This window comes from Pedobacter caeni (assembly GCF_900129215.1).
Taxonomy (GTDB): domain Bacteria; phylum Bacteroidota; class Bacteroidia; order Sphingobacteriales; family Sphingobacteriaceae; genus Pedobacter; species Pedobacter caeni.
Map to the genome: position 1 here is coordinate 864,695 of NZ_FQUQ01000001.1, position 115,343 is coordinate 980,037.

Consider the following 115,343-nt stretch of genomic DNA (forward strand, 5'->3'; position numbering starts at 1 on the left):
GTTACCCTGGCCTTCTACCATCAGGTACCTTAAGCTCCATTCCTGAGCCATCCGGACCATAGTATTGTAAACTGAGGAGTCACCATGCGGGTGATACTTACCTAATACCTCCCCAACGATACGGGCAGATTTTTTATAAGGTTTATTATTTGCAAGCCCCAAGTCAAGCATACCGTATAACACACGGCGGTGTACCGGTTTCAATCCATCACGAACATCGGGTAAAGCCCTTGATACAATAACCGACATCGAATAATCGATGTAAGCAGACTTCATCTGCTCGTCAATATTGATTTTAATTATTTTGTCGTTTTCTTGATTTTCTAAATCTTCTGCCATAAATAGTAATGTTCCCTAAGAACGATTTAAACGTGGTATTCTTATAACCTTGCGAATTTAATAAAAAATGCGCCATTAAGGCGCATTGTGGAAAAATTTTGTCGTATATATTTCGGGTATAAAAAGGCGAATTAAGCCCATTCAATGCCTTTTTTCAGCTTACTCAAAGTGTAAGCTTCAGGACTGTCGGCAATTGGCTGATAATTATACACCCATTTCGCCATTGGAGGAAGACTCATCAGAATAGACTCAATCCTTCCATTGGTTTCCAACCCAAATTTCGTTCCGGCATCATAGACCAGGTTAAATTCTGCATACCTGGATCTCCTCAGGTATTGCCATTCCTGTTCCTGCGGACTGAAATCCGTATCCCTGTTTCTGTCGATCAGCTCCGTATAAGCCGGAAGGAAGGTATTTCCTACCGCTTCCGAAAATTCCAGCAAGCGGTCAAAATCCATCCCTGTATTTTCAGGCTTCAGCTTATCATAAAAGATTCCGCCTACCCCTCTTGTTTCTTCCCGGTGTTTGATAAAGAAATAATCATCAGCATGAGTCTTAAATTTAGGGTAAAAAGCGCTGTCAAACTCATCGCAGGTTTGTTTCAGTAAATGATGAAAGAACCTTGCATCCGTATCAATCACATAATGCGGGGTCAGGTCTATTCCTCCGCCAAACCACCTAGTCTGATCATCCATTTCAAAATAGCGGATATTCATATGTATAATTGGCACGAAAGGATTGCCTGGATGCATCACAATAGATACTCCTGTAGCAAAGAAATCATCACTTTCGATCTTAAATGCCTTTTTTATCGCATCCGGCAATTTGCCATGCACTGCAGAGAAGTTTACCCCTCCTTTTTCTATGACATGACCATGCTGTAAAATCCTGGTCCTGCCGCCACCGCCACCATCACGGCTCCATAATTCTTCTTCGAAACGTCCTTTTCCGTCGGCCTGTTCCAAACCTTCACAAATGGTATCCTGAATTTTCTGGTAAGCTGCAACTACTTTATCTTTAAACTCCATTTTCCTAAAAACTTAAGCTCAAAGTTAACCTTAAAAAAAGCGTAGTCCATCCAAAAGTTGAGATAGTACATTTTTTTGACACTATTCTTCAATGAAATTTAAATCACGTCCATAAGTTTCCTCGAGGTTATAAAGGGCAATGTATGCCATCCCAACAGTAATCACAGCTACACAAAGCGCCGCGTTGACGATCCCCATGCTTCCTGCCAGCCATTGGAACAACATCGTCACCAGAATCAGTGAACCCCTAACCATATTAGGTGCGGTAGTCGTTACGGTAGCCCTCAGATTTGTGCCGAATTGTTCGGCTGCCATCGTTACAAATACCACCCAGTATCCGGTGAAAATACCAGTAGACAAACAGAAAATATAGAAGTTGGTGGCTGTCCATCCACTGCTCATCAGGTAGAGCAGCATGCTGCCAAAAGTAAGGGTTAAAAAGACAAACACAATCTTCTTCCGGGTTTTGAAAACCTGACTCAAAGCCCCGGTCAGGAAGTCGCCAATAGAAATCCCTATATAAGCAAACATCACTCCTTTCCCGTTGTCCAGGTATTCTTTAGCGTGTAAAGCCTTCCCAAATTCAGGGGCAATACCAATCAGAATCCCTACAACAAACCATACCGGTACTGCGATCAAAATGCAATTCAGGTATTTGAATCCTCTTTTCCGTGTCAGGAGCATCATGAAATTTCCTTTGGATACTTCCTTTTCTGCCATCTTCTTAAACATTCCGGATTCAAAAACCCCGATTCTCAGCAAAAGAAGGACTACGCCCAATCCGCCACCAATGAAAAAGGCATTGCGCCACTCAAACAAGTCGCCTACAATATAAGCCGCTACCGCACCACTCAACCCTATTCCCGCAACCAGCATTGTTCCATAACCGCGTTTCTCTTTACTCATACTTTCTGAAACCAGGGTGATTCCCGCCCCAAGCTCACCAGCGAGCCCTACTCCTGCGATAAATCTTAATGCGGCATACATCGGAATACTGGTCACAAAGCCATTGGCAATATTGGCCAGGGAATACATCAGGATCGAGCCAAAGAGTACCGACAAACGGCCTTTTTTATCTCCCAGGATTCCCCAGAAAAAGCCACCGATCAGTAAACCCGCCATTTGCCAGTTCATCAGGCGCAAGCCTGTTTCAGTGATCTGATCAGCAGGAACACCCAGCGCTGCCAGGCTTTTATTTTTTATAATCAGGAATAAAAGAAGGTCATAGATGTCTACAAAATAGCCAAGTGCGGCGACCAATACCAGGAGGAATACGTTTTTGTTGTTGTTTTCGGTAGTCATTGTGAAGGTTTGTTTGCGGACTGAAAGTACAAACAAATTTAAATAACCAGGAAAAATTATTTTGTACAAAGATTTTTATAAGATTTCTGCATTGCTATACTTTTTTAATCGTGGTGCATCTTCAGTTTATCCAATAATTCGGGAGAAACATTTTCTGCATACACCCCATAGGCATCGATCATTACGCCCTTTAGGTTCCCTACCGGAGAGGAAATGGCGTATATAACTGCACTATCTCCGGGATCATTCATGCCTTCAAAACGATAAAATTCATCGATTTCAAATTCCTCTGGCATCAGCTGCATATCGATGGACTTACATTCGATATAATCAGGACTTAAGACGAAATCATATTCATAACCTCTTTTTTCGAGATCTGCAACTGCGGCAGTAAGGGTGTCATATACGTACATAGCTCTAATTTACTAAAAAATTACTTTAGTAACCACATTAAAATTTCATAGTTCAATAAACTTTCTGATATTTAAGCATCATGGTTGTATCAGAAAAAACCCTTAAATGGGGCCTTTGTTTTTACCCTCCTTTATTGTTCCAGCGTATATGGGTAAAGAAATTCCATAAAGGTTTCCGGGGCGTGGATGTAAAAATCAATAAAAGCCTTTTCAATAAAAACTACAATGGCTCCATCTTTGGAGGAACCATTTATGCCGCTACGGATCCTTTTTACGCCTTGTTGTTTGATCAGTTGCTTCAAAGACAGGGGTTTAAAGTCAGGGTTTGGTTAAAGAGTGCTTCGATCCAATACCTAAAGCCTGGCCGGGGAGATTTATTTTTCAGCATTACCGTCAATGACGACATGCTGAACGAGGCTATTGAAGCGTTAAATACGGTAGGCAAATTTGTAAAAGCCTACCCGATGGAGATCACCAATGCACAAGGTGAATTGTGTGCTACGGTCATGAATGAAGTGTACGTCCGAAACCTGCATCAGGGAGAAGAACCACGCATTGCTTATTAATTGTATGTTTAAGTCACAGTCCAATGAATATCAAGAAACTCATCCTGCAAGGCGAAGGAACTACCCTGGATTTCAAGAAAACCATTACCAGCAACGAAAAAATTGCGAAAAGCCTTGTTGCTTTTGCCAATAACAAAGGTGGGCAATTGCTGATTGGTGTTGCAGACGATGGCAGCATCAAAGGCGTAAAGTCTGAAGATGAAGAGCGCTATATGATCACCAAATCTGCACATCAGTTTTGCCGGCCTGCTATAGAGCCCGAATTTGAAGAAATTTATGTGGATGACAAACTGGTACTTGTGGTCAAGATCCAGCCCAGTGATACCAAACCGCATTATGCCTTAGACGAGAACAAGAAATGGTGGGTTTATTTCAGAGTACAGGACAAGAGCCTGCTTGCCAGTAAAATCATTGTGGATGTGATTAAAAAAAGTGGTGACCAAAACGGACAGCTGATCAGTTACACAGATTATGAGAAAAAGCTCTTCGAATATCTTGGACAGCAAGGCCGGATTACGCTGAAGGAATTCAGCAAGATCACCAGGAGTTCTTATAAAAAAGCACAGAAAGTCCTGGTCAACCTGATCATAAGTGGTGTGATCCAGCCACATACTTCTGAAAAAGAAGAATATTTCACGTCAATACAATAACAACTGAATGTAAAATTATTTTACAGCCCCTAAATTACAAGGTGGAATTGCTGACCTTTGCGACAATGCTTAGTAGACTTTATTCAAAATATAAACCTTATTACTCAGACAACCTTCGTCTGGCTATGCCGATTGTGGTTTCACAATTAGGCCATACACTTGTTCATTTAGCTGATAGTGTAATCGTTGGGCACTTTGCCGGAACGATACAACTGGCAGCAGTATCGCTGGTCAACAGTCTGTTTATGCTCATCCTGGTGATCGGAATGGGAATTTCGTATGGCTTAACACCGCTGATGGCCCAGGAAAACGGAAGAAAAAATTATGAGGAATGCGGAAAACTCCTCTCCAATAGTCTGATCATCAATATCATCACCTCTATCCTGCTTTACGGTTTCGTTCATTTGGGAACCTTGCTGGTGATTGATCACATCGGACAATCTCCGGAAGTAGTGGCTTATGCCAAGCCTTATTTAGGCTACCTTGCCATCTCTATTATCCCATTGATGATCTTCCAGACTTTTAAGCAGTTTGCCGAAGGACTGGGTTTCACGAAACAGGCCATGTTTGTTTCCATCTGGGGAAACCTGCTGAACATCATTCTCGGAATCATTTTCGTGAAAGGGATGTTTGGAATTGCACCTATGGGTGTTAAAGGAGTTGGCTTAAGTACCCTGATAGACCGCTGTCTGATGGCCATTGTGATGTCCATCTATGTGATGAGGTCTAAATATTTCAAAGCCTATATCAAAAGTTTTAAACTCACTTTCTTTGATAAAGTAAGGGCGCTTAAAATTGTGAAAATCGGTGCGCCGGTAGCCCTGCAATATTCATTTGAAATCAGCGCGTTCAGTGGTGCAGCGATCCTGATCGGAACCATTGGTGCCGTAGAACAGGCGGCCCACCAGGTGGCGATCAACCTTGCTTCGGTGACCTATATGATGGCCAGTGGAATTGCCTCTGCAGCGACCATCAAAACAGGGAATAATTTTGGAAAGAGAAACTTTAATGACCTCAGACAATCGGCAATTGCCAGTTACCACGTGATCATTCTTTTCATGAGCCTGACTGCAATCCTGTTTATCGTGGCGAATAACCTGCTCCCTTATATCTATACAGAAGACATGGCTGTGATCAATATCGCTGCCCAGCTTTTGATCATCGCAGGATTCTTTCAGTTATTTGATGGAACGCAGGTGGTTGGATTAGGCGTGCTCAGAGGAATCGGCGATGTCAATATCCCCACCATCATCACTTTTGTAGCCTATTGGATCATCGGAATCCCGTTGGGATACCTGTTGGGTATTAAACTCAATATGGGGGTAAATGGAATATGGTATGGCCTGACTTTCGGCTTACTTACAGCCTCTATCCTACTGTTTTTAAGGTTTCAGAATAAAACACGTTTGCTCATTTCCAAAACAGCAGTCTGATCTTTAAAAAAGTATTTTCCTTTCATAAAAAAGCCCTCCAAATTCGGATGATTTGGAGGGCTTCGTAAAGCTTTCAAGGGTATTTTATTATTGAAGCTTTTTCTTTACCGGAGTTGTTTTCGGCTTAGGCTTTACAACAGGAACTTTTGGTGGAGGAACTCCGGGACTTTCTACCACCACTGTACCCTGTTCCTGATCCATCCCCGCATCATCATCTCTTTGAAAGTGAGCCTCCTGCTCCGGAATTATCAGTTTTGAATTAAACCGGGCCTTGGATTTTAACAGGTTATAAGTATGTGCATTTCCATCAGTATCACGCAAAGACAAGGAGTCCGGGATCCTTGCATCCAGAAAATAGCGGTCAAATTTGCGCAGGTCAGTTTCTTTGGACAATTCTTTTTTCACCGCAAAATATTGTTCTCCCCCCTTGCCTTCTGATAAGAACAAACTATCGTTCCTTAACACCGCCTGAAGGGAAATCGGAGGGCTATCTGCCTCAGTGCTATAATACAACACAAAATCATTCCACCCTGGCAAAGGTTTGAATGTATAAACCACATTGTTATCTTCTTCAGAAGGGCCATAAACAGGTTTAGAAAGAAAGAATTGATGTACTGGTTTGTCGGTTACCTTTAACTCATTACTCCGGCTAAAGGTCGACTGGTCCCTGAGGTGTAACAGTTTGAAACTATTGGCTTCAAAAGCATCCTCAAAACTCACCGCCACAGAAGTATTCTCCGCAAACCCTTTAAAAGTAAAAGCTTTCCCCTTATCAGTCGCATTGTTGCTGTGCCTTCCAAAGATCACAAAGGGCTCAGAGGCGGCCTTTTCCTCTTTTAAACTCAGTTTTCCATCCTTTTCCGTCCATTTTCCCACCATGACTTTATCCATAGCACCATAACTCAAAGAAAACAAAAAGCGGCCATCAGGCAGAATCATGATTTCCTGGGCAATTTCCGGCTTTGAACCATTATAGCGACCAGGAAAAATACTTGTTTGCGCATAGATGGCCATATTTAACACTAGCATTCCTGCCAGCAAACTAATCTTTTTCATTGCTCTTCTTCTTTTTTTACTGCACGTTCAATTCTCAGGCTCTCTTCATGAATGGCATTCATCACTTTTGTCATCAGTTTTGCTGAAAGCCCTTGCTCCGCTCCCATCCTGATGTTCTTTTCTAATATCTGTTTAAACCTTCCCTTTTGAAGTGCAGGAATGTTATTTTTCATTTTGTAAATGCCTACTTCTTTCACCACCCGCTCCCTTTCTCCAATGATCTCTATCAATTTTTGATCCAGTGAGTCAATCTTTTTGCGGTGGAAAGCTAAAGTGGTGTCTGCCAGCTGCGCATAGGAAGCATTGACAAATATCAGGCAAAGTAATAAAGTGAGATAATAAGAATGGATAGATTTCATAGTAAACAGGCTTGCTTAAAAAGCACTAATTAAGGGACAATCGGGTCAATATCAAAGAAAAACAGCAGAATCTTACTAAATAATTTTGTTTATTCAGAAAGTTAATATAATATTGCCTACTAATTCTATAGACATTATACATGGCCAGACAATTACTCCACCTACTCTACGTGATTTTTAAAAATTATTCTGAAGAATCGATGCGCACTAGTTGCCTGATGTACTGCCCTGTACCTTTTAATACTCGGTTAAGGCGCTGATTTTGAGGTTTGCTGTCCCTATAAATACACTGCAAAATTCTGGCTCCAAATTCAGTAATGCACCGCATTACCGAAAAACTATTGATCATGCCAGTACAGATTTAATCAAAGAAGTTTAAAAAGAACAACAATAATGAGTTTACAAGACAACGATATCAGCCTGGCTTTACAACGGAGCAGGGCTCAGGAAAAAAAGTGGAAACGCATTGCTTACCTGTGCCTCTTTCTTCTTGCCTCACTGTTTATCGGAATAGCTGTTAATACCTATCTTTCCTACGAATCTGTACTCAGCTTTGGAAAAGAGGTCTATGCAGGGATGGATGATAAATTTCTTTGGATGCTGCTGGTTGGTTTCCTGGCCCAAATGGTGGATGGTGCGCTGGGAATGGGATATGGAGTCGTTTCTACCACCTTATTGTTATCCGGAGGATTAAACCCAGCGGTGATTTCAGGGAGCATTCATACTGCGGAAATGTTTTCCAGCGGTGCATCCGGCTTCAGTCACTATCGTTTTGGCAATGTCAATAAAAAACTGTTTAAGACTTTATTGATTCCTGGCGTACTGGGTGCTATAGCAGGTGCATTATTACTAGGCTACGCTGGCGAAGCTTTCTCTCAATACATCAGGCCAGTGATTTCTATCTACACCCTTGCCCTGGGCATCAGGATCCTGAGCAATGCCTTTAAGGAAAAACAGAAGCCACAGAAAGTAAAACGTGCGGGCTGGCTGGCAGGTGCCGGAGGCTTTTTAGATTCTTTTGGTGGTGGTGGCTGGGGACCATTGGTGACCTCCACCCTGATCTCTAAAGGGCGTACCCCTAAATATGTGATCGGATCGGTTAGTTTAACCGAATTCTTTGTAACCATGGCCAGCGCAATTACCTTTTTCTTTATCCTCGGAGTCAGTCACTGGCAATCCATATTGGGTCTGATTATTGGAGGTGTAGCTGCTGCGCCTCTTGCCGCCCGCCTGGTGGGCAAACTTCCAATCAAGAAGATGTTTATCGGAGTAGCGGTCATTGTCATTATCTCCAGTATCAGAATCATCTGGAATTCAATTGATAAGCTGCTTTAAAAATCCAGGGGATTGCCACAGGTAATGAATTTCACCTGAACTGCAGCAATCCTTTTCTTTTCTGATAAATACCTAGCCGTAAAACATTTAAATATTTCTTTAATAAAACAAGGAAGCAAATCAGCTGAGCAACTCATTTCCAAAAGATTAGCTATTTATCAAATAAAAGAATAAATTTGTTGTCAGCATCCAATGGTAAAGACTCTCTTCCTCTTTTTTCAGCGTTTTAATACACCCGCACTTGATCAAATGATCATTGAAGATGAAGTTAGAACCGCCAACCTTAGCCGGTGCAGGGTCATCACGGGACTTTATCTCCCTCTGGCAGTGATCATTCACTTCTATTTCAGGTATGGCAATTTTATCAGCAAACCAGGAGCAGAAAACTGGGTCGAGGGCTATCTTATCTTAAACCTTTACATCGGTTCTATTAGCCTTGTTTTATTTTTAACAGCTTTCTGGCTAAAGAAAACAGAAAATGAGCAGGGACTTTTAAGTGCAGTTCTTCCCCATTTCGTTTTTCTTTTGTTTGCGATCGGTGGGGCAACCTGCTCTGTATACGATCAAACCTTAAACAATTCTATTACCTCCTTTTTACTCGCCTGTCTTTTAAATGCAGCCATTTTACTCATCCGCCCTTTACACCTCTTCCTTTACCTCTCTACCATTTATTTAGGATTCTGCTACGGTCTTTATCTGACCCAGCATGACCAAACTGAAATGGTATTGACCATTATTGATGCATTGTGCATGGTTACCGTGGCCTATGCTATAGCCTGGGTTTTCTGGAAAAACAATATGACCCGCTTTAAACAGGGCCGGCTGATCAAATCACAACGGATGGTATTGGTACATCAATATGAAAAACTGGCCAGATCAAATGCGCAACTGGAGGTTTCAAACGGTAAACTGGAAGAGTCAAATGCCAGCAAGGATCAGTTTTTCTCCATACTGGCACACGACCTGAGAGGTCCTTTAGGCTCAGCAATGGCCCTGACAAAGTTTCTGGGGGAAGGAGAGTTTGAAAGCGATCCCGAGGAGCGGCAAAAGATGTACATGCTCTTGCAAAACAGCCTGAATAACAGTGCTAAACTTTTAGAAAATGTTTTGCTGTGGTCTACTAACCAGGCTGGGGTACTGAACTTTAAGCCAACATTGCTGAATGTTTATGACACGGTACAGTCGAGCGTGGAAGTCCTGAAAATTGTCGCCAGTCAGAAACAGATTGAAGTGCTCAATTTTGTCCCTAAGCAATTGTCTGTATACGCGGATAGTGATATGCTCCATACCATATTCAGGAACCTCCTTTCCAATGCCATTAAGTTTACGCCTAATCTGGGAAATGTGGAAGTCCGTTCGGAACTCTTTGCCAGCGAGTTGAATGGGAAACCAATGCTGAAAATATCTGTGATTGATTATGGTGTTGGAATGAGCCACAAAGTCCTTAGTAATCTTTTTCAAATTGAAAAAAAAATGATCGGTTTAGGAACAAACAACGAATCAGGAACAGGATTAGGGCTGGTTTTGTGCAAGGATTTTATTGAAAAGCACGAAGGAAGCATCCTTGTGGAAAGTAAGGAGAACGAAGGAAGTAAATTTATGATAACTTTACCTGGCCGAAACTAAACCTCCCTTTAATGACACCTGCTTTTAAGCAATATTTTTCCCAATTGTTTTCAAAATACCGATGGGCATTGCATTTGTTGTTCTGGCTGATCTTTTTTGCATTAAATTATATCGGAACTGCTCAGGGAACAGGTTTTGATAACCGTAATTTTCCGGCTCCTTTCCCCGCCCTGGCTTTAACCATTTTTATAACAGTGGTATTTATTCAATCCTACGTTATCCTGCTGTGGATATTGCCTTTATACAAGAAATCCGGAAAATATATTTTTTGGCTTTGCCTTTTTGCCGTTCTTTTCTTTTGCTACCTGGCGTATATCTTATCTGCAAAAATGGTGATTAACAGTATTCCGATAATGAGCTCCAGGCCGGAATTTGAATTGATTTTTATGTTGAAAAGAAAAGCAATCATGTACGTTTTTCTATCCTCCGTATTCATTGCCTTCTATTACTTTGTAGACATTTACGATCTTCAGAAAGAAATCCGGAAGCTGGAGCAATTTAAAACTCAAAAGATTGCACTGGAGAGCAGTTTTTTAAAATCACAGATTAACCCTCACTTTTTGTTCAATACACTGAATAACATTTATGCACTGAGCTTAAAAAAGTCTGTTCAAACCCCGGTGATCATTGAACGGCTGGAATCCCTGCTTCATTATATGTTATATGACTGTAAAGCAGATCTCGTTCCTCTGGAGAACGAATTTACCTTTACCAATAGCTATATTGAGCTGGAAAAATTAAGACATAAAGAAGAGCAATGTAAGATCAGTATAGACATTAAAGGAGATGCTGCTGCTCACCGGATTGCTCCATTGTTGCTGATCAATTTTTTAGAAAACGCATTTAAACATGGAACAAAAACCAGTTTTGGTAAATCATGGATCAATATGGAAATAGAAATCTCTAAAAAAGAATTCCATTTTAAACTGAGAAACAGTAAACCAGCCAAACCTGTGCATCATACCTTTTCGGAGTACCGCGGAGGCATTGGCTTAAAGAATGTAAAGAGAAGATTGGAAATTTTATACCCGAGACGGCACAAATTGCTCATCAGCGATCAGCCAGACCATTTTGAAGTCAATTTAGTCCTTAATTTTTAGCACATGAGCAATTTTGTACAATTAGAGATTAACGAGAGGAACAGGTGGGTTTATTTCAGTAAATACCGATGGGTAGCCCATATCGTATACTGGATAACAGTTCTGATTGTTGGTACGATCATGAGGGCTAAAGGACCAATTACCCCTTCGTTGATTTACAACCATTTTTTTCTGGCAAACCTGATGATTGCCTCTTTTTTTTACCTCTACTGCCTGTACCTCATCCCCTACTTTTTTAAACGAAATAAATACCTGCAGTTCTGGACTTCTGTGATTGCAGGTTACCTGATCATTACCTTTCTGGACATCCATTTTAACAGGGCTTTTGTCCATTACACAGATCCGGTACCGCCCCCAGATGAGGGCAATTTTCTGACCACCTATCTGAAAGAATTATCCGGATTCCTGTATAACTTTCTCTTTTTTTCCATCATGCTTTTTTTTATGGAAAAGAATGAAGAAAACAGTACCTTGCTGGAGCTGGAAAAGGAAAAGAAAGAAATCGAACAGGTGAAGCTTGATTTTTTGAAGACCAATATCAGTCCGGATTTTATATTGAGGTCTTTGCATCAGTTGAAAGTATCTGCAAAGGTGCCAGAGGAAAGCACACCCGAAGCGATTCTTACTTTTTCTGACCTGCTGAGGTATCGTCTTTACCGAGGGAGACAATCGCAGAGTCCATTAAAAGAGGAACTCAGTGCTTTTACTTCCTTTGTTCATTTCATAGGTTTTGACCATCAGCTAAAGATCACATTTAACGTGCAGGGAGTGGCAGAACATAAACAGCTCGCCCCTTTGGCACTGGTTAATCTGCTGGAACCTTTTTGTAAGATTTTAAATGAAGAACCGGTGATGCTGGACATCATTATTCTCATTGAAACCGAAGAACTGTTAATGGAAATGAATTATGGGGCAAATGCTGGCCTGGAACTCATTGCCGACCTGGAATCCTACAGGGAAAATTACAGGCAGATTAATGGAGATGCCGTAAAATTTCATTTTGAACAAAGTGAAGAAAACTCATTTAAAGTAAGGCTTTCTCTACCAATATTTAACCATTAAGAAACACCACCAACCCCATTCACGGCCGTATCAAGTGGCATCCTCGTTCGGACTGAGTCCACGTTTTTGCGGTAAAACGTGGACTCACCGTAAACTTATCGTTTAGCGATAGTGAATTCAGCCCGGACAACAGGCGAACTTCACCTTAAGCTTGCCCCTCCCATGCCTGCTTTAAGGCACCAAGAAACGTTTCTGCAGGCTGAGCGCCGGAAACAGCTAATTTCTCATTGAAAACAAAGAAAGGAACTCCACGGACGCCTATGTCTTCTGCGGTTTTTTCATCGTACCTAACTTCATCCGTAAAATCAGCACTGTTCAGCACCGTGGTTACATCGGCAACATCCAGGCCTGCCTCCTTTGCAATTTCCGTTAAGTCTGCCTGGTCATCAATATTTTTTCCATCCGTAAAATGAGCCTTAAACAAGGCTTCTTCCATTTCATCTCCCCGTCCTTTGGACTTCGCCAGCTGGATCAGGCGGTGGGCATTAAAAGAGTTGGCTACGATAGATTTGTCAAGATGGAATTTGAGTCCCACTTCAGCAGCAGTATCGGTCACATGCTGATGACTTTCTGCCGCCCATTCCCTGCTCTTTCCATAACGCTCGGCAAGGTATTCCTCAGAACTTTTATCCAGTAAGGTCACCGTGTTGCGGTCCAGTTCAAAACTGTGCCATTCTACTTCTATGGCATCTTTATGTTCAAATTCTGCAAGTGCAGCTTCAAATTTCCGTTTCCCGATATAACAAAACGGGCACCTTACATCCGACCAGATATCTACTTTCATTTAGTTATGTTCTATTTTATAAATCGTGGTTTGTTTATACGTTTCGCCAGGCCTTAACACTGTACTTGGGAAAGCAGGGATATTGATGCCATTGGGGTGGTGTTGAGTCTCCACACAGAAAGCCTCAAAAGGATGGTACTCCGCTCCTCCTTTACCATTTTTAACAGATAAATATGCTGCGGTATATAAATGGGCCACCGGTTCTGTGGTATATACAGAAAGTTTTAATCCGCTTTTTTCTTCTGTCGTTTCAGATGCCAATGTAAATTCCCCGTATTCTTTATCCAATACATAGGTCTGATCGTAGCCTTCTTTCGGATCCCAATCATGATTGATCAGTTTCCCGCCCAAGAAGTCGTGTTTCGTGCCTTCTACGGGGATCAACTTACCTGTCACGACATAGTTGTCGTCCTGCTCCAGATAATGGCTTGCAGGCATTCTATGGTGATGGTTTCCAATAGAGCCCAAATCAGGAGATAAATTGAAATAACTATGATGTGTCAGGTTGATGGCAGTTGCTTCATCTGTAGTGGCTTTAAAGTCCAAGATCAGTTCATTATCATCAGTCAGCTTGAAAGTCAGCTGAATGGTCAGGTTCCCTGGGAAATGTTCTTCTCCGGCGGGACTCACATATTGCAAAGTGACACTTGGATCTATGGTGGATAAAACATCCCAAACCTTTCTGTCGAATCCAATATCCCCACCATGAAGGCAATCGCCGCCCTTGGCTTGTGTCAGTTGATGAACAATTCCATCAATGGTAAACCGTCCGTTCTTAATGCGGTTTGCATAACGGCCGATCACTGCGCCAAGATAAGGATAACCGTCCAGGTATTCTTCAGTCAGATATCCTTCAAAATCATCAAAACCAAGTACAATATCCTGCTTCTGACCTTGTTTATTCACTACAATAAACTTATTAATGATTGCACCATAATTGTATATTTTCACATAGGTACCATGTGTATTTGTTAATTCAATACCAAGGATCTCTTTACCGTCAATAATTTTCCCGGTCTTGATTAGCTTTGTTTCCATAAATTGTATATTAGGGCGGTTGTTATTTAAAACAATACTATCAATACTTTACTTAAAACAAAAACTTTAAATCAAAATATTACAATGAAAGCGGAATTGACCGAGAAATTCTTAGGGCTATATGGACAAGAGCCAAAGGCGAACTATTTTACCCCGGGACGGGTGAACCTTATTGGCGAGCATATTGATTATAACGGCGGACTGGTGATGCCTTGCGCGGTTACTTTAGGGACCTGGTTGAGCATCGCTCCAAACAACGATCAGGTGATCCGTTTCAACAGCCTTAACTTCCCAGAACAACACGAAGTTGCACTGCAAGCCTCTTATACCAAAACAGGGCCGGAATGGTTTAACTATCCGCTTGGCGTTTTCAATGAGATCCTTAAAAAACACCAGCTTCCTACCGGACTCGATCTCCTGTTTTACGGCAATATTCCAATCGGATCAGGGCTGTCATCTTCTGCGTCCATAGAGGTCATCATGGCTTATGCCTTAAACGATTACTTCAATCTTGGTTATGAAAAAATTGAGATCCCCTTGTTGGCGCAAAAAGTAGAGAACGAATTTATCGGGGTCAATTGTGGCATCATGGACCAGTTTGCTGTTGCCTTCGGGGAAGCACATAAAGCCCTGGTACTGAACTGCGATACCTTAAAATACAAATCTGTGGATTGTAACCTGGGTGATTACTCCCTTGCGATCATCAATACCAATAAACCAAGGAAACTGGCGGAATCAAAATATAATGAAAGGGTTGCTGAATGTCAGACGGCCTTAGCTCAACTCAATGAGGAAATTACCCTTCATAACCTTTGCGAACTCAGTGCAGAAAAGTTCTCGTTACACAGCCACCTGATCACTGACGAAACAGTCCTGAAGCGTGCTACACATGTGATCCGCGAAAACGACCGTGTTGGCCTGGCTGCAAAAGCCTTAAACGAAGGGAACTTAGAAGAATTTGGGCGTTTGATGTATGCTTCTCACCAGTCTTTAAAAGATTTGTATGAAGTAACAGGTGCTGAACTGGATGCTGTAGTTGAATTTTGTACAGATTATGAGCATGTGATCGGTGCAAGGATGACCGGTGCAGGCTTTGGTGGATGTGCAATTGCCTTGTTAAAGAAAGGACAGGAAGAAGATTTTGCCAGACAACTGACTGATTTTTATGTAGAAAGGATAGGTTATCCGGCTGCAATCTACATCAGTGAGATTGGTAACGGTGCTTCTGCAATTTAATTTTAATTTTGCCGGATAGAATTATCAAAGCTTTTAATGAAAAAATTAAAATTAGACGAGTTAAACCGCGTAGGTGTTGAAGAGTTCAGGGAACAGGAAAAGTTACCGGTAATTGTGGTGCTGGACAATGTGCGCAGCATGCACAATATAGGCTCGGTTTTCAGGACTGCTGATGGGTTTGCCGTTGAACAATTGTACCTCTGTGGCATCAGTGCACAACCACCTCACCGGGAAATAGAGAAGACTGCGCTGGGCGCAACTCAATCTGTAGCCTGGACGCATTTTGAAACAACACTGGATGCGGTAGCTTCCCTCCGTGAGGATGGGTATAAGATCATTGCCATAGAACAGGCCGCCGGAAGTACCATGTTAAATACGTACCGACCGGAAAGCACTGAAAAATATGCGTTAATCTTTGGAAATGAAGTAAATGGAGTAAGTGATGAAGTGATGGCGCAAATTGATGAATGTATAGAAATTCCTCAGTTTGGCACAAAACATTCCTTCAATATAGTGATCTCTGCAGGTATTGTACTCTGGGATTTCTTTGCCAAATTAAGGTTGTAATTGTTTTTTTTTATACTTTTTATTAATTTTCAAAGGATCTAAAGGAAAGGACCCTCGGGCTCAGTTTACCGGTTGTGAAGCGATCAGAAGCATGTTTCTCTTTTTTAAGAACTATGCGTCTGATGGTTTTCATGATAAAATAAGGAAGACCAAATGGACAACAAACTACTTAAAAAACTGCATGTCAAACCAGGGTTTAAACTCCTGATTGAAAATGCTCCGGAAAACGTAGCCGCGTTACTGGGAGATTTCGATGCCGTACAGCTGAGCTTCAATGCCACGCAAGGCTTTGATGCCTTGTTGTTATTTGTTCTGAACAGCTATGAGTTGAAAGAACAATTGTCTTTGCTTGCTTCCGGTCTTAAACCAGATACCTTGTTTTGGATTGCTTATCCGAAAAAGACTTCTGGTATGGAGAGCGATCTTCACATGATGGCCCCATGGGATGAAGTAAAAGCCTATCAGCTGACTCCCTGTGCATCCATTTCTATTTCTGAGGTATGGACAGGCATCCGCCTGAAACCTATTGACCTGGTGAAAGCATCTGCAGTAAGAAATGAAAACATTCAGCAAAATGACTTTTCAAAATATGTGGATGTGGTTAATAAAAAGGTCATCCCTCCTGCTGATCTCGATCAGGCTTTACACGAACAGCCTTTAGCGCTGTCTTATTTTGAATCCCTGGCTTATTCTCATAAGAAAGAATATGTGTTATGGATTTTGACAGCTAAACAAGAGAAAACAAGGCTCAGCAGAATTGAAAAAATGATAGAGATGTTGCTGGCGAAAAGGAAAAATCCGAACGATAAATAAGAAAACTTAAAGACATAAAAAAGGCAGCTTATCAATAATAAGCTGCCTTTTTTATGTGGATGGTTATTATTTAGCCCACCATATCTTTTCTGAAGTAGAAATGTTGTGTTGTGGCTGAGGGTTTCCCGTAATTTCCTGAGAAGGATAAGGATAACGTTGAGGAATATATGGTCTGAATGCATTTGGAACCACATTCAAAACAGGGAATCCGGTCTTCCTCCAGTCGTTATACGCTTCCAGCGATAAGAAATTCGCCACATATTTTTCTCCGATTATGGTTTCCAGTGCAGTTGCCGGAAGCAATACAGAGCGAACAGCCGTATAAGTATCGCGGGCTCCTGCCGGAACTTTCAACAGATCCATATTCGCTTCAATCGCAGCTTTTAATACGGGTTGTGCAGCTATGGCGCCCGACTTAATCAGCGTGGCTTCAGCTTTGATGAACAATGCTTCTGAATAAGTTGCAAGATAAACAGGAGCAATTTTTCCCGTCTCTTCATCCGCTTCAGAGTAGCCCCCAATGTTCGGCGAAACTGTTGCATAGATCGTAGGATCGGTAGTTGGTGCCGTTCCGCTTTGTCTGCCCACATAATCCCCGCCAGAACCAGGAGAAGCCAGGATTGGAAGTCTTGGATCAGCATTTGCCTTTAACAGGTCAACAAAATGTTTGGAAAGCACTACTCCACCAGCTCCGGGCAGTGTTCCCTGATACCATGGATTTTCTCCTTTTGCTTTTCCTGAATAAGTGATTTTGGCATTGTCAGCATTCGCTGTCAATCCATTTTGTAACGCTGCCAATGCTAAATCTGCCTGAGTAACTGCAGAATATCCGGCGGCTTTACTCAAACGAAGGTAATACCGGGCTTTAAGCGTGTAAGCCAGTCTTTTCCATGACGCGAAATCGCCGTTATAAATCAAATCTTCACTGCCTGCCTTAATCCCTGTAGGAGCTCCGTTCAAAATCACAATGGCCTCATCCAATGTGCGTTGGATCAGCTTGTAGATGTCTTCCTGCGAATCGTATTTCGGGTGTTGATTAGCCAGTTCCTGAAAACCTTCAGAATATGGAATGTCTCCCCAAAGATCAGTACATACAGCAAGATTATAGGCAAGCAGGACTTTTCCTATAGCGGTGTAACTGTTGTTGCCTGCTTTTTCCCCTTTGTCAATTATCTTTCTCGCGTTTACGAAAATTGCCGGGTAAAGATCAAAGCTCCAGGTGTTATTTACATCACTTGGCGTGATCCGGTAAGAATCGATCTCCGGGGCAGGCTGGTTGATGGCCATTTGTTGCGTCCAGTAAGCAGATACGCTTCCCGGAAAACCACCCAATATATTCGTTGTCGTATAAACCTCCAATGGAGTTAAAATTAAAGCCTCCTGTACATCTGTAGAGTTGTTAGGATCTTTATTAATGTCAAGAAATTTCTTGCATCCTGATGTGGAAACCAGTAATGCAAATGCGATGAATATATAATATGTCTTTTTCATGTTGTTCAATTTTTAGAAAGTAACTTTTACTGCGAAATTGTAGCTTCTGTTAGATGGAGTTACGAAATTGGTAAAACCACCACCGTTTCCTGTTCCGTACAAACTTACTTCCGGGTCAGAACCAGTATAATGAGGTGTATAGAACCATAGGTTTCTTCCTGTAGCAGAAACGCTCAGACCTTTAAAAGGAGTTTTTCTTAGCAGCGAAGGCTCAAAATTGTAAGACAAACTAACTTGTCTCAGTTTCACATAGGTACCATCTTCTACTCCATTTTCATCTACCTGAGAAAAATTGTTCTGGTAATAGGCCTGGTTTATGGCAGCTACTTTTGTATTTGGCTGTCCATCTGGTGTCACTCCATCAAATACCCTGGTGCTGTTTCTGTCTTCGGTTACTTTCGTTACCCCATAAAAGTTAAGGTAGAAATTATCAAGATTGTATACATCACCACCTTTTTTCATGTCTAACACTGCAGATAGACTAATGCCTTTCCAGGTAAAAGTAGTTGTTAAACCGGCATTCCATTTCGGTACTGTATTTCCAATCGGACCCAAAGTTTCATCAATTTCAGGATAGCCTGTGTCCTGGTTAATCACCAACTGACCAGCATCATTACGAAGATATCTGGAACCAAAGATCACCGCATATGGCTGATCCTGATATGCAAATACCCCAGGACTTGTAAAGCCTGCAAACTGGATGTTATCTCTACCCTGACCAATTGCAGTTACTTTGTTGTTGATTTTAGCAAAATTTAACCCTACAACCCAGGTAATGTCTTTGGTTTTAACGGCCGTTCCGCTTAATATCAGCTCTATACCACGATTATACATGCTTGCGGCATTAACGATCGCCTGGTTAGCTCCGCTTGATGGTGTAATTGGCGTTGAGCTGATCAGGGCCCCACTATTTTTGCTGAAATAAGTCGCTTCAAGATTAAGCCTGTTTCTGAACATTTTCAGTTCCACTCCTGCTTCAAACTCTTTTAAGGTTTCGTTTTTCAGGTTAGGATCACCAATAACGTTGCTCAGCAAAAATCCATTGCGTCCATCATAAGGGAACTCAATGTTACCTATCGTTGGTTGGATATAAACTCTATCAATGCTGTAAGGCTGAACGTTATCATTTCCCACTAAGGAATAAGAAAGACGTATCTTACCAAAGTTCAGAATAGGGTTTTCGCTTAATTTAAGGGGTTCGGTAAATATAAAACCTGCAGAAGCAGATCCGTAAGGATAGAACCTTTTATTCTCGCTAAGCACAGAAGTACCATCATAACGGCCTGTTAGTGATAAGGAAAGCATGCGTTTGTATTCACCCGTCATCTGTGCATATAAACCTACTTTTCTGGAATTCTGTTCCGTAATTCTTGAAACCACAGTAGATGCGTTTGCGATGTTGTAATAATCCTTTACAGACAGACCTATTCCCTTGTCAAATATTGTTTTTTGATCCGTAGAAAGGATGTTATTTCCCACAAGGACGCTGGCAAAGAAATCGTCCCCGAAGTTCTTTTTCGCTTCGATGATCAGGTCATGGTTGAACTGTCTGAAATTGATCTCCCGATTGTACATTTTTCCATTTGCAGATTCACCGCCAACAATTCCTCCGGCTTCGTGATAGGTGGTGCCATCATTAAAAATATCAGCCCCTATTCTTTCCGTAACCGTTAGCCATGAAGTCGGTTTATAGTTCAATGTGAACACTGGTAAGAACCTGTTTACCACCGAACGGAATTTGACATTATCTACCAGCCAGTACGGGTTATTTCTTGCTGCACGATATACTCTTTGAGATCCATCCGGATTAGTGGTAGGAAAAGGATTCCAGGAGATTGGTGCCGCATATACGGTCCAAAATGGACTCGCCAGGCTATTTCCTTCCGGCAAACGATCGTTCGCTGAATTGACAAAGTTTAACTGGCCGGTAACCGTCACCTTGTTGGTGATGTCGTTACTGAATTTAGTGAAGAAAGAGTGACGGCCAAAATTTGTTTCCGGCATCGTTCCTTTAGTATCCAGAAAGGAATAAGAAACCAGATAGGTAGATTTATCAGTAGAACCATTTACCGCAAGCGTATTGTCGGTGGTAAAACCCTGTCTGAAGAATTCCTTTCTTGGATCATGTTTAGTTACCGGAGCTCCGTTAACCATCAGTCCATCAATCTCCGGACCCCATGAGCCCGAACTTAATTTACCATTGTTACCATCCACATAAACACCGTCGCTTCCCTGAGCATATTTATCCTGAAATTCAGGGAATATCGGATTATCAAAAGTAATACCCGAAGAAAGGGATACCGAGGTTTTTCCTTTACCTGTTTTTGTGGTAATCATCACTACCCCTCTGGCTGCTGCCGAGCCATATAATGCACTTGCAGCTGCACCTTTAAGGACAGATATGTTTTCTACAATGTTCGGATCAATATCAATTGCCCTGTTGGCTGTTCCACCGGCACTTAATGCGCCATCCGGATTGCCGGCCTCTGAGTTATTGATGGGTACTCCATCTAAAATGATCAGGGCACCGTTCTCTCCCGTGAGCGAGGTGTTTCCCCTGATCACAATTTTGGAAGAACTCCCGGCTGCACCGCTCGAGTTGGTGATCTGAACACCAGCCACTTTACCAGCCAATGCGTTAACCAGGTTATTTTCCTTAGCAGCGACCAAAGCATTGCCTCCAACTTCCTGTGTGGAATAGGTCAATGTGCGCTTTTCCCGCTTAATACCAAGAGCGGTAACTACAATTTCATTTAAATTGTTTTCCTCGTCATTTAAAGAAACATCCAGCTGATTATTTGATCCGATTGCTTTCGTTTGGGTTTCAAAACCCAGGTAAGAGAATTCCAGGCTCAGGTTTGTTCCGGTTACCTCGATGGAGTACTTTCCATTGGCACCGGTTTGGGTTCCTGTTTTCTGTCCTTTCAGCCTTACAGATACCCCTGGCAGGGGATTCTTGTCGCTGGTGGCGATTACGGTACCAGTAATGGTACGTGTTTGTGCCCAGGCTGTTATCGTAAACAGCATTAGCACCATTAGTGTTAGTAATGGTCTTTTCATAGTCAAATTAGGATTAGTTAATAACTATAATTTAAGCTTTTGGCCGATTTAATGCATTACGAAGGCTTAATCCACGTTATCCCATGAAATCAACAAACAGTAAGACAGCTATTTATAATAAAAAACAATCGTTCAAACTGTTCTTTTTCCATAGAAAAACGGGAAGATTCAAGAGAAAGTCAGTAGGAAGAGCAGTCGTTTTTAAGCCGAAAAATCTTAAAATGCCAAAGCATCACCTTATTTTTCATTTCATTTCTTTTGTGGATATCCAACAAAAAACAAGAATTGGCACTTTACTAATAAAACATGAATTGAGCACCACAGAGCCACATTAAATGGAGAAGAATACCTATTTATCTTCTATTGTTCGCTAATTGTAAAATTCATGTAAATTAACTGCTAATAAGTAAAATCACCATCACTCTCAGTAAGTATTCCTATTATTTAGGTAACTGGATTTGACCAAAAAACGTTTTACATATCCTTATAAAAGGCAAAACCCCGACAATATTTCTATTGCCGGGGTTTTGCTTTGCAGGGCATTAATCCCTCTTTATTTCAGACCTTATGCATAAGGAATTCCATCTTTGGACGACAGGCTGCTATGCCCCATCAGGTATTCATCTACCTTACGGGCGGCTTCACGGCCTTCAGAGATGGCCCAAACCACTAATGATTGTCCACGGCGCATGTCTCCGGCGGCAAAGATCTTGGCAATATTGGTTTGGTACTTGCCTTCTTCAGCTTTCACATTTCCTCTGCTGTCCAGTTCTACGCCTAATTTTTCAATCAAACCTTCCTTTTGCGGATGTAAGAAACCCATCGCCAGTAAAACCAGCTGACAAGGCAAATCACGCTCTGTACCAGCTTTCTCTTTGAAATTCAAAGGTCTGCCAGTGGCGTCTATCTCCCACTCCACATCGACTACTTTTAACGCTTTGAGGTTCCCGTTTTCATCTTTGATAAACTCCTTGGTGTTCACTCCCCAGGCCCTCTCGCAGCCTTCCTCATGAGAAGAAGTTACTTTCAGCAACATTGGGAAGGTTGGCCATGGCATATTAGAAGTACGGTGTTGCGATGGCATCGGCATGATCTCAAACTGCATCACAGATTTCGCTCCCTGACGGTTTGAAGTACCGATACAATCCGAACCAGTATCCCCGCCACCGATTACGATCACATCTTTTCCTGTAGCAAGGATCGCATCTCCATCAACGCTGATGTTTCTGACACGTTTATTCTGTTGTTTCAGGAAATCCATCGCATAATGAACTCCCTTAGCCTCGCGGCCGGTAATGTTCAGATCTCTTGGAATGGTAGATCCTCCGGCCAATACGATCGACTGGTATTCTCTCAGTAAAGTATTCAACTCTACATTCACCCCAACATTGGAATTACATTTAAATACAATACCTTCTTTTTCCATCAGGGCAATGCGTCTGCTGACCACATCTTTCTGAAGTTTAAAATCAGGAATACCATAATTCAATAAACCTCCCGGAGTATCATCACGTTCGTAAACCACCACCTCATGACCGGCTTTATTCAGCTGTGCTGCTGCCGCCATACCCGCAGGTCCGGAACCGATCACCGCTACTTTTTTACCCGTACGGATCAATGGCTGTTCCGCTTTGATATACCCTTTATTGAAGGCAATTTCTATAATATGTTTCTCGATTTCTTCGATAGAGACCGGCGACTTGTTAATGCCAAGTACACAGGCAGACTCGCATGGTGCCGGACAAATTCTTCCTGTAAACTCAGGAAAGTTGTTTGTGCTCAGCAAAATGGTAGAGGCCAGCTGCCAGTCTCCTTTATATACAGCCTCGTTAAATTCCGGAATCACATTCCCCAGCGGGCATCCCGACTGACAGAAAGGAACACCGCAATCCATACACCTTGCGGCTTCGCGGTTTACCTGCTCTAATTCGAAATTCTGTACAAATTCATTATAATGCTTTAAACGTTCTTTAGCATCTTCTTTTACAGGAGCAGTTCTTTCATACTCTAAAAATCCGGTTACTTTTCCCATAGTTAAGCTATATTTAGTTTAGTGGTTCTGGTCATTTTCTGTTTCAATTTTCTCTGGTGGACAATCATCTTTTCCTGGATAGGGCTAAACATTTACTTTAGCTCTTTTCATCAATACTGCTTTGTATTCTTTAGGGAATACTTTAATAAAGTGTGCAGATTGAGTGGTCCAGTCGCTTAAGATAAACTTAGCTAAACTACTATCTGTAAGCTGAATATGTTTTTTCAGCAAGATATTAATGCGCAGTTCATCCTGTTCATCCAAAGGATCAAGGTCTACCATTTCCTTATTGCACTTATTGGCAAACTCTCCTTTAACATCATAGATCCAGGCTACTCCACCGCTCATACCAGCTGCAAAATTGCTTCCGGTATCACCGATTACCAGAACCTCACCACCAGTCATATATTCACAACCATGATCGCCCAGACCTTCCACTACTGCAGTTGCTCCTGAGTTTCTTACCGCAAAGCGTTCCCCTGCCTGTCCTCTTACATACAATTCACCAGAGGTCGCACCATAAAGGGCCACATTACCAATGATGATGTTTTGTTCCGGTACATAGCTGATGGTACTGAACGGATAGATGGATAATCTCGCTCCTGAAAGCCCTTTTCCAACATAATCATTTGCTTCACCTTCCAGCTGTAAAGAGATTCCTTTTGCGGCAAAAGCACCAAAGCTTTGTCCGGCAGAACCTTTAAATTTGAAATTGATCGTATCTGCAGGTAATCCCTGACCTTTGTAAATTTTAGATACTTCGTTAGACAGCATTGTTCCAAGTGCACGGTTGGTGTTCTTCACTTCGAACTCTCTGTAGATCGGCTCTTTATTCAGTAAAGCAGGCTGAGCCGCTTTAATTAAAGCATGATCCAGGATGTCTGTCAGTCCATGATCCTGTTCTTCTGTCTGGTACAGGCTCAATCCATTGTCTGGTGCTTTGTACAGGATTGCAGAAAGGTCAAGGTCTTTTAACTTCCAGTCGTTCGGATCGATCTCACGTAAGCTTAAGGCATCTGCCTGGCCCACCATCTCTTCTACCGTTCTGAAACCCAGTTCGGCCATCGTTTCCCTTAGTTCTTCTGCAAGGAAGTGGAATAAGTTCACTACGTGATCTGCCTCTCCGGTAAATAACTTTCTCAGGTTTGGATCCTGTGTCGCTACCCCTACAGGGCAGGTGTTCAGGTGACATTTCCTCATCATGATACAACCAGAGGTAACCAGTGCTGCGGTAGCTACTCCCCATTCTTCTGCTCCAAGAAGTGTTGCAATGGCGATGTCTTTACCCGTCTTCAACTGTCCGTCTGTTTGCAGGACTACCCTGCTGCGCAAACGGTTTTTAACCAATGTCTGATGTGCTTCTGCAAGACCAAGCTCCCATGGAAGTCCGGCATGCTGAATAGAGGTCAATGGTGAAGCACCTGTTCCTCCGTCGAATCCTGAAACCAGGATCACATCAGCATGTGCTTTTGCTACACCTGCAGCGATTGTCCCCACCCCGGCTTTAGAAACCAGTTTCACATTGATTCTGGCTTCGCGGTTGGCATTTTTCAAGTCAAAGATCAGCTGTGCCAAATCTTCAATAGAATAGATGTCGTGGTGTGGTGGAGGGGAAATCAGACCTACACCAGGTGTGGCATGACGAACTTTAGCGATCCAGTCGTCCACTTTATCTCCCGGTAATTGTCCGCCTTCACCAGGTTTAGCGCCCTGGGCCATTTTAATCTGTAATTCATCCGCATTGCTCAGGTAATAACTCGTTACCCCGAAACGTGCAGAGGCAATTTGTTTGATCGCTGAGCGCATAGAATCGCCGTTAGGCAAAGTTTCATAACGCAGCTCATCTTCACCACCTTCTCCGGTATTGCTTTTTCCGCCGATGCGGTTCATCGCAATGGCCAAAGTAGAGTGTGCTTCGTGAGAGATCGAGCCAAATGACATCGCCCCTGTTGCAAAACGTTTCAATATGTTTTCAATCGGCTCTACTTCTTCCAGAGGTACTGCCTGACGTTTGTAATTGAATTCGAACAGACCTCTGATGGTATAAGCCTGATGTGTCTGCTCATTTACCAGTTTAGAGTACTGTTTATATACGTTGTAATCTTTTTTTCTTGTTGCATTTTGCAGCAAATGGATCGTTTGAGGATTGAACAAATGTTGTTCTCCTTTGCGTTTCCATTTGTAATTACCACCAGTAGGCAGAATGGTATCCGGGCGTGTAGCCTGACCGAAGATCCTGTTGTGTTTGATCAATGCTTCTCTGGCAATTTCATCCAGTCCTAATCCGCCGATTCTGGAAACAGCACCGGTAAAATAGTTGTCTACTACCTGCTTGTTGATTCCCAGAATTTCAAAGATCTGCGCACCATGGTAAGATTGCAAGGTAGAAATTCCCATTTTCGAGAAGATCTTTAACAATCCGTTATTTACTGCATATATATAGTTCTGAATTAATTTAGCTGGTTTAACTTCCATCTCTTTTTCAAAACCGGTAATGGTTTCTTCAGCTAAGTAAGGGTTTACAGCAGTTGCACCAAATCCGATTAAACAAGCGAAATGGTGAACTTCCCAGACATCACCAGCTTCTACTACCAGACCAACATCTCCTCTGTATCCTTTACGGATCAGGTGATGGTGAACGGTAGAAACGGCCAGCAGCGATGGAATTGCAGCATGTTCAGAGTCCAGGGCACGATCTGAAAGGATGATCACCTGGAATCCGTCTTCTACGGCATCCACGGCATAACGGCAAAGTCTGTCCAGAGCTTTAGCCATTGCGCCCGGTTTTCCGTTGGCTCTGAAATAGGTCTGTAAGGTTTTAGACTGGAATACTCCGGTATCTATACTTCTTAATTTTTCTAACTCCAGGTTTGTCAATATCGGGTGTTTAATTCCCACACAATGACATTGCATTGCTTTTTCTTCCAGGATATTTCCATTGTTGCCCATGAAACCTGCAAGGCTCATCACCACTTTTTCCCTGATCGGATCGATCGGCGGGTTGGTTACCTGTGCAAACAACTGTTTGAAATAAGAAGAAAGGTGTTGCGGTTTTTGAGAAAGTATGGCCAAAGGAATGTCAGTTCCCATGGACCCGATTGGCTCTTTACCATCCCTGGCCATTGGTTTCAGGATCAGGTCGATGTCTTCACGGCTATAGCCAAATACCTGCTGGTATTTAAAGATAGACTCCTGAGAAAGTCCGCTGAAGACAACTCTTGGATCTGAAAGTTCTTCCAGTCTGATCTGGTATTGATTTAACCAGTCGGCATAAGGTCTGCGGCCACAAACCAATTGTTTGATTTCTGTATCACTGATGATCCTGCCCTGCTCCATATCTACCACAAACATCTTTCCGGGAGTTAACCTTCCTTTTTCGATGATTTTGCTTTGATCCAAAGCCAGTGCACCAGCTTCAGAAGCCATAATTACATGGTCATCTTCAGTGATGGCATATCTTTGCGGGCGAAGTCCGTTTCTGTCTAAAGTAGCCCCAATCAGGTTGCCATCGGTAAAAGAAACAGCAGCGGGTCCATCCCATGGCTCCATTAATGTAGCATGGAACTTATAGAATGCTTTTTTAAGCTCATCCATATCCTCATTGCCATCCCATGCTTCCGGGATCAGCATCATGAGTACATGTGGCAATGAACGGCCTGCATGCAGCAATAGCTCTACTATATTATCTAAACATCCTGAATCGGAATTGGATTCGTCAATTACAGGAAGTAAAATATTCAGTTCTTCGGGAGTAAAGTAAGAAGAAGCCAAAGACTTCACGCTTGCTCTAAACCAGTTCAGGTTTCCCTGCAGGGTATTGATCTCTCCATTGTGCGCGATATACCTGAAAGGCTGAGCCAGTTTCCATGAAGGAAAGGTATTCGTTGCAAAACGGCTGTGAATTAAGCCAAAAGCGGAAACAACACGCTTGTCACTTAGTTCAGTAAAATAGGTTCTTACCTGTAAAGAGGTCAGTTGTCCTTTATATACGATCGTTCTGGAAGAGAATGAAGCGATATAAAACTCACCATTAATACCTTTGACGGTACTGTTAATGGTTTTCGACAGGTAATTCTTGAATACGTAAAGTTTACGTTCAAAGTCTGCCCCTGCTGCAATTGCATAAGGACGTGCAATAAACACTTGTTCCATTTCCGGTTCTACGGATAATGCCATGTCTCCAATACCTTCTGTATTGGTTTGTACTTTCCTGAAGCCTAAAACTTCCAGGCCCAGCTTTTCTCCTGCACGGTAAATAATTTCCCTGCACTCTTCTCTCGCCTTAACATCTTTTGGTAAAAATAGCATCCCTACCCCATAGTCTCCGGACTCATTTAAGCTGAATCCGATTTTAAGACATTCGTCGTACAGAAACTCGTGAGGGATCTGTATCATAATACCTGCGCCATCTCCGGTATTAATTTCTGCTCCGCAAGCCCCGCGGTGATCAAGATTCTCAAGAATGGTAATGGCGTCGGAAATGATTTGTTGCGACTTTCTGCCCTTGATATGGGCAACGAAACCAATGCCACATGCGTCGTGCTCAAAACGCTGGTCGTACAACCCTTGCTGATCTTGTGTTTGTTCCATAAGTTTAATTTAATGTTGGTTGGGTATAGTGTGATTCAGACACTAAGTTACGAAAAAAAATCAAGAAATTATAATATCGGTATCTTTTTTAGTAGATATACAGCATATTTAAATTATAAAGGCTATATATTACAATATTCATAAATTACATCGATATATATTACGACATTCATAACCGATATTATTCATGCATAGTAAATCATGCTTTCCTTTCCCAGGCTTCTGTTTCGCGGATTTTTGCTTTTTTCGGGTTACATTGAAGAAAATGTAAAAAAAGATTAAAAATAATTGAGTGTTCAAGAGGTTTAATCTCAATCAATTACCCGAAATCCCCCGAAAAAACTACAACAAAAGCAATATTTACTTTTGTAGATTCAATTCTTTTCCTACTTTTGTGACGGGCAAGTCTTTTACGATCAGCTCCCTTTGAACTCCCCCAGGGCGGGAACGAAGCAAGGGTAGAAGGTTGTAGCGGTGCGATAAAAGGTGCTTGCCCATTTTTATTTTTTTAGATAGACCATGCTTCGACTGCATACTCTTCTTTCTAACGACTATCACGAGTTAATCATATATTTTCTTAAACTAAATATCATATGAAATTTTTCATAGACACAGCTAATCTGGAACAAATCAGAGAAGCTCAAGACCTTGGCGTTTTAGACGGCGTAACCACCAACCCCAGCCTTATGGCTAAAGAAGGTATCACCGGAGATCAGAATGTATTGAACCATTACAAAGCGATCTGCGATATCGTAGATGCAAATGTAAGTGCGGAAGTTATTTCTACTGATTTCGAATCCATGATCAAAGAAGGTGAAGCTTTGGCTAAACTTGATCCGAAAATCGTAGTGAAAATCCCTATGATCAAAGATGGCGTTAAAGCAATCAAATATCTTTCTTCTAAAGGCATCAGAACCAACTGTACGTTGATCTTCTCTGCCGGACAAGCCTTAATCGCTGCCAAAGCAGGTGCTACTTATGTATCTCCTTTCTTAGGCCGCTTAGACGACATCTCTACAGATGGGTTCCAGCTGATCGAAGACATCAGACTAATTTTTGATAACTATCAATACGAAACTCAGATTCTTGCGGCTTCAGTAAGAGGCCCGATGCATATCATCAACTGCGCTAAATTAGGTGCTGACGTGATGACCGGCCCACTTTCTGCAATCCTTGCATTAATCAAACACCCATTAACAGATAGCGGTCTTGCTCAGTTCTTAGCTGATCATGCTAAAGCTGCGGGTAAATAAGTCGTATTTTGTGATAAAAAAAAGTCCTGTTGATTAATTCGACAGGACTTTTTTTATGTTTTCATAACTGATCTGTTCATCGGGTTCAATGAGAATGCCCTTCACTCCTGCCCCATTTGCAGCTTCCACATCTCTGGGCTTATCTCCGATCATCACGGATAAGGCCGGATCGATATTGTAAGTTGCAATCGCTTCCAGCACCATTCCTGATTTCGGTTTCCTGCAGGCACATTCTCCACCAACCGTAGGATGATGCGGACAATAGTAAGCATGTGTAATCAACGCGCCCTGCTCCTCAAACTTTTTACCCAGGATCGCATGCATCTCTGCAAGGGTTTCCTCTGTATATCGTTTTAAAGCAATGCCTCCCTGATTGGTAATGATGATGAGCATGTATCCTTCATCGTATAATCTCTTTAAAGGTGGAATCTGGTACTCCAACACTTCAAAATCTTCTACCTTACAGATGTAATCGTATATTTCGTGATTTAAGACACCATCACGATCCAGAAAAATTGCTTTATTCATTATTATGATCTTTTTTTTGCAAAGATGGGGATATTAAATTAGTATCGCCCTGAGTTGTGGATTTAGTTAAACATAATTGCACTCCGGATGTTGTTAAAATAGTTAAACACTAAAATTGAATTATGCCGTATATCAAAAGAAATCCAGAAAACAGTAAATCTGTCAATATATTTTATGAAGACCTGGGCTCAGGTAAGCCCGTGATCTTAATCCATGGATGGCCGGTATCACACGAAATGTGGGAATATCAGGTCGCCTCTATTGTATACAGCGGTTATCGTTGTATCGCTTACGACAGAAGAGGCTTCGGGCAATCAGACAGACCCTGGAGTGGCTATGATTATGATACCCTGGCCTCCGACCTCCACGAACTGATCACTGCTTTAGACCTGTCTGAAGTAACTTTAGTGGGCTTTTCTATGGGTGGTGGTGAAGTGGTGCGTTACCTTGGGAAATATGGTTCTTCGAGGATAGAAAAAGCAGTCCTGATCAGCTCTGTCGTTCCGCTGCTTTTAAAAACCGATGACCATGAAGAAGGTGTTCCTGCGGAAGTTTTTGATGGAATTGTTTCCGGCATTCACCAGGACCGTCCGGCATTCCTGACCAGCTTTGGGAAACAGTTCTTTAGCGAAGGGGGTTTAAATAAACCGGTAAGTCAGGAGATCCAGAACTGGATGCACCAACTGGCCATTGTAGCGAGCCCAAAAGCCACAGCAGATTGTGTGAGGTCTTTCTCTGAGACAGATTTCAGAACTGACCTGATCACCATTACCATCCCGGTAATGATTATCCATGGGGACGATGACCAAACGGTGCCAATCAAAGCAACCAGTGCAATTACTTCTATGTTATTGCCCAATTCGGAATATTATGTCATCGAAGGTGCGCCACATGGATTATTCATCACAAACAAAGACGAATTGAACCAGTTACTGGTTAACTTTTTGAAAAGATAACCTTGTTTTTAGGGTCTATTGAGCGTTTTTGGACTGAAAAACGAAGCTTAATTTGGTTCATATGTAAATAATCTGGCTAAAAATCAGCACACTATATAATTTATGGGTTTTTAATTTGCAGTATATATATTGTAGCCCTATATTTGCATCACTTTAAACGGAAACGCTTAGAGTAAAGCTGAAAACAAAAGCTTTGATTCCGTAGCTCAGCTGGTAGAGCATTACACTTTTAATGTAGTGGTCCTGGGTTCGAATCCCAGCGGGATCACCAGATTATTATCAATAACATACAAAACCCTGCAAACATATTGTTAGCAGGGTTTTTGTTTTTTCAGGGGTATCAAAACGTACACCGATTCGCATAATAAAAATTTAACTAAATTTGTCTATCAGAACAAAATAGCTGCCATCTTACCCCTTATTATTAATAGATATGATTACTGCATTTGGTGCATCAGGCTAAATTAACTGGTATACAGCGACATATTACTTTAAAACTCAGAAGGAAAAATTGGACAAAAGCGGGAATATGTGTGTTAATTAATGGCTTTGTATGCCATTTTTTTATAATTTAGGTGCATAACAGATTTCGTATAACAAAAGCATATGGATAAAAAATATAGTGGAATTTAATGAGCCAGCAGATCATTCAACCGTGTGAAGACCTAAAAGATTATATCAGTCATTTTTGGGCAGCAACTTGGGAAGAACCAATGCCGTTAACAAATACAACCTATTATGCAACTGCGAACAGCTTGACAGAGTTAGTATTTGGTTTCGTAGGCTCGGCGAAATTGTTTTCATCCGTTCGGGGGCATACCACCAATCATATACAATTTCCTGCGGGTGATCTTCAAGAGTTGTTTGGTGTTTCGCTGTATTCGCATGCCGTGCCTTTTCTTTTTCATCTTCCCGCTTCGGAACTTAGCAATTATTCTGTATCCCCTGAAACATTATTAGGAGATGATGGAAAATTCCTAACCGAAAAAATTGCACTGACTTCGACCGCCGAGGAACGTGTCCGTATTTTAACACAATACTTCAGGTCACAACTTAAAAAACAACGATGGGGCGACCCTTTTATCAGTAAAGCTGTTAGGCAAATAAGACATCACAGCGGCAATCTAAACATTACTGATTTATCCAATGATTTTTGCCTTTCCCAAAAGCAATTTGAAAGGCGGTTTAAAGCCTGTGCGGGTTTTAATCCCAAGCTCTACGCACGAATTGTACGCTTTGAAACTATACTCAGCAATCGTACAAGGTTTGTAAATCTCACCGAAGCTGCCCACGCTAACGGTTATTACGACCAAGCCCATTTTATCCACGATTTTAAAACATTCACTGGTTATAGCCCGAATACATTCCTTGCATTGAGCGGTTATTAACGGATGTCTATTTTTTACAATTTTGCCCATAAACTTCGAACTAATTTTGTGGCAGAAATAAATAGACAATATGCAAACAATTCAACAATCAAGAAGTTTAGCTCCCGATTTAGCAAGGGGATTTATGCTGTTGCTTATAGCAATGGCTTATACCGATGCTCATTTAAGTGATTGGGGAACACCAGCTCTCGAAACACAAAATGACAGTATCCCTGAACAAACGGCTATTTCTATTAAAACCCTCTTTAGGGACAACAGAGCTTACCCGATGTTTGCTTTTCTTTTTGGTTATGGCAGCGTATTGTTATTCCAAAAACTCGAACGAAGCAATCTAAGCAACAAACTTATTTCAAAACGGTTTCGTAAGCGTGCATTCTGGTTGATAGTTTTCGGATTTTTCCATTCCGTGTTCGTGTTTAGTTACGAAATACTGGCACCTTATGGGATAGCCTTGTTGATTACAGCACCGTTACTGTTCAAAACAGACTACAGGCTCCAAAAAACATTAAAAATTCTTATCCCGATATTCATTATTCTGTTGATTGGTGTTGGTTTTATGTATGCAGCACCGCCCGAAATGTACGACAACGAAAGTTATGGGATGCCGGCAGATAGTTATTGGGAAATGGTCACAAACGGATTAAAGAATTTTCCGATGTCGGTGTTGATGGTACTGGGCTACCCCATTATTCCTGTGATGATAATGGGAATGCTGGCGGCACGAATACAGTTGCTGGATAATAAAGCAGCCCACCTTGTCCTGCTGAAAAAAATCAGCCGGATTGGAATTTCCGTTTCCATTATCGGAGCCGTTCCTTTACTTTTAAAAGAATTGCACTTCTGGCAGCCAGTTTATGAAATGGAGGCTCTTGCTCATACTTTGCATTTGATTTCAGGAGCATTTGGTGGCGTGGGTTATGCCGCATTGTTCGGCATTATCACCTATCAGCTACAACACTCCACAGGAATAATAACACAGGCAGTTGCTGCATTGGGCAAGCGAAGCCTGACCGGTTATTTGTTACAAAGCACCCTAATCATGCTATTGATGTCTTCTTTTTCCGGAAACCTTGGGAAGAAATTATCTGATTTTCAAAGTGCTTTATTGGGATTTACCGTTTGGCTGGGTGTCGTTCTCTTTGCTTATGTACTGGAACGCAGAAATATGCCCGGGCCGTTTGATAGCCTCTTGAGAAAATTGGCAAATCGCTAGGAGAATAACTAAAAAAAAAATAAAATATGGACAACAAAACAATTACAGCGATTATTGTATCACAATATAAGGCTGGTCTGGGTATGCTTCGTCACACCATTGAGAAAGTACCAGCAGCGCAGTGGAACACAGAGGAATACAGCAATCCCAACTGGCAGATTGCCTACCATATCTTATGGGGTGTGAAATTCTATCTGGGAGCTAATCCCGAAAGTTACCTACCTTGGGGAAATGCCATTGAAGGAGCAGAAAGTCTTGGAGGTTCCCAAGACTGGGAAAATCCAGATAAAGACGTTGTGATAGAAGGACATCACACCAAAGATGAATTATTGTCATTCATTGATGAGATTGAAAACAGTTTACCACAAGCCATCGAAACGTTACCGCTTGATGACAATTCAGGATTTGAATGGTATCCTTATTCCCGTTGTGAGCTTCACATCAACAATATCCGACACATTCAACATCACACGGCACAAATTATCGAACGTTTAAAGGCTAAGGGAATAACAGGATTTGTTTGGTGGACTGACCAAAATCCTCCTCAGGAATGGTAGACAGCCGAAAAAGAGAACTATAAACGACCAATAGGATTAGTATTATGAATTAAAATAATCTATTTTTTTTATTCGTAATACTAATCTCCTATCTATGTAGATTAAAAACTATAACAAACACATTTTATCCACGACTTTAAAGCGTTCACAGGTTATAACCCTAATATTTTTTGCATTGAACGGTTATTAGCAATATGTCTGTTTTTTACAATTCTGCCCTAAATCCTCCGGCTAATTTTGTGGTCAAAATGAATTTTTATGAACATAAATCAAAATCCAAAGAAAATTCTGGTAACGGGAGCTACCGGAAATGTAGGTCGTCACCTGATCAGTCAGTTATTATCAACAGGTCACAAAGTCAGTGCATTGACAAGAACCCCAGATAGAGCTAATCTCCCATCCGAAGCAGAGTTGATACTGGGTAACCTGACCGATACACAGAGTTTACTCACAGCATTTGAAGGGGTTGATGCTGTATATCTGATTAGCTTTAATGGCGAAGATTTTTCACCACTGACAAATGGCGTAAAAATCATGGAATTGGCCAGGAAATCTGGTGTTAAAAAAGTCATAATATTAAAGAGTGAGATGGGAAAAAGCGCATTGGATGAAGCGGTTGAAACAAGCGGAATAACATGGACAAAATTATTACCTGTAGAATTTATGTCCAATACCCTTGAATGGGCAGCTTCCATAAACCGTGAAGATGTTGTACGGGAGGCATTTCCCGATGCGAAAAGTGCCATGATACATGAGGCAGATATTGCGGCTGTTGCTTTGGAAGCTCTTACGAAAGATGGACACGCAGGTAAAGAATATTGGTTGACCGGAGCGGAAGCACTTACTATTACTGACAGGGTCAATGTATTGAGTGCAGTCCTTGGTCGCGAAATCCGATATATTGAGTTGTCAAAAGAGGAAACAGTGAGGAAGTGGCAAGAACAATATTATTCCGAAGAGGACATCGCATTCTTCTTGAAAATGCGCACCAATCCACCGGAGGTGGGCTATACAATATTGCCAACTGTAGAACAGGTTACCGGAAAACCTCCAAGAAGTTTCGCCAGGTGGGTTGCTGAACATGCCGCTGTATTCGAGAGGGAGCAATAAATACAACATTATTGTTTTGTTCAGGTACGCTATTTTTTGCGTGTTCTGCGATTAACCACACTTTTTATTTTACAACTTCGGCTAGTTCTCTTTTTTGATACATATCCCAAAAAGAATTGGCTAGTAACGTAGGGCTGTGTGTTTCAGAATCCGGCTGTACATACCCAGCAATGGTAAGTGTCCCTACATAGATGTTTTTTGGCTTAAGCGCTTCGTGAAGCTGTAAGGCAAGGTTTCTCACCCCAGCCTTGCCAATGGATAAAGCACCATAGGCAGCATAAGGGTTTATGCTCAATGCGCTTCCGGTAATCAATACAGCACCTTCCTCTTCCTCCAGATCCGGCAATACAAGTTTTACACTTTCTAATGCGCCTCCTACGTCTATTTTTATCGATTCCAGCAAAGAAGCTGTATCTTCTTCCAAAATATTTTTTTCTTTTATAAACGCAGCATTGTATAGCAATGTATTTATTTTTCCAAGTTGCAATTTCAAGCTATCAATAGCTGTTTTTAGCTGATTGGTGTCGGCAACTTCTGCTTTGGCTGTAAAAACAGTAATACCATTTGCCTTAAGATCTTCAACAAGAAGTATAATTTTATCCGGATCTCGGCTAATAAGTCCAACTGAGAATCCTTCCTTTCCAAACTTACGAGCAGCTGCTCCACTTACGCCTTCTCCCGCGCCTACAATAATGATTGATTTTGACATTTTATATTATTTTTAATTTCTATGCAAATTTAGCCTGTTGAACTATATATTTGTTATCAGTTACAGAAAGTATAGTAGTTACAAAACTGTTACCATAGTGAAAATAGAAAAAGAAAAATACAGCGAAGCATCCTGTAAACAGGCCAAGATGGCGATCCGGGACACTTTAGACGTGGTTGGTGGAAAATGGAAACTGGTTCTGATTTCAGTATTAACGGGCCAGGGGGCGAAAAAGTTCAATGAATTATCGCGTGATGCTGAGATAAGTCCGAGGATGTTGTCTAAAGAATTGCAGGAGTTGGAAACCAATAATTTGGTAAGAAGAACAGTTTGTAATACAAAACCGGTTACAGTAGAATATTCGCTTACGGATTATTGTAGAACCTTACAGGAACTTATTGAAGTGATGCATAATTGGGGCATAAACCATCGTAAAAAGATGATCAGCGAAAAGTAAATACTGTAGTAGAGGTTAGCCCCGCAGGTTCGGTGAGGACATCATCTTCATCCCTATCTTCTTCAAGACAAACACAAAAAAAGAAACCAAAGCAGGTTCAACGGCTTTATTATTTAATCTTACCCATTTACCTGCCTGTCTTTTCGTTATCGATATAATTTGTTACAATTTTTAAAAATTCATCTTCGGTATAAAATTGCTCCAAAAATTTGCTCAAAGTTCCCTCGTTTGATATTTCCTTGAAAAATACCTCGTGGTCTGTACCAAAAACTGTTGGGTCTTCAGAATTAGTATCGGAAGTGCAAATATAGAAATGATCAGGATAGCTGTTACTATAAATTATTTTAATAAAATCAGGTTTTTTTTCGTCAGTAACTTTATAGATTTCTGATAAATCTACTTCTTCCTCGTCGGTAAAAATGTCATTCCACTCCGTAAAATCGAAAGATCCTTCTTTGTAAGGTGTAAATAACGTAGCTTCATAAAACATTTGTCCATAGCCGACCTCATAATCATCATCATTGGGGTTGAAAAAATGTTTGGCCAAATTTCTATAGAACAGATCTTTGTCTTGTTCATATTCTTGAATATTATTTTCATAATATTCATCTATCCCATAGAGTTCTGTTCCCCAAAGTTCGTGTGGATATAATGATTTAGTGAACGTTATCGCCTGTAAGTCTTCTTGTAAGGAAAGATTTTTCACATTGTCAGTGTTTCCAGCTAATTCCTTTATCCGGTCAAGTATTTCTTGTTTCATATCTCTGTTGTTTTTGGTGTCTGCAAAATTGCCGCTAACATTTGTATTTGCGCTATTTGGTGCTTTATTTTAAATGTCATTTCATTGTTTATCACGATTTTGATCAATCTTAGGTTTTGTGGTTTGTTAACGCTTTGTTGCATAATAGTCCCAGATCTCTTTGGAAATTGCAGCGATTACGTTGATACCTCTTTCTTTCGGGGCCTTAAAATCAGACGCAAAGACCGAAATAGCAATATGTTTGCCATTAGGTAAAGTAACAATACCAATGTCATTAAATGCAGCCATTATCCCTTGTTTGTTTACCCCTGATGCGCCGGTTTTATGAATTAATTCAGTTGTTGGTGGTAAAAGAACGGTAATTCTTTTGCCCCAATCCGGTAATTCCCTCATTATCTGAATCAGAAAATCATTGCTTGATTTTGACAGCAGTTTCTGGTGATATAAAAGTTGAAGTAATTGCAGTGATGCAGCAGGTTTACACCAGTTTTTATACTGTAATGCCCAGTCCTTTTCCATCTCTCCTTCTGTATAAACAATGGAGATACCTTTTACACCTGCATTATGGAGATATTGATTAACTGCTGCAGGGCCGCCAGCTACCTTGGTATATAGAAAATCACATGCATTGTTATCACTCTTTGAAACGGTATAAGTTAGCAAATCTGCCAGGGTCATATTAAGATCCTGATTCGGGAAATCCTTTACCATAGGGCTCCAGGTATTGGTATCCAGTGTTTCTTTAGGCATATGAAACTTCTGGCTGAGCTTTAGCTCTCCCTTATCTACCTTGTCCAGTATAGCAAAGGCAAGCGGGAATTTGAAAACACTCATCATGGGGTACCCATGATTACCATTAATGACAAAGCCACCTTTAAAATCCATTCCCTTTACCCCCACTCCAATTTTCCCTCCTGCAGTATCAATAATATGTTTTATCCTCTCTTGTAATTGTAAGGTGGATTTGCTTTGCTGAGCCAACATTATTTGAGGTACAAGCATTAACGCTAAGAAAATGGGCTTAAGATTTTTGAATTTCATCATGATGCAAAAGTAGAAAAGTATGACCAGTTCAACAAGCCCGGTTAATTAACCCCCTCATATTGTCGGAATTGCACCCCACTTGTAAATCTGGTCCGCTTTAAATTTGGATAAGCATTAAACAAATATCAATAAGATGAGAAAGATCAGAATCTTCGAACACATCTCCCTTGATGGTGTTATCGAACACGATAAAAATTACACATACGGTGGATGGACCGCTCCCTATCGTACTCCCGCCGGGATGGCTATGCTTCTTGAAGCGTACAGTTCAGGATTTGACATGCTGCTTGGCCGCAAGACCTACGATGAATTTTTGGGATACTGGCCAAATGCAGGTGACTTTCCAATGGCCAACGCGATAAATGCCGCAACAAAGTACATCGCCACTCACAGGCCTGAGAGCCTTGAATGGGGACCAGTAAAGGATCTGGGTCTGGACATCATAGAAGGGATTCGCAACCTCAAGTCGACAGAAGGCCCTGATCTTGTACTTTGTGGAAGTATATCACTCACCTCTGTATTGCTCGACGCCGGATTGATAGATGAGGTGATCCTGATCGTATACCCCGTATTACTGGGCAAAGGCAAACGGCTTCTTTCAGACAGTTTTGATGCCCGGGAACTTGAATTTGTGAGCACCGCAGCCACACCAACAGGAGTTCTGCTCAATACTTACCGTCACCTGGGATCGCTTAAAGGTTGATCTTCCGTTGCGGTAATGAATACATTAAACCATCCCATAATCAAATACGGGATGGTTTTTGTATTTAATGACCTTGCATCACTCCCTCTTTCCCTACCATTCGTTTAATAAGCCCATTCAGTTCTTTTTTCGTCAGCAGCTTCGGGGGATCCAACTTAGGAGTCTTTACCCATTCATTTTCTGTTTTGAAATAATCTGGTTCGGCTGCATTTCCTGACTTCATCACCGCTAGCTGCCAGGCTATAAACTGATCCCATCGCGACAAATAAATTGTGCTCAATACTCCTGCCCATTCTTTATGTGCGTAATCATGCAGTTCAGTTTTAGGATTATCATCCGGACCCCAGAATATAATTTGTGTTCTGGCATTCCATAACGCATTCTCCTTATCTGATGGTGTACCACCAAAATCTACCGCCTGCTGCAGCCATCTGTTCACCGAAAAGTATTTACTGGTACTTAAAAGTGAATCCTGTTGCAACATCATTTGTCTGAATTTTGCACTGCTGGATTTAAACATTTCCGCATTTTTAGCCTTTATAGACGTCATCATCAGGGCATAAACCTCATCAGCCCTATTGGCCTGCAGCTGTCGTATAAAATCAACCCAATCCGTCTGATAGCTCTCCACATCTTCAAATTCTTTTCCTGCAGCAACAAACATCCTGACCGCATCTTCAAATCTGGCTACATCATAGTTTCTTTTCCTGGTTCCCCATGAGGAAACAGATTTAATGTCTATAGCTGGTCTTGCACAAAAAATGGATTCAGATGGCCCCTCCTGATTTACTTCAGGGCTGCTATATGCCGTTTCCAGCAACAAGGCCCAGGCCTGATCAATCTTCGGATCAGATTTTCCATAACGATATTTCGTGTAACTGCCAATCCACTTTTTAAGGTTCACATGCTCCGCATGCCAGCCGAGCTCCAACATCATATCAAAAGCTACAGGATTGTTGTATATTCCCTCAGGGATAATCCCTATGCCCTTCAAAAAGGATCCGTAAGCACTGCCTTTTGCACGGTATACCTCATCAGCAAAGCGTTGTAATTTGCCATAAATACCATTTTTCTCGCCGAAATTGCTCACATTACTCCATACAAAAGGTGTATTTTCATAGCCATGGCGCTTTTCCCAATTGTTGGTATTCTCCCCAAACAGCTCAATAACCAGGGTCTTATCTTTATTCAATCCTTCCAGTAAAGCATTTGCCGGATTTTGCTGCCATCCCTGCAAAACCCAGGTAGAACCAGGGTAATTTTGCTGCATCAATTTCTGAATATGCTTTGCAGAAGCCCCAAGGTCTGCCCCTTTCGAAGTACCGCCTTCATGAAACGGATCTCCACCAAAGAAATGCAAATCCTCTCCGTACAGCTTCTTCATTTCCGAATAATAGGTATTGGCAACCTTGTCAAAGTAGGGGTCCTCAGGAATTAAAAAATCGGGGCGCTTAAAGCCTCCCGCCCATAACCCCTGATCAATTACTTTAATCGTTTGTTTATTTTTCAAAGTTGAAGGGATCATTCCGTAAAAACCATGCATTACCGGCTCAATACCAAGCTGTTTCATGCGTTTAATGATTTTTTGCTGCAACAGTACCTGCTGATCTATCGTCTGCTGACTAACCGGTCCGCCCCAGCCTTCCAGGTTCCCCATCAACCACCAGGCGCCAAAGGCAGGGCCTGCAATAAAACCCGCTATTTCCTGGTCAGTATAGCCCAGCTTGCGAAGGGTATTTTGCCAGACCCCTTCCATTCCCACTGGAGCTAACATCAGGTTTACCCCGTTTAAAGCCATCCAGTCTAACTCTCTTTCCCAATCTTTCCAGGTATAAAAACTCATGGAATAGCTGATGGTGCAATAATTTAATGCGTACCTGTACTGATACGGAGAAACTATCCTGACTTTATTTTTTATTTCCGGAAGCCTGGCCGGCGCACTAAGGTTATCGCCAAAATGCGACATGGTCCTATGGCAATAATATTTGAGATACCAGTTTAATCCTTCAGCAGCAGCACTTGCTGAACTGGCAGAAATCATCACCCTCCCTTTACCTGACGACAATTCAAAGACTTCATTTCCATCTGCATCCGGAATAACCTTAAAAACCAGATTCCCGGCCAACCATGGGAACCTTCTTGAGCTGATGCGCTTCACCTCATCGTAAGGTTCGCTCCTGGCCGTCATGCCAATTAGCATTAGCAAAAACAACACCAAAACCCTGTGTATGAGTATCTTATTCATATTAATTACTTTTTAATATTCTGATTTCGGCAAATAGTTTTTTAAATGTTTCTACCGTTCCATCCTTATCAGGCTGTTTGCCATGGTAAGCTAAGATAAAATCTTTTGAGTTTCCCCACATGGTATGAAACATTCCTTTCATTCGATTGGCTATCGTGGTTGAAAATGCTGCCCTGTTTCCGTTCTTTCTGATCGCCTTCACCATTTCCAGCTGAGCAAGTGCCACATCTGCCTTATTGGATGGAGCAGCAAGTACATTAAAACCTTTAATTGCAAAATAAGCAGGTGTTGGCGCCGCATCTTCATACTTCCAGTCACAAATCATAATGTCCCTGGGAATCAAATCAATTGCCTTATGGGTATTGTTCATACTGGCCTGCCATGCCAATAAATTAGTGGTTTTACCATCAATCAAACGATCGCTCCACATCCACATTTCACAGCCTTTCTTTTTCAGATGATCATGTAATGCAGTCACATAAGCTGCAAAAATTTCTGCTTTATCAAGGCCTCCACAACGTGGACATTTCTCGTCTCCGATAATCCATACTTCATCCAGACCAACATGGAAAGCATCAGCCCCGCAAACCTCAATCAGCTCATCAATTACCGGAAATATCACTTTAAATAAATCCGGATGTTTAGGGCATAAACTTTTAGAATAGAAATCAAACATCGTATTGACTGGTTTCCATGGTACCGGAGGATTCAATTGTGGTGATTCATCAAACTGAGGATAATTTTTCAGCAAGGGGAGAATCGTTATGTCTTCCGACTGATGCCCCAGAAGATTCATTTTCGGTATAAACCGGATACCTGTTGCAGAACAGGCTTTCAGGATTTTTTGCAGGTTCTTTTTTGACAAAGCATTGTGCCCCCTCAGTTCCGGATGCGACTCAAACTGATATTTATAGTTCATGCGCAGCACCAGGGTATTCACCCCTTCTTTAGGTAAAACCTCAGTAATGAAATCACAAAACAAGGGCACATCCTGAGGATCAGGAGTAGACAACAATAAAGCACTCACAGGAAAACGTTCGCTTACAGGTCCGGTTTGTTGGGCAAATGATCCTTTAAGTCCTGCAGTAAGCAGAACCAACAGGAAAAGATATATTTTATTCATGATGATAGCCTTAAAAAAGGAGGTCTCTGAACAGAAACCTCCTGATGAACATTGACTTAAAGTTTTTTTAATGTTTCCGACATCTTCGCTACAAATCCGTAGTAACTGTAGTTATAAAACAAAACGAATGTATTCGTTGCGGGATCGAAGGTGCTGACAGTCCCCTCCCTGTTGGTTAACAGATTTCCAGCATCTTCCAGGTGTCCGGATACCAATACCGTATGGTCTGCCGGATTCACTTTAAGTGTAAATTTATTGCTGCAACACCACGGTCCAAGATTCGCAATCAGATTAACGTCATACGTGTGATTTGCGACCTTAGTGATTGTTTTCCTCACTTTCGTCGGATCTGTTCCATAATCATCTCCATTTCTCATTCCTCCAGCCGTATAGGTGCCACTTACGAAATCCGGAACAGTTAAACTAACCTGGTAATACGTTGTTTTAAACGCCGATTTTACCGGTAAATCCGGACTGACACTTTTTATAGATATCGGAACCAAATACCTTTTTTCTTCCTTCAGCAATTTAGGATTAATCCCAAACTGCTGTATACTGCTGATCCGTTCGTTCTTTTTGATCGTTGCTTTCATTGTCCCTTCCGTATAAGATCCGGCAGGAAGAAGTTCATATGCAGTTCTCCCGGCAGCAAGCTCCAGCACATTTAAGGAATCCAGTTTTTTGTGGTCAATACTAAACTCAACCTCAATATCCTGATTAGCAAGTTCTTTTCCTTCCAGATATGCACTATAAGGACGGTAATAAACCGTATCCTTCTGACCTGGTTCTCTGCTCACTACTTCTACTGCATTAAAAGGGGTTCCTCTCGAAGATTGTGGCATATACAGCATTGGATCATTAGCGATACCCGGCAAATTGATATCTTTCTGACATGCGCCGATGATCATAGCGGGCACAATAACTAATAAACTCAGTTTATAATTTCTACCTTTCATAGGATTATATTTTTTAAGCAGTCATCTGCATGTTCATTGCTTTTTGCAAGCAGTATGCTGATGACCTGCTTTATCTTTTAAAACTTAGTTAATAACCTGGATTCTGATTAAATCCCGAACCTGCTCCGCCCAGCTTATCTATTTCCGATTGGGGGATCGGCAGGAAATACTGTTTCCCTTTATCAAAGCTGCGCTTCTCAATGATTGGATACCGGTAAGTGGTATCGTTGCCAGATACGCTGATCGAAACACCGCGTACGACTTTATTGTCTACCGTTTCAGCGATCTTCCACCTGCGCACATCCCAGAACCGCTGACCTTCGAACGCCAATTCGATCCTTCTTTCATGCCTGATTTTTTCCCGCATCTCCTCCCTGCCTAATCCTGACGGCAAAGCTGGCATTCCTACTCTTGCACGTACCGCATTTACGGCATTATAAACTTCCATATCGGGGCCAATCGCTTCATTGTACGCTTCAGCATAGTTGAGATAGACTTCTGCAGTTCGCATCAAAACCCATCGGCGTGGCGAATCCCCGGAAGCATTGATCAGGTTTACCGATTCAAGGACATATTTTCTCTGCCAGTAATTGGTTGCTGTTTTTCCGTTTTCAGGTGCATCAATGCCCAAAGGATCAATCTTTCTGCCTTTCCAGATACTTCCAGGATACAGCACCGATTGATAAAAGCGTGGATCACGGCCTGCATAGGGATGGTTAGGGTCATAGCCGGAACCCGATTCGGCCGGAAGTTTCCCTGTTGCCTGAAGCTCATAATCGTCTACCAGATCCTGAAGAACAGTAACTCTCGCATAACCAATGTATCCTGTGGGATTCATTTCCCTGTCAATTCCTGCGTCGCCAAATGCCCCTGGTGCCGGACGGCCCCAAATCACCTCCTGATTGGTAAACTGGCTGAAAATTTCCGAATATTTAGGATGTAATACAAAACCTGCGGCCAGGGCAGCATCTAATGCTTTTTTATTGGCATCTGAGGCATCTTTCCATCTCGTACTGATGGCAGAAGGATTAAACAAAGGACTGGCATAGTACAATAGTACCCGGCCCCTCAGTGCCAATACAATCGTCCTGGAAGCCCTGCCAATTTCAGCTTGTCTGTCCGCATAATTGGCCGGCAATAATGGCTCAGCCTCCGAAAGGTCCTTTAAAACGGCTGCAACAACTTCATCAACAGAGTTCCGTTTAAAGAAAATAGGATCATCGCCTAAAGGATTCTGAATCGATTCAAATAGTGGAACTCCTCCCCAGGTGCGAAGCAATTCAAAATAATAATAGGCCCTCATCGTCAGGACCTCTCCTCTTAATCTCTTTTTACGATCAGGATAGTTATTATCCTCCGGTATTTTATCATAATTGGCCAATACAATATTGCAACGTCTGATCTGCGTAAAATAATCCTTCCATCTTCCTCTTAACGGAAATGCTGAAGCGGTAAAGAACCCACTATTAAAATTGCCTGCGTCTGCCCCATCTGCAGTTATTGTTGCCTGATCCTGACTTTGATCAGTTTCATCTGTTGCACTGGACATGGGCCAGAATGTTCTGAACATATTGGGTGTTGAATTGTAGATATTGTTTACAAACAACTCTGAATTTCCAATATCAGAAAATACTTCCTCTTCTGATATTTTAGCATTTGGCAAACGGTCCAGATAATCTTTTTTACAAGCCGCAAGCCCTATTACGACTAAAACGAGTAAAATATATAGTTTTTTCATGGTCTTAATTTTAATTAGAAGTTGACGGTTAGTCCCAGGTTGTAAATGCTCTGAATTGGGTAGGAAAGACCTGAAAACGATCCTCCTACATTAGATTCAGGATCAACATTGATATCCTTCAGGTGATCCCAGGAATAAAGATTCATCGCATTGACAAATATCCTGGCAGTCTTGGTGCCCACTTTTCGGGTCCAGGTAGAAGGCAGACGATAGCCAAGTTCCAGGTTTTTTATTTTCAGGTAATCCGTTTTTCGAAGCCAGAAAGTAGAATTGATGAAGTTGTTCCCATTCTTGCTCTCATTTCCGTGTAATACCGGAAACTTAGCGTTTAGAGGGTTTTCCGGTGTCCATCTTTCGAGGTGATGTGGTCTGATTCCATCGCGATAGGTGTAAACAATCTGGTCCGAATAGATTTGTCGGCCGCCCAATGCACCCTGTAGCAGTATACTCAGGTCAATTCCCTTATAGCTTAAGCCAAAAGAAGCTCCAAAAATCTGATTGGGCACATTGAGTGTAGGAATTGGAATTCTGTCCTCAGGGCCAATAGATCCATTTCCACTGATATCTCTGTATTTTAAATCGCCGGGAATTACAGTGGTGAAGCTCTGTATCGGGCTATTGTCAATTTCCCTCTGGTTCTGGAAGAAGCCCATCGATTCATAACCCAGAGAATATCCTACCGGCAATCCAATCTGACTTTGCCATGGATACTGTAATTTAGGTTCATCAATTTCAAGGATTTTATTCTTCGTGAAGGTATAATTCAGGTTAGAGAACAGGTAGACCTCACCGATATTGGTATTCAGCTTCATTTCGACTTCAAATCCCCTGTTCAATACTGCCCCTTTATTTAAACTCAGTGCAGCATCAATTCCGAAATAATCGGGAATCAGGTTCGGCCCGGTCAGGATATCCTTCCTGTGTTCGCGGAACACATCTACCGTTAAGCGAATCTGGTCCTTTAAAAACCCTGCTTCCAATCCTATGTTACTCTTGGTTGCTTTCTCCCAGGTGATATTTTTGTTTCCTACCCTGCTTTCCCAGTATCCGCCAACATTTGTTGGATTGTTGCCAAAGGTATAGCCTCCACCCCTGGCAAATTCGGAAACAAAGAGGTAACGGCCGTCACCAATATTATCATTTCCAACCAATCCATGCGAACCTCTTACTTTTAAATAGCTAAACACCTTATTGTCTTTCATAAAAGGCTCAGCCGAAACGAGCCAACCGGCAGAAAGGGCCGGGAAAAATCCATATCTCTTTCCTTTAGGGAAGTTCTCCGATCCATTGTAACCTGCATTAAATTCGAAAAAGTAACGCTGGTCATAATTGTACTTCAGCTGCCCCACCAGGCCTTGGTAAACCCTGGGCAGATCTCCGGTTATCGTCCGGTAATTCCGGTTAAACAAAGCCAATCCACTTACATTATGACGCTTAAAACTTCTATCGTACAACAATTTAACATCAAAGTAATTGTATCTGGTGGCATTAGTGGCACCATCCTGACTTAAGGATGTTTTCGCATAATGCTGCACGTAAATTGGTTTCCCTGTCGCTTCATCAATCCCTTTGTAGCGGTAAGATGCCGGCATTTGATATTGTGAAAAATCAATACTGCCAAAGGTTTCAAAAGAAAATAAACTTTTGATTTTTAGTCCGGGGGTAATGAAATCAAGTTTTCTCGTCGCCGCCACATTTCCAAAAGTGTTTGAAAAATTGGTATCAGAATATCCGTTCCGGGTGATGATGCCATAAGGGTTGATAAAATCCGCACGAAGGTTTCCCGAGGCCAGTGAACCATCTGGATTAAACACTGGCGTTAATGCATTGTGCATTTGGGAAAGCACCACAAAGAAATAGCCATTGTCATTCCGGTCGGCATGCGGCATGGTCCTGTTTTCCAATCTTGAAGCCAGATCCAGCTGCAAATCAGTATTTTTATCCAGTGTCACATCGATATTCGACCGGAAGTTGTACCGGTCATATTTATACTTAACGCCGTAAATATTTTCGTCTGCAGCCTTAAAATTTGTTTCCTGTCTGAGGTATGATCCGGATACAAAATATTTCACAAATTTAGTACCGCCATTCACATTTAAATTCACTTGTCTTTGGGGCGTATATTCCCGGATCATTTCCTTATACCAATCTACGTCCGGGTATAAGTAAGGGCTGGTCTTGTCTTTAAACAATTGCAATTCCCGATCTGTATAAACGGCTGACAGACCATCATTTCTGGCACCTTCATTTCTCAACAGACCTGAGTTGTAACTGTCCAGAAACTTTGGAAAGCGCCCGGATTTCATCAATGCACTTTGCGCATTTACCTGTATTGTAGGCGATCCGTCTTCCCCTCTTTTTGTGGTGACCAAAATAACGCCATTGGCACCTTGTATGCCGTACAAAGAGGTCGAAGAAGCATCCTTCAGAATAGATATAGATTCAATTTCATTGGGATCAATATCTCCGAAATTCTGGTCCCCTCTGGGCAGTCCGTCAATAACGACCAATGGAGCTGTATTTCCGGTATAAGTGCTGATTCCTCTTATAAAAAGGGAAGAGGCGTCACTCCCTGGTCTTCCGGAGCGTTGTGCCGTAACCAAACCAGGGATACGGCCCGCCAGGGCATTACTGATGTTTGCCACTGGGCTTTGCTTCAGTTCTTTTGTTGATATACTTGATATCGCACCTGTAAGGCTGACTTTGGTTTGTTTCTGACCGTACCCAACCACTACAACTTCCGAAAGTCCGGAGGTTTCCTGTTCCAGGAACACATCAATCACCGGACGACCGTCTATAGGGACTTCCAGTGTTTTGAAACCGATGCTGCTAAAAACAAGAATACCATCCTTAGGGCAAGTGATTTTAAAGCTTCCCGAAGCGTCGGTTACTACAGCTTTTGCCTTATCCGATTTCAAGCTTACCGTAACTCCAGGTAACAATCCACCTTTATCGGCAACGGTTCCCTTTACAGTGATTTCCTCCTGAACCTTTGACATCAATGAATTGATGGTGTTTTTGTTTTCTTTGATCAATACGATTTTGCCCTGAATCTTGTAAGTAAGCTTCTGATTGCTAAAACATATTTTGAGCGCTTCTTCAACGCTCACTTCATTTACAGTTATAGATACACGGTTACTTTTTTCAATTAATCGCGTACTTGCCACAAAGTCATACCCACTTTGAAGCCGGATTTTTTCCAGGACTTCTACCAATGGGGCATTGTGCTCAGATAAAGATATTTTCTGCGCAAATGTGCTGGCACTGGCAGACAGGACAAAAAAAAGAAGAAGGGCAATAGTTATTTTCATAACCAATAGGAGTTTTTGGGGACGCCATTTCCCCGGTTTGCCTGGGTTAAAAGCAATTAAATTCATACATTTGAATGATTTTGGGTTAACGATTGATATGATCTGTCAATAATTTTTATCCGGATTTTTCCGGATGGGGTTAGCTCAAATGATTAGACGTATTCCGACTGGTACTCGGAATGCGTTTTTTTTTGGCTCCCCGGGTTTGGGTTAACAGCGTAAAATTTTCTTCATGTTTGGTTTGGTTGGTTATTAGCTCTATTTTTTTTATAGTTTCTTTTTAAAAATGGTAACGTTTGTGCCGCTTATAGAATAATCGAGATCTTCAGTTTCTTTCAGGTAGTTTAAAATAGACGAAAGATTGTTCTTGCGTGAAACCGCTCCCCAGAACTCCAGATTTTCTATATCTCCTTTGATCTGGACATCTACCCCATACCACCTTGAAACTTTACGCATGATGCTTTTAAGTGTCTCATTTTTAAAGACGATTTTTCCATTCATCCAGTCGAGCGCTGCCGATTCATCCGCTTTTTGCACCCTAAGCTGCCGGTCCTTTAACACAGCCTGCTGACCAGGGCTCAGCAGTACTTTTCCGCTTGTATTTACCTGATGCACCCGGACAGCCCCTTCAAATAACGTAGTGGTGGTAGCCAGCTCATCGGCATAATTGTTAATGTTAAAATGGGTTCCCAAAACTTCTGTTTCCTGTCCTGCAGTTTTCACAACAAACGGCCGTTTCTTATCTTTTGCAATCTCAAAATAAGCCTCTCCCTTCAATTCCACTACCCGCTTACCTGAACCAAATGAGCCAGGAAACTTAAGCTCAGAAGAAGCGTTTAACCAAATCTTACTTCCATCTGGGGTAACCAATTGATAAACGCCTCCTTTTGGAGTGGTGATCGTATTATATGCGCTATCATTATTTCCGGGCGACTGCAACAGGCAAGTTAATTTTCCTTGCAGAATTTTAGCATAGCTTGCGCCATCTTTACTGATGACAGCACCTTCGTTCGCATTTTCAAGGTCAATAGACTCTCCATTGCTGAGCGTAAGCCTTGCCCTTGTGCTTCCCGGTCCAACGTCTCCGGAAGCCAGGATTTTATTGCCTGAGGTTTTAGGACCGGTATTGGCGTTGAAGAAATACCAGGTGCATGTAGTGATTAGCGCCAGAACAGCTGCCACCCTGAGGTACGTGCGCAACGATGATGGCCTTACAGAAAGCTCTTCACCGATTTTTTCATGAATCAGCTTCCGGTTATTGTTCAACACGAGCTCAACCTCTTCGGTATCCTGTGCCTCATGATTTTCCGATTTCAACTGAGCAAGGATCAGCTCATTCAGTTCTGTCTCCTCTCCTTTTAAAAGGAAATGATCCATTAAATAGCTGATTTCTTCCTCGCTACACTGTTTCGAAAGGAACTTGTGATATAGATGTTTTAAATCCTGCATAGTTTTTAGCTTAACGCTATATACCTATACGCTGCTAAAAGGAAAAGTCTATGCTCTAAAATGTTTTTTTTTGAAAATAAATGGCACTGGCCTCCAAAAGCTATAAAAACAGTCTTTTGACCATCTCTATCAGCGTACTCATCATGAAAACAGACAGTAAAAACCGCTTGGAATTGGTAATTTCTGTGCGCAAAAAATTTAAAGCTTTAGCCATATGGTCTTTGATGGTCCCTATAGAAACGCCAAAATGCCCGGCGGTGTTCTCATAGCTTTGACACTCCATTTTTATCCGTCGGAAAACAAGACCTCTTTGTGGAGGAAGTTTATTGATGGCATTTTCCAATTCCTCATTTATTTCTTTTAATGCGATGATATCGGCAATCGGATCATGAAGTTCAGTCATCAGCAATACCAGCTGTTCCCTCAGTTTCTGATCCCTTGCTACCTTTCGATAAAAATCGATTGCACAATTTTTGGCAATATGAACTAAAAAGCCTTCGAATGGCTTATCGGGATCCAAAAACGTTCTTTTAGTCCAAGCTTTCAGAAAAACATCCTGATGAAGTTCAGCAACAATTTCGGGAATATGGACCAGTTTTTTCAGGTTATAATAGACCTTCCTTTCATAAACCTGATACAAGATGTTAAACGCCTTCTGATCTCCAGATCTCAGCTTTAAAAGCAGCTCTTTCTCTACATCAGGAAGGATTTTATGCATAAACAGGTGTAAATTCGATGGTTTGGTCAGAATCAAATATAATATAAATTTCATCAAACAAACATGAAGTCATCATCTTCGCTGGTCTTCATTTCCTGCTTAATGCGAAGTGCCCTCGCTACTCAAATAATTTAAAATGAATCAAATTGCCCCCCAAACTTCGAAATGTAAGTCAATCGACTTTTGTGTATTTTAGCTACCCAAACGATATTGCCAGTGAGCCATTGTAAAGGAAGTAGGTTTCACTTTATGCCATATCATCAAACTTTAGCACAGATATAAGTACGGAACTGCAATGAAGTATAGAGAAATAGTACCTACGGGTTATTTGACAAACTTTATTCAAAGTTTTTGGGAGTATGAAACTTCCGACAAGGATTTTGAGCATACCATTATTCCAGACGGGTACTTCGATCTGATTGCAGAATTTCAAAATGGGACCTTAATTCTTGTCAAACTTACAGGAGTCTGGACGAAGCCTGTAAATGTAAGCATTCCTAAATCCACGAAAATATTTGCTGTTCGTTTCAAACTTTTAGCCGCAGAATATCTGTTTCAGCACGAAATAAGATCTATACTCAACACCACCCAAAATCTGGCATTAAACTACTGGAACATTGATCAGTACCAAAGTGATGATTTCGAAAAATTCAGTACAGACATCAGTAATCGTTTGGACAATTGCATTAAACACTTAAAAGAAATCGACAAGAGAAAACTCAAACTTTTTGAAATCGTCTACAGCAAACACCTCCCCTCTGTAAATGAACTTGCCTGTGAAGCTTTTTGGAACAGCCGTCAAATCAACCGATACTTCAATAGTCGCTTTGGTTTCTCGCTAAAAGCATTTCTAAACATCGTTCGATGCAATGCTTCCTACAAAAATATTGCCAAGGGAAATCTTTTTCCTGATGATAATTTCTTTGACCAGTCTCATTTTATCAAAGAAATCAGGAAGCACACAGGTTCTACACCAGGCGAATTATCCAAAAATCAAAACGTCCGTTTTTTACAATTGACAATAAAATCCTAAAAGTATTTTTACACCATTAATCATTTAAAAAAGTGTAGAATGAAAATTACAAAACTCACTCCAAATTTTGAGGTAACCGATGTAAAACAAACTGTTGCCTACTACGAAGAAAACTTTGGTTTCAAACTAGTGATGACTGTTCCCGAAACACAAAGTGAAATTGAACAATCCTTTGCTGAAGACAAAAAGTACGTTTATGCAATGGTACATAAGGATCACATAGAAATCTTTTTTCAGTGTTCAGACACCTTCAAGGAAGATGTTGTCTTTTCTCAGGGCTTATCCATTGGTGCTTCGGTTTCATTTTATATGGATATTGAGGGTATTGAAAAATTTCATCAGCTCATGAAAGAGAAGAATCTTCAGGTAACCGATTTGAAAACAACCTGGTACGGAATGAACGAGTTTTACCTCAAAGACCTCAATGGTTATATTCTTGGTTTTGCAGAAAGAGCAGGATAAATCAAAATGAATGATACCTGGATGTTAACTCTTTATCCAGAACGAGCTTCAGACTCCCTCCTTTCATACTAAGCGTATCCCCATTAATAAAAAATATTTTGGCCGGACTGCCAGCAGTTCTACCCGCTGTTGCAAAATCGTTCCATGCTCTTTTTGTACGAGTCCCTTTTACCCTCTTAACTTTAAGCTTGACGGGACTTAAAACGACAAACCAATCTTTATCTTCATCTTTAAATAAATGGCTTAGATCAGTTAAATCTGGCCCTTTATCTCCATCTCTAAAATTAAACCCTGAAGACTGTATCGTTTTTTCATTCCCGTCAATTTTACAAAATGCCCAGTAAATTTCACTTTTGTATTTTTTGTCCCAAAGCACTGTGGTATCCCGCACCGAATAGATTTTAACATCAGTTTTATCCTGAGCCTTCGCAGATAATTGAACCACTAGGGCGATTAAGAAAAGTGTAAATTTTACAGGCATAAATTTAATTGATTAGCGCAATAGCTTCTATTGATCAAGAGGAAGTCTTTTAGGTGAAAGCAGCCAGGAAATTCCATCTTCTTCCTGCTTTACATGCCAAATGACAATTCCAAATGCATCTTCGTTTGAAGTAAATTCAAAAAGCATAAATGGAGGTACCCATATTAATTCAATTTCTCCGTCGCCTGCCCATCCTGCTTTTTTGAATAATTCAGAGGCCACTTTGATGTATTCCTCAGCGTTTGATAAAAAATGTGCTGGTTTAAATGTGAAATTTAAGTTGTCAATATACTCATGTGTGAAAAGCCTGAAATTTCTTAATTCATTTGGCTCATACTTAATCACTTCTTCTTTTTTTATTGAATATGCCATTTTTTGCTCAGGTTGTGTTTTGAAGCACCATCAGGTTCAGAGTTTCGCCTTTATAAACAGCTGTTCTCCGAAGACATTTTTATAGTCATAATTTCCTTTTGAAATTAACGGGAATTTCAAACAAGATCTGATTTAAGTTTCAATTAAAAAAATCGTATTGTGGCTTTTTATTTTCACCAAATCAGGACGTAAACCAAAGATCAGCTGCCCGCCTGGTCAATTCCTCATTTGCATCTTGTTCAGAAGCCCAAGCCACAAACCCGTCCGGGCGTATCAATACAGTGCTCAAGCCTAACTGTTGTTTCGCTCTGCGGTAAACATATTTCAATTGGTCGCCGTATTCAGTTGCCAGCGTTTTAAGTAATGTATTCCCGCCAAAATCAAGCAATATCCACAGACCGTCCTGCATTAACCCACCAATTGCAGTACCATCTTCGAACTCAAAGTTGGGAACGCTATGGCCAATTAAAGGATGCTCATCCGAACGCTTATAGTGTGTAGAAATGCCCCATATCCTTCCGGCAAAATAGGTAGCACCATCCCTGGTATTTATAAGTTCCCTTACAATCGAATTCAATGCCCGGGCCGCAGGATCTGGTTTCATGATGGCCACTTGCGCACGCGACCAATCCAGAACATTTACTCCAATCGGATGTCTTTCAGCCTGATAAGTATCCAGTAAGCCCTCTGATGCTTTATTTTTGACAACAGCGGCGAGTTTCCAACCAAGGTTCATGGCATCCCCCAGTCCAAGATTTAACCCCTGCCCTCCCAGCGGTGCATGGATGTGCGCGGCATCACCGGCTAAAAACACCCGTTCGTTGCGGTAGGTAGTAGCCTGCCTTGCGCGATCAGTCCAGGTGGTTGCGATATGCAGTGCAGTAATCGTCACATCGGTGTCAGAGATCCGGCGCAATAATTCCTGAGCGTGTTCAAGCGTAACCGGCTTTCCTGATTTATGAAATTCTCCCCCATCAAAATCCTGCATGACGAGGTAATCTGGCTGGGATAACAGATACATACCTGTTGCGGTCACATTTCGCCCTGGATTGAGTTTCTCCGGATCGGCAATTGTAACATGAGTAGAGTAGCCGGTAAATTCGGGCTCAGTACCGGCAAATTCAAAACCACCGGTTTTACGAACCATACTCCGGCTTCCATCACAACCTACAAGCCATTTGCTTTGAAATGATTGGTCAACCGACTGAACGGTTACCTCATCTCCGTTTTGCTTAAAATGAGTCAAGCCAAGCCCACGCCTGATCACCACTCCCAGTGCTTCTGCTCTACTCGTCAGCATCTTTTCAAGTTCTTCCATTTCAGAAATCAAACTGACCTCAGTAGCGCTTGACAAGCGATATTTCCATTGTGAAAACTCAACATTGTCAACATTAAATTGAATGCCGGCAAAATGTCCTCCGGGACGTTGAGGTGCTGACAATTGCGGACCTGTAGTTGAAGTGATATGTGGTTTCTTTATGCTTTTATGTAGTTGTAGCTCTTTGAGCAAGTCACGGCGATAAAGTGCCTCAATAGTAGGTGCCGAAAGACCGCGCATCCCGAAAGGAAGTTTCTTCAGTGGGGAGCCGGGATCTTTTTCCTTTTCCAGTATCAGAACTGAACATTTGGCCAGCGCCAGCTCACAAGCCAGGAAAAGACCTACCGGACCTGCACCAGCAATGATGACATCGTAAATAAAATTCTCTTGTATAGATTTTGTGTTTTCAAGTGTTGTTTTCATATTAAATGATTGAAACACAAAATTCTGGAATGTTCCTGCGCTAGGCTTGTATAAATGCGACAAAGTCGCTCCCTAAGATCTGCTTTCCTTCTTTTGCTTTTCGTGCGAACACTCCTGGTGTGCTCCCACTATAACGCTTAAACTCCCTGCTGAGGTGAGGTTGGTCCGAGTAACCCAGCTCATGAGCTAAACTGGAGAGGTTCGTATCCGGATCATGCCATAATCTGTTCCGGACCTGCTCAAAGCGCATCAGACCAGAAACATCTTTAACAGTATGACCAGAGGATTGTTTAAAGTTCCTTTCCAGTGTACGAACCGTTGCATGAGCCGCCTCCGCAACCTTACTTACCGGCATGGTGCCTTTTGCTTCCCTCATTGCAACACCCGCTTTAAATAACATGCTATTCATAGACACCTCCGACCGCATATCCAGAAAATACTGTTTTACCCGGGCCAGCGCTTCATCTACCCTCCCATCATGTATTGATTTTTTCAAAGCAGATTGGAGCTGAGTGATGGGATGCTCGAATAGCTGTACACCAGCTTTACCTGAAGGTAAGCCAAGCAAATCAAATACCGTCCAGGGAAAGCACCTCACCCCAATGATCTCTAAACAGTTTTTCGCATAAAAATTAACAGGCTGATTGAGCAGTCCCATCATAAACGGTGATGGCAAGGCCTGCAGACTTCCGTTGTAAAAAGTGCTGCAGTCAGCTCCGAAATGGAAAATAATTTCTACATAACCATCAGGTACAACTTCAAATTCCGATTGTTTTTCTCCAAATTCTCTTCTATTGTACCAGAAGCATTTTATCGTGTCCCGTAACTCTTCCGGAGGTTCAAATTCCTGGTGATGCATTTTTAAAGATAGCAAATTTGTCTGACCCGCCACTCAGCATCAAAGTAGTCAGGATATAAATATTTTCCTGCAAGTGTAGCGTTGTCCAAAACATTTACGTTCTTCATTAAAAAAACCACATATCTCTCAAATTATGAAATACCTTTATTTACTCTGTTTTGTTATACTCTTGTCATCATGTAAAAAGGAACAGGCATATGGTCCTTTTAACCTTAGAAATGGGCAGGAAGTGGAATTATCTGTGGATCACCGATATGGAGCAATTAATGATCAATTGTTAATATTACCACAAAATAAATATGCTGAAGCATCTCTGCATGGATTCGATAATAGAAAACCTGGCTACATGTATCGTGTCAAAGCCCGCTTCCATAAAGAAAAAGTGCCTCTCCAGGATGCTGCCGACAGGTGGTTTGATTTCATCAGGGTGATCAGTGAAGAAAAGTATCAGGGAAATGAATCGTTTGATATCCAGCTGATCCATCATTATATACCTGGCGGGCAATCAGTTATGCTCAGCAAAGAAAATGAAAAGTATGTATATATTAAGGATAAATTGCAGCTTACTTACAGCAGTCCGGAAGTAAAAACCAAATTGGAGGAAATCTGGCAAAATGTAGTGGAAATGAGAGAGAATTGGGCAAATGGCAAACCTTCTGCCGGTCCAAAATGGAAATTCATCACCGCAACTGTTACCCACGATCCTGCTAACTTTGGAAAGGCCTATTTGGTACAAAAGATCGAATTTACGAAATAGGTCATCCAACGTTTATTCAAAGTTTCATCACATTTAAAGAGAGGTGCCAAAAAATATAGCACCTCTCTTTCATAAAAACCTCTTTGGTATAAAAAGAAGGTTATCCCCCCTTGCCAGCTTTACTTCTTTGTTCCTTCAATCGCATACACCATAGGAATGTGATTTTCTAAATGTTTGATCCTGTATTTTCCAGGTTCAAATTCAAGGGTCTGATTGAAACAGTTGTATGGAGAATAATCAAATTCATCAAAGGAGTTAATTTCTATTCCGTTTTTAATTAAGCTGTTTAACACTTCACTCATGCCGTGGTTCCACATGATGTATTCCAATTGAAGGTCTGCATTCCTGTCTGCATAAGTTCCTTCTTCCATCTCTATGATCTCTCCTGTGTTGAAATAATTGTATTTAATTTTCTCAAAGTCATCATCAAACATCCAAACCACCGGATGGAACTCCACAAACACAAACTTCCCTGTTGGTTTTAAGAATTGAGCAATAACTTTTGCCCATTTATCCAGATCAGGTAACCAGCCAATGGTTCCATAACTGGTAAAAACAAGATCAAATTGACCCGTTAAATGTTGAGGCAGATCATAAATATCACAACAGATAAAAGTTGCATTTACATTTGTTTTCCCAGCGAGTTCATTTGCACTTTTAATGGCTTTATCAGACAGATCAACTCCTGTCACCTCTGCTCCTAACCTCCCCAAAGAAATGGTATCCTGTCCAAAATGACATTGTAAATGCAAAATGCTTTTACCTTTAACATCACCAAGAAGAGCTAGTTCAATAGCATTTAGTGATGACTTGCCTTTTAAAAAACCTTCAACATCATAGAAATCCGATTTCAGATGTGCATCAGTTCTATTGTTCCAGGATTGTTTATTGATTTCAATATAATTACGTTCGGTTTCCATTTATTCTTTTTTGGTTCTAATTGTGATATCAACGATTTGATCAGGCCATTACCGCCACTATTTGTAAAGCCTGATACCCTAAGTCCTGATCTCCTTTTATTTCTATATGTTCTGAAACCTGATTTGGCCTTAAGCTTTTCGAGAACAGTTTCCAGGCAGTGTCCGGGTCAATGGTTACTGTTGCATTTGCGTTGAGGTTAGGCTCCTTATTCAATATCCAGCCAGTTTCAGTCTTCACAATATTCCATTGTCCACCAATTTCCGTGCTCACGATTAAGGAAACAACAGTCCCATTCTCTGCTGGTACATCTTTATAAGTATGAGGAAAGGCGAACATAAAAGTATCAAGAAAAGGATAAAACAACTCCTTGGTCATGATTCCTTGTTTGCCTACGGCATCCCGGATTTGTTGTTGGTGCAAAAATTTCTCTGTGTATTCCCTCGCGATATGAAACCAGTTGGCAGAAGTTTCCTGTCCTGCCCATGCCACTGAAAATATGGCATTCTCAAATGGGTCAAGTGAATTAAGATGGGTGATATACTCATGACCTGTCAACTCCAGAAGAGATTTCAGCACAGTAGGACTAAATCTTTGAGCCGCATTTGTCCAGGTCATGTTCAAATTGTTGAGAAATGAGGTCAGCTCCTGATAAGAGTTAATGTTTTCAGCTTTCTCTCCAAAATAACCGTCTCTTGATATAGACAACGCTCTTAAATTACCGTCAAGCAAATGAGCGGCAACATCTTTAACTTTCCATAGTTTTGCCACTGTTGGTGCATGCCATTCCTCATCTGTTAAAGAATCCAGCAGGTTGATCAGCATCCGGTCCAGCAAAGGGAACAAATGCAAGGTCTCTATTTCTATTTCTTTGTCCATATGGTGCCGAAAGTTAATTAAAAAAACACTCAGTCACGGAATTTACAACCTCATTTTACAGATTAAGAAATATTCTACAATTATTTCCATCTTTGCAAAACGATATGCAAGACTATATTTTTGAAATTCAACTAAAAGTAAGAGATTACGAGTGTGATATACAAGGCGTTGTAAACAATGCCGTTTATCAGAATTACTTAGAACATGCGAGGCACGAATACCTGTCATCAAAAGCAATTTCTTTTAAGGAGCTGACAGAGAAAGAAATCCTTTTAATGGTGTCCAGAATAGAAATGGATTTTAAAAACTCATTGACTTCAGGTGATACTTTTACTGTGAAACTAAAGATCGAACGTCAGGGACTGAAACTGATCTTCTTTCAGGATATCTTCCGACATTCAGATGATGTTTTATGCCTGAAAGCCAAAGTGGAGGTGATTGCCAAAATAAATGGTAAGCTGAGCCGCGGAGAGATTTTTGACACTTTACTCCTTTAATATCCGTAAACAGGATAGCGCCTCGTCAGGATACTCCATAGCCCCCATCAGGCGATTTAAAGTATAGAAAATGCAGATAAAGAATAAAGTCCTCCTATATACCATTTTAACAAATTTGCTGGCAGGCAATACCATTCTGATTTTAGCAGGTTTAGCCTCTTCTACCGGCGAAATCAATTACTGGTTAATGTTGGGGTTATCTGCCGCCTGTATACTCGTGTATGCAGCTGTTTTTAAGTATGTAAACCTTCAGAAATTCAGCACCCTGAAATTAGGGATCACCTCGGTGCTTTGTTGTATGCTGATCATCACCCTGGGAAATTCAATTGCACTGCTGCTTAAAGATCCTGCTGATTTTGCAGGAAACCTGGGTCCTGTGTTGTTCATGGCAATTGCAGGAAACATCATCCTGTTTCCCCTTTCAGTGGGTATAGGGCTCTTAAATCTATATTGGTTCAACAAGGTAAAACACCTGGGATAAATAAGACAAAGTATCAGGAATAAAGATTTTACTCCTGATAATCAATAATGGTATAGCTAATTCCGGAGCTGTCCAGGTAACTCTTCAGTCCTTCCAGCCAGTTCCATAAATATGAAGTACTAAACTGACAGACATAGATACCATCTGTTTCAAATATGGTAATCAGGTTGGGCATCTGGTGGGTATTTTCCGGATGTCTGAATTGCCGGTGTTGCTTCCCCAGAAAGTCATATTTCTTTTCAAAATAGGGATTCCGTTCCAGAAGATCGATCATCTCCTGAATTTGTCTGGCACTAAAATCAGCTTTTATTTTATATTCAAATCCCATTTCTTAAGCTTTAAACAACATTACTTGCGCTTTAAACCACACTGCACCTGATTAATTCTCTAATCTTGCAGCGATCATCAAAAAGATAGGCCTTCTGTTTTCATCTTTCATTTCCGGATAAGCCATTAGAGTTTCCTCAGATGGCTTTGGTTCAGAGATGCGCTGGATCAGGAATTCGGAATCCAACAGCGTATTAAACACCGTTTCCAGGGTTCTGTGATACTTCGTAACAGTATGCCCAAGGAAACTGGTATGCCTGATTCCCTCCTGCTGATAATGATCTACCGGCCAGTGTAACCTGTTTCCTGCGTCATCAAAGGTCCAGTCTTGCTCAGGTCTGGAAGTAAAGATGGGATGTTCCTGAGAAAAGATAAAGCTTCCACCCGCTTTAAGACAATGCTTTATTTTCTGACAGGTCAGGTTAAAGTCTTTCACATAATGAAATGCCAGGGAGCTGATCACCACATCAAATTCCTGAATCGAAAAATCAATATCTTCAATGGCCATCTGATGGTATTCGATGTCAAGACCTGCAGACTTCTCTTTTGCGCTTTCCAGCATTTTGGCAGAAAGATCAATTCCAACCACTCTTTTTGCACCCTGCTCCTTTGCATAGATACAATGCCAGCCAAAACCACAGCCCAGGTCAAGAACTGATTTCCCATTAAAATCTGGTAGCATTTTTTGCAGTACATGCCATTCTCCCGCAGCATTTAGCCCTTCCACTGATCTTGGCATATTGCCATAGTTTATAAAAAAATCCGGATCATCATATTTATTTTCTCTCATACCGTATTCTATTGTGCCTCGAAAATTTGGTGGCTTTCACAATTTAACATTAGCTTTAGTAAACAAAGATGCTCATCATTTGTTGAGTATCCATCTATTTATTTAAAACCAAACACTACATGAAAACAATTCTCAGTTTCACAATTACCTTATTTTCCCTGGCCTTATTTAGCTGTAACAGTCAGAAGGCAGGGAACAATGCGCAACAGCAGACCAATCCTGAACCAAAAACAGTGCTTGGTGGCGACAAAGACGATCATGGTTGTAAACCTTCTGCCGGTTACCAGTGGTCGGCGATAAAACAGGAATGTATACGCCCATTTGAGTTGTCAGACAAGCTGAAAGACCTTACAGACGATACGATGGCCGCCTTCCTGCTCTTCTCTGAGAATAAAAAACAAGTAGAGATCTTTGCAAAGGATTTTAAAACCCCATTGGTGATCAGTGCCTCCGAAAATGAGGTATACATATCAACCGATAAAGTTTACAAACTACAAAAAGACGCACAAAATCATTGGGTACTGTATAAAAATGAAGCCGGAAAAGAAAAAGCCGTTCTGCAACAAGGTTAAGCTAACTTCTTTTTAAAAAACGCTTCCTGTTAAAAAAGAACTTCTCTTTAAAACAAACAGCCCGCTGAAATTCTCTTTCCAGCGGGCTGTTTCGTAAAAGCTTAATCAGGTTTACCAGGCAATGCCATAATCTTCTCCATGGTTACTCGAACCGCCCCAGAGACTGCCATGTTTCCAGTCAAAATAAATCGCATTTATTGGCCCGCTGGTACGGTCACTGAAACTCAGCGTATACCCCATTCGTTTTAGTTCCTCCCTTGCAGCCGCTGTAGTATTGCTATTTAACAACATCTGACCCGGCTTAGGCTTACGGTCTTCTGTTTTTGTGCCTCCCAATGAGAGCCATAACTGGTTGGTATTCATATTTGCTGCTTCCGAAGCCTGTTGTACATTCATTCCAAATTCTGTTACATTTAAAAAGAACTGCAATAAGTTCTGGTCCTGTGTATCTCCGCCTTGTACCGCCGAAGACAAAAATGGTTTCCCTTCTTTAAGTGCCAGTGATGGCGATAAGGTTACCCTTGGTCTTTTTCCCGGAGCCACTACATTGAATGGATTCAGGGTAGAATCCAGTACAAAACTTTGCATCCGCTGGCTCATTCCTATACCCGTTTCACCCGCAATGCAGGCGGGCAGCCAGCCACCACTTGGCGTTACCGATACCACCCAGCCTTCTTTATCAGCGGCTTCTATCGAAGTTGTTCCTGCCCATAACCGTTCATGGTACAAATCATCCGGCGAGTTATTCAGCTTACCCATATCATGTTTAGGTGCAAAATTCCGTTTGGTGGTGTCCATTTCATAACCTCTCTTTTTAAGAAGGTCCAGATAAGGATTTACCTTAACGCCTTGAAAAGGATAGGGATTTCCCGGACCGATTTCAGGATTATTTTTGTCAGACTGAATCAATTGTGCCCTTTGTTTGGCATATTCTTTACTCAACAGACCTTTTATCGGCCCTTTTGGACTGGTAGCAGGATCGCCATAATAAAAATCACGGTCTGCGAAGGAAAGGTTCATGGCCTGATATAGCGTATGAATGTACTTCGGACTATTGTAGCCCATACCTTTTAGGTCAAAATTTTCCAGGATATTTAAAGCCTGTAACATGGCTGGTCCTTGAGTCCATTGCTGTAATTTATAGACATCAACGCCTTTATAATTTACAGTCAGAGGTTCTTCTTCCAGAGGTTTCCACCTGGCAAGGTCTTCCATCGTGATCAGGCCACCCTGCTCCTGGCAACCGCGAACAAATTCTTTGGCAATGTCTCCCTTATAAAACCGGTCGTAAGCCGCCATTAATGCCTGTTTTCTATTTTTTCCTTGTTTAAGTGCTGTTTTTTCGGCTTCCACCATTTTAGTCAGCGTAGCCAGCAGGTCTTTTTGTACAAAGATCTCCCCTGCTTCCGGTGCTTCTCTTTTTTCTCCTGAATGGGTCAGAAATACCTTTTTACTATAAGGCCATTGTTTGATCAGTTCTTTTCCCCGCTCCATGCTGTTTGCAGCCTGTGCTTCTATAGGATAACCTGCAGCCATCTCCATTGCAGGCGCAAGAACCTGTTCCAGGCTCAATGTTCCGTAATTAATCAGCATATAGATGAGTCCGCCTGGAGTACCCGGTGTTGTGGCAGCAAGCGCTCCATATTCAGGAGGAAAATTGTATCCTTTGTTTTTAAAGAAATCTACTGTGGCCCCTGTTGGTGCCACCCCCATAGCATTAATGGCAATTACCTTTTTAGTTTTGGGATTATAGATCAGAACCTGAGTTTCTCCGCCCCAGCTTAGCGTATCCCACATCGTACAGGTTGCGGCAAGCATCGCACAGGATGCATCGACCGCATTACCACCTTTTTGAAAGATCATTGCCCCTGCGGTAGCGGCTAAAGGTTTACCGGTAATGGCCATCCAGTTGCGGCCATGTAAAACTGGTTTTTGTGTCTGTTGTGCCGATAATGGCAATATGGACGCTGCGGATAGGAACAGTGCCGAGATGATGTGTTTCATAAAAATCGATAAGAACTTAAAATTACTTATTTTTGAAAGAAGCCCCAAGAACAATGTCCCTCTGCCTGTCACAATATAGCTACCGGTTTGCTGTGCGTTATCGTCCATCAGCTGTCCGCTAATGGACAGTAAAAATTAAGGACGTTGCTAATTCACTTATTAAAAGCAACATAGCAAGGAAATTAAAATTGGCATACCATTCGTTCCTAGGAAATCAAATCAAGCACTATGTTTAAACTGAACTTCAAAATTGCCTTCAGAAATCTTTGGAAAAATAAAGGATATGCATTTATTAATATCCTTGGATTGTCTGTTGGTATGATGAGCTGTATCCTTATTTTCATTTTTATCCGTCACCAGTTGAGTTTTGACAGTGGTTATAAAAACCAGGACCGTATCTATCGTTTTGTGACCGACTGGAAATACAGCAATTTTGAAGACCATACTCAGGGCGTTCCGGTTCCGCTTGCTGATGCGGCAAGGAATGAATTTGCTGCTTTCGAAAAAGTGGCTCCCATTACAAAAAGCAACAACGTGATCCGCATTAAGGACGAATACGGCAAGGATCTCGTAAAGATGTCAAAGGAGATTTATTATACTGAACCTGATTTTTTCGATATTTTCGACATTGGCTGGATCGCCGGTACGCCAAAAGAGGCCATCAAGGAACCCAATACGGTGGCACTTTCTGAAAGTACGGCGAAGCTTTTTTTCGGATCTGCAGAAAAGGCAATGGGGAAAAGCGTCTACTTTGGAACAAAGACCATTCTGAAGGTTGCCGGTGTGTTCAATGACCTTCCTGAAAATAGCAGTTTCACTTTAAACATAGTGGTCAGCAATGCAAAGAATCCAAATAAAAGATGGGCGGCATGGGATTCCGTAAGCTCAAATATAGAATGTTATGTTTTGCTGAAAGATGGAGTCTCTCTTTCCGATCTGGACCAGCCAATGCAAAAATTCAATACCAAATATTATAAACGTAAAAATATCTCAGGTAATCAAACGAATTCATTGCAAGCCTTAAAGGACATTCATTTTAGCGATAGATATGGCAATTTTGCCAATCGGACTGTCACTAAAAAGGAAATTTATGGGTTGGCAATCATTGGCCTGTTCCTGATCCTTACTGCCTGCATTAATTTCGTCAACCTGGCCACTGCTCAGGCCATCAACAGGTCTAAGGAAGTCGGTGTCCGTAAAGTAATGGGCAGTAAGCGCAATCAGCTGGTACTTCAGTTCCTGACAGAAACCTTCTGCATCACTTTTCTTGCTTTACTAGTTGCCTGCGTGTTAACAGAATTTGCCTTACCGCAGATGGAGCAATTGTTTAAGGCGAGGATGTCTTTCAGTATGCTTGAGCATCCTGTAATCTTCGTCTTCCTCTTCCTGCTGGTCACTCTGGTTAGTTTGCTTGCCGGATGTTACCCCGCACTGGTGATGTCTGGCTTTAGCCCGGCACTGGCCATCAAGAATAAAGTAACCGTCAACTCCGGAAGCCTGAGTCTGCGTAAGGTGCTTGTAGTGGTACAGTTTGCAATTACGATCATCCTGGTGATTTCCACCTTGATCATCTTACAACAGATGAAATACATCAGAGAAAAACCGCTGGGTTTTAATAAAGAAGCGGTATCTATGGTTTCTATACCCGGAGATAGCCTGAGTATGACCAAATACGATACTTTCAAGGAAAGAGTTTTGCGTATCCCGGGGGTAAAAATGCTGAGCTATGGTCAGAAAGCACCTTTGTCTTCGGATATGCAAACCACTAATTTCTCTTACAACGGAAAAATAAATACCGATTTTGAACTCAGACTGTACTCAGCCGATGAAAATTATTTTAAGCTTTTTGATCTGAAATTTGTTGCCGGAAAAGGATTCCGAAAAAGCGATACGATATCCGGTTACGTAGTCAATCAGACCTTCCTGAAGAAAATCAATGTATTAAAGCCTGAAGATGCTTTGGGCAAAATAATCGATCAGAATGGAAGAAAGGCAGCAATTGTAGGAGTTTTAAAAGATTTCAATGACCAGAGCCTTCAACAAAGCATTTCTCCTCTGGCCATTTATAGTGAAAAGGACAATTATTATAAAGTTGCCATAAAGATTGATAGTAAACAGGTGTTTAACACCATGCAAAACGTAGAAAACTTATGGAACGCCACCTTCCTGTCACATGTGTATTATGCAGAGTTTATAGACGATACGATCAGGGGCTACTACGAAAATGAGCGGGTCATGGGTGTCCTCTTCCGCGTCTTTGCAGGGGTGATCATTTTTATCTCTTTCATTGGCCTCTTCGGACTGATTTCTTTTGTGGCTTCCCAGAGAACCAAAGAAGTGGCGATCAGGAAAGTGTTGGGTGCCTCCACACTGGAAGTAGTTAAAATGCTCAACAGTTCCTTTCTGATCATGGTATTCATTGCCAATCTGGTGGCCTGGCCACTGGCTTACCTGTTTGTGTCCAAATGGTTATCTGGTTTTGCCTACCGCACAGAAATCAGCATCTGGCCTTTTGCACTGGCGATGTTGACCTCTATGCTGCTTACGCTGATTACCGTCAGTATCCGTTCCTATAAGGCAGCAACAACCAATACCATTGATGCACTTAAATACGAATAAAACCTTAAACACAAATAGAACATTAAGTGCAATAAAACCTTAATTATCAATAAAATAAGGCCTAATGGAACAGTTTTTCCTTTAAAGCGGCATATCTGGTCCTTCCAATAGGAAGGATCTCGCCGTTTTCAAGTAAAAGGTGGTATTTACTTCCTGAGCCGACGGTGATTTTCATAGACTGCCCGATCGGGACAATATAAGACTTGTGAATCCTTTCAAAAGAAGCTGGCAGCAATTGCTCCAGCTTCTCCAAAGACTTATCATGGAGTTCCTGTTTGCCATTTTTCAAATGCAGTTCAGAATAAATTCCTGCTCCTTTAATATAAATAAGCTCATTCACATCAATCAGCACAATGTTCCCTGCCCTTTTAACCGCCAGAAAACGGAGCCCATTCTCTTTCTGATTTTCAGCCACAGAAATCCTTTGAAAAGCCTGAGACAACCTGCGTTCATCAAAGGGTTTAGCTACAAAATCAAGCACTCCATATTCAAAAGCAGTGATGGCCTTTTCCGTATATGCCGAAATAATGATGGTATGAAAAGATCCGGAGATCACCGATTTCAGCAACTCAAAACCATCTCTCCCATTTAAGTTCAGGTCCAGCAGCAAGACCTCAATTTCATTGCTTTCAAGAAACAGCAATCCTTCTTCTACAGACTCGCAGATGGTGATGCCCTGCAATTGTGCGCCAAAGAAACTACGGCTCATCCGTTCAATTCTTCCCGCTATGCGGCCTTCATCTTCAACCACTAATATTCTCATTCCGGTGTATAAATTTTGATTTCTGTTTGCCAGCCATTTGTTAAACTCCGGGAATCAAACTCCCAGCGCGTACCATAACTCTCCGTTAAACGTGCCTGAATGTACTGAAATCCCGTACCCGATGGGCTATCTTTTCTCATCGGTCTGTTTTTGGCGGTAGTGGTTAAAGTATATTTCTTATACCCTTTGCCCCGCTCAAAGCTTAAATTAAAACGGATGATGCCGTCTTCAGGCGGAGCACTATGGGTAATCCCATTTTCCAATGCGGTATGTATAATTGCCGGAGGGATCATATCGGATAGTTCAATGTTTGAACTGGTCCAATCGTAACGGATTTCTTTACGAAACTGCATCACCTTAAGGTGGACCTCACACAGCTCAATCTCCTTACTTACAGCAACTAATGTAGCATCCGAAATCTGGTTAAGGATGTCAAATTCTGCCGCCAGCGCCTGAACAAAAAGTGCACCTTCCTTTGGCGATTCCTCCACCCAGTCTATCAGAGAGGTTAAGGTATTCTTGATAAAATGAGGCTGGATATGTTTCTTTAACAATTCCAGTTTTAACCGGGCAGACACCAGCAATGATGTTTGATGCGCCATTTCTACTTCCCTGGTCCTGATGGCCTGCAGGTACAGCATGCAAAGCACAATAATTGTAAAACTGATAAACAGCCCAAAATCATAATACAGGAAGAAATTCCCGATAGCACTAAGGAGCAGTCCGGCCAGAACAATTCCTGCTCCCTTCTCTTTCTGAACAAGCGCATTGATCACTACCGCAAAGGAGGCAAACCACATCGCATAACTGAAATATATGGCTGTTAAATCGTATTCTCTGAAATGAGAAACATAGATACAGAGCAATACCAGAAGCAATATCCCCATCAGGAAGCCTCTTCTTTTGAATGAAAACTGAATTGTAAAATATAAAGGTACCAATAGTGAAATGGCAAAAGTAAGCCAGCCGATGGTCTCCAGTCTCAAATAAAAACGGGTATATGGAATCGCAATGTAGAATTTGATGTACTCGACAATCAATAAGGCAAAAAACAGAAAGCAGGTTATACAACAGATCAGTATCGCATACTCCTTGCGGTTGCTGTTGATGAACAGGAAGAAATAATATACCGCAGCAATCAGAAATGCACCTGCCATCAGGTTCATAAAAGACATGATGATCAACGGCTCCTGCAAAATGCTGCTATAGCTTTGAATTCTTAGCCCCAAGCGGCGCTGCGTATGCTGTTCATAAGATTGTGAAGTCCTTAATGCCAGCAAATGACTCCCATTTGTGGCCAGGGAGTCCGGGATCAGAAAACAAGTGGTTACGATACCAGGCAACTCCGCGGTTGACCCGCTTACTTTTCCATTTTCTCCGATTTTATGGCCATCCCAGAACACCTCGAAAGCACCGAAATTATGAATCAGTATCCCTAAATGTTCTGTAGTCGCAGATCTGTTCAGGGATATATCTGTCCTCAGCCAAAAAACCTGTGTTCCCGTTTGTCCGCGTTCCTGGTTCCATCCCTTCAAGCTGAGCCCTTTTCCGGCCCAGGCCGGATCATCACCTTGCTTATAAGCCGGCTCAGAGAACTCATAAGTTACCTTGTTTTTACAAGAGCATAAGACCAGAAGAAGCGCTATCAATATCGGGAATCGGAACATGTGGTAAAGTTAAGATGAATATAAGAGAGAAAAGTGTATTACGCAAGGCCATAGAGCAGTTCACATGTTTTCTCCTGAAATAAAGCCTTCTGGACATTAATCTTGCAGCATATATCAGATCACATCATGAAAACACGACTCTTTCTGCTCTTTGCAATTCTTTGTTTCAAGGCCACTGCACAGCAGCCATCTTCTAAACAGCAGGAAACTCCCAGACAGCAGCCTTCCTCCCAACAACAACTATCTCCTAAAGCGCAATTATCTGCCGGAAAAAATAAGGGGATCATCACGGGCCGGTTAACCGATCAGCACAGTAAAGTCCCCATAGCCTATGTAACCATCTCCATTAAAGACCAGACTGCCCAATCTGTTGCCGCCGCTATGACCAATGAAAAAGGCTCATTTAAAATTGACGATCTCCCATTTGGTACTTTTAATGTAGAATTCAGGTTTATGGGCTATCAGCCATTGATAAAATCCATCACGCTCAGTGCCACCGAAAGCACCGCAGAGCTTGGCACCTTGTCTCTGCAGGAAGACAAAAACCTGTTAAAGGAAGTAACGATCAACAGCGAAAAATCAATACTCAGTTTAAAGCTGGATAAAAAAGTATTTGAAGTTGGAAAAGACATTTTATTGCAAAGCGGCTCTCTTACTGAACTGCTCAACAGTGTGCCCTCCGTTTCGGTAAGCCCATCGGGAGTCCTGAGCCTCAGAGGAAACAGCAATGTCTTTGTGCTCATTAACGGCCGCCGTTCCGGACTTACACAAAGCAGCGCACTCGAGCAAATTCCTGCCGATCATATCGAAAGGATTGAGGTCATCACCAACCCCTCTTCCAGGTATGACGCTGCAGGTTCTGCGGGGATCATCAATATCATTCTGAAGAAAAACAAGAATAGCGGGTTTAGCGGACAGGTAAGGCTCGTTGCTGGTCTGCCTAACGATTCCAGGGTTGTCCCAAGTCTCAATTACAAGTCAGACAAGGTTAATCTGTTCTCCACTTATGGATTTAGAAATACCGATTACAATGGCCTCTATCATACTCAACAAACCGTCACAGACAAAGGAATCACTGGCAATGGGTTACCCACCTATATGAATCAGGTACAGCACGAGGACCGTCATGATGATGGAAACTTATTCTACATTGGAGCCGATTATTTCATCAATGCACAGCATACCATTACCGCTGCTTTTCTTAGAAATGCAACCAAAGATCACGACAAAACAGCTTTAAATTATGATTACAGTGGTTCAGCCTCTACAGACAGTACCATCCTGCGCAAAGGAGAATCTAAAGAGTCCAGAAATTACAACCAGCTGGAATTTAACTATACCAGAACTTTTAAAGATCCCGGGAAAAAACTGACGGCAGACATGCAGTACGATTTCTGGAACAGCGATAAAAACTGGAACCTGAGTACCACCAGGTTGTCGCCAGTAGTAACGGAAAGAGCTCCGATCAGAACCGGATCTATAGGTTCAAGTAAAGATTTCCTTGTGCAAACTGATCTCGTGCAACCACTAAACACCAGGTCAAATCTCGAACTGGGATTGAAACTGGAAAACAGACTAGTCAGCACCGACTTTAAAGCAGAGCAACAACTGCAGGATTCATGGCAGATCATAGATCACATCGACAACAAAATGGATTATAGTGAACTGATTGGAAGTGCTTATACCCAGTTTAACAGTAAAATCAAGAAGTTCTCTTATTTGTTAGGCTTACGTGCCGAAGCCACAAAGATCAGGATCGAAGATCTCGGAGAGCTCTTTAACAGGAAAAAAGATTACCTGCGCTTATTTCCAACCTTTCATACCAGCTATGAGTTTGAAGCAGGTTCTGCTTTACAGTTTAGCTACAGCAAACGCATCAACCGGCCTTCCCTCAACCTTTTGTACCCCTTTAACGAACTCACAGATTTCAATGCTCAGTTTGTGGGTAATCCAGACCTGAATCCATCCTATGCAAATGTGTTTGAACTCAGCTTCTTAAAAAAATGGGGAACATTCACCTTCAATCCTTCTCTCTACTACCAATACATCAAAAGCCCGATACAAGACTATACCTATAGAAATTCCAATGGCATTTTTATCAGCTCAGCCGTCAACATAGACCAGGAAGTAAGACGGGGTGTGGAATTGAGCATCTTGTTTAATCCCCTTAAAATGCTGTCACTAAATATGGAATTGAATGTCTATCAATTTGAACAAGCCGGAGCATTTGGTACCCAGGATTTTAATTTCTCCGGTGGAGCCTCTACTGCCCGTCTGGCTGCACAGGTAAAGCTTCCTGCACAGTTTGGATTGCAAGGGCGATACAATTTCAGCGGAGCACAAAGCAATGCGCAAAGCCGTACAAATGCGATTCATTTCGTGGATCTTGGTTTAAGCAAAAGCTTGCTGAAGAATAAAGCGACATTGGTTTTAGATGGGACAAACATTCTAAACAGCAGGAAAACAAACACCTTAACCAGAGGGGAGAATTATGTATTAAACCAGATCAGTCGCCGGGATGCATCCAGATACCGGCTAAGTTTTGTCTACCGCTTTAATGGGAAGGAAAACCAATCTGTACGCCAGGCAAAAACCGGAAACAGGAACTAAGCTACAATCGGAAACCGGAACTAAGCAAAGACCGGAAACTGCAATTTGATACCTTCAAACTATTGGGAGCTGATCCCAGGCCCAATAGTTTTTTTGGCAACAGCTACCGGTTTTCGATGGCCTCCTGTAATTTTCTTTGCCTGGCCTTACGGAGAAAGCGGAAAAGCAGTAAGCCAATCAGCAGGGTAATGATCCCTTGTATCAGTACGGTATCAGGTGTTCCGATCAATTGAGACATCGTTCCAATCAGCAGTCCCCCTAAAGGTTGCATTCCAAAAAATGCCATGGCATAAAAACTGATCACCCTTCCCCTCATGGCCGGATCTACGGTAGTTTGAATGAGGGTATTACTGATGGTAATCTGCGACATCATCCCGAAACCAGACACTGCTGCAAAGATCAGCGCAACCGGATAATAAGTGCTGTGTGAAAATAAGACCAGACCGGCGCCAAATATCAGGGTGCTGATGGCCAGAATTCGCCTCAGGTTTCTGCCGGGTTTCAGAGAAGCCAGAAAGATTGCACCAGAAAAGGCACCCAGTCCGATCACACTGTCGATCACTCCAAACGTAGAGGCCGTGCCTTTAAAAATGTCTTTCGCATATACCGGGATCAGCGTGCTGAATGGCAGCACAAACAGGCTGATCAATGCCAGCATAATGAGCACATAAGAGATAGCAGGTGTTTTTCTGATGTATTGAAAGCCTTCTTTAAGTTCTCCAAAAATATTCTTTGGATGAGGCGTTGCTATAAATTTAGGCAACCTCATCATTAATAAGGAGCCGATTACTGCGATAAAACTGAAAGCATTTAACCCAAAACAAATGTCTTCTCCAAATTTCTCCAGAGCCAGTCCGGCCAGCCCGGGCCCGATCAGCCGGGAAAGGTTCACCATAGAAGAATTCAGCGCCAGTGCATTGGGCAGATCAGCTTTATTTTCTACCATTTCATAAACCAAAGATTGCCTTGCCGGTACATCAAAAGCATTAATAATGCCCAGCATGGCGCTTAAAGCGATAATCTCCCAAACGGAATAGTCCTTAAAGAAAATCAACAAAGTCATCAGTACCGCCTGCACCATTGAAGCCACCTGGGTGAGCAACAAGAGCTTATAACGGTTATATCGGTCGGCCGCCACCCCACCGAGAAAAGAAAATACAAAGGATGGAAACAAGCTGGCAAAGAGCGTCATTCCAAGCATAAAGTTAGAATGGGTTTTCTCATATATCACCCAGCTGACCGCGGTTTTTTGCATCCAGGTCCCAATCAGGGACACAGATTGTCCGGTAAAATATAATCGGTAGTTGCGGCTCTTAAATGCATTGAAAGTACTTATATCCATAATTATTTGTCCCTGAAGGACCGAAAGAATTCATATAAAGGCGGAACAAAAATCGTCGCAGAAATTGAGCCAGAATCCCATGTTTGGGAAAGATCATGAAATTATTACCTCACCTGGCCGGAAGGTTTCAATCTGAGAAATTAATTGTCATGCGATGGAATAAAATGTAGCTTTACCATGCCCGTTAAAAACCGATAATGTCTGTAAAAAAAAGCGTCATGACTGATATTCCGAATCTTCAACTTCTATTTGAAGAAATAAAGAAAGCCTACCAAAGTATAAAAGAGGAAACTGAAAGCAAGGTCGCGTCCTGGTTCTGGGCTGCAGATATGCTACATAGCCTTGAACCATTCTATTTCGAAGAAAACCGGTATAAAAAGGCTAAACAACTAATAGAAGAACCAGCCGACAAAAGCAACAAATACCATTACGGCCTGAATCACTTAAACGAAGTGATTGCGATCCGGCAATACACCGGGCTGAAAAGAGAAGTCTATTATGAGACTTTTTACCTTAGAGAAAGCGACAAAATTGAAACTTATCATTTTGATTATTGGGAAGACAAAAAACTACACAATATAGCGGTATACCATTATCATGATACGCAGTTAATGCGTCATGTCCAGATCGCAGAAGATAGCTGGCATACCTATGACTATCACTATGAACAGGATAAACTTACCAAAAAGCTGATGAAGACCGCTCCCCAGGGTGATTATATCCCTGACGACAGGACCTTCGAATATGAATATGATCAGTTTGGCATCTTAACCGGTATTAAAGAAGGAACACATTTTTACTATAAAAAAGCAGATAAAAAAATCACATTCCCACAACTGACAGATCTCGTTACAGAAAAGCTGTTCGAACTGATCAGAAAGAACCTCCTGGAGCTTAAACCACGGGATGAATTGTTTTGCATTTACCTCAATTACGGAAATGAAGACCTCTTCCCTCCTTCGCTTGCGATGGGAACTGAAGAAGAGCGTAAAAAATGGTCCGCTGAACATGGTAAACGAGCCAAATGGGTAGTATGGAGCCCTGCAGATTACCGCATAAACCACGAATTGGAAATGGATCAGGAAAGCAGCAATCTCTTCGAATTGTACAATCAGGAAACGGAAATGCAGCACAAACACAGCAGTGCTAAAAAGGCAATTGTCGAAGTCGCCCTGAGATTGAAAGCACAGCTCCCGGAGTTTAAGTTACATCAGACCTCAGATTTTGTGGTCCTTGCTGCAGACTATGAAATGGCAGACCTGAAGAAAAACTTTAAACTCATCAACCCTGAGTTATTTGAACAATTCAAAAACGACCTTCTCTTATGATCAAAAAGTTCGACACCATTGCTCATCTCGCCAGTGGCACTTTAAAACAGCAAGATGCTTATCATACACTTGAAACACACAAGGTATTGGAAAAGTTAAACAGCTTCGATCCGATTCTTGCAGGAACAGTGCCCATTGATATTGCAATCGCGGATAGTGACCTGGATGTGATCTGCTGCTATGATGATCCACAACATTTCAGAAATCAGTTGCACCATCATTTCTCCGGATATCCGGGATTCGCTTTGCGGGAAGTAAGCCTGAACGCAATTCCTTCTGTTATTGCCAATTTCAACATCAACAACTGGCCTGTAGAAGTTTTCGGTCAGGCTATCCCCAGCAGGAAGCAAAACGCGTACCTCCATATGATTGCAGAGTATCATTTGCTCATGATCAAAGGAGAACAATTCAAAACACTGATCGTTGAATTGAAAGAACAGGGAATGAAAACAGAGCCGGCATTTGCTAAAGCTTTATGCATCGAAGGCGATCCCTACGAGGAACTATTAAAGTTAAAGCTATGAACCACGTTAAAACCATGAACTAAGGTTAAAATCAGGAACCAGAATTGAAACCATGAACTTCTACAAATTCAAAAACAAACAAATGCCCTGGGGCGACTATGGCAACACTTTGCTTGTCGGATACGCCTTTCATAACGATGATCAAACGCAAATCCTGGTGGAACGGACCGGACCATTCGTACCTCCCGTTTACAATTGGGGAAGAATGCTTTTAATCTCAGACAGCTTAAAACAAGTATTGGAAACAACAGATTTGAAAGGCTTTACTTTTCAAAAAACGGTTTTTAAGAAAATTGTCAATATAGACTGGACAAACTGGGATTTAAATGCAGCTGATCCAAAATCTTACCCTGCTGGTGGCGAACCGGAAAACTATATCCTCAGCCGGAAACATCATCCTGAAACCGCAGATCTGATGGAAGCCATCTGGTGTCTGGAACTGGATGATCAGACGTTAACAGGGAGGCAAAAAGATACATCCGGTAAAACCAATCTTTTCCTAATTGAGAACTCATGGACAGGAAATGATATTTTCATCACTAAAGGAGCGGGATATATTTACTTTTCGGAGAAGGCTAAAACCTGGTTCGAAGCGAATGGCAATGGCTTCGCAAACTTTGAGCCCTTCCAGTCAAAGGTGGCAACTCCTGAAGAAATAGAGATCGCTAATGAATACATCAAACCAATACCACAAAAAGTTGATCCTTTTGCTCATCTGACCCCTAAAGACTGGAAAACCTATCAAAAGCTGATCGCTCAGGCCAATAAATTCATCCTCAAATCTAAAAATGATCAAACAGAAAAAGCAAAACTGCTCAGCCTGAAAAAAGCCATCGAAAGTTTCAAAAGCGCCCAACAAATCCGGCCATTGGGCAAAAAGGAACAGCAACAGCTTGATCAGCTTTCCGCCTCGTCAGGATAACAAAGAATTATTCTTTGACAATTGGTAGTGTGATACTGGAAGGATACTGTTTTGAGGTATAAATCTTGTGTGTCGCCTTTTGATAATCACCCTCCCTGGTTTTAAAAATGTTAGGAACAAAGCGCTGCGGATTCCGGTCGTACAAAGGAAACCAGCTGCTTTGAACCTGTACCATTATCTTATGGCCCTTTTTAAATACATGGTTCATCTGGTGCAGATCAATAGGATATAATTCCACTTTATTAGCCGGAATGGCCTTTGACTGCTCAAACCCGTTGCGATAGCGGCCTCTCAGGATTTCGCTCGCCACTATCAGTTCATAACCACCCATTTTCGGTTCCGCTTTGTAACCTTCAGGATAAACATCTATCAGCTTGACAATCCAGTCAGCATCAGTTCCCGAAGTAGCCGCGTATAAATTTGCCAGTATCTTCCCCGAAACAGTAATGTCGGTCAGAAGAGGTTCTGTTTCAAAACTCAGCACATCAGGCCTGTCTTTTACAAAACGCTGGTCTTCGGCCAACCAGGAACTCCAGCGCGAGCCTTTTTGAAAGGTGGCTTCGATAGGTCTGGGGCGATATGGAACCGGATGTGAGGGGTCGGAAAGGTAAGACGCATAAGAGCCCTCAGCTTGCGTAGCTGTTTCAAAGGAGAGTTTTCCGCCAGCATGAAAATAGATATTTTTAGGAGTCACCTCAGAAACAGGCCATTCAGAATACGTTTTCCAGGCATTACTTCCGGTTTGGTAAGTGATGGCTTTTGGAAAGCGCCCCTCTCCTTTTCCCTTCAGGTGATAAGCAAACCAGGGGGCCTGAATTTCTGTACGGAACTTATCGCTTGTGGGGCTGCCAAACTTTATATTCCCCAGCTGATCGCCCGCCCAATAAGCCCATTGCCCATGGTTCCACGGACCAATAACGATGGTATTCTTTTTTCCTGCCCCTTTATTTTCCAGGGTCTCATAGATCTTTAGCGGCCCATAAAAATCTTCCTGATCCCACCATCCGGCAACATTCATCACATGTACATGCGAAGTATCTAATTGATTTGCCACGGCCTGTTTTTGCCAGAAAGCATCATAATCCGGATGTTGTACGAAGTTATTCCAGGTAGGTAATTTATGATGAATGTACTTTTCATTGATATTAGACAACGGACCTAATTTTAAATACCAGTCGTAAGTGTCATAAACCGGAAATGAAAATGTGGTATCTGTTTTGGCCGCTTCCTGACTAAATACATATTCAAATCCATAACTCAGCCTAAAAGCTCCGTTATGATGAAAGTCATCACCCATATACATATCTGCCGGAGAGGCCTGCTCAGAGACCGCTACCAGTGCGGGATGAGGTTTTACGGTGCCCATTATTGCAGTCCATCCATCATATGAAATGCCATACATGCCTGCTTTTCCGTTGTTGTTCTCTATATTTTTCAATAGCCAGTCGATCGTATCGTAGGCATCAGTGCTTTCATCAATTTCCTTACTGCCTTTTGGATGAGCTGGCCGCATCATCACATACTTCCCTTCCGATTTATACCGGCCACGGATATCCTGATTCACGAAGATATATCCTTCCTTAGCCATAGGCCCTACATAATCATTTTTATCAGGCGCTATAAACTGATCAGCCCCATAAGGTGTACGGCTTAGTAAAAAAGGTAACTTTTCCAGAATAGCAGCAGGGCGATGGATAATGGTATGGAGCTTTATACCATCACGCATCCTGATCATCACTTCCTGGCGTATGTAGGAGGTGTTTTGAGTCTCCTGAGCATCCACAAAGAGGAATAAACTCCATAAAGGAATGATCAGAAGGTATTTTAATTGCTTTGTCATTGAGTTGAATGAGTCCTTGATTTAAACAGTTCTCTTTCTACAAGACAATCTCAGGATTGAAATGTTGCAGGAAAAAATGTTGCAGGGAAATTTATTTTTCCTCCGGATACAGCAAAGCGCAGACTTAGGTGTCTTTCTCCTATACCTTAAAGATTTATGACGAATTCAGATGCCATCAGGATTGGGACTATAGAGGACATTATTTACATCGGAAGATTACTAAACCATTTTATAAAAAATTCAATATCAGCAGTAAAGGAGGGCTGTCAGACCTCATTAGACAGTGATTGAGTGACATACTCATTCCTACTATAAAGTCTACTAATCTAGTATAATATTTACATAAAATTGGTAGATTGCAGCGGGGGAATTAACAATGAAAGACTACAGTGAATATACCGATCAGGTATTGACGCAGATGATGCTGAGGAAGGATGAGCTTGCCTATACGGAAATATATAAGCGCTATTGGTCATTGCTTTATCAGCATGCCCGTCGGATGCTACAAAACGACGAGGAGGCAAAGAATGTTGTACAGGATGTTTTTTTAACCCTATGGACACGTGCTGAGGGCCTGGAATTATCGGGAGCACTGGCTTCCTATCTTTATACTTCAGTAAGAAACAAAATCCTCAATATCTTCCGTAAGAATAAAATAGCCAACGAACACCTTGCTTCTTTGACTTCTTTCATCGAACATGGAGAGAACATCACTGATCACCAGATCAGGGAGCGTGAGCTATCGGAAATTATAGAAAAGGAAATCGCCCGCTTACCAGAGCGCATGCAACAGGTCTTTTTAATGAAGAGGAATGAAAACCTCAGCTACAAAGAGATTGCACTGGAAATGGGCACCACAGAGTTAACCGTAAAAACTCAGATGACAAACGCTTTAAGGGTTCTTCGTAAAAAACTTGGCCCTTCTACCTTCCACAGCGCTTTTCCATTTTTATAGATTTATTTTTTTTTCATCTACAGCAAAGCCCGCCTTCAGGTGTCATTACTCTTAATGACGCATAAAAGTAAATCATATGGGATCCAATAAAGCTCAGGAGCTTATTCAAAAATACCTGAATAACAGTGCCGGTTTAAAGGAGCAGGAAACTGTCGAAAGCTGGTATATAGATTATGCCCGCAGACGCAAAGACCAACTTCCTGAACCAGATTACGCCGCAGTGGAAACTGAAATCTGGGCTGCCGTCAGGCCAAACCAGAAACACAACAGAGGCTGGCAGGTATTTACCATTGCGGCTTCCCTGTTTATCGGATTGGGTGTTGGCATTTATTTTTACCTTAACCCCGATCCTGTTTTACCTACCCCTTCCTTAGTAAATGATATCGCTCCGGGGAAAAACAGTGCTGTTTTAACACTCGGCAACGGCAAAACGATTCCATTAAACGGTGCCAAATCCGGAATCGTGATCAAACCCTCAACCCTGGCCTATAACGACGGCACAACCGTTACAGCTGCCGAAACAAAAGGCTTTGCCTACTCCACCATCAGCACGCCTCTGGGCGGGCAATATCAGGTAGAATTGCCTGATGGCACTGTTGTGGCCTTAAATGCAGGAAGTACGCTTAAGTTTCCGGTAACATTTTCAGGATCAGCGAACAGAACAGTTGAGCTGAGCGGCGAAGCATATTTCAAGGTGGCTAAAGATGCTGAACACCCATTTATTGTAAAAACCGCCAGCCAATTGGTAGAGGTACTTGGAACTCATTTTAATGTTAATGCTTATGTCGATGAACCAGCTACGGTCACCACTCTGGAAGAAGGATCGGTAATGGTATCAGCCGTCGCAAAAGGCAAAAATAGTGGAGTTATTTTGAAACCAAGCCAACAATCAATCCTGACCAATGCGGATAAAATCAACATTAAAACAGTAAATGTGGCAGATGTTCTGGGCTGGAAAAACGGCTTTTTCATTTTTGAAGAAGAGGAACTGGAAAGTGTCATGCGCAAGATATCCAGATGGTATGATGTCGAAATCTACTATCAGGACAAAATGCCGCAGATCTCCTTTCTGGGAGTATTGTCCCGTAAAAAAAACCTGTCTGCTTTACTCCATATGCTGGAAAAATCGGGAGATGGAAATGTTCACTTTAAAATTCAGGGAAGGAGGATTTTGGTCATGAAATAACCCTTACTTTCCTTCAGGCAATCACAAAAAAACCGGCCTCCGACTGCAATCGGAAACCGGAAATATTGGGTTGTCCCGTTAAACTATCTGCGACACAGAATTCAACTAAACCCAACTAAACAAATGTATGAAATTTCACCACGTATATAGGCCGGGCTCCGGTAGCTATATGAATAACCAATTACTGCGAATTATGAAATTGACTACACTCATAATTACCTTTCTGTTCATTCAGGTAAGCGCAGCAACCAATGCGCAAACCATTACTTTAAATGAAAAAGATGCTCCGCTTGAAAGCATCATCAAGTCCATCAGAATCCAGACCGGATATGATTTTATTGGCAATGCCAGGCTTTTAAGATTGGCAAAACCGGTTACCATCAAAGTTAAAAATGCCTCCATTAACGAGGTTCTAAAAATCTGCCTGGCCAATCAGGAGCTGATTTATTACATAGAAGACCGTACCATCATTATTCAGTCTGCTGTTCATCCCGTAAATGCTCCTGTACAACAAACCAGAACAATTGAAGGAACAGTCATTTCTGATGATGGAGATATTCCATTGCCCAATGCCACCATACTCGCTATAGGAACGAACATCAGGACCAATACCAACCGGGAAGGCCAGTTCATCATCAGTATCCCGGAATCCGTAAAAATATTGAGGGCTCAATACCTTGGATATGAACCTAAAGAGGTTAAGATTGATGCCAAAACGAAAAAAATAAACATCAGGTTATACCTTAAAAAAAATGACCTGAAAGAGGTGACCGTTACCACCGGACTTTATAAACGTCCGGTAGAAAACTTTACCGGATCTGCCAGAACGATCACCGCAGAGGAGTTAAAAAGAGTCGCCCCTTCAAATATACTGGCTGCAATCAGTATCCTGGACCCCTCCTTCCGGTTGCCTGAAAACATCAACCTTGGCTCTGATCCAAACCGGCTTCCCGATATTGAGCTCCGGGGACAAAATAATTTCCCTGATCAGAGTTCAGGTTCAAACAGCAGCGCAAGCCTGCGCAATGTGTATGGAGATAAACCCAATGCACCGATGTTTGTCCTCGATGGCTTTCAGGTAACTTTGCAACGGATATTTGACCTCGACATGAACAGGGTTGAACGGATCACGATCCTGAAGGATGCCGCCGCAACCTCCATATACGGATCCAGAGCAAGCAATGGGGTAATTGTAATTGATACACGTCAGCCAAAAGAAGGAACGGTCCGTATCTCTTACAGAGGCGGGCTCACCGTTACCTCTGCAGATCTGAGCAGTTACGATTTACTGAATGCAGCTGAAAAACTATCATTTGAAAAAGAAGTAGGATTTTACAAGGAAAACTCCAACTGGCCTTACCTCCAGACATTGAGAGATGAGGAGTATAACGAAAGATTAAAAGCCGTAACCAGTGGCGTTGATACGTATTGGCTTTCCCAGCCACTTCAAACCGGCTATAGCAGCAGTCATGCCTTCTTTCTGGAAGGTGGTGACCAGGCGGTCCGGTACGGAATCAATCTGAACCGGACAAATGATGTGGGCGTAATGAAGGGTTCCGGCCGTGACCGTATCAGTGGCGGCGTCACTTTAACCTACAGAAGCACGAATCTCCTGTTCAGCAACGACCTTACCATCAATAGCATTAAAGGAAAAAACAGCCCTTACGGAGATTTCCTGCAGTATACAAAGCTGAACCAATACTGGTCGCCTTACGATGAAAATGGGCAATTGGTCAGGTTTTTAGGTCAACCGCGAAGAAATAGTACAGGTGTGCTGTACGCCAACTACGGGAATCCTTTATATAATGCAGTTTTACCCGCCAAAGATTACAATCAGCAAACAGGATTTACCAATAACTTTCGGTTTGAGTGGTCGGTTTTAAAATGGATCCGTCTTGTGGGTGGTTTGGGTATTACCCATAACAACACCTCCTCAGATTTCTATCTGTCTTCCAGAAACACCTCATTTGAATCTTTGCCTATTGCCGAACGCGGAAGTTACAGCAAAACATCTGGAAAGAATGACCGCCTTGATGCCAATTTTGGTTTCGATATCCGCAAAACATGGAATAAAAATCTGGTATTTTTTACCGGAAATACGAATGTAAGTCAGGGCAAGGAGGAGGAATATACTATTCAGGCCATCGGCTTTCCAAATGAAAATGTGGCCGATCTGATTTTTGCGAGTAAGTACGCAACCAATACCACCAAGCCCACTGGCAGTCAGGGCATCAGCCGTTTGATTAGCGGACGAATCAATGGAAACTATTCCTATGATAACAAGTACCTGCTGGATGCTTCGCTAAGCATGGATGCTTCTTCACAATTTGGCAAAGACAGGCAGCTGGCCCCATTCTGGTCGCTTGGTATGGGCTGGAACCTTCACCGGGAGAAATTCATAGCGCAGCTGAAGTGGGTCACTTTCCTTAAAATCAGGGGTTCTGTCGGAACCACAGGAGATCAGAATTTCCCTCCTTACATGGCGCTGAGCACTTACAGATATTATTCTGATCAGTTTTACCTTAATCAGTTGAGCGCATTTCTGGCAGGCTATGGCAACACCGCACTAGGCTGGCAAACAAGCATAAAAAGAAGTGTTGGAGCCGACGCAACTTTATGGAACAACAGAATCAGCTTGTCAGCGGATTTTTATTACAATACCACAAACGACCTGATTTTGGACATCAGTACTCCTCCTTCTATGGGCTTCAGCAGCTACAAAGAGAATGTAGGAGCGCTCAAAAATGTGGGATGGCAGGGAAGTGCAAATGTGATGATCATTCAGAAACCACAGAAAGGATTGTACTGGAGGGTGGGATTGAATGCCTTTGGAAACAAAAATACCATTACCAAAATTTCCAATTCCCTCAGAAAACTCAATGAAGCTTCAGATGCAAAGGATAAGGACCTGACCAATCCTGACCGGAACAAGCCCAGAAGTTATTACCAGGAAGGGCAGTCACTTACCGCTGTTTATGCCGTCAGAAGTCTGGGTATTGACCCTGCCAACGGACAAGAGATTTTTCTGGATAGAGATGGGCTCAGGACTTATGCCTGGAACTCAAGAGATAAAGTGGTGGTTGGAGATTCAAGACCAAGGGTTTCAGGAACAATAAGTACCGGCATTGATTACAAAGGCTTTGGTTTTAATATTTTCTTGTCCTACCGTTTGGGAGCAGACCTCTACAACCAGACCCTGGTAGACCGGGTTGAGAATGCCGACATCACTTACAATGTAGACCGGAGGATGGCCAGCGAAAGATGGAAAAAGCCAGGTGATGAGACCTTCTTTAAGGGAATCATCGGAAGTGCAGATGGCAAAGCAGTGGTGGAAACGACTCTGGCGACCTCCAGATTTGTGCAAAAAGAATTCATGATTGAAGCTTCAAGAGTATCCTTCACCTACCAGTTTCCGGAACATTTAAAATGGCTCAAACAAGCGCGTCTTTCCAACACCAGGTTTGAGCTTTACATTGCCGAACCTTTCCAGATCTCTTCTATCAAAAGAGAACGCGGACTCAATTACCCTTTTGCCCGCAACTTTACCATAAACCTATCAACCAGCATATTTTAACCATAGCACTATGAAAAGAAATATACTTATTTTCTCAATAGCTATCCTGATCTCCGGCTCTTTTTCCTGTAAAAAGTGGCTTGATGTAAAGCCGGGAACGCAGGTTCTGCAAAATGAAATGTTTAGTACTGAAGCTGGTTTTAACCAGGCCCTGTTGGGTTCTTATCTTCAAATGGGAACAGGTCTGTATGCAGATAACATGACCATAACTACCATCAGTGCCATGGCACAGAATTATCAGGCTACCTCTACTGCCCACCCACTGATCGAACATTCCAAATACAACTATAAGGCTAGCGCCCTGAGGTCCTCTATCGCAACCATATGGGGCAATATGTATACTGCAATCGGGGGCATAAATAACATCCTTGAACATGTAGACGGGGCAAGAAATGTTTTCTTTAAAAACCATTACAACCTCGTAAAGGGAGAAGCACTGGGTTTAAGGGCATATATGCATTTCGATTTACTGCGCATGTTTGGACCTGTCCCGGTAAGTGGAATGAATGTAAAAGCCATCCCCTATGTTAAAACTTTCAGCAAGCAGGTCACTCCAATGAGTACTGCTGATGAAGTAATCACCCTGTGCTTAAAAGATCTCGATGAGGCAGAGCAATTGTTGTCTGTGTACCAGGAAATCGCATACAATACAGGAACAGGAGTTGATGAATTTACCAGCTACACCCGAAATCATTTCAATTATTGGGCGGTAAAAGCACTGAAGGCAAGGATATACCTTTATGCAGGTGATAAAATAAAAGCATTGCAATATGCTAAGGAAGTCATTGCAGCGGGTAAATTTCCTTTTGTAAACCGCAACACCTTTAACCAGACCCGAAACCAGGACCGTACATTTTCTACAGAACATGTGTTCGCCTTAAATGTCCCTTTATTAAAAAAGATGGTAGACGAAAGATTCAGGCTGGATGGTAACCTGAACTATCAGTCCGGCACCTTTTACCTGACAAATGCCATTATGAATACTTTGTATGAAGTCTCTAACGGTGGCTCTACAGACTATCGCTACTTATACCAGATCAGAAGTGTAAACGGAGTTTCCTACAGCACCAAATTCTGGCAGGACGAGACGCCGGCCAATCTTGAAATCGGTAATCAGATGCCAATGATCAGGCTTACAGAAATGTATTACATCGCAGCAGAAGCGACTTCTGATCTTAATGAGGCAAAAAATCTCATCAACGAGGTCAGAACTAAACGCGGACTTGAAGCACTTGGCACTGCACTGAATGAAACGAGCAGAATGCAGGAAATCGCTAAAGAATACAACAAAGAGTTTTATGCCGAAGGACAAGTGTTTTTTTATTACAAACGACTCGGAATCCTTCCTGTGCCCAGAGCTACCGTGACCATGACAAATGAAACCTATGTATTTCCATTGCCCGACAATGAAATAGAATTTGGCAACAGGTAACCTTAATCCTTAAAAAAATGAAAACTATATTTCAGCTTCTTAAACCTCAGCTCCTGCTCCTTTCCGCATTAATTGCAGCATTGATTTCTTCCTGCAAAACAGATGAATTAAAATATGAAGATGAGCCAGGTATCTATATTGATAAAGAAAAGTTTATCGGTATAAGGGACAGTGCCACTTTCTCCTTTGCTGAGAAAACAAGTACCCTCTTACTCGATACCATTTATATCCCGGTAAAGATTTCCGGCAGGGCCTCAGCGAAAGACCGTCCTGTTCCCTTAAAAACGGACCCATTGCTAACCACAGCCAGCGCAGGTATACATTATGAAATACCCGAGACAAAAATCATGGCCAATCAAATTACTGCCAGGGTGCCGGTCATTGTCAAACGGGCAGCAGATCTTAAAACAAAACAGCTCAGGATTTACCTCAAAATGGAAACGAATGCAGAATTTCCATTTCTGATCGGGAACACAAAAACCAACAGCACGTTTAGCGGTGAACCTTCAAGTATTTATACATCCGGATACCTGATTAAACTTAATGATCAATTACTTAAACCAGATACCTGGGACGTAAGTGGCAGCTGGTTCAGGTTCTTTTTCGGAACCTATAGTGCGGTAAAATATAAGTTCATTATGGATGTGACCGGACGAATGGTCTGGGGCCCCGGAGCACGTTTTGGTGCCGACTCTCCTACTTCGGCACAGATGTATGCTTATTATGCCAAGCTGCAGAATGCAATGTATGAGTATGAAAAAGCAAATGGTCCTATGATCGATGAAACAGGTAATCAGGTCACATTCCCTAAAATTTAAAAGATGAAAACAGCAATATTATCATTATTAAGCATTGTCTTCATTTCTGTACTCTTAACAGGCTGTGCAAAAGACAAAGGCAATTATGACTTGAAACCCATTAATGAGATTACCATTACCCCATTAAGTACATCGGAAAATATAGAGGTATTCTTAGACGATACACTGCGTATTTCACCACAGATCACACAAGAAAAGGTGTCAGCTGGTAATTACACTTACCGTTGGTACATGTTCAGTGATACTTATCAGCCAATTATCGAACTTTCTCAAAACAAAGACCTGAAAATTGCGGCTAAGGCACCATTGGGGGGTTATACATTAGTGTATGTGGTAAAGGATGAAAACACAGGAATCACCTCTACCCGCCAGACTCAGCTCAACATTATCTCCAGATTCAGCAGCGGGATTGTGCTGCTTGAGGAAAAAGCACAGGGGGGCGAGATCAGCCATGTAGGTCTGGATGGTCAGATTTACAGAAACTTATATTCAGAAGCTAATCAAGGTGCTTTCATTGCAAAACCTCTTGGTGAATTGCAGGGCCTCTACTATAAGGCTGGTGAAAAATTACAAAAACCAATTTATATTTTTCTGTCCGCTCCCGGCAAAAATACCGTAGAACTGGATCCACTGACGTACAAACAAGCCGGCCCATTTTCCAATCTGCTCGCTACGCCTCCCAGTGGTCCAATACAACTTTCTGCAATTCAGGGCTACTGGAGTGGAAACTCAATTTTTGCCATTGTCAACGGAAAAGTACAGTTTGGTGCCAGGGACAATGAAAAACCATTTTTTGAAGGTGAACTAATTGGCGACTATGAGATTGCACCCTTCATCATCACCACCAGTACCGGAAATGGTTCAACTCTGGCAGGAATGACGTCCTATATAGGCTATGATCAAAAAAATGGCAGATTCTTATGGTATTCGGCATTCTCGGTAGGCTTGTTAAACACTTACAGTACGGATATTTCAGACCCAGGGGCGTTTAATCCGAACAATGTGAAGAAAAAATGTGTGTTTGCCTGCTATTCCAATGAACCAGGTCTTTACAATTGGTTGATGAAAGACGAGACCGGCAAAATGTACATTTATCAGATGGCTCCCGTATCTACCCAAAAAGCAGGGGCTGCTTATGCCGAAATTCCTGCTTCTGCAGAGATGAATACCGCTTCCCTTTTCGCCGGTTCCACGCAGCTACCACAGATTTATTATGTCTCCGGGAATAAGGTGCTGCTTTACGATTATAAATCCAACACTTCCAAACTGGTCTATACGCCTCCTTCAGGAGAACAAATTACCGACCTGAAACTCTCTGTAAGCAGGATCGCAACCTATAGTACAGGATATAAAATTATAAGAACCACAGGTAAATTATACCTGGCCACCTATAATGGAACCGAAGGCAAACTGAACGAATTTGATGTTTCTACAACCGGATCATTAGACAATCCGGTAAAGACCTATGGTGGCTTCGGCAAAATACTCAGCATGTTTTATAAAGAAAAAATATAACCTATGAAAAACAATCTTCTGATTGCTTTTGTGCTTGTTCCTTTATTGGGACAGGCACAAACAGGCAATCCATTTACATTAACCGGTAAGGTTACAGATTACAAGGCTGCCACAGATGGCACAATTTACCTGAAGTACAAACAGAATGACATTGAGGTCAATGACAGTACTAAACTCATTAACGGCACTTATACGTTCAAAGGCTTGATCTCTTACCCTGTCGAAGCAACACTTAAATTGAAAGTTGCCGACAGTACAGAGAAATTCCACGCCCGTACCCGCATTCTCCGGGATTATGCCCATGAGTTCTATCTGGACAAAGGCAATCTTACTGCAAATTCAAATGAAAAGCTAAACAAAACTATTGTAAAAGGCTCAAAATCTGATGATGATCAACAGGAACTCCAGGCAAAACTGGCACCATACTATGCCGCGGGAAGCAAACTTTATCAGGAAGAAGGTGCTAAATTAAGCAAGAGCAAAGACAGTCTGGCCATGGCCAGTTACCTGAAAAAAAGCTATAAAAACATGCATCAGATTGATTCAGTGAAAAAAGACTATCTTTTTAACCATGCACAATCGGGGATCATCCTGGACCTGTTACAGGAATATACCAGAAGTAAGCTGGATCCTTCGGAAATAGAACCGTTATTTGAAAAAATTCAACCAGGATTAAAAGCCTCAACTGCTGGTCAGGCCTATGGAAAGCGCATTCAACAGGCAAAAGTAAGCGCCAATGGCAGCCCCGCTCCCGATTTCGTGTTGAAAGACAAAAACGGAAAAGAGATCAGCTTATCTTCCTTAAAAGGAAAACTGGTTCTCCTCGATTTTTGGGGAAGCTGGTGTAATCCATGCAGGAAAACACATCCTCATTTGAGAAAACTCTATGCAGAATACAAATCCAGAGGTTTTGAAATTTTTGGAGTTTCCAATGAGCTGGGTAAACCTGAAGAGAATTATAAGAAATGGACTGCTGCTTTGGAGGAAGACAAAATGGAATGGATCAATGTGCTCAATGAAAAAGATAAAAGTAAAAAAGAAGAAGGTGTACTTGATAAATACAGTGTTAAGGCCTTCCCTACCAAAGTATTGATCGATAAAAATGGAGTCATTATTCAACGTTTCGTTGGAAACAGTATGGAAAATGAAAAAGAGTTGGATGAGATTCTGCATTCCAGGTTAAACCCTTAATAAAAGATTGCGACTAAGTCTTGAAAAGATTGTCATAGATGAGTACACGCAATTACTAATGAAACCATCATAAGCATACTGCTTACAAAAAGCAATGGTATGCTTATGATGGTTCATAACCTCTGAAAGCAAGATGAACCAACAACTGGCAAAATTTTATTATTTATTCCTTGTATTTCTAGTCAGCATAGAATGTTTTGGGCAAATTAATCCCACCAATCCGGTACGCAACATTCAGAATGCCGGATCAGCACTGAAATTAAAAGGGAAGGCTTTGCAGGTCAATATATTCATTTCAGCCAAAGAAGGCCCCGCATGGACCAGGAAAGCCAAGGATATGGTACTTAAAGTCATACCAGAATCCGATGCCTGGCTTAAAAGGGAATTGAAAAAATACCAACATACCATGAAGATCAGCCACAAAACTTTTGGATATGATCAGGATATCAGATTGAAATCCGATGCAGATCCGGATGCCGGCAATGTTAAATGGCCGACAGAAATCCTGAAACGAATGGGATATGCATCTCCAATGGATTTCTATCGTCAATTGAAAAAAGACATTGATTTTGATCAGATGTACATTGTATTTTTTATAAACACCGAAGGGCAATCTTATTCAAATCCATGTGATATTCATCATGAAAAAGACCAGGAGGCTTTTGTAGAATCCGTTGCGGTATTTAAAAAATACGAAGGGAAGGCCATTACGGATAAAAGCGAAAGATATGTGATTCCCCACGAAATCTTACACCTGTTCGGAGCCCTTGATTTATATGATGGTGAACACCAGACTCACAAAACAGAAAAATTTGCCATAAGAAAGCTCCGCAATTCGATTATGCTTGGCTCTGTTCGTTTTCAGAATCAGAACCAGAAACAGTGGGAACTTCCAAAGTATGAAATAGATGAATTTAATGCTTACATGATGGGTTTGCACAATAATTATCAGAAATGGTATGATCAGCTGTCTAAAAAATTTGCGAAATTTTACGAATAACGAGCCTTCGGCGTTTAGAAAACGTGATCAAACTTCGTACCGATCCAAGTCCCCAATTTGACCTCAAATCTTGAGGTTGATCCCTCTTGGCTGACTAAGCAAATACCTTTATTTTTTTCTTATAAAATGCATCAAAAGACCTGATGTAAACACTGCTAAAATAATACAAAACCAGGCAAATGACTACTCTCGTATGATTAGTAATTTCGAAAAGACTGTGCTGACTTAAAAGTAACAAGTAAATCACGATACTAAGAAAACAGCCATTCATCTTTTGCTGCATCCTCTCTTTTCCTTAAGCGCCCCTATTCTCATAAAAAAGTCAGAATATTAATATCACTTGGAATTACATTGTGCACAACCTAATTTTACACAATTAAATAGATAGACAGACAAAAATGATAAACAGATCCCAATGGAAAGTTTAAAACTCGAAAACCAATTGTGTTTTCCCATATACGCACTATCAAGGCAGATCACTGCGATATACAGACCTCATCTTGAGTTAATTGAGCTCACCTACCCTCAGTATTTAGTCATGTTGGTACTTTGGCAAAAGGAAACAGTAACTGTAAAAGAACTGGGTAAACTTTTATGGCTGGATAGCGGCACCCTCACTCCTTTATTGAAGCGGATGGAAGAGAACAAACTCCTGAGCAGAAACAGATCTGAAACCGACGAGAGAGTCGTCAACATCCTGATCTCCGGTAAAGGAAAAGCCTTAAAAGAACAAGCCCTTGCCATTCCGGATGCCATCAAAAATGCATTAGCCACAGATGAAGACCAGCTTTTTTCCCTGCGTGATCAGCTCAAACAAATCTTATCTCTTACAACGGAAAATAAATAGACACCCCATTATTAGAAAATAAACAGAACCCTATCATTAATCCTAAAAAACAAATAAAAATGAAAGTATTGTATACAGCCGCAGCTACGGCAACAGGCGGAAGAAACGGACAAGTTAAAAGCTCAGATGGCGTATTAGACCTGGAAGTACGCATGCCAAAAGCATTAGGCGGTGCACATGACGGTTACACCAACCCGGAGCAATTGTTTGCTGCCGGTTATTCCGCTTGTTTTGACAGTGCCCTGAACCTGGTGATCAAAACCGGAAAAACTACAACAGGTACTACTACAGTAACTGCAGAAGTGAGCATCGGTCAGAACGATACCGGTGGATTTGGACTGGCTGTTAAAATGGCGGTAAACATCCCTGGTGTAGATCAGCAGCAAGCTGAAGAACTCGTTGCCAAAGCGCACCAGATCTGTCCTTATTCTAATGCAACAAGAGGAAATATGGAAGTGATCCTTAGCGTAACCAACAACGGTTAAGCGCTTCAGATAACGATTAAGCACTTTAGAAATAAGCAAAGGCCTGAGTTCAGTTCCAATGAACTCAGGCCTTTGCTTATTGACACAATAATTCGTATTTTCAGCTACACCATCCTCCCTTCATTATGCCGATCCTCTGGAAATATTTTAAAGTACAAAAATGGTGGGTGGTCCTCGCCCTCTTCCTTGCAGCCGTTGCTCAACTATTGAGCCTCACAGACCCGATCATCTTCGGGAAGATCATTGATGAGTATGCCACAAATCCAGGAAATAAAAGCCAGGAGGAACTCGTTAACGGGGTGCTGTACTGGCTAAGCATTGCCATCGCGATTGCCATTGCTGCCCGGATTGCCAAAGCTTTTCAGGAATATTATACCCGGCTGGCGGTTCAGCAGTTTGGAATGCAGATTTTCAACGATGGCTTAAAACAAACCTTACGCCTCTCCTTTCAGGAATTTGAGGAAAGCCATAGCGGAGAAACCTTGTCCATCTTACAAAAGGTAAAAACCGATACCGAACGTTTCATCAATTCTTTCATTAACATTCTCTTTTCCTCGATTGTTGGGATGGGCTTCCTGATCTGGTATTCCATTACTAAAAACTGGATGCTTGTGCCAGTATTCATTATTGGAATCCTCGTTCTTGGATCCCTTACCGGACTATTGAGTAAGAAAATCAAAACCGTGCAAAGGTCCATCAACAGGGAAACCAACAAAATGGCTGGTATCATCACAGAATCGCTGCGCAATATTGAACTCGTCAAAAGCCTTGGCCTCACCTTTCCCGAGATCCGCAGGTTAAAGATCCAGACACAAAACATCTATGATCTGGAAATGATGAAGACCAAACGTGTCCGCACCCTTTCTTTTCTGCAGGGAACCACGCTCAACCTGCTCAAACAATCCATCCTGTTCATCCTGCTCTGGCTCATCTTCCGCAATAAGCTCAGCACCGGAGAACTGATCACCATGCAGTTCATTTCTACTTCCATTTTCGGCCCTTTACAGGACCTTGGGAACATCATCCTGAGTTACCGTGAGGTAGAAGCCTCAGTTCATAATTTCGATCAACTGATGCAAAAACCTATAGAAAGAAAACCAGATTCCCCTAAAAAGACAGGTCCTTTAATCAACTTATCATTTGATCAGGTCGTTTTCCGGCATAAAACCGCACAGACCAACGCCATAGACAACATCTCTTTTCATGTCAACAGCGGCGAAACCATTGCCTTTGTTGGTCCTTCAGGATCTGGCAAATCAACTCTGGTTAAGCTATTGGTAGGCTTATACCGCCCGGTTTCGGGAGATATCCTGTTCAACGAGTTCAATGCAAAAGAGATCAGTTATAACGAACTCCGCCGTCAGATTGGCTTTGTTACCCAGGACACGCAATTGTTTGCCGGCACCATTAAAGAGAACCTTTTATTTGTCAAAGGAACAGCCACAGACGAAGAACTACTCAGCGCCCTGGATAAAGCTTCCTGTACCAAACTGCTGGAAAAATCCGAAAAAGGCATCAATACCCTGCTCGGCGAAGGCGGATTGAAATTATCCGGAGGAGAAAAACAACGCATTTCCATTGCCCGTGCTTTACTGAGAAATCCAAGACTGCTGATTTTTGATGAGGCGACCTCTGCACTGGACTCCCTCACCGAAGAAGAAATCACCAGCACCATCCGCGACCTTTCCATGAGCAAAGACCGCATTACCATCGTCATTGCCCACCGCCTGTCCACCATTATGCATGCCGATGTGATCTATGTACTGGAAAAAGGAAAAATCTCTGAGGCCGGTTCTCATCAGGAACTACTGGAACAAAAAGGCTTATACTATGCCATGTGGCGGCAACAAGTTGGAGAACGAAAGTGATTTTTCCTATTTTTGCAAAATGATACATGCTAACCTCCTCCTTATCCTCGCTTTATTCTTTGCGATGGCCCTCCTCTACCTGTTGAGCCAGCGCTGGAAAATCTCCTATCCTATTTTTCTCGTCATCGGCGGACTCGGAATCAGTTTCATTCCCGGTATCCCACCAATAAATATCAACCCAGACATTGTATTTCTTATTTTTCTCCCTCCTTTGCTGTTTGAAGCTGCATGGTATACTTCCTGGAACGAATTCTGGAAATGGAAAAGATCTATACTCCTGCTCGGTTTCGGCCTGGTCCTGATCACCTCCCTGGCCATCGCTTATTTTTCGGTGAGCATTATTCCGGGATTTACCCTCGCTCTGGGCTTCTTACTAGGCGGGATCATCTCCCCGCCTGATGCAGTAGCAGCAACTTCTGTTTTAAAGGGAGTAGATATGCCAAAACGCGGTTTAACTATGCTGGAAGGAGAAAGTCTGGTTAATGATGCTGCCTCTTTAACTGTATTCAGGTTCGCCCTGGCCTGTATCCTTACCGGGCAATTTGTCTTTCAGAAAGCAGCAACAGACTTTATTATCCTTTCTGTAATGGGCGTAATTGTAGGCCTTGTGATTGCACACATCCTTTACTTTGTGTTGCGCTATTGGGCAAAATCATCCAGTATCACCACTCCCATTACCCTGATTGCCCCATACCTGATGTATATCGTAGCAGAGCAATTTCACTGGTCGGGTGTATTGGCCGTAGTAAGTGGAGGACTTTTTCTTTCTTTCCGTTCCAACGATTTCCTGAACTACCATACCCGCCTGCAAACCAAAGAAGTCTGGGCAACTGTGGGCTTTTTGCTCAACGGATTTGTGTTTATCCTCATTGGTCTGGAACTACCGGTTATTGTAGAAGGTCTGGAAGGTTATTCCATAGACGAGGCCATTAACTATGCTTTAATCATCAGTGCAATTGTGATCGTGGCCAGGATCATCCTGGTTTACCTCGTCACTTTTATCCCCAGACTGAGCCCAAAAATCAGGAAGCGCGAAAAAAGCCCTGGTTTCAAACTGCCTTTTATCATCGGATGGGCAGGAATGCGTGGTGTGGTCTCACTGGCTTCGGCTTTAGCCATTCCCCTTACCTTATCCAATGGCGAGGCCTTTCCTCACCGCAACCTGATCTTGTTCATCACTTTTATCGTGATCCTTGTAACCCTGGTGTTTCAGGGTTTAACACTCCCTATTTTCCTGAAGCTGTTAAAGGTGGAAGAAATAGACTACCATGTTCCCTTCGATCAGCAAAAAGAAGCCATTCACCTCCTGTTGGCTAAAGAAGCTGTCTTATTTCTGGACAACAAATACAGTAAAGAAATGGCTGATTTTGAAACGATCCGCAGGATCAAGGAACAAATGGAACGCAGCATCAGGGCTACAGAACAAACTGTTGCCGAGCAAAAACAACAGGTCGCTTCCGTACGTAAGCTGTACAAAAAGATTATGCTGGACCTGACTGCCTTCAGAAGGACAGAATTACATAAGCTGAGGGCCACTAAAATCTATGATGATGAGGTGCTTCGGGATATGGAAAACAACCTCGATCTGGAAGAAGCACGCTTTTACAAGCATTAAATAGATCATCTTTAAACAACATCGCTGTTCCTGGATTTATCCCGGGAACAGCAATTATTAATTTATTAAACGAGGTGTCTATTTCATTTAAACGAGCCTTATTTCATTTAAACGGCAGCCCTGCTTAATGATATAAATACATCAAGATATCTAGATCGCCCTACTTTAAAAAATCTGATACTTTGTCCAAAATCTTGCCTCCCTTATCTTTCAGGGATTTTCCCTGTTCTGTAATCGTCTCCGTACTCGTCATTTTCTGCATTTCTGCACTGATGTGCTTAAATTGTGCGATAGTAGTCAGAATTTCTTCGGCATGGCTCACCTTATTGTCCCTCAACACTTTTTCCCAATCTACTTTCGCCAAAGTGGCCATCATGTATTTAGAAGCGATCTTCGCCACAAAATACTTATCATATACCCCATTCAGTTTCGCATCAGGATCACGCTCCTGGAGATAATCGATGGACTTCTGAATGGATTCTTTTTCAGCACTGCTCATCAAAGGACTTGCTTTGAGCTTCGTCAGGGAAGCAATGGCTTCTTTATTTTTACCTCTTTTGATGTATACAAAACTCTCTACGCTCCAGACCGTTTCGTTCTGAATTCCCAGCTCATGGGCATCGGCCAGAAAAGCTTCAAAATCATCCAGTGCACGCTCCTGATCGATATCTCTTTTCATCATCGTGCGGTCGAATCCTCTGAAAAGATGGTTTAAACCATGAAAAGCAACCCTGCTTTGCTCATTGCTGAATTTACTCCAGTTGAAGAGTGCTCTGGTATATGGCAAGTCTACTTCTTTGTTTTTCTCTAACCATTTGATATTGCTGCTGATCTCATCTTCTGATAAATAAAAGAACTTATTGGAGAAGAACAGAAAACCACGTACAAACTGAAGCAGGGTTTTCATTTCACTATCCGGTAATTGATCAGGTTGTGTTTTACTGCATTCGTATAAAGATACTTCTGTTCCCAGGTCTCTGGTGGCTAAAACGAGAATACTCAAAATCGCATGCTCCATGTTCTGCAGGTAAAGCTTATCCTCATTCGAACGCTTTGGCGCATTATTGATAAAGTTTTTCTTTTCGGCAGGGCTTCCGTAGGTCAGGGTCAGTCCATCCATCAGTGGCGGAAAGATATCCTCATCAGTCTCTATCACAAAGTTTTTAATGTTGCGGTAATCCCGGTACATGAGGATCATATCCGTAACGGGGATGTCTTTTTGTCCCGGCGACATTTTAGAAAGGGTCTGAGACACTGAATTCAGTTCCTTTATGTGTTTCTGGTATTCCGGCATCGTGGTGTCACGCACAGCTGATGCACGGAGGCCGATTTTTCCAAACTTCCATACCACGATCTTATCGGAAGTCAGACTTTTAACCAGTGCAATCTTATCTTTTTCGAGCAATACTTTATCGGTCTGTTCACTTGAGCAACCTAATCCTAAAGCGATCAGTGACAAGGCAATATATTTTTTCATAGCTGTAGAGCGTTTTTCCATATTAAATGTGAAGCTATCAAAAAAAGGAGAAACTGAAAAAGAACAACAAACAAAAGACATTTCTTAATCCATAAACGTGGCATAATCACTGATAAACGTCTGGATCAATCAACCTTTTATCTCTTTATTAAATCATCAGGTTATAAAAGCTTAGCTTTTCAACGTAATTATTCTTAGATGCCTTTTCATATTGCGCCAAAATTATGTTACAATTTATACATACCATCTGAATTATACAATCTGGTTAGAACTGGAGGCAATATTTCTCTCCTCAATCTTATCCCAGTTTCTTTCTCAGCCATTTGCGAACCGGCTCATCATACCATTTCAAACTCGCATATGCCAAAATAATACTCCCTGTCAGGATCAATAATGCGTAAGGCCAGGCCTGCACGATGGTTACACCTTTATGGTTGCTGATCCAGGCCACATAGAAATATACCAGCGGATAATGCACCAGGTAAAGCGGATAAGATATGTCACCTAAGAACTGGCATATCCTACGTTCAGTCTGGGTATGTACCAAACCGCTGGCACCCAGATAAACAATAAGCGGAAAAACAATGATGATACATACCGATTCATAGAGCCCATTCATCCAAAGATGCTCAGCCCCACCTATCCGCGGCATATATAGAACGAGAGCAATCATGAGGCTACACCATAAGAAGGCATGTTTAATGCGGATGGGTTTAGCAATCCGTGAAAGCAGCAAGCCTGCAAAAAAGGGAAACATCGTCCGGGTAATACCCACACGCAGCTGTTCCAGATTTAGTGTCCAGCCGCCACTCACATCTCCTGCGGGGCTGGTAATGGCCAAATGAGCAAGTGCTATGGCTGCAATCAACACCAAAATACCCAATGCCGTTTTTGATAACTTCCTGATGCCGATGGCGTACAGAATATTGGCAATGTATTCAAAGAACAATGACCAGCCTACGCTGTTGAGTGGGTGCATTTCCTGCCAGCCGCGTATATCCATTGATAAGGGAACCGGCAGAACAGTGTAACCAATGAGCATCACCAGCAGCATTTTCCACAGCGGAATGGTATGAATGAGCGGCCAGATCGTTGAATCTGTAAAATAGAACCCGATGGCCCCCAGCGTCATTCCTAACACCAGCATCGGTTGAAGCCGCTCCATACGGCGCTTAAAGAAAGTACCAATGGACATTTTATGCCAGCGGTCGTCATAAGCATAACCGATCACAAAGCCCGACAATAGAAAGAAAAAGTCAACCGCCAGATAACCATGGTTGACCAGGATATCCAGGTGCCCGGTTCCTAAAGGTTCGGTCAGGTGAAAGGTTACAACGATAATGGCTGCGACACCACGCAATCCATCCAATATTGGGTAATGCGGCTTTGCGGAAAGGTTACTATGATTCATTGGTCTTTGGATATGGAGCGCCGGGTTTTCGTTCGATTGCCGTTTATTAGCTGCTATTAACGGACCTGTAAATTAAAATAAATAACTTCTCTGAAATCGATAAATGGTATCAAAATCCAGACAAATAGTCTCAATTTCACTTATAACTAAGGCATCTCCTACCATATTCAAAATAGAAACTGCCAAATTCAAATCCCCGTATACAATCAATGATTGAAAGCCTTTACTTTGAACTTATAAACTCTAAACATCCAGATGCGTAGCACGACCATATTTATATTTCTCTGTTTTTGCCAAACCCTTTGCTCAGCACAAAAGCTGGAGATGAACCTGGATAGTATTCACCCTGTCATTAAGTTTGATCAGCATGGCGATTCCATCCGCAAATACTTCTCAAATACATTCTACAGCCATAATTCCAGATTTTTAGAACAGAACAATTTATTGATATCAGCCTTTTATTCTAACAAACTGGCGGTAAATTACAACCATGTGCTGGAAAAAATACCACAATTAAAAACCTACTCCAATAAAAGATCAGAGGTATATGCTCAGGCCGCTGACAGCTACGCCGGTGTATATGCTGTGCCCATATTTGATTCAACCGGGATTGTGGTAACCGTAAATGGCATCAATGCTCAAAATGCCCATCGTTATCAGTTTCGGGTACTGGAGAACAATGAAAAGGTGGTGTTACCCTGGACCACACCAAAAGTATTTGCCAAAGCTTACTGGATGACCAAAATTGCTGACTCCACTAAAATAGATGATTTTACAGCGTACCTTGGGCAGTTTAAAGGCGCATATGGTAAAGCCTTAACTTTCGAGGTACGGCAAACAGACCAGCCCGACCGCATCAAAACTTCCCTATCCGCCTACTGGGTAAAATGGCAGCCCAGGGTGGTTGGTGTGTTCACCTTTTCCCAGCTCCCAGAATTTTTAAACATTTTTAAAGAGCAATGGAAAGACGAACGTAAAAATGGAAAATCTGTGGACTGGAGTAAGGACTCAACGTTCCTGAAATTGAAAAAGGAATTTCGTTACAATGAAAACAACCTGATCTTCTATTTAGATGACATCATCAAGTCCAAAAACATCATTGAGTACAACCTGGTGAAAGGAACTGACAGCACAGGCTGGGCGGTAAATGACTTTGATTTCAATCTGGTCTGGCTAAAGAATCTTTCCCCTGGTAAATATGAACTATTGATCCGTTACAGTGTACAGCGAATGCACATCTGCAAATACACCTTTACCATCCACCCTGCCTGGTACCAGACGGTATGGGCAAAAACAGGTCTCGTTCTACTTTGTCTGCTGGCTATTGGCTTCATTATACTCTTACGGAGGTCCGCAAAACAAGCCGAAAAGCTGAAAGCACAGGATACCTTAAAGCAACTGGTACAAACCGAACTCAAGTCCATCCGTTCGCAATTCAATCCGCATTTTGTCTTCAACGCATTGAGCTCTATACAAGGTCTGATCACCAAAAACGATTCGGAAAATGCGTCCAGGTACCTGATCGAATTCAGTAACCTGATGCGGGAGTCCCTAAAAGCCACCAATAACGAATTTGTAAGTATTTCCAGTGAGGTCAGGATACTGGAGAATTATTTAAACCTGGAAAGGCTGCGCTTCGGATTTAGTTATGAGATCGCATGCAGCAGCCAGATAGACGCCAATGCGATAGAAATCCCGAGTCTTTTTTTGCAACCCCTGGTAGAGAATGCAGTGAAACATGGGATATCTTCACTGCAGGAACAGGGAAAGCTTAAGGTATCGTTTGATAAAGTAAACAATGATATGTCTGTTCAGGTCAGGGATAATGGACGCGGATTCGATCAAAACAATCAATTTAAGGGATTTGGACTACAGCTTACTAAAGAAAGGATCAAGCTTTTGAACCAGACACTTCATGAGCAGCAGATTGAATTCTCTGTAAACCGGATACAAAACGAAACACAAGTTACCATCTACTTCAAAAACTGGTTAATATGATAAGAGCTGTAATAATAGACGACGAGAAGAACAACATTGAAAACATGGTAAGCTTACTCATGAAACATGAACTGCCAGTTACCATTGTAGGTTCTGCCACCAATGCTGATGATGCCATCTCAACCATTGTAGCCACCAATCCGGATTTACTGTTCCTGGATATACAAATGCCCGACAAGGACGGATTCGATGTGCTCAAAGCATTGCCACACTACCAGTTCGAAGTGATATTTGTTACTGCTTTCGACCAGTATGGCATTCAGGCAGTGAAATTTTCCGCTATTGATTATTTGCTTAAACCGGTCAATCCAGAAGAGTTAAAAACATCAATTCTGAAGGTTGAAGCAAAGCTAAACCAGCGCAAACAAAATATTCAGCTGGAAAACCTGATGGACCTGATCAGGAATAAGGATGCAAAAAAGGACCACAAACTCGCTCTTGCCTCCACCAAAGAAATCAGGTTTGTAAATACCGATGAAATCATTCGCTGTGAATCCTCCAATGCCTACACCCAATTCTATCTTACAGATGGTAAAAACATCATGGTATCAAAGCCCATTTTTGAATACGAAGAAATGCTAACCAATTACGACTTTATCCGCTGTCACCAATCTCATTTGGTGAACGCTAAATTCATAAAAAGCTTAGTCAGGGAAGATAGTGGGTACCTGCTGCTCACAGACGGTACACGTATTCCTATTTCAAGAGGTAAAAAAGAGAATGTACTAAAAGCATTAAACACCATAAAAAAATAAACCAAATCATATGAAACGGATCTTATATTTCTTATTGTTATTCAGTGGTAGCCTGGCGCAGGCACAAAGTGTTTCTCTACTTCAGTTAGAGGACAAAAACATGAGTAGCTACCTCAGCAACCGCAAACCAGCAAGACTGAGCATTCAGGTAAAAAACCTTCCGGACAGCATTAAAAAAGTCAACATCAAATTAACGCTTGTAAATCTGGGTGTAGGCTTTCAGATTGATAAATTTGCAGAAACAGATGCCACAGGCCGTTCAGAAATTGTCTTTGATCAGAATTTTCCCTGCCAGCAAATATGGCTAAGCGTAGGTCCTTATCTTTATGCCGGAGTGTATGTTAATACAGGGCTTACCATAGTTCTGGACGCCAAAAAGCTAGAAAAGAAACCAGCATATATGATCGCAGATGGAGTGGAATATCTGGGTGATGACGGAAAGCTGAATACCGTAATGAATAAAAACGTAGTCTTTAAACAGAACGAAAAAGAAGCCTTGAATAAAATCCTTGGGAATTTAAGAACGCTGAAAGAAAAAACCTCAGAAGAATCCTTCCTGTCTAAAGTTGATTCGGTTAAAAGTGCATTATTAAAGATAGATGAAGCGTTTATCTCTGATCATCCCGACTATAGCTGGGCTGTTAAAGACGAGACTTTATCAGGCTTTTACGGAAATCTGTGCGTAACTTATTGGGGTGGTGTAATGCCTGCCAGGCTCTTTAATGAGGTCATCAACCATAAGCCTTATTTTGTGAGCAATGAGGGCTCTACTTTTTACAGGTATCTGCAAAGCTATTCCGAGGATGGAAAACTAACAAAAGGAAAAGGACTGGCAGGCGCACTTGCATTGATCGATAGCTTGTACCCGGCACAAAAATCAGACGTATTAAAACTATTTCTTTTAGATACCTATAAAGATCTTTACTCAACTTCCTATCCAACGATTATCAATAGCATCAAAACTCCTTGGTGCAAAAAGATCGCAACAAACGAACTGACCAAAGCAAACCTCAATCAAAAAAAGGTCGATAGCTTATTCGCCGTGTCAAAAAAACTGGAGAAAGCTGACATTGGCAGTCCATTAGTACGGTTGCCTTTTGAGGCCGACCTTTACGAGGTGGATGAACAAACAAAAGCTGAGGACCTGTTACTTAATCTGAAGTCAAAATTCTCAAAAAAGGCGATGATCATCGACATCTGGGCTACCTGGTGTGCCCCCTGTATCGCAGATCTCCCTTCGAGCAAAAGCTTACACAAGGAAAACAAGGACCTTCCTGTAGCATACATCTATCTGTGTACCAATAGCGGCTCTAACATTGACTTATGGAAAAAGAAAGTCGCAGAGATGCAGATTCCCGGTACCCATATCTTCATCAATGAAAAAGTATTGTCCCGGTTAAGAATTCTCCTTAATGCAGAAGGTGGATTTCCAACTTATGTAGCTATCGATATCAATGGCAAAGCCAACTCAAAAGCCATCACACACATGGGATCTTTGAACAGGGAAAGTCTAAAAAAAGTTGTAGGACTTTAATTTCATTGTTAAACAGAGATTCAGGTATACCTGTTCAATTTTCCGAAACCGTTCATCTTTTGGTATCCCTGTAAAAGTAAAAACCCTGTCAATCTTACGATTGCAGGGTTTTCGCATTGAGGTTATTCTCTGTCCACTCTGTAATTCAGTCCAGTTACGCAGTTTACTCAAAGAATATCCTTTCTAGTTCTTATACACTTGCATAAATGCTTCGTCTTTTCCTTCCACATAGTTTTTGATCGAATACTGCACATCGATATCAGGTTTTAAAGGCCCTTTCTTTCCTTTCCAGCTCTCCCAATATTTGGTAGAATAGGCTATAACTATTTTAGACTTAGGCAAACTAAAACCCCTTACTTCACCATAATGGTTGATATTGCCACTGGTAGGCTCACCAATGAAGATGGCATTTGAGTTTCTTTTCAGTTCGACTGCATTCATGACTGCTGATGAGAACGTTCTTTTGCCAATCAGAACAAAGAATTTTCCTTTCCTGTTTAAATAACTTGCAGAAATCTTTCGAATAAAAGGATCCAAAATGGCCGAATTTCCTCCACTGTTGTAGCGTAGGTCGAGTATGATTTTTTCCGGTTTTTGTTTGTCGATGAAAGGAAAAAGTTCTTCGCTGAATTTTGCAAAGGGATATTGTTGGTGCTCCCTGCATTCGCTATAGTTGAAATAAAGGATTTTTTTATCCTCATTATAGTCGAGCCAATAATTGCTTTTCTTTTTGTGCGAGAGCAGGCTTCCCCCCGATCGCGCCAGGTTCAGCTTGCCGACATGTTTACCAGCCACTGGTTTAAGGGTAATCTTTTGTATCTGACCATGGATATCGCTCAATGTAAATGAAGCAGTCGAATCGCTGCTAATCAGCTCCAGACCATTTAACAATACTGGATTGTTAAGATGTTGCAAAAGGCGATCATCGAAATACGCAGGATTTCCATCCTGAATGATCTCCTTAAAACGAGCGAAGACTTCGCTCACCGGATGTCCGTTTATGCTTTCCAATTTACTGTTCAATACCGAAGCATTTGCAGAATCGATGCCTACAATGAATATACCTTCCTTAAAAAGTCCGAATTGGATGGGCAAAATTTTGGTAAAATCTACTTCTACAAAAGTGTGCTCATCTCCAATGGATTTTGTCAGCCTGAAGAGTTCCACAATAAAGCGATTCAGGTCAAATCCGTTCGACCTCATCGATACCTGATCTACCTTATTTTCAAATTGACTACGATCTATTTTGGCAAAAAGATTGGCATGTTTATCAGGTAAAGTTTTTTTTAGAAATTCTAAATCTTCCATAAAATCAGCTTTTGATAAAGTTTGTGAAAAGCAGGCACCGTTGATTAGTGCGAATAGAACAGTGATAATCACTTTTTTCATATTGGGTCAATAACTGATTACGAATTTAATTTTCATTTATTCAGGCTCTCGCCTTCTTTTTGTACTACTTAAAAAATCATAGACTATGTTATATAGATCCTGGTTACATCTTAACGCAAAGATCTCCTTATTATCGCTTATTTTAGAAACAATGAACCGACTGTTTTCATATATAAACAACACTTTCGCAATATCTACCGCTCCCTTACCAATTGTATTCCATCCGCAAGAAAATTGAAAAATAACACGTTCCCGAGAAATTTTTATAAAGCCACATTTTTTAGATTTAAAGTGGACAGTTAAAATACAAGAATCTTGATTTTCTTCACAAGAAGCAATAACGGGTTTAGAAAAAATGGAAACCATAGACACCTTTTTACTCCCCCGACAACAACTTATTTAATTTTTTCCGGGACTCCGGGTTTTCTTTTATGGTCAAAGACTTTTTGAGATATTCAATCGCTTTTGATTTATCGCCGGTTGCCAGGAAATACTCGCCATAAGAATCGTAGACATTATAACTGTCCGGATAATTGTCAACATTTATTTTAAATAACCCTCCGGCTTTGGCATATTGCTTTTGCCGCAAAAAATCATACCCAAGGCCGTTTATCATATTTTCAGGTGGGGGAAACTTATAGCCAAACAGCTTTGAAACTTCCTGGTAATGTTTTTCGAGTTTATTTACTACGTCTACCTTCGGATCTGTAAAGTCTTTAGGGGAAAGTTTAAAACGGTACTTGTTAAAGATGAAACGAAGCGCATCATATTCTGTAATTAAGGGTACAGATCCGTGGTCATCATCACTATAATATTTACTTTCATACCTTAAGCCATTTTGCTTTTGCTCTTTAATATATTGATCCAAATTAAGAATTGAACGGATATGCCTGCTACCTTTAGTTGTGTCGCTCCGGACGTTAGTCATATCCATGCCCTCTCTCAAGGTATTTGCAATTCCTAAATATAAAGTAGTGCCTGAAAATTTCTTTTCTCTCAGAACGTTCTTGGTTTTATTTAACAAATTCATTTCATCCCACCACATGCTTGGGTCTATACAAATGTAAGCGTTGAACAATTTTGTATGATTTATTGCAACGTTCATCACTGTCAGGCCTCCAAATGAATGTCCTGTTAATATTTTGTAAGGTTGTGTTGGGTATAAGGAATCAATACGTGGCATCAACTCCTTTTCAAGAAATGAAACAAATCGTTCGCCACCCCCTGTTGTTTTCAACATTAAACTGTCGGTATAAGGTGGAGGAGCATCTACATGTGTTGGTGTCAGGTCTCTGATCCTGTCCGTATTTGGAATGCCAACTACAATCATTTCGGGGCAAATGGTATTACCGATTCCCCGACTGAGGTACTGAATTATACTTACTACTGAATAAAAGTGGGAATCACCATCCAATAAATATAATACTGGGTATCGTTGTTTAGAATCAGCGTTCCAGCTACGTGGTACATGTATCCAGATTTTTCTTTGTTCATTCAGAATTTTCGACTGGATGCTGTCAATCGTTCCTATAGTCAGTTTATTGTCCTTTTGAGCCAGGGCACACAGTGAAAAAAACGCTGCAAGAACGGAAAGAATTAATTTCTTCATTATAGAAGCCGGGTTTACTATCTTCGGTTCAAGATAGTGATTTTCCATTAAAAAAATAATAACATCAGTGAAAGAATATTAAACTGTTAACACAATGATAATTTTGCCGTATGAATTAATGAAGTATTTTTACCGGGAGAAGCGATGTCACAGGGAACACCTCCCGGAAGGCTTGCGAGATGAAAACTATCATTAAACAATTTGGTAAAGGCTTTCTAAATATTGGCGTCGAAAATGAAAATACTATTTGTCTTATTAACTCTGTTGTTATTGTTTAATGGTAATTCTGTATCTGCAAAAAGAGGTATTAGTTTTAAACCTGCGGAGAAAACCAGCTCTATTAGTCACAAAAGTGACACGTTAGTTGGGGTACACGACATACCAAAGGAGTTAACATCTCCAAATTATGCAGAAAGAGAATACTTTCTTATTAACCAAAATGACACTTCAAGTTTTTCTTGCTTCCTCTATGAAGATGTGATTAGCAAGCATCTTTCCCTACAATTCGAATATTCGCCATATAGTAAAACGCCTACCTCATATTCACCAGCCGATACCAATGTAGTTTCTGAACAAAAAAACATACAAAAGGCTTATAAAGAAACGTCTTACGAAGAGCAGCTTCAAGAACTGAGGTTTATCTTGAAATTCATTTCGAAAGACTACGATATAAGCAGGATAAAGAAGATTAAAATGTCGATACGGTCATTTAAGGAACTCTCACTGGGTATCACCAGAAAATATATTGATCAGTTTGGTAAAAAATTCAATTATAAAAGTAACGAAAGGATCAAAAAGTTGATTGAAGAATCAGAGTTTACTGCAGACATAACCAAAATTTTAGCCCCCTATTCCATCATTATCGATGAAGTGTCTGTTCTTGAATTTGTTTATTATTCGCCGCAAAACGATATGGTTGAAGGAAGTGTAGAAAGGCGGTTACCTGCAAAAAAACAAAAACGGATTATAGATGGTATGCTCCTCCTCAACTTAAGGGCCAAGGCAATAAATTAAGATTTGAGGTCTTCTTATGTGATTGTTTAAAAATTTCAGAATTAAAATCTAAATTGCCTGCGAAGATAATCAGGAACCAATATCTCTAAGTCAGGGGTAGCATGATCAATACCGCATAAAACCTACCATTAGTACAATAAAAAGATAGGAATGATAACAAGAAACTTTGAAAATTGGACCATCGAACTCGAAGCAGTCTGGAATTTAAAAACAGGAGAAGATTGTGAAAAATTTGCAGACTTAATGTATTCATTAGATGGCAACGAAGGGCCCAGTTATTTAAACAAACTAATTGAGAGCGTAAAACTAAAAGAAGACTTCGGAGTATATGAAAGTCTGTATAATGCAATTTGGGCATTTCCCCCAACATTAGTAGCACAAACCCTTGCAAAAAGACTGCCCGAATTCCAAAAAAGGATGGGTAAATACGACCAGGTATTTAGGTTTTATATTCCTGTTTCTAATAACGATGAACTGTTAAATGCTTTTCTTGAAGAGGCAAAACAATGGACAGCAGCCGAAAGAAGAACTTCAATCTCTGCTTTAAAAAACTGGAGTATTGAAGACGAAGAATGGGAAAAAGTATTAGAGAAATTAGGAAAGCCAGCTGCCAAAATTAATGAAGAACCAATTCCTGAACATTGGGATGAACGTTGGAAAATCAGACTCGAAGAAGCACGAAAAAAAGAAGGGGAATATTCTATCAGCAGCTTATTTTGGAAGAAAGGTAAAAAAGAATGGCTTGAAGATCTGGATTTTCTGCTTGAAGTTTTAGCCTTAAATCAAGGTAAAAACTGGAGACAAGTGGATACCATGACAAACGCACTTTGGTTTTTCGCCCACAAAATAGCTTATCCAACATTTGTTGAAAAACTAAGGCTGTTGCCCAATGAAAAACAGGTGAAAATTCTTGACAACATAAAACGAGTGAACAAACGTAAATTCAAACAGCTAAACGAAGAGATAAACGGCGGGTAACATAGAATGCTGTTATTTTGATCACCACTATGGGACAACGAATAAGCTTCTTCAAAAACAACTTTAACAAAGGACTTAAAGACCTGATCTTCGAGAACTTTTCTGCTTTTAGACAATGGCATTTAGATAGTGCCAAATCGTCAATGGAAGATCTTAATGAACCATATGGAAATGAAATTCTGGAAAACTATCTGCATCAGGAAAACAACCTAAAAAAAGACTTCCATAAGTTAGACAAACGACTGATCGACGAATTAACGGCTAAATTTGTAGCCGACTACTGCGACACGACTGACGGCGAAGGAAAGATTTTAGAATTTTTAGAACCGAGTGTTAATAAATGGAGATATGAAGCAAGTACCGAAATGGTCATGCAAACAGGCGACAAAGATTTTGTGCAATTTTGGAATTTTCTAATCAGAGGTCGTTCTTTAAAAGACAACGCTGACTTTGACAGTTACAGCAATGACTTTAAAATTGGATTTTTAACTTTTGACGAGCACCAGCTTTTAAAAGCAAAAATCGAACTATATTTTGGTAATCCTGAACAATTAAAACATAATTTTTGGACAGAGGAAGAGAAATTAAAGGAACAAAATGCGATTAAGGATTCCAAAAATGGAACTTACTCATTATCCGGACACAACCCAAAAAGTTCAGGACTTGAAAATGTTTTACAGGTTCTAAATCAAATGACGCATGAAAAAAATGAATTGATTACGTCGATAGAATAAAACAACTGACACCGCTTATTAAAAAAGAACATAGAAATGAACATCGCTGAAAAATACATACCAGGACTAAAAACGGCTTATTTTGACAACAATGCGGGCGAAGTTTGGGGACATTTTGAGAAAATCAAATACGGTGCGACCAAAGAAGATATTCAAAAGCTTAAAGATGTATATCCGGATGTTCCTGATGCATTGATTGGTCTGCTTGAATACGTGGATGGAACCTACTGGAGAGCGTATGCTGGTGAAGAAATCGCTTTTTATTTTCTTGGTTCAGATCTTGATGAATATCCATATTATTTGCTGTCGTCGAAAGAAATTTTAGAAAATCAAAATCAAGCCTTCGAATACTATTCGGATCATATTGAAAGAGAATACGATGAAGTTGAAATAGACGAAAAAATCACCAATAAGGCCGACACACTGAAATGGCTCCATTTTTCTGATTGTATGAACAACGGCGGAACTTCGCAATTATTTATAGATTTTAGCCCATCAGAAAAAGGAAAAAAAGGTCAGGTGGTAAGGTACTTACACGACCCGGATGAATTTATTGTAATCGCAGATACCTTTGACGATTATTTAGAAAAGTTAATCGATAAAGGATTTGACTTTATTAATGAAGATAGATTAGATTAGAATACAAATGATTAATTACTATGAATAAGTCTGTCGATTTTCATTTTGCGCACAAACCGGAAAGCGATCTAATTGCAAAATACCAATCGCTGCTTCCGGAAAATCTGATAAATCTATGGCAAGAGAATGGATTTGGCGCTACCGCTGAGGGGTACCTTAAAATTGTTAACCCCGATGATTTTGGAGATTTACTGAAGGAAGTTTATAGTCCTGTTTATAAAAACCCTATTGTAATGTTTGCGACGGGAATGGCTGATTTAATAATTTGGGAGAACAATTACACTGTTCTTCTCAATTGCAGACACGGTCTTTCCAAAGTACTTGAATCGGGGTTGAAATATTTTCTGGAAGATATCTATGACAAAGAGTACGTTGATGAAGAACTAAAAGGAGGAAATTATTTTAAAGCGAAAAAGCAACTTGGCGAAATTGGCTACGATGAATGCTATGGTTATGTACCATTACTGGGTTTAGGTGGTGCTGAAAAAGTCGAACATCTTCAAAAGGTGAAAATCAAAGAACACCTCTCCTTAATTGCCCAGACACTTGGTAAGATTGAATAAAATCAGTGCTCCCCTACTAAATCAAGCCATCGAAAAATTTCTAAAGGTGGGTCAAACGCTATGTATACCGCCAACCTGGGAAGGTGTACACCGCAAAACTACCCACATTTTTCAATTTTTTCACGCAACCTTTTCAGTACCTCGCTCATTTCAGATTTTGACAACTTTTCATCTTTAGATGTATTTTGTAATGCTTCCTGGTAAAGTAGTTTTGCTTCTGAAACACGATTTAAATGGAATAATGCATCTCCTTTTATTTCAATATGTCCCCAAAACTCAGGAAAGAACTTTAGATTATCTTCTTGTTCTTCTAAAATATTGGTCCACTCCCATTGATCATAAATAAAGCTGAGCCCTAGTCCAAAACCTACTGTTGGAGTAGCATTATGGCTAAAGCCTTTCAATTCATTAAAACCAAAAACAATGTTCTTTTGATTTTCTAATATATTTTGCGCTTTAAGTACGCCGTTTCTTAAAGAAATTTCATCCCATCTTTTGTCACCAATGGCTAAGTAGAAATTACCACGAATAAGATTTGCCTTTTCAAGTAATAAGTCGATCACATCATTTTTATTAGGCCAGTATGCCGGACTAATTGCTATACAAGAATTATATAGATCATTATCCTTCAGAAACGCATACGTTGCAAAATACCCACCAAAGGAATGGCCAGCTATCGTTATTTGATTTGCATTGTTATACTTGTCCTTAAGTAAAGGAATCAGTTCTTCCTTAAGAAACTTTAAAAGTTTATCCTTCTCTAAAAGTTCCGTATTCCTGTTTTTATGAATTATTCCAATCAAATAGCTCTGTGGTATTTCTTTGTTAGCGATTAAATTGTTGGCTGATTGCAAGAATAACCCATTGATATTTTGGTCATTTGCATCCATATATACAATATAGTTGCTTTGTTTGTCATCTATCTTTGCATTAGAGGGTTTTGTTATAATTACTTTCCTTTCAGCATTGAATACTTTAGAATGGATAGCTATTGTATCTGAGAGACTCAACTGCGAATAAATTTGGGAAAAACAAAAATTACAAACGAAGAGTTGAATGAATAGAAAAACATTCCTTTTTGAAACAATTTTTACCATATCAGTTTTAAATAATTTTTTAGTATTTCTAAGTAAGTCCCCAAAAGTGTAACGTAATGCATAACAATTTTTTCTATGTGTCAAAGCTGAGCAGAATAACAAAATAAATTACCTTTTATTGAATTCGTGGTTTATTTCCTAAGCTGAGTATCATACTCAAACTGCCGCTTCAAATTGCCTTTTAAAGTTTGAATATTCCCTTGCCTATATTTTGGCTCCTCTTCCCCATCAAAGCAATTTATTATTGCATAAATGGCAGCTTTTTCAAAAGGATTAAAACGATGCGAGGTGAAGTCAAAAGTTGCATCATTAACCTCGAAAGTTAACTCAATGCTCTCTCCTCTTAATGCAGAGATATACTTTGTAAAGAATATTAAAGCATTTTCAACTTCAGACTTATAACTTTCATGGTATTTGATTATTTCAGTATCAGGTGCATTCCAGATAACCTTACTATATTCATATTTTTCACTTACTGCCTTGTATATCTTTAGTTCTAAATAAGCGCAACTGTGGTGTGTACTAAAAAATCCTTTTCCAGTTTTAGCCCCCAAATCCCAATTTAGTATCGGTTGATTAACTTTATTTAATAAACTAGCGGTAAATACGCCAACGTTCAAATTATTTTCTTTCATTTAAAACATCATTTTTGGATACTAACAGCCTTCTTTAAAAGACTATTTGTGCTTAACATCTTAGTAAACAGTTTAAGCTGGTTAATATCAGAACGGAAGTTAACGACAACATTCAGCTATTGAAGCATAAATTTAATATCTATCACATAACTTGTCCTCACTGGCTTACCAGCCACACTTCCTGGAATCCATTTTTGGCTTAATTTAAGAAGTCTTATTGCTTCTTCATCAGTACCACCCCCAACTTTTCTTACCGTTTTGATGTTAGTGATACTACCGTCAGCTTCGACCACAAACTCAAGATAAACCTTGCCCTGAACGTTCGCTTCAGCTGCTACTGCAGGATAGACCATATTGGCTTTGATAAATTCAATAAATCTATCCGGGCCTCCAGGAAATTGCGGTTGGGGATTTGTACTAAACGCTGGATAAATTTTATTCTTTTCAGGTACTGTTGCTGATTCTGCGACTTCACCTGGACCAGGAATGACAATGTCAGGAAATGGACTTCCAGTCATCTCCTCATATTCTTCTTCAAACATTTTAAGTGAGGAAGTTAAATAAATCAGCTTCTGATTTGCGCCTTTACCGAAAGATTCATAACCCGTACCCTTCAAACTGTTATATATCCGGATTCTACCTATTTTTTCGGGATCAAGGTCTTTTAATTTTGAATAAATATGCATTTGACCATCCTCAGTGACTAACGGTTCAGCATCACCTTTTTTTAACTTCAGTATGTTTCCTGAATTTTTTAAGATTGAGTCTATTGCACTCTTTGATGTATAAGTTTTTTGCGGACGTGACTTCTGCCCCATGGCTGATTGATAAAATGGTAAAACAAAAGCTAATACAACAACTATAAGTTTAAAATTATTCATAAATACCTTCTAAAGAAACATAAAGGTGTAATTATTTTCTATAAATTTTACAATGCTGACTATGATTTATTTTTTATATTGAAACCTTAAAGGTTTTCATATCTTGTTTTAAACCTTAGGTAAATGTTCACTTTAATCAGTTCTCAAAAGGCTTTAGCACATCTATAATAGCATGACAAATAATCCAATAGACACTATATCTGCAAATGAGGCAAAAAAAAACATCAGCAGTGGAATCCCCTTGAGAAATGTATTTATCACCGGAACCTTAAATATTGAGAACGGAAGCGAATGGGACAAAGAGATGATCATCGAAAATTGCATCATTGAAAATCTCGTTTGTATCAGCATACAGTTTAATAAACAGGTGACAATTAAAAATACCCATATAAAAGCGGCTTCATTTGATTTTTGCTATTTCATTGGAGGCTTGATTATTGACAGTTGCCAATTTGACGAATATTTGGATTTCAATGCTGGCGGGCACAATTCTAAAGGAAATTTCATAATAATTAATGGCAATCACTTTCGTGGCTTTGTCAATTTCTTTGATTGCTGGTTTAACGGAGAAATATCTGTGAACAACAATCTATTTGAAAGTGGCACAAATATACTGAGTAAAACGCTGTGGGTTTCCTTCGATGTTCCCATTGTAGCCCAAAATAATATTGGAGATCTAAGTATAGAAAGTGAATGCAAGTCTGAAAATATCTGAATTAAAATTTATACCCTCAATCAAATCACCCAAATACTTAAAGTTGCTCACTAATCCTCAAAATCAAACAGAGTACAAGTACCAATATTCCAATAATAAGCATTGTCATCCCTTTCTTTCTGTCTGCTTCAGCATAACAATACCTCTTCTTACCATTAGGTAACGTTTTAGTATTGGTCGAAATGAACCACCCCATTATTATTCCAAATACACCACCTAGTAGTGCAAATAAAAAACCAGCATACAACCAACCCGGATTTATCTTTTCATATTCATTCAACTCCTGAAGTCTCTTCTCTTCCATACCAGCCAGTTCAGCATCCTTCAGCACCCTGCCCCGCTCCTTTAAAATCCTTTGAGCCAATAGAAAATCGTAATCACTCCACTCATCTCTCTTTGAAATCAGCTGGATAAGCTCCTCATCACTGAAACCGAACAGGTAATGATCCGGTTCAACTTCATCTAATTGTTCTGAAGCCTCTTCAATCAGCACTTCATTCGCTCTTTGAAAATCCTCGGATTTCAGTTTTATCCTGTATTCGTGATTTACCTGGTTATTCGCAAATGATATATCAAACGGAAGAGAGGTATTTTCAATACGACAATCAACTTGATGCTTAGCCAATGTCGTTGCCATTTCCTGAGCTAACCCGTAGTCGTTAAACGTCCGGAATGTTCTGTATGTGTCGGTATTCATCTTTTAAATTAGTTCTAAGATATTAAAAAGGAGCCATTTTCTTATGATGTATTGAATGCAACCTTAAAACTATATAAAAAGAGCCAAAACGAGTTAACAAACATAAATTTAAATAAATGAAGAAATAAACGGTCGGTATATTTCTATAATTTAGTCCTAAAATAATAACTATGGCCATTTTTATAAAAAAGACAGCACATAACGAATTGTACTTATATATGAACGGAAGCCTTATTTATAAGCGCTGGCTCGACACTGGAGCATCCAAAGTATTCGATGTAATGGCTTATGATAAGTATACCTTAACAAGTATTTACGATTTGGCAAAGGAGAATTCCCCCTCAGACCTCATCATTGTAAGTGCAGAGATTCGGCTTAAAACTACAGAAGATGGCGGAAGAAAAACAGGGTTTATCAGTGGATACAGACCAAATCATGTATTTGAATACGATAAAGATGGCAGTTTCCTTCAAACCTTTATTGGTGATATTATATTTAAAGATCAATCGACAATAGAGCCCGGTGAAACAAAGATGGTGACTGTCAGGTTCCTGCTAAATCAAGCCATCGAAAAATATCTTAAGGTGGGGCAAAAATGGTGGATACACGAAGGACCCACACTTATTGGCGAAGGCGAAATAAGCTAGTACATAAATTACCTTTGTTGAATTCGTGGATTATTTTATTTTTTTGCCATTAGCATTAAAGACACGATTAATTAATTATTTTTTCATCTTTGCGGTTAATTTATCAAAACCCAAGCTCTCTAATATGAAAATTAACGCAAAACTGCTTTATTTCGCTCTTCCTGTTCTAATGCTTATTTTTTCTTGCAGCAAAAAAGATAACCCTGTAGAGCCACCAATTGAAAATCAGAAATTATTTAATGTAAATTTTAATGTCAGTGGTTTTACCAGTAACATTACTCCCTTACCTTCTTTTAAGTCTTCTACCGTAAACCAGGCAACGACTCAGGCAACTCCTAAACTTTCAGACCACATTTCCAGACTAGAATATCTGATTTATAATTCCAGTGGGCAATTGCTTAAAGACACTGTTCAACTTAGTAACGCAACCAATTTTGGAACAATTGACCTGCAATTACCTGCAGGTGGTTATAAATCCGTCGTGGTTGGAACGAATGGCCCTCATAATATCTTAGAAAAACAAAACGTTGCAAATGTATTACTCACTCCTTATTCTCCCTATAGTATAGGAGATTGGTTCAAACAAGTATCTGATTTTAAGGTTACTGATCAGGCTTTGAATCAAAGCGTTGTCCTTGATAGAGTGGTGGGTAAAGTTGGTTTTGTACTTACAGATGCAATCCCGAAGGATTTAGCTAAGATATCATTGGCTTTTACGTCCGGTTTGTATCTAAGATTAATTGGTTCCCTCGACCCTGGAACATCAGTTCAAACTATTGATTTCCCACTTAAGGCCAGCCAGGAGGGTCTATTAAATTTTTCGTCTTCTACATTCGTTATACCATTGAGTAGTGGATCTATCACAACTGATGTAAGCATCCGTGCATACAATACTTCTGGAACCCTGATCGTAGAAAAAATTGTTAAAAATGTGGTCATTGAGAGAAACAAACTGACCACTTTATCTGGTGCACTATTTACATCTTTACCTTCACAAACTACAGCCAACGTAACTGTAAATAGTGAGTGGAAACCTTCAACTACCGTTACTTTCTAAAAATAAAAAGCCCACAATTTTATGCGCTTTTATAGAAGATGGTTTTCAGTCCGATACATTAGATATGAAATTTTAAACAGAAAAGCCTCAATGAAAATTGGGCTTTTTTTATCCCATATGGATTGACACCCAAGGTAAAAATCAGTATTTAATTTTCAGGTCTTTCACAGCAGCAAACAAAACCATCAAGTCAATGTCTCCTCTTCCAAAAAGCGGAATCTTTCCAACGCATTTCTTCGCGGTAATATATTCGTTTATGCCTGGTATAATGTTCCCAGATTCGGTCGAGCTGATGTGTATAGCTGTTTTGGATTTCCAGGCCAGATTCCATCATCAATTCTGCAAGCTGAACAGCACCGGCCATTGCATTAAACATCCCTTGTGATGATAAGGGGTCAAAACTCATGGCAGCATCACCAAGTGCCACCCACTGCTGCCCTGCAACCTGGGTAAGGCGGGTTGAGTTGGCCGAGACAGTTTGGTGAAAATTGATTACCCCAGGATTTCTTTGAATGAGCTGTGCCATTTCCCGGTTAGTTTGTGCCAACCTGATAAACTGATCGACATTTTTCAAGGTATTCCTTTCTATCAGATCCGGGTCAGTCTGTAAAGCCAGAACTCTCCTGTTATTCGGTAAAGGCGCAGTATACCACCATCCAAATTCGCTTGCGGAAATGGTACTCATTTGATTGGCTTCCTGATTCGGCAGTGTTGCCCAGCAGCTAATTAGTTTATCGTATTGCTGGCGTCCGATACCTATTTTTCTGGCAAAGTGTGACTGTCGGCCACTGGCATCGATTACAAATTTCGCCTTGATGCGGTAAAACGGATCATCTGATACCTCGTCTTTTTGGCTGGCTGTGATCCACCAATGATGATCTTCAAAATTGACGCTTCGTAATTTTGCGGGCCACAAACAATTGATCCCCCGTTGCACCGCGGTTTCGCGTAAATAGATCTCAAATGCCTGGCGATCCAAATGCCAGCCAAATCCATCAGGATTTCGCAAATGATCTACGATACGGACCTGTTCATTGCCCCAGCAAGATTGTGTGCCAATATGTTTTAGGTGCGGGTTTTGTTTGTTCGGTTGGAGCGATCTGTCTAATCCCTCTAATAAATCAAGCCGTTTTAAAATTCGTCGCGCTGCCGGAGCCAGGCATTCGCCTATTCGTTCCGGGGGGCTGTCTGTTTGATCAATTAGCATAATGCTATACGAATCGGCGAGGGCCATGGCAGCTGTACAACCTGCCACGCCTCCGCCGATAATCGCGATATCAACTTCCTTATCTGTTTCCGGTTTCATGGAAAAAGTTAATGTTCATGATTATTTTTATTTAGGAATGAAACGGGAGAAGCGATTTGCCTTCTCGGTTATACCTACATTTCCTCCAGGAACCGGATGATATTTCGTAACCAGTGGTTTTTCTGATTTCGGTGCTTTTGAAGACAATAAAGTCAGTAGTTTTTTAACACTTGGGCTGGTTTTGAAATCATCGGTCAATTCCTGTTCAATTAATGTGAGCAGGTTAGTTTTCGCACTTTCTGTCAGATTTTGTTCGGTTAGTAATTCTTTATGCGATAAGCCTTTCACTGTGGCAGTTAACAGGTGCTGTAAGTTTGCACTCAAGGCATTTTGACTGTTTAAAATACCTTCTAAATCTTTCACAGCCTCTGCTAATAATGCGGCTTCCTGTTGTGCATTTGGTGTAATCCCAACCTGCATTTTCGGTGGGAAGTTAGGGTCATTAGGTAGTCCGGGGCGTGCCTGAACTACTGCAAGCTTATCAAAATACTTTACCATGCTGTTGATCTGGTTGGTATAATTTGGATCCTCACCGTCAAGTGGCAAATCAGCCATCCAATCTTTGCGATAAGCAAAAGCTTGTCTGCGTGTTTCTTCCGACAGGTTCGTATCTAACGATTCTTTATAGTGTTCCTCACTTAAAATGTTATTAGGAACTCTGGCAGGCCAAAAGGTAGGTAGATAAGGATCATAGGCTGAGGTATAGCCATCCCTGCAGCTCGCAGTATCGGTTTGCCAGGGAATCGCCATCCATCTGGTAATACCACCGGCTACTTGTCCGCCAAGTAAAGGACCCTTTGCTAAAGTGAACACATCGCTGTTCATCACCGGACCATAATAAGAGGAGTTTACCGGTGGTGTTTTAGGTGCATGTTTTAGTCGGAATGCAGACATATACATACCGGCAGTTCGCATTGGCCATGTCATTTCACAACCCGGGTGGAAGGCATCGGCCAGGCAGAATTCCATCGCTGCCCTGGTCAGCATATCTGGTTGGTCAGCAACGTCTAACTGATCTATTGTAATTGGCTCTGGTACATGCGGGCAACCGGTCATGTCGACAAAATCCGAATCAAAATCGCCTTTTACCCATTGGTCAATAAATTCTAATTGTAATTTAGATAATGTAGAATGCTGGCGCACAGAACCTAAAGACGGTATGCTGATGGCATCACCATACATCCATGGCCATAATTGGGGCGCTTCTGCACCTGATACCTCATAGCGACGGAAATTGTTAGAAATCGTACGGCGCATTTCCAGGTTTGCAGAAGATGGATCATTTAGTCTGACCATCCATTTAGCGGTGGTGTAATCGAACTGGCCACCCCATCCAAATGCTGCTCCAAAACCTGCATTAACCCATTGGAGGTTAGTCATGCGTTGGAAAATAGGTAGTATGTCTTTCGTGAAGGAAGGTCTTTTTGGCCGGACCAGCATTCCGGCATCAATGGCCACATCTCTCATTAAATCCCACATGGTACGCACGGATTTCTGTAGCGGGGCATAATCAGGCGGTGCCGAAATTACCCATGCCGGGTCAACTTTAAGCTTAACACCTAAGTATTCCACATCGGCAGTAACAGGGCCATCAGAAATATCATCATACCATCCTTCGTTGTTCGCAAAAGTAATGGCAATATCCCCGTTTAGATTTTTCGCTACACCATGACCTCCAAGCATAATTAACCTACCCTTTTTATCACTTCGCATTTCACCGAGATAAACGGTCTCCCCCTGGAATTTCCCTATAAATGGATGACCGGTTTCTACGCCCGCAGCGGTCAATGATTGATGTCCACCGTCTATGATCAGCGAGTTCCGGTCTCCCACGT

99 protein-coding genes, 1 tRNA gene and 1 other RNA gene (2 of these 101 running past the window's edge) are annotated in these 115,343 nt (G+C 41.3%); 54 read left to right on the forward strand and 47 right to left on the reverse strand.

Features of this window, described 5'->3' with window-relative positions; genetic code table 11:
• From gyrA to BUC20_RS03600, 4 genes are all read right to left on the reverse strand, one after another.
• Window positions 1-339: the start of a DNA gyrase subunit A gene (gene gyrA / locus BUC20_RS03585; RefSeq protein WP_073227505.1), read on the reverse strand. 2,289 nt of this gene lie to the left of the window's left edge; only the first 339 of its 2,628 coding nucleotides appear in the window; it begins with the start codon at window positions 337-339; its stop codon lies beyond the left edge, outside the window.
• A gap of 131 nt (window positions 340-470) precedes the next feature.
• Entirely contained in the window at window positions 471-1,367 is an 897-nt protein-coding gene (gene hemF / locus BUC20_RS03590) for an oxygen-dependent coproporphyrinogen oxidase (protein ID WP_073227507.1), read from the reverse strand.
• An 81-nt stretch (window positions 1,368-1,448) separates the two neighbouring features.
• A complete protein-coding gene (locus tag BUC20_RS03595) occupies window positions 1,449-2,669 on the reverse strand; it encodes an MFS transporter (protein WP_073227510.1) in 1,221 nt (406 codons plus the stop codon).
• A gap of 104 nt (window positions 2,670-2,773) precedes the next feature.
• Complete coding sequence (locus tag BUC20_RS03600; RefSeq protein ID WP_073227512.1) at window positions 2,774-3,082, reverse strand: phosphoribosylpyrophosphate synthetase; 309 nt, start codon at window positions 3,080-3,082, stop codon at window positions 2,774-2,776.
• Window positions 3,083-3,162: 80 nt separating this feature from the next.
• On the opposite strand from BUC20_RS03600, the gene BUC20_RS03605 reads away from it, so the two are divergent.
• The 3 genes from BUC20_RS03605 (at window position 3,163) to BUC20_RS03615 (ending at window position 5,731) form a co-directional block, all read left to right on the forward strand.
• Window positions 3,163-3,648 carry a DUF4442 domain-containing protein gene (locus BUC20_RS03605; RefSeq protein WP_073227515.1) on the forward strand — a complete coding sequence of 162 codons (486 nt, stop codon included), beginning with the start codon at window positions 3,163-3,165 and terminating at the stop codon, window positions 3,646-3,648.
• Window positions 3,649-3,671: 23 nt separating this feature from the next.
• The gene (locus tag BUC20_RS03610; protein WP_073227516.1) at window positions 3,672-4,298 is read left to right on the forward strand and encodes an AlbA family DNA-binding domain-containing protein; all 627 of its coding nucleotides are present in this window, start codon (window positions 3,672-3,674) and stop codon (window positions 4,296-4,298) included.
• Window positions 4,299-4,363: 65 nt separating this feature from the next.
• Entirely contained in the window at window positions 4,364-5,731 is a 1,368-nt protein-coding gene (locus BUC20_RS03615) for an MATE family efflux transporter (RefSeq protein WP_073227519.1), read from the forward strand.
• An 87-nt stretch (window positions 5,732-5,818) separates the two neighbouring features.
• On the opposite strand, the gene BUC20_RS03620 is transcribed toward BUC20_RS03615, so the two are convergent.
• Window positions 5,819-6,787 (reverse strand): hypothetical protein, encoded by a 969-nt coding sequence (locus BUC20_RS03620; RefSeq protein ID WP_073227520.1) that lies wholly within the window; start codon window positions 6,785-6,787, stop codon window positions 5,819-5,821.
• Entirely contained in the window at window positions 6,784-7,146 is a 363-nt protein-coding gene (locus tag BUC20_RS03625; protein WP_073227523.1) for a chorismate mutase, read from the reverse strand. Before BUC20_RS03625 ends, BUC20_RS03620 begins: the two co-directional genes overlap by 4 nt.
• Before the next feature lie 393 nt (window positions 7,147-7,539).
• On the opposite strand from BUC20_RS03625, the gene BUC20_RS03630 reads away from it, so the two are divergent.
• From BUC20_RS03630 to BUC20_RS03645, 4 genes are all read left to right on the forward strand, one after another.
• The gene (locus BUC20_RS03630; protein ID WP_073227526.1) at window positions 7,540-8,481 is read left to right on the forward strand and encodes a sulfite exporter TauE/SafE family protein; all 942 of its coding nucleotides are present in this window, start codon (window positions 7,540-7,542) and stop codon (window positions 8,479-8,481) included.
• A gap of 192 nt (window positions 8,482-8,673) precedes the next feature.
• Complete coding sequence (locus tag BUC20_RS03635; RefSeq protein WP_073227529.1) at window positions 8,674-10,107, forward strand: sensor histidine kinase; 1,434 nt, start codon at window positions 8,674-8,676, stop codon at window positions 10,105-10,107.
• 11 nt (window positions 10,108-10,118) lie between these two features.
• Entirely contained in the window at window positions 10,119-11,207 is a 1,089-nt protein-coding gene (locus BUC20_RS03640) for a sensor histidine kinase (protein WP_073227532.1), read from the forward strand.
• Window positions 11,208-11,210: 3 nt separating this feature from the next.
• Complete coding sequence (locus BUC20_RS03645) at window positions 11,211-12,269, forward strand: histidine kinase (RefSeq protein ID WP_073227535.1); 1,059 nt, start codon at window positions 11,211-11,213, stop codon at window positions 12,267-12,269.
• Between the two features lie 145 nt (window positions 12,270-12,414).
• On the opposite strand, the gene BUC20_RS03650 is transcribed toward BUC20_RS03645, so the two are convergent.
• Together BUC20_RS03650 and BUC20_RS03655 are read right to left on the reverse strand one after the other, a co-directional pair.
• On the reverse strand, window positions 12,415-13,053 hold the full coding sequence (locus BUC20_RS03650; protein WP_073227538.1) for a DsbA family oxidoreductase: 639 nt from the start codon (window positions 13,051-13,053) through the stop codon (window positions 12,415-12,417).
• Window positions 13,054-14,091, reverse strand: coding sequence for an aldose epimerase family protein (locus tag BUC20_RS03655; protein WP_073227541.1), 1,038 nt, complete (start codon window positions 14,089-14,091; stop codon window positions 13,054-13,056).
• An 84-nt stretch (window positions 14,092-14,175) separates the two neighbouring features.
• On the opposite strand from BUC20_RS03655, the gene BUC20_RS03660 reads away from it, so the two are divergent.
• From BUC20_RS03660 to BUC20_RS03670, 3 genes are all read left to right on the forward strand, one after another.
• Complete coding sequence (locus BUC20_RS03660; protein WP_073227543.1) at window positions 14,176-15,327, forward strand: galactokinase; 1,152 nt, start codon at window positions 14,176-14,178, stop codon at window positions 15,325-15,327.
• A 36-nt stretch (window positions 15,328-15,363) separates the two neighbouring features.
• On the forward strand, window positions 15,364-15,894 hold the full coding sequence (locus BUC20_RS03665; protein WP_073227546.1) for an RNA methyltransferase: 531 nt from the start codon (window positions 15,364-15,366) through the stop codon (window positions 15,892-15,894).
• Window positions 15,895-16,047: 153 nt separating this feature from the next.
• Window positions 16,048-16,707: a YdeI/OmpD-associated family protein gene (locus BUC20_RS03670; protein ID WP_073227549.1), complete on the forward strand. Its 660-nt coding sequence runs from the start codon at window positions 16,048-16,050 to the stop codon at window positions 16,705-16,707.
• A 66-nt stretch (window positions 16,708-16,773) separates the two neighbouring features.
• Here the strand turns inward: BUC20_RS03670 and BUC20_RS03675 are convergent, their stop codons facing one another.
• The 4 genes from BUC20_RS03675 to gltB form a co-directional block, all read right to left on the reverse strand.
• Window positions 16,774-18,198: a SusD/RagB family nutrient-binding outer membrane lipoprotein gene (locus BUC20_RS03675; protein ID WP_073227552.1), complete on the reverse strand. Its 1,425-nt coding sequence runs from the start codon at window positions 18,196-18,198 to the stop codon at window positions 16,774-16,776.
• Window positions 18,199-18,210: 12 nt separating this feature from the next.
• Entirely contained in the window at window positions 18,211-21,258 is a 3,048-nt protein-coding gene (locus BUC20_RS03680) for a SusC/RagA family TonB-linked outer membrane protein (RefSeq protein WP_073227554.1), read from the reverse strand.
• Between the two features lie 565 nt (window positions 21,259-21,823).
• A complete protein-coding gene (locus tag BUC20_RS03690; RefSeq protein WP_073227560.1) occupies window positions 21,824-23,290 on the reverse strand; it encodes a glutamate synthase subunit beta in 1,467 nt (488 codons plus the stop codon).
• A gap of 84 nt (window positions 23,291-23,374) precedes the next feature.
• Window positions 23,375-27,880: a glutamate synthase large subunit gene (gltB, locus tag BUC20_RS03695; RefSeq protein WP_073227562.1), complete on the reverse strand. Its 4,506-nt coding sequence runs from the start codon at window positions 27,878-27,880 to the stop codon at window positions 23,375-23,377.
• A gap of 399 nt (window positions 27,881-28,279) precedes the next feature.
• Here gltB and ffs point away from each other — a divergent pair.
• Window positions 28,280-28,379, forward strand: an RNA gene (gene ffs, locus BUC20_RS03700) — signal recognition particle sRNA small type.
• A 94-nt stretch (window positions 28,380-28,473) separates the two neighbouring features.
• Window positions 28,474-29,133 carry a fructose-6-phosphate aldolase gene (gene fsa / locus BUC20_RS03705; protein WP_073227565.1) on the forward strand — a complete coding sequence of 220 codons (660 nt, stop codon included), beginning with the start codon at window positions 28,474-28,476 and terminating at the stop codon, window positions 29,131-29,133.
• A gap of 33 nt (window positions 29,134-29,166) precedes the next feature.
• Here the strand turns inward: fsa and BUC20_RS03710 are convergent, their stop codons facing one another.
• A complete protein-coding gene (locus tag BUC20_RS03710; protein WP_073227567.1) occupies window positions 29,167-29,661 on the reverse strand; it encodes a D-glycero-alpha-D-manno-heptose-1,7-bisphosphate 7-phosphatase in 495 nt (164 codons plus the stop codon).
• Window positions 29,662-29,783: 122 nt separating this feature from the next.
• Here BUC20_RS03710 and BUC20_RS03715 point away from each other — a divergent pair, with 122 nt between their 5' ends.
• The 6 genes from BUC20_RS03715 to BUC20_RS03740 all read left to right on the forward strand — a co-directional run bounded on the left by BUC20_RS03715 (window position 29,784) and on the right by BUC20_RS03740 (window position 34,885).
• Entirely contained in the window at window positions 29,784-30,617 is an 834-nt protein-coding gene (locus tag BUC20_RS03715; RefSeq protein ID WP_073227569.1) for an alpha/beta fold hydrolase, read from the forward strand.
• Window positions 30,618-30,812: 195 nt separating this feature from the next.
• Window positions 30,813-30,888 (forward strand) — tRNA-Lys (locus BUC20_RS03720).
• Window positions 30,889-31,249: 361 nt separating this feature from the next.
• Complete coding sequence (locus BUC20_RS03725; RefSeq protein WP_073227571.1) at window positions 31,250-32,005, forward strand: helix-turn-helix domain-containing protein; 756 nt, start codon at window positions 31,250-31,252, stop codon at window positions 32,003-32,005.
• A gap of 70 nt (window positions 32,006-32,075) precedes the next feature.
• On the forward strand, window positions 32,076-33,218 hold the full coding sequence (locus BUC20_RS03730) for a DUF418 domain-containing protein (protein ID WP_073227574.1): 1,143 nt from the start codon (window positions 32,076-32,078) through the stop codon (window positions 33,216-33,218).
• A 26-nt stretch (window positions 33,219-33,244) separates the two neighbouring features.
• Window positions 33,245-33,775 (forward strand): DinB family protein, encoded by a 531-nt coding sequence (locus BUC20_RS03735; RefSeq protein ID WP_084528499.1) that lies wholly within the window; start codon window positions 33,245-33,247, stop codon window positions 33,773-33,775.
• A 258-nt stretch (window positions 33,776-34,033) separates the two neighbouring features.
• Window positions 34,034-34,885 (forward strand): NAD(P)H-binding protein, encoded by an 852-nt coding sequence (locus tag BUC20_RS03740; protein WP_073227579.1) that lies wholly within the window; start codon window positions 34,034-34,036, stop codon window positions 34,883-34,885.
• A gap of 64 nt (window positions 34,886-34,949) precedes the next feature.
• Here BUC20_RS03740 and BUC20_RS03745 read toward each other — a convergent pair whose 3' ends face one another.
• Window positions 34,950-35,594 carry an SDR family NAD(P)-dependent oxidoreductase gene (locus BUC20_RS03745; protein WP_073227581.1) on the reverse strand — a complete coding sequence of 215 codons (645 nt, stop codon included), beginning with the start codon at window positions 35,592-35,594 and terminating at the stop codon, window positions 34,950-34,952.
• A gap of 97 nt (window positions 35,595-35,691) precedes the next feature.
• Between BUC20_RS03745 and BUC20_RS03750 the strand changes: the two genes are divergently transcribed.
• Complete coding sequence (locus BUC20_RS03750) at window positions 35,692-36,051, forward strand: winged helix-turn-helix transcriptional regulator (RefSeq protein WP_234994435.1); 360 nt, start codon at window positions 35,692-35,694, stop codon at window positions 36,049-36,051.
• Window positions 36,052-36,178: 127 nt separating this feature from the next.
• Here BUC20_RS03750 and BUC20_RS03755 read toward each other — a convergent pair whose 3' ends face one another.
• Entirely contained in the window at window positions 36,179-36,811 is a 633-nt protein-coding gene (locus BUC20_RS03755; RefSeq protein WP_073227584.1) for a hypothetical protein, read from the reverse strand.
• 126 nt (window positions 36,812-36,937) lie between these two features.
• Entirely contained in the window at window positions 36,938-37,855 is a 918-nt protein-coding gene (bla, locus tag BUC20_RS03760) for a class A beta-lactamase (RefSeq protein ID WP_084528501.1), read from the reverse strand.
• A gap of 133 nt (window positions 37,856-37,988) precedes the next feature.
• On the opposite strand from bla, the gene BUC20_RS03765 reads away from it, so the two are divergent.
• Complete coding sequence (locus BUC20_RS03765; RefSeq protein WP_073227586.1) at window positions 37,989-38,558, forward strand: dihydrofolate reductase family protein; 570 nt, start codon at window positions 37,989-37,991, stop codon at window positions 38,556-38,558.
• 64 nt (window positions 38,559-38,622) lie between these two features.
• Here the strand turns inward: BUC20_RS03765 and BUC20_RS03770 are convergent, their stop codons facing one another.
• From BUC20_RS03770 to BUC20_RS03800, 7 genes are all read right to left on the reverse strand, one after another.
• On the reverse strand, window positions 38,623-40,803 hold the full coding sequence (locus tag BUC20_RS03770) for an alpha-N-acetylglucosaminidase (RefSeq protein ID WP_073227589.1): 2,181 nt from the start codon (window positions 40,801-40,803) through the stop codon (window positions 38,623-38,625).
• A gap of 1 nt (window position 40,804) precedes the next feature.
• Window positions 40,805-41,926 (reverse strand): family 20 glycosylhydrolase, encoded by a 1,122-nt coding sequence (locus BUC20_RS03775; RefSeq protein ID WP_073227593.1) that lies wholly within the window; start codon window positions 41,924-41,926, stop codon window positions 40,805-40,807.
• Window positions 41,927-41,982: 56 nt separating this feature from the next.
• A complete protein-coding gene (locus BUC20_RS03780) occupies window positions 41,983-42,882 on the reverse strand; it encodes a DUF1735 domain-containing protein (protein WP_084528502.1) in 900 nt (299 codons plus the stop codon).
• Window positions 42,883-42,970: 88 nt separating this feature from the next.
• A complete protein-coding gene (locus BUC20_RS03785) occupies window positions 42,971-44,620 on the reverse strand; it encodes a RagB/SusD family nutrient uptake outer membrane protein (RefSeq protein WP_073227599.1) in 1,650 nt (549 codons plus the stop codon).
• Between the two features lie 14 nt (window positions 44,621-44,634).
• A complete protein-coding gene (locus tag BUC20_RS03790; protein WP_159441046.1) occupies window positions 44,635-47,931 on the reverse strand; it encodes a TonB-dependent receptor in 3,297 nt (1,098 codons plus the stop codon).
• A gap of 267 nt (window positions 47,932-48,198) precedes the next feature.
• Window positions 48,199-49,380, reverse strand: a complete 1,182-nt coding sequence (locus BUC20_RS03795; RefSeq protein WP_073227604.1) for a FecR family protein — start codon at window positions 49,378-49,380, stop codon at window positions 48,199-48,201.
• A gap of 100 nt (window positions 49,381-49,480) precedes the next feature.
• Window positions 49,481-50,152 carry an RNA polymerase sigma factor gene (locus tag BUC20_RS03800; protein WP_084528503.1) on the reverse strand — a complete coding sequence of 224 codons (672 nt, stop codon included), beginning with the start codon at window positions 50,150-50,152 and terminating at the stop codon, window positions 49,481-49,483.
• A gap of 241 nt (window positions 50,153-50,393) precedes the next feature.
• Here BUC20_RS03800 and BUC20_RS03805 point away from each other — a divergent pair, with 241 nt between their 5' ends.
• Complete coding sequence (locus BUC20_RS03805) at window positions 50,394-51,131, forward strand: helix-turn-helix domain-containing protein (protein WP_073227607.1); 738 nt, start codon at window positions 50,394-50,396, stop codon at window positions 51,129-51,131.
• 39 nt (window positions 51,132-51,170) lie between these two features.
• On the forward strand, window positions 51,171-51,593 hold the full coding sequence (locus tag BUC20_RS03810; protein WP_073227609.1) for a VOC family protein: 423 nt from the start codon (window positions 51,171-51,173) through the stop codon (window positions 51,591-51,593).
• A gap of 1 nt (window position 51,594) precedes the next feature.
• Here BUC20_RS03810 and BUC20_RS03815 read toward each other — a convergent pair whose 3' ends face one another.
• The 4 genes from BUC20_RS03815 to BUC20_RS03830 form a co-directional block, all read right to left on the reverse strand.
• Window positions 51,595-52,074 (reverse strand): hypothetical protein, encoded by a 480-nt coding sequence (locus BUC20_RS03815; protein ID WP_073227611.1) that lies wholly within the window; start codon window positions 52,072-52,074, stop codon window positions 51,595-51,597.
• A 27-nt stretch (window positions 52,075-52,101) separates the two neighbouring features.
• Window positions 52,102-52,446: a hypothetical protein gene (locus tag BUC20_RS03820; protein ID WP_073227613.1), complete on the reverse strand. Its 345-nt coding sequence runs from the start codon at window positions 52,444-52,446 to the stop codon at window positions 52,102-52,104.
• A gap of 181 nt (window positions 52,447-52,627) precedes the next feature.
• Window positions 52,628-54,187: an FAD-dependent monooxygenase gene (locus BUC20_RS03825; RefSeq protein ID WP_073227616.1), complete on the reverse strand. Its 1,560-nt coding sequence runs from the start codon at window positions 54,185-54,187 to the stop codon at window positions 52,628-52,630.
• A gap of 40 nt (window positions 54,188-54,227) precedes the next feature.
• The gene (locus BUC20_RS03830) at window positions 54,228-55,046 is read right to left on the reverse strand and encodes an AraC family transcriptional regulator (RefSeq protein WP_073227618.1); all 819 of its coding nucleotides are present in this window, start codon (window positions 55,044-55,046) and stop codon (window positions 54,228-54,230) included.
• 133 nt (window positions 55,047-55,179) lie between these two features.
• On the opposite strand from BUC20_RS03830, the gene BUC20_RS03835 reads away from it, so the two are divergent.
• Window positions 55,180-55,803, forward strand: coding sequence for a hypothetical protein (locus BUC20_RS03835; protein WP_073227621.1), 624 nt, complete (start codon window positions 55,180-55,182; stop codon window positions 55,801-55,803).
• A 119-nt stretch (window positions 55,804-55,922) separates the two neighbouring features.
• On the opposite strand, the gene BUC20_RS03840 is transcribed toward BUC20_RS03835, so the two are convergent.
• The gene (locus BUC20_RS03840) at window positions 55,923-56,723 is read right to left on the reverse strand and encodes a class I SAM-dependent methyltransferase (RefSeq protein WP_073227624.1); all 801 of its coding nucleotides are present in this window, start codon (window positions 56,721-56,723) and stop codon (window positions 55,923-55,925) included.
• 40 nt (window positions 56,724-56,763) lie between these two features.
• Window positions 56,764-57,600 carry a maleylpyruvate isomerase N-terminal domain-containing protein gene (locus BUC20_RS03845; RefSeq protein ID WP_073227625.1) on the reverse strand — a complete coding sequence of 279 codons (837 nt, stop codon included), beginning with the start codon at window positions 57,598-57,600 and terminating at the stop codon, window positions 56,764-56,766.
• Between the two features lie 104 nt (window positions 57,601-57,704).
• Between BUC20_RS03845 and BUC20_RS03850 the strand changes: the two genes are divergently transcribed.
• Together BUC20_RS03850 and BUC20_RS03855 are read left to right on the forward strand one after the other, a co-directional pair.
• Window positions 57,705-58,097 carry an acyl-CoA thioesterase gene (locus BUC20_RS03850; protein ID WP_073227628.1) on the forward strand — a complete coding sequence of 131 codons (393 nt, stop codon included), beginning with the start codon at window positions 57,705-57,707 and terminating at the stop codon, window positions 58,095-58,097.
• 70 nt (window positions 58,098-58,167) lie between these two features.
• Window positions 58,168-58,578, forward strand: coding sequence for a hypothetical protein (locus tag BUC20_RS03855; protein WP_073227631.1), 411 nt, complete (start codon window positions 58,168-58,170; stop codon window positions 58,576-58,578).
• A gap of 28 nt (window positions 58,579-58,606) precedes the next feature.
• On the opposite strand, the gene BUC20_RS03860 is transcribed toward BUC20_RS03855, so the two are convergent.
• Together BUC20_RS03860 and BUC20_RS03865 are read right to left on the reverse strand one after the other, a co-directional pair.
• On the reverse strand, window positions 58,607-58,906 hold the full coding sequence (locus tag BUC20_RS03860) for a hypothetical protein (protein WP_073227634.1): 300 nt from the start codon (window positions 58,904-58,906) through the stop codon (window positions 58,607-58,609).
• A gap of 51 nt (window positions 58,907-58,957) precedes the next feature.
• Complete coding sequence (locus BUC20_RS03865) at window positions 58,958-59,695, reverse strand: class I SAM-dependent methyltransferase (RefSeq protein ID WP_073227636.1); 738 nt, start codon at window positions 59,693-59,695, stop codon at window positions 58,958-58,960.
• Window positions 59,696-59,814: 119 nt separating this feature from the next.
• Between BUC20_RS03865 and BUC20_RS03870 the strand changes: the two genes are divergently transcribed.
• Window positions 59,815-60,267, forward strand: a complete 453-nt coding sequence (locus BUC20_RS03870; protein ID WP_073227639.1) for a hypothetical protein — start codon at window positions 59,815-59,817, stop codon at window positions 60,265-60,267.
• Between the two features lie 111 nt (window positions 60,268-60,378).
• On the opposite strand, the gene BUC20_RS03875 is transcribed toward BUC20_RS03870, so the two are convergent.
• The gene (locus tag BUC20_RS03875) at window positions 60,379-62,271 is read right to left on the reverse strand and encodes a gamma-glutamyltransferase family protein (protein WP_073229443.1); all 1,893 of its coding nucleotides are present in this window, start codon (window positions 62,269-62,271) and stop codon (window positions 60,379-60,381) included.
• Window positions 62,272-62,499: 228 nt separating this feature from the next.
• On the opposite strand from BUC20_RS03875, the gene BUC20_RS03880 reads away from it, so the two are divergent.
• Window positions 62,500-64,890 carry an ABC transporter permease gene (locus BUC20_RS03880; protein ID WP_073227642.1) on the forward strand — a complete coding sequence of 797 codons (2,391 nt, stop codon included), beginning with the start codon at window positions 62,500-62,502 and terminating at the stop codon, window positions 64,888-64,890.
• A 61-nt stretch (window positions 64,891-64,951) separates the two neighbouring features.
• On the opposite strand, the gene BUC20_RS03885 is transcribed toward BUC20_RS03880, so the two are convergent.
• Window positions 64,952-65,653, reverse strand: a complete 702-nt coding sequence (locus tag BUC20_RS03885) for a LytR/AlgR family response regulator transcription factor (protein WP_073227644.1) — start codon at window positions 65,651-65,653, stop codon at window positions 64,952-64,954.
• Window positions 65,650-67,320 carry a histidine kinase gene (locus tag BUC20_RS03890; protein WP_200800878.1) on the reverse strand — a complete coding sequence of 557 codons (1,671 nt, stop codon included), beginning with the start codon at window positions 67,318-67,320 and terminating at the stop codon, window positions 65,650-65,652. Before BUC20_RS03890 ends, BUC20_RS03885 begins: the two co-directional genes overlap by 4 nt.
• A gap of 126 nt (window positions 67,321-67,446) precedes the next feature.
• Between BUC20_RS03890 and BUC20_RS03895 the strand changes: the two genes are divergently transcribed.
• Window positions 67,447-69,930 carry a TonB-dependent receptor gene (locus BUC20_RS03895; RefSeq protein ID WP_084528504.1) on the forward strand — a complete coding sequence of 828 codons (2,484 nt, stop codon included), beginning with the start codon at window positions 67,447-67,449 and terminating at the stop codon, window positions 69,928-69,930.
• Between the two features lie 103 nt (window positions 69,931-70,033).
• Here the strand turns inward: BUC20_RS03895 and BUC20_RS03900 are convergent, their stop codons facing one another.
• Window positions 70,034-71,272: an MFS transporter gene (locus BUC20_RS03900; RefSeq protein WP_073227647.1), complete on the reverse strand. Its 1,239-nt coding sequence runs from the start codon at window positions 71,270-71,272 to the stop codon at window positions 70,034-70,036.
• A 197-nt stretch (window positions 71,273-71,469) separates the two neighbouring features.
• Here BUC20_RS03900 and BUC20_RS03905 point away from each other — a divergent pair, with 197 nt between their 5' ends.
• Genes BUC20_RS03905 through BUC20_RS03915 form a run of 3 tightly spaced genes read left to right on the forward strand, consistent with a single transcriptional unit; the run spans window position 71,470 to window position 74,046 of the window.
• Entirely contained in the window at window positions 71,470-72,600 is a 1,131-nt protein-coding gene (locus BUC20_RS03905; RefSeq protein ID WP_073227650.1) for a hypothetical protein, read from the forward strand.
• Window positions 72,597-73,124 (forward strand): DUF4269 domain-containing protein, encoded by a 528-nt coding sequence (locus BUC20_RS03910; RefSeq protein ID WP_073227653.1) that lies wholly within the window; start codon window positions 72,597-72,599, stop codon window positions 73,122-73,124. The genes BUC20_RS03905 and BUC20_RS03910 overlap by 4 nt, the downstream gene beginning before the upstream one ends.
• Window positions 73,125-73,176: 52 nt before the next feature.
• Window positions 73,177-74,046 (forward strand): hypothetical protein, encoded by an 870-nt coding sequence (locus BUC20_RS03915; RefSeq protein WP_073227656.1) that lies wholly within the window; start codon window positions 73,177-73,179, stop codon window positions 74,044-74,046.
• A 7-nt stretch (window positions 74,047-74,053) separates the two neighbouring features.
• On the opposite strand, the gene BUC20_RS03920 is transcribed toward BUC20_RS03915, so the two are convergent.
• On the reverse strand, window positions 74,054-75,886 hold the full coding sequence (locus BUC20_RS03920) for a CocE/NonD family hydrolase (RefSeq protein WP_073227659.1): 1,833 nt from the start codon (window positions 75,884-75,886) through the stop codon (window positions 74,054-74,056).
• Between the two features lie 376 nt (window positions 75,887-76,262).
• Between BUC20_RS03920 and BUC20_RS03925 the strand changes: the two genes are divergently transcribed.
• The 12 genes from BUC20_RS03925 (at window position 76,263) to BUC20_RS03980 (ending at window position 92,372) form a co-directional block, all read left to right on the forward strand.
• On the forward strand, window positions 76,263-76,841 hold the full coding sequence (locus BUC20_RS03925) for an RNA polymerase sigma factor (RefSeq protein WP_073227662.1): 579 nt from the start codon (window positions 76,263-76,265) through the stop codon (window positions 76,839-76,841).
• 76 nt (window positions 76,842-76,917) lie between these two features.
• The gene (locus BUC20_RS03930) at window positions 76,918-78,027 is read left to right on the forward strand and encodes a FecR family protein (protein WP_073227665.1); all 1,110 of its coding nucleotides are present in this window, start codon (window positions 76,918-76,920) and stop codon (window positions 78,025-78,027) included.
• 193 nt (window positions 78,028-78,220) lie between these two features.
• Complete coding sequence (locus BUC20_RS03935; protein WP_073227668.1) at window positions 78,221-81,601, forward strand: SusC/RagA family TonB-linked outer membrane protein; 3,381 nt, start codon at window positions 78,221-78,223, stop codon at window positions 81,599-81,601.
• A 10-nt stretch (window positions 81,602-81,611) separates the two neighbouring features.
• Window positions 81,612-83,033, forward strand: coding sequence for a RagB/SusD family nutrient uptake outer membrane protein (locus tag BUC20_RS03940; protein WP_073227671.1), 1,422 nt, complete (start codon window positions 81,612-81,614; stop codon window positions 83,031-83,033).
• Between the two features lie 17 nt (window positions 83,034-83,050).
• Window positions 83,051-83,851: a DUF4843 domain-containing protein gene (locus BUC20_RS03945; RefSeq protein WP_073227673.1), complete on the forward strand. Its 801-nt coding sequence runs from the start codon at window positions 83,051-83,053 to the stop codon at window positions 83,849-83,851.
• Window positions 83,852-83,854: 3 nt separating this feature from the next.
• Window positions 83,855-85,366, forward strand: coding sequence for a PKD-like family lipoprotein (locus BUC20_RS03950; RefSeq protein WP_073227676.1), 1,512 nt, complete (start codon window positions 83,855-83,857; stop codon window positions 85,364-85,366).
• Window positions 85,367-85,369: 3 nt separating this feature from the next.
• Entirely contained in the window at window positions 85,370-86,557 is a 1,188-nt protein-coding gene (locus BUC20_RS03955; RefSeq protein ID WP_073227679.1) for a TlpA disulfide reductase family protein, read from the forward strand.
• Window positions 86,558-86,690: 133 nt separating this feature from the next.
• Window positions 86,691-87,557, forward strand: a complete 867-nt coding sequence (locus tag BUC20_RS03960; RefSeq protein ID WP_073227682.1) for a hypothetical protein — start codon at window positions 86,691-86,693, stop codon at window positions 87,555-87,557.
• A 415-nt stretch (window positions 87,558-87,972) separates the two neighbouring features.
• Complete coding sequence (locus BUC20_RS03965) at window positions 87,973-88,404, forward strand: MarR family winged helix-turn-helix transcriptional regulator (protein WP_073227685.1); 432 nt, start codon at window positions 87,973-87,975, stop codon at window positions 88,402-88,404.
• A gap of 59 nt (window positions 88,405-88,463) precedes the next feature.
• Window positions 88,464-88,889 carry an organic hydroperoxide resistance protein gene (locus BUC20_RS03970; RefSeq protein ID WP_073227688.1) on the forward strand — a complete coding sequence of 142 codons (426 nt, stop codon included), beginning with the start codon at window positions 88,464-88,466 and terminating at the stop codon, window positions 88,887-88,889.
• Between the two features lie 125 nt (window positions 88,890-89,014).
• Window positions 89,015-90,757, forward strand: coding sequence for an ABC transporter ATP-binding protein (locus BUC20_RS03975; protein WP_073227691.1), 1,743 nt, complete (start codon window positions 89,015-89,017; stop codon window positions 90,755-90,757).
• Between the two features lie 19 nt (window positions 90,758-90,776).
• Complete coding sequence (locus tag BUC20_RS03980) at window positions 90,777-92,372, forward strand: Na+/H+ antiporter (RefSeq protein ID WP_073227693.1); 1,596 nt, start codon at window positions 90,777-90,779, stop codon at window positions 92,370-92,372.
• Window positions 92,373-92,532: 160 nt separating this feature from the next.
• Here the strand turns inward: BUC20_RS03980 and BUC20_RS03985 are convergent, their stop codons facing one another.
• Both BUC20_RS03985 and BUC20_RS03990 read right to left on the reverse strand, forming a co-directional pair.
• Window positions 92,533-93,849 (reverse strand): hypothetical protein, encoded by a 1,317-nt coding sequence (locus tag BUC20_RS03985; protein ID WP_073229445.1) that lies wholly within the window; start codon window positions 93,847-93,849, stop codon window positions 92,533-92,535.
• A gap of 298 nt (window positions 93,850-94,147) precedes the next feature.
• Window positions 94,148-95,260 carry an acyltransferase family protein gene (locus tag BUC20_RS03990; protein ID WP_073227696.1) on the reverse strand — a complete coding sequence of 371 codons (1,113 nt, stop codon included), beginning with the start codon at window positions 95,258-95,260 and terminating at the stop codon, window positions 94,148-94,150.
• A 324-nt stretch (window positions 95,261-95,584) separates the two neighbouring features.
• Here BUC20_RS03990 and BUC20_RS03995 point away from each other — a divergent pair, with 324 nt between their 5' ends.
• Genes BUC20_RS03995 through BUC20_RS04005 form a run of 3 tightly spaced genes read left to right on the forward strand, consistent with a single transcriptional unit; the run spans window position 95,585 to window position 99,547 of the window.
• Complete coding sequence (locus tag BUC20_RS03995) at window positions 95,585-97,258, forward strand: sensor histidine kinase (RefSeq protein ID WP_073227699.1); 1,674 nt, start codon at window positions 95,585-95,587, stop codon at window positions 97,256-97,258.
• Window positions 97,255-98,013 carry a LytR/AlgR family response regulator transcription factor gene (locus tag BUC20_RS04000; RefSeq protein WP_073227702.1) on the forward strand — a complete coding sequence of 253 codons (759 nt, stop codon included), beginning with the start codon at window positions 97,255-97,257 and terminating at the stop codon, window positions 98,011-98,013. The genes BUC20_RS03995 and BUC20_RS04000 overlap by 4 nt, the downstream gene beginning before the upstream one ends.
• Window positions 98,014-98,023: 10 nt before the next feature.
• Window positions 98,024-99,547: a TlpA family protein disulfide reductase gene (locus BUC20_RS04005; RefSeq protein ID WP_073227705.1), complete on the forward strand. Its 1,524-nt coding sequence runs from the start codon at window positions 98,024-98,026 to the stop codon at window positions 99,545-99,547.
• A 183-nt stretch (window positions 99,548-99,730) separates the two neighbouring features.
• Here the strand turns inward: BUC20_RS04005 and BUC20_RS04010 are convergent, their stop codons facing one another.
• The 3 genes from BUC20_RS04010 to BUC20_RS04020 all read right to left on the reverse strand — a co-directional run bounded on the left by BUC20_RS04010 (window position 99,731) and on the right by BUC20_RS04020 (window position 102,545).
• Window positions 99,731-100,855, reverse strand: coding sequence for a S41 family peptidase (locus tag BUC20_RS04010; protein WP_159441047.1), 1,125 nt, complete (start codon window positions 100,853-100,855; stop codon window positions 99,731-99,733).
• A 117-nt stretch (window positions 100,856-100,972) separates the two neighbouring features.
• On the reverse strand, window positions 100,973-101,302 hold the full coding sequence (locus BUC20_RS04015; protein ID WP_073227710.1) for a hypothetical protein: 330 nt from the start codon (window positions 101,300-101,302) through the stop codon (window positions 100,973-100,975).
• A gap of 10 nt (window positions 101,303-101,312) precedes the next feature.
• Window positions 101,313-102,545, reverse strand: a complete 1,233-nt coding sequence (locus tag BUC20_RS04020) for an alpha/beta hydrolase-fold protein (RefSeq protein WP_073229448.1) — start codon at window positions 102,543-102,545, stop codon at window positions 101,313-101,315.
• Window positions 102,546-102,779: 234 nt separating this feature from the next.
• Between BUC20_RS04020 and BUC20_RS04025 the strand changes: the two genes are divergently transcribed.
• From BUC20_RS04025 to BUC20_RS04045, 5 genes are all read left to right on the forward strand, one after another.
• Entirely contained in the window at window positions 102,780-103,559 is a 780-nt protein-coding gene (locus tag BUC20_RS04025; RefSeq protein ID WP_073227713.1) for a hypothetical protein, read from the forward strand.
• A 150-nt stretch (window positions 103,560-103,709) separates the two neighbouring features.
• Window positions 103,710-104,537: a hypothetical protein gene (locus tag BUC20_RS04030; protein WP_073227716.1), complete on the forward strand. Its 828-nt coding sequence runs from the start codon at window positions 103,710-103,712 to the stop codon at window positions 104,535-104,537.
• A gap of 17 nt (window positions 104,538-104,554) precedes the next feature.
• Window positions 104,555-105,271: a hypothetical protein gene (locus BUC20_RS04035; RefSeq protein WP_143166687.1), complete on the forward strand. Its 717-nt coding sequence runs from the start codon at window positions 104,555-104,557 to the stop codon at window positions 105,269-105,271.
• 36 nt (window positions 105,272-105,307) lie between these two features.
• Window positions 105,308-105,910: an SMI1/KNR4 family protein gene (locus BUC20_RS04040; RefSeq protein ID WP_073227722.1), complete on the forward strand. Its 603-nt coding sequence runs from the start codon at window positions 105,308-105,310 to the stop codon at window positions 105,908-105,910.
• Window positions 105,911-105,930: 20 nt separating this feature from the next.
• Entirely contained in the window at window positions 105,931-106,473 is a 543-nt protein-coding gene (locus tag BUC20_RS04045; protein WP_073227725.1) for a T6SS immunity protein Tdi1 domain-containing protein, read from the forward strand.
• A 98-nt stretch (window positions 106,474-106,571) separates the two neighbouring features.
• On the opposite strand, the gene BUC20_RS04050 is transcribed toward BUC20_RS04045, so the two are convergent.
• The 3 genes from BUC20_RS04050 to BUC20_RS04060 all read right to left on the reverse strand — a co-directional run bounded on the left by BUC20_RS04050 (window position 106,572) and on the right by BUC20_RS04060 (window position 109,086).
• Entirely contained in the window at window positions 106,572-107,654 is a 1,083-nt protein-coding gene (locus BUC20_RS04050) for an alpha/beta hydrolase (protein ID WP_234994437.1), read from the reverse strand.
• Window positions 107,655-107,701: 47 nt separating this feature from the next.
• On the reverse strand, window positions 107,702-108,205 hold the full coding sequence (locus BUC20_RS04055) for a hypothetical protein (protein ID WP_073227728.1): 504 nt from the start codon (window positions 108,203-108,205) through the stop codon (window positions 107,702-107,704).
• 116 nt (window positions 108,206-108,321) lie between these two features.
• Window positions 108,322-109,086 carry an energy transducer TonB gene (locus tag BUC20_RS04060; RefSeq protein ID WP_073227730.1) on the reverse strand — a complete coding sequence of 255 codons (765 nt, stop codon included), beginning with the start codon at window positions 109,084-109,086 and terminating at the stop codon, window positions 108,322-108,324.
• Window positions 109,087-109,258: 172 nt separating this feature from the next.
• Between BUC20_RS04060 and BUC20_RS04065 the strand changes: the two genes are divergently transcribed.
• Complete coding sequence (locus tag BUC20_RS04065; RefSeq protein ID WP_073227733.1) at window positions 109,259-109,801, forward strand: hypothetical protein; 543 nt, start codon at window positions 109,259-109,261, stop codon at window positions 109,799-109,801.
• Between the two features lie 37 nt (window positions 109,802-109,838).
• Here the strand turns inward: BUC20_RS04065 and BUC20_RS04070 are convergent, their stop codons facing one another.
• Window positions 109,839-110,498 (reverse strand): hypothetical protein, encoded by a 660-nt coding sequence (locus tag BUC20_RS04070; RefSeq protein WP_073227736.1) that lies wholly within the window; start codon window positions 110,496-110,498, stop codon window positions 109,839-109,841.
• A 170-nt stretch (window positions 110,499-110,668) separates the two neighbouring features.
• On the opposite strand from BUC20_RS04070, the gene BUC20_RS04075 reads away from it, so the two are divergent.
• Complete coding sequence (locus tag BUC20_RS04075; protein WP_073227739.1) at window positions 110,669-111,145, forward strand: hypothetical protein; 477 nt, start codon at window positions 110,669-110,671, stop codon at window positions 111,143-111,145.
• A gap of 124 nt (window positions 111,146-111,269) precedes the next feature.
• Window positions 111,270-112,202, forward strand: coding sequence for a hypothetical protein (locus BUC20_RS04080; RefSeq protein WP_073227742.1), 933 nt, complete (start codon window positions 111,270-111,272; stop codon window positions 112,200-112,202).
• Window positions 112,203-112,392: 190 nt separating this feature from the next.
• Here BUC20_RS04080 and BUC20_RS04085 read toward each other — a convergent pair whose 3' ends face one another.
• Window positions 112,393-113,508, reverse strand: a complete 1,116-nt coding sequence (locus BUC20_RS04085; RefSeq protein WP_073227745.1) for an NAD(P)/FAD-dependent oxidoreductase — start codon at window positions 113,506-113,508, stop codon at window positions 112,393-112,395.
• Between the two features lie 27 nt (window positions 113,509-113,535).
• Window positions 113,536-115,343 carry the 3' portion of a LodA/GoxA family CTQ-dependent oxidase gene (locus tag BUC20_RS04090; protein ID WP_073227747.1) on the reverse strand. It continues 1,444 nt past the right edge of the window, so only the last 1,808 of its 3,252 coding nucleotides appear in the window; its start codon lies off the right edge, out of view — the gene reads right to left on this strand; the stop codon is at window positions 113,536-113,538.

What these genes read in the sequence shown, in the direction of transcription:
- hemF (WP_073227507.1), bottom strand. Translation starts at nt 1,367, where the DNA reads ATGGAGTTTAAAGATAAAGTAGTTGCAGCTTACCAGAAAATTCAGGAT.
- BUC20_RS03595 (WP_073227510.1), bottom strand. Translation starts at nt 2,669, where the DNA reads ATGACTACCGAAAACAACAACAAAAACGTATTCCTCCTGGTATTGGTC.
- BUC20_RS03600 (WP_073227512.1), bottom strand. Translation starts at nt 3,082, where the DNA reads ATGTACGTATATGACACCCTTACTGCCGCAGTTGCAGATCTCGAAAAA.
- BUC20_RS03605 (WP_073227515.1), top strand. Translation starts at nt 3,163, where the DNA reads ATGGTTGTATCAGAAAAAACCCTTAAATGGGGCCTTTGTTTTTACCCT.
- BUC20_RS03610 (WP_073227516.1), top strand. Translation starts at nt 3,672, where the DNA reads ATGAATATCAAGAAACTCATCCTGCAAGGCGAAGGAACTACCCTGGAT.
- BUC20_RS03615 (WP_073227519.1), top strand. Translation starts at nt 4,364, where the DNA reads ATGCTTAGTAGACTTTATTCAAAATATAAACCTTATTACTCAGACAAC.
- BUC20_RS03620 (WP_073227520.1), bottom strand. Translation starts at nt 6,787, where the DNA reads ATGAAAAAGATTAGTTTGCTGGCAGGAATGCTAGTGTTAAATATGGCC.
- BUC20_RS03625 (WP_073227523.1), bottom strand. Translation starts at nt 7,146, where the DNA reads ATGAAATCTATCCATTCTTATTATCTCACTTTATTACTTTGCCTGATA.
- BUC20_RS03630 (WP_073227526.1), top strand. Translation starts at nt 7,540, where the DNA reads ATGAGTTTACAAGACAACGATATCAGCCTGGCTTTACAACGGAGCAGG.
- BUC20_RS03635 (WP_073227529.1), top strand. Translation starts at nt 8,674, where the DNA reads ATGGTAAAGACTCTCTTCCTCTTTTTTCAGCGTTTTAATACACCCGCA.
- BUC20_RS03640 (WP_073227532.1), top strand. Translation starts at nt 10,119, where the DNA reads ATGACACCTGCTTTTAAGCAATATTTTTCCCAATTGTTTTCAAAATAC.
- BUC20_RS03645 (WP_073227535.1), top strand. Translation starts at nt 11,211, where the DNA reads ATGAGCAATTTTGTACAATTAGAGATTAACGAGAGGAACAGGTGGGTT.
- BUC20_RS03650 (WP_073227538.1), bottom strand. Translation starts at nt 13,053, where the DNA reads ATGAAAGTAGATATCTGGTCGGATGTAAGGTGCCCGTTTTGTTATATC.
- BUC20_RS03655 (WP_073227541.1), bottom strand. Translation starts at nt 14,091, where the DNA reads ATGGAAACAAAGCTAATCAAGACCGGGAAAATTATTGACGGTAAAGAG.
- BUC20_RS03660 (WP_073227543.1), top strand. Translation starts at nt 14,176, where the DNA reads ATGAAAGCGGAATTGACCGAGAAATTCTTAGGGCTATATGGACAAGAG.
- BUC20_RS03665 (WP_073227546.1), top strand. Translation starts at nt 15,364, where the DNA reads ATGAAAAAATTAAAATTAGACGAGTTAAACCGCGTAGGTGTTGAAGAG.
- BUC20_RS03670 (WP_073227549.1), top strand. Translation starts at nt 16,048, where the DNA reads ATGGACAACAAACTACTTAAAAAACTGCATGTCAAACCAGGGTTTAAA.
- BUC20_RS03675 (WP_073227552.1), bottom strand. Translation starts at nt 18,198, where the DNA reads ATGAAAAAGACATATTATATATTCATCGCATTTGCATTACTGGTTTCC.
- BUC20_RS03680 (WP_073227554.1), bottom strand. Translation starts at nt 21,258, where the DNA reads ATGAAAAGACCATTACTAACACTAATGGTGCTAATGCTGTTTACGATA.
- BUC20_RS03690 (WP_073227560.1), bottom strand. Translation starts at nt 23,290, where the DNA reads ATGGGAAAAGTAACCGGATTTTTAGAGTATGAAAGAACTGCTCCTGTA.
- gltB (WP_073227562.1), bottom strand. Translation starts at nt 27,880, where the DNA reads ATGGAACAAACACAAGATCAGCAAGGGTTGTACGACCAGCGTTTTGAG.
- fsa (WP_073227565.1), top strand. Translation starts at nt 28,474, where the DNA reads ATGAAATTTTTCATAGACACAGCTAATCTGGAACAAATCAGAGAAGCT.
- BUC20_RS03710 (WP_073227567.1), bottom strand. Translation starts at nt 29,661, where the DNA reads ATGAATAAAGCAATTTTTCTGGATCGTGATGGTGTCTTAAATCACGAA.
- BUC20_RS03715 (WP_073227569.1), top strand. Translation starts at nt 29,784, where the DNA reads ATGCCGTATATCAAAAGAAATCCAGAAAACAGTAAATCTGTCAATATA.
- BUC20_RS03725 (WP_073227571.1), top strand. Translation starts at nt 31,250, where the DNA reads ATGAGCCAGCAGATCATTCAACCGTGTGAAGACCTAAAAGATTATATC.
- BUC20_RS03730 (WP_073227574.1), top strand. Translation starts at nt 32,076, where the DNA reads ATGCAAACAATTCAACAATCAAGAAGTTTAGCTCCCGATTTAGCAAGG.
- BUC20_RS03735 (WP_084528499.1), top strand. Translation starts at nt 33,245, where the DNA reads ATGGACAACAAAACAATTACAGCGATTATTGTATCACAATATAAGGCT.
- BUC20_RS03740 (WP_073227579.1), top strand. Translation starts at nt 34,034, where the DNA reads ATGAACATAAATCAAAATCCAAAGAAAATTCTGGTAACGGGAGCTACC.
- BUC20_RS03745 (WP_073227581.1), bottom strand. Translation starts at nt 35,594, where the DNA reads ATGTCAAAATCAATCATTATTGTAGGCGCGGGAGAAGGCGTAAGTGGA.
- BUC20_RS03755 (WP_073227584.1), bottom strand. Translation starts at nt 36,811, where the DNA reads ATGAAACAAGAAATACTTGACCGGATAAAGGAATTAGCTGGAAACACT.
- bla (WP_084528501.1), bottom strand. Translation starts at nt 37,855, where the DNA reads ATGATGAAATTCAAAAATCTTAAGCCCATTTTCTTAGCGTTAATGCTT.
- BUC20_RS03765 (WP_073227586.1), top strand. Translation starts at nt 37,989, where the DNA reads ATGAGAAAGATCAGAATCTTCGAACACATCTCCCTTGATGGTGTTATC.
- BUC20_RS03770 (WP_073227589.1), bottom strand. Translation starts at nt 40,803, where the DNA reads ATGAATAAGATACTCATACACAGGGTTTTGGTGTTGTTTTTGCTAATG.
- BUC20_RS03775 (WP_073227593.1), bottom strand. Translation starts at nt 41,926, where the DNA reads ATGAATAAAATATATCTTTTCCTGTTGGTTCTGCTTACTGCAGGACTT.
- BUC20_RS03780 (WP_084528502.1), bottom strand. Translation starts at nt 42,882, where the DNA reads ATGAAAGGTAGAAATTATAAACTGAGTTTATTAGTTATTGTGCCCGCT.
- BUC20_RS03785 (WP_073227599.1), bottom strand. Translation starts at nt 44,620, where the DNA reads ATGAAAAAACTATATATTTTACTCGTTTTAGTCGTAATAGGGCTTGCG.
- BUC20_RS03790 (WP_159441046.1), bottom strand. Translation starts at nt 47,931, where the DNA reads ATGAAAATAACTATTGCCCTTCTTCTTTTTTTTGTCCTGTCTGCCAGT.
- BUC20_RS03795 (WP_073227604.1), bottom strand. Translation starts at nt 49,380, where the DNA reads ATGCAGGATTTAAAACATCTATATCACAAGTTCCTTTCGAAACAGTGT.
- BUC20_RS03800 (WP_084528503.1), bottom strand. Translation starts at nt 50,152, where the DNA reads ATGAAATTTATATTATATTTGATTCTGACCAAACCATCGAATTTACAC.
- BUC20_RS03805 (WP_073227607.1), top strand. Translation starts at nt 50,394, where the DNA reads ATGAAGTATAGAGAAATAGTACCTACGGGTTATTTGACAAACTTTATT.
- BUC20_RS03810 (WP_073227609.1), top strand. Translation starts at nt 51,171, where the DNA reads ATGAAAATTACAAAACTCACTCCAAATTTTGAGGTAACCGATGTAAAA.
- BUC20_RS03815 (WP_073227611.1), bottom strand. Translation starts at nt 52,074, where the DNA reads ATGCCTGTAAAATTTACACTTTTCTTAATCGCCCTAGTGGTTCAATTA.
- BUC20_RS03820 (WP_073227613.1), bottom strand. Translation starts at nt 52,446, where the DNA reads ATGGCATATTCAATAAAAAAAGAAGAAGTGATTAAGTATGAGCCAAAT.
- BUC20_RS03825 (WP_073227616.1), bottom strand. Translation starts at nt 54,187, where the DNA reads ATGAAAACAACACTTGAAAACACAAAATCTATACAAGAGAATTTTATT.
- BUC20_RS03830 (WP_073227618.1), bottom strand. Translation starts at nt 55,046, where the DNA reads ATGCATCACCAGGAATTTGAACCTCCGGAAGAGTTACGGGACACGATA.
- BUC20_RS03835 (WP_073227621.1), top strand. Translation starts at nt 55,180, where the DNA reads ATGAAATACCTTTATTTACTCTGTTTTGTTATACTCTTGTCATCATGT.
- BUC20_RS03840 (WP_073227624.1), bottom strand. Translation starts at nt 56,723, where the DNA reads ATGGAAACCGAACGTAATTATATTGAAATCAATAAACAATCCTGGAAC.
- BUC20_RS03845 (WP_073227625.1), bottom strand. Translation starts at nt 57,600, where the DNA reads ATGGACAAAGAAATAGAAATAGAGACCTTGCATTTGTTCCCTTTGCTG.
- BUC20_RS03850 (WP_073227628.1), top strand. Translation starts at nt 57,705, where the DNA reads ATGCAAGACTATATTTTTGAAATTCAACTAAAAGTAAGAGATTACGAG.
- BUC20_RS03855 (WP_073227631.1), top strand. Translation starts at nt 58,168, where the DNA reads ATGCAGATAAAGAATAAAGTCCTCCTATATACCATTTTAACAAATTTG.
- BUC20_RS03860 (WP_073227634.1), bottom strand. Translation starts at nt 58,906, where the DNA reads ATGGGATTTGAATATAAAATAAAAGCTGATTTTAGTGCCAGACAAATT.
- BUC20_RS03865 (WP_073227636.1), bottom strand. Translation starts at nt 59,695, where the DNA reads ATGAGAGAAAATAAATATGATGATCCGGATTTTTTTATAAACTATGGC.
- BUC20_RS03870 (WP_073227639.1), top strand. Translation starts at nt 59,815, where the DNA reads ATGAAAACAATTCTCAGTTTCACAATTACCTTATTTTCCCTGGCCTTA.
- BUC20_RS03875 (WP_073229443.1), bottom strand. Translation starts at nt 62,271, where the DNA reads ATGAAACACATCATCTCGGCACTGTTCCTATCCGCAGCGTCCATATTG.
- BUC20_RS03880 (WP_073227642.1), top strand. Translation starts at nt 62,500, where the DNA reads ATGTTTAAACTGAACTTCAAAATTGCCTTCAGAAATCTTTGGAAAAAT.
- BUC20_RS03885 (WP_073227644.1), bottom strand. Translation starts at nt 65,653, where the DNA reads ATGAGAATATTAGTGGTTGAAGATGAAGGCCGCATAGCGGGAAGAATT.
- BUC20_RS03890 (WP_200800878.1), bottom strand. Translation starts at nt 67,320, where the DNA reads ATGTTCCGATTCCCGATATTGATAGCGCTTCTTCTGGTCTTATGCTCT.
- BUC20_RS03895 (WP_084528504.1), top strand. Translation starts at nt 67,447, where the DNA reads ATGAAAACACGACTCTTTCTGCTCTTTGCAATTCTTTGTTTCAAGGCC.
- BUC20_RS03900 (WP_073227647.1), bottom strand. Translation starts at nt 71,272, where the DNA reads ATGGATATAAGTACTTTCAATGCATTTAAGAGCCGCAACTACCGATTA.
- BUC20_RS03905 (WP_073227650.1), top strand. Translation starts at nt 71,470, where the DNA reads ATGTCTGTAAAAAAAAGCGTCATGACTGATATTCCGAATCTTCAACTT.
- BUC20_RS03910 (WP_073227653.1), top strand. Translation starts at nt 72,597, where the DNA reads ATGATCAAAAAGTTCGACACCATTGCTCATCTCGCCAGTGGCACTTTA.
- BUC20_RS03915 (WP_073227656.1), top strand. Translation starts at nt 73,177, where the DNA reads ATGAACTTCTACAAATTCAAAAACAAACAAATGCCCTGGGGCGACTAT.
- BUC20_RS03920 (WP_073227659.1), bottom strand. Translation starts at nt 75,886, where the DNA reads ATGACAAAGCAATTAAAATACCTTCTGATCATTCCTTTATGGAGTTTA.
- BUC20_RS03925 (WP_073227662.1), top strand. Translation starts at nt 76,263, where the DNA reads ATGAAAGACTACAGTGAATATACCGATCAGGTATTGACGCAGATGATG.
- BUC20_RS03930 (WP_073227665.1), top strand. Translation starts at nt 76,918, where the DNA reads ATGGGATCCAATAAAGCTCAGGAGCTTATTCAAAAATACCTGAATAAC.
- BUC20_RS03935 (WP_073227668.1), top strand. Translation starts at nt 78,221, where the DNA reads ATGAAATTGACTACACTCATAATTACCTTTCTGTTCATTCAGGTAAGC.
- BUC20_RS03940 (WP_073227671.1), top strand. Translation starts at nt 81,612, where the DNA reads ATGAAAAGAAATATACTTATTTTCTCAATAGCTATCCTGATCTCCGGC.
- BUC20_RS03945 (WP_073227673.1), top strand. Translation starts at nt 83,051, where the DNA reads ATGAAAACTATATTTCAGCTTCTTAAACCTCAGCTCCTGCTCCTTTCC.
- BUC20_RS03950 (WP_073227676.1), top strand. Translation starts at nt 83,855, where the DNA reads ATGAAAACAGCAATATTATCATTATTAAGCATTGTCTTCATTTCTGTA.
- BUC20_RS03955 (WP_073227679.1), top strand. Translation starts at nt 85,370, where the DNA reads ATGAAAAACAATCTTCTGATTGCTTTTGTGCTTGTTCCTTTATTGGGA.
- BUC20_RS03960 (WP_073227682.1), top strand. Translation starts at nt 86,691, where the DNA reads ATGAACCAACAACTGGCAAAATTTTATTATTTATTCCTTGTATTTCTA.
- BUC20_RS03965 (WP_073227685.1), top strand. Translation starts at nt 87,973, where the DNA reads ATGGAAAGTTTAAAACTCGAAAACCAATTGTGTTTTCCCATATACGCA.
- BUC20_RS03970 (WP_073227688.1), top strand. Translation starts at nt 88,464, where the DNA reads ATGAAAGTATTGTATACAGCCGCAGCTACGGCAACAGGCGGAAGAAAC.
- BUC20_RS03975 (WP_073227691.1), top strand. Translation starts at nt 89,015, where the DNA reads ATGCCGATCCTCTGGAAATATTTTAAAGTACAAAAATGGTGGGTGGTC.
- BUC20_RS03980 (WP_073227693.1), top strand. Translation starts at nt 90,777, where the DNA reads ATGATACATGCTAACCTCCTCCTTATCCTCGCTTTATTCTTTGCGATG.
- BUC20_RS03985 (WP_073229445.1), bottom strand. Translation starts at nt 93,849, where the DNA reads ATGAAAAAATATATTGCCTTGTCACTGATCGCTTTAGGATTAGGTTGC.
- BUC20_RS03990 (WP_073227696.1), bottom strand. Translation starts at nt 95,260, where the DNA reads ATGAATCATAGTAACCTTTCCGCAAAGCCGCATTACCCAATATTGGAT.
- BUC20_RS03995 (WP_073227699.1), top strand. Translation starts at nt 95,585, where the DNA reads ATGAACCTGGATAGTATTCACCCTGTCATTAAGTTTGATCAGCATGGC.
- BUC20_RS04000 (WP_073227702.1), top strand. Translation starts at nt 97,255, where the DNA reads ATGATAAGAGCTGTAATAATAGACGACGAGAAGAACAACATTGAAAAC.
- BUC20_RS04005 (WP_073227705.1), top strand. Translation starts at nt 98,024, where the DNA reads ATGAAACGGATCTTATATTTCTTATTGTTATTCAGTGGTAGCCTGGCG.
- BUC20_RS04010 (WP_159441047.1), bottom strand. Translation starts at nt 100,855, where the DNA reads ATGGAAGATTTAGAATTTCTAAAAAAAACTTTACCTGATAAACATGCC.
- BUC20_RS04015 (WP_073227710.1), bottom strand. Translation starts at nt 101,302, where the DNA reads ATGGTTTCCATTTTTTCTAAACCCGTTATTGCTTCTTGTGAAGAAAAT.
- BUC20_RS04020 (WP_073229448.1), bottom strand. Translation starts at nt 102,545, where the DNA reads ATGAAGAAATTAATTCTTTCCGTTCTTGCAGCGTTTTTTTCACTGTGT.
- BUC20_RS04025 (WP_073227713.1), top strand. Translation starts at nt 102,780, where the DNA reads ATGAAAATACTATTTGTCTTATTAACTCTGTTGTTATTGTTTAATGGT.
- BUC20_RS04030 (WP_073227716.1), top strand. Translation starts at nt 103,710, where the DNA reads ATGATAACAAGAAACTTTGAAAATTGGACCATCGAACTCGAAGCAGTC.
- BUC20_RS04040 (WP_073227722.1), top strand. Translation starts at nt 105,308, where the DNA reads ATGAACATCGCTGAAAAATACATACCAGGACTAAAAACGGCTTATTTT.
- BUC20_RS04045 (WP_073227725.1), top strand. Translation starts at nt 105,931, where the DNA reads ATGAATAAGTCTGTCGATTTTCATTTTGCGCACAAACCGGAAAGCGAT.
- BUC20_RS04055 (WP_073227728.1), bottom strand. Translation starts at nt 108,205, where the DNA reads ATGAAAGAAAATAATTTGAACGTTGGCGTATTTACCGCTAGTTTATTA.
- BUC20_RS04060 (WP_073227730.1), bottom strand. Translation starts at nt 109,086, where the DNA reads ATGAATAATTTTAAACTTATAGTTGTTGTATTAGCTTTTGTTTTACCA.
- BUC20_RS04065 (WP_073227733.1), top strand. Translation starts at nt 109,259, where the DNA reads ATGACAAATAATCCAATAGACACTATATCTGCAAATGAGGCAAAAAAA.
- BUC20_RS04070 (WP_073227736.1), bottom strand. Translation starts at nt 110,498, where the DNA reads ATGAATACCGACACATACAGAACATTCCGGACGTTTAACGACTACGGG.
- BUC20_RS04075 (WP_073227739.1), top strand. Translation starts at nt 110,669, where the DNA reads ATGGCCATTTTTATAAAAAAGACAGCACATAACGAATTGTACTTATAT.
- BUC20_RS04080 (WP_073227742.1), top strand. Translation starts at nt 111,270, where the DNA reads ATGAAAATTAACGCAAAACTGCTTTATTTCGCTCTTCCTGTTCTAATG.
- BUC20_RS04085 (WP_073227745.1), bottom strand. Translation starts at nt 113,508, where the DNA reads ATGAAACCGGAAACAGATAAGGAAGTTGATATCGCGATTATCGGCGGA.